Source organism: Borrelia tillae, assembly GCF_055693965.1.
In genome coordinates, this window is record NZ_CM146346.1 from 230,687 (window position 1) to 346,029 (window position 115,343).

Consider the following 115,343-nt stretch of genomic DNA (forward strand, 5'->3'; position numbering starts at 1 on the left):
CTAGAATCACTTATCGGAAAAAAATATAGGGTAAAAAAAATATACTAACTACATATAAAAAACAACAAAGTAAAAGTTGAAATAAAAATTATAAATAAAAGCTACAAATTTATATATAAATTAATATATTAATTTATTTAACCTTTTTTATACTTTTTGTTGAATTTATCTATTCTACCTGCTGCATCCACAAATTTTTGTTGGCCCGTATAAAAAGGATGTGATTTGCTTGTAATTTCAACAGTAATTAATGGGTATTCCTTATTATCACTATATTTAATTGTTTCCTTTGAAGTTAAAGTAGATTTAGTTAAAAACATAGTACCATTAGCGCCATCCTTAAATACTACTAAATTACTAATAGGATGTATATCTTTTTTCATAAAGCCTCTCTTAATTTAATCAAAGTTTATTCTAAATCTTAAACAAAGTCAATTTTACTAATCCCCATTACTCATGGTTTTTAGAAAAATTTCATTATTTTTACTCTTTTTCATTTTTTCAACTAAAGCCTCAACTCCTTCATAATCATCGACACTGCCTAAAATTTTTCTAATAAGTAAAATCTTAGAACGTTCCTCTTCACTTAATAACAACTCTTCCTTCCTTGTTCCTGACTTTTTGATATTAATAGCAGGGAAAAGCCTTCTATCAGCCAAACTCCTGTCAAGAATTAACTCCATGTTACCAGTACTCTTAAATTCTTCAAAAATGACTTCATCCATCTTGCTTCCAGTATCAACTAAAGCTGTGGCTATAATGGTAAGACTTCCACCTTCTTCTATATTTCTGGCAGAACCAAAAAATCTCTTAGGTTTATGTAAAGCATTAGAATCAACTCCTCCTGAAAGGATCTTGCCAGAAGTTGGCATGGTCTGATTATAAGCTCTTGCAAGTCTTGTAATAGAATCTAGCAGAATAACAACATCCTTTTTATTCTCAACAAGTCTTTTTGCCTTCTCAATAACCATCTCTGCAACCTGCACATGTCTGCTAGCTTGCTCATCAAAATTAGATGCAATTACTTCACCCTTAACACCACGTATCATGTCAGTAACCTCTTCAGGTCTCTCATCAATGAGTAAAATCATTAAAATAATGTCAGGATAGTTGGTAGTGATCGCATTAGCTATTTTTTGAAGCAAAGTAGTTTTACCAGCCTTTGGGGGTGATACTATTAATGCTCTTTGTCCTTTTCCAATAGGAGAAAAAAGATTAATAAGCCTTGTAGAGATATTACAATTTTCATATTCAAGATTCAACTTTGAACTAGGATATAAAGGGGTTAAATTATCAAAAGGGATTCTATTTTGAGCAAACGTGGGATTTGATCATTAATGCTTTTAATCTTAATCATTGCAAAAAATCTCTCACCATCCCTTGGAGATTTGATTTGACCATATAAAATATCACCCGTCCTTAAATTAAAAAGCCTAATCTGAGACGGTGAAACATAAACATCATTACCTCCTGAGAGATAAGAGTTAGAAGCCGTACGTAAAAAACCATACCCATCACTTAACACATCAAGGACCCCAGTAAATAAAACACTAATATTATGTTCAGTTAATATTTTAACAAGTAAAAATATTAACTCTGTCTTTTTCATTGTTACTGCAATAGTATGATTAGTACCAAGGCCCTCAACAACTTTTCTGACCTCGGTAATTGGCTTATCATAAAGACTATCAATAACTATAAAATCCTTACCACCCAAAAAATTAATAATATTACTTTGTTCAAAAGTCTGAATGCTGCTTTCTAAAGCTGGATCAGGTATATCATAATCAAAATCTGATGAAACCTCATTAGATTCTTTTAATTTATCAATATCAGAATTTTTAAGTCCAGTAGAAATAGATTCTTTTTTAGTGACAACCTTAACCACTTTTTTTCTAGAATTATCATCAATTTTTAATTCCTTAGAAGAGTTTAAGCGCTTCATTTCATCCTCTAAATCAAATTCCTCATATTTTTTATCCATAATCTTTCCTCTATGAGACAAATTTTAAGAAGGGTATTTATTTTATTAAAAACAATACTTAACCATTAAATAAACATAATGCTAATTCATTGAAAAGTATCTTTTAATTGAGAAACTGTAAAAGAAAATAAATCTATGCTCTCGCTAGATTTAATCATTTCACACTTACCATCAAAGACTATATTATCATTGATAAATATTTTTCTTGTCTTAACATCACCATATACCTTACAACCATTATTTAAATAAACCTTACTGCTAGCATTAACATTTCCCTTTAAAATTCCTTCTACTACTAACGTATCACAAATTACTACGTCTGTAATAACTTTGCCATTCTTGCCTATAAAAAGTAGGCCACTTTGGGAAAAAATCTCACCTTCAAAAGAAGAATCAAGATATAAAGCACCATCAAACTTTAACTTTCCTCTGAAAATTAAACTTGCATCTAGCTTACAATCCCATTTATAAGAATCTTTCAAACTAATAGGCATTAACTATCCCTTAATGCTCCATACTCGTTCTTTTAAATCTTTACCTGGACGGAAATAAGCAACATGGTGATCATCAACATTAACATATTCGCCTGTCTGAGGATTGCGGGCATTTTGACGACCTTTTCTTTTTCGCAACTCGAATGTTCCAAAAGATCTAAACTCTATGATATTATTAAGACAAAGATTATTTTTAAGTTCTTCAAAAAAAGCATCAATCACAAGTCTTATGTACTTTTTTTCTAATTTATCATTACTTTTTTTAATATTTAAAAATATTTGATTAACAATATTTGATTTAGTAACTTTGGGTCTTCTTGAAAAAGACATAAACTAGTTCCTTATCGTAATAACAAAACATTTAAATTTGATTTTTTACGCGCAGCCTTATTTCTATGAATTATTCTTTTTCTAGCAGCAGTATCTAATTTCTTTGAAACAAACTTAAAAAACTCAAGTGCTTCCTCTCTCTTACCTTCTCTTATCAGATTTACACAACGCTTTTCAATTGTTTTTAATTCACTCTTAACACTTACATTTCGTAAATTTCGCTTCAAATTTTGACGAGCTCGTTTTAATGCTGATGGATTATTACCCAAATCAAACTCCTTAATTCAGCAAATATGGTATTAAATAAATATACCAACTAATTACAATATAGTCAATCATACATTAAACACACTCATTAGCATATTTATCAATATAAGCAAATTCTTTGTGCATTGAATAAGACATTCTTTCATTATTAATATATACCTTTTTAAAGGCACCTTGATGTTTATACATAAAAGACAAATAACCACCCATACCTAATTCATAACCACTAATAAATACATTATCAAAAAATTTATAAAAGTATTCTCTTCCAGAAAAAATTTTTCTCTCATAAACCGAATCCTTTCTAAACTCATAAAAAATAACCAAATCTTTAATAACTAAAATATCATTTATTATAACCCTAACACCAACAAGGGAAACCAAAAAAAATATTATTATACTATCAAATGAAATATAACAAACAAGAATGCTAATCAAAATTTGCAATAAAAATGCCGCCAAATAAACGCCTGCAATATAATACCTTATTGGAAATGCTTGGGTCTTTGCAGTAAATAAATCACTTCTAACACTTTTAAGTTTTCTGACAAACTTATTTAAATATTCTTTTCTTGAAAAACAAATTTTTATTTTACGTCCATTATTTAACCTTAAGAACAACACACTATCTAATAATCTCTTTTCAATCCATGCGATATCATTAAAATCAAAATTAATTTTAAAACAAAATTTTTTATAAAAAATCTTACTTCCTTTAAAATCAAGTTCATAAAAATATCTCAGGTAAAAGATTGCTATAAAAAGATTTATTATTATTAAAAAAACAATAAAAGTACCAAATATATTGCTATATAACAACATATAAAATACAGCAAAACCTACGTTAAAAAGAAAAATAACAATTAATCTGATCTTATTAAAAAACTCATTCATATTAATGTCATATCTAAACATTAAATTTAAAGAAAATTATATCACCATCTTTTACCAAGTAATCCTTACCCTCAAGTCTAAGACGCCCTTTTTCCTTTACGCTCTGAATACTCTGAAACTTTATTAAATCATCAAATGAATACACTTCTGCTTTAATAAAACCTCTTTGAAAATCACCGTGAATTATACCTGCAGCTTCTGGAGCTTTCATTCCATCAATAAAAGTCCAAGCTCTAACTTCCTGTTCTCCTGCGGTAAAATAAGTTCTTAATCCCAAAGCATAGTAAGTTGTTCGTATTAAATTACTAAGACCACTCTCTTTTATTCCCATGGACTCAAACATTTCTCTTCTCTCACGCACGTTACTAATCTCAGCAAGTTCTGCTTCAATCTTAGCACACAAAATTAAGTAAGTATTACCCTCACTTAAAGCTATGTCTCTCACAATATCTGTATATTTATTGCCACAAAGAGAACTCTCGTCAACATTACAAACATACACAACTTTTTTCATAGTCAAAAGATTTAAAGACTTAATAAAATTATAGCCAAATTCATCAAACTCAAATTGAATTGCTGGTTCAACATTCATCAAATGTTTTTCAAGAGATTTAAGCATAGCAACAATCATCCGTGCATTCTCACTAACCTTTTTATCAAAACTCTTTATATTTTTTTCATTTTTCAGGATGCTTTTCCGTACAGTATCAAGATCTGCTAGGCATAACTCTATGTTAATTGTATTTATATCTCTTTGCGGATCCACGTCGCCATCAACATGAATCACTTCCCTATCTTCAAAACATCTAACAACATGTACAATAATAGAAACTTCACGAATATTTGCTAGAAATCTATTACCAAGACCCTCACCTCTAGAAGCGCCCTTAACAAGACCTGCAATATCAACAAATTCCATTACAGCAGGAATTGTTTTTTGTGACAAAACTAAACTGGCAATTTGTGCAAGCCTCTCATCAGGTATTTCCACTATCCCCACATTCGGTTCGATAGTACAAAAAGGATAATTAGCAATCTCTGATTTTGATGCAGTTAGAGACGTAAATAAAGTGGATTTGCCAACATTAGGCAATCCCACTATTCCTCCATTAAGAGCCATAAATAAAACCTCATAAACTAAAATTTAATTAACCAAATATGCAAATTCCCCTCTACCTATCTGTTGATTAAAATTCACCTCAACAGACAGATTATAATATCCATTAGGTTCTTGAAAACCCGGATAATCATATTCAAGCAAATAAGTTCCCGTCTTTTGTTCCATTATTAAATCATAAATTTTAGATACTCCCCCCTCATAAGATGAAAAAGGAATAATTGCACCACCAGTTTCATTTACCAAATACTGCAATCTAGACTCAACAGGATTATTGCCAAATAATATTAGATAAAATCTAATATCATTATTTTTATAATAACTTAAAATAGTATCTATGGAATATCTACTAAAAGCAGAACGACTTAAAGCTCCATTGCTAAAATAAAGCACGGCCCGTTTTGCACTTTTTGACATAAGTTCAGAACCTGCAAGTTTAAGGCTAACATCAGTCTTTACATGGCTTGAATCGTAAGCTCCAAGAGAATCCGTCCTATGAATAGTATTTACCAAACTCTCAATACTATCTACCAAAGGCACACTTGTTGCATTTATAAAGCTAAACTTTTTATTCGTTCTAGACTTTATAAGAGCATTTACACCTATAATTTGCTCTGATTCATAATCTTTCATAGCAAAAGATTTATCAAAAACAATTGCGACATTCATATCATTAGAGGTATTAATATCATAAGCAATTTTAGGATTAACAATATAATGTGCTTCGTTAGCAACTGCAAAATTTTCACTCTTTAGACCTATGATTGGCAAACCATTTCTATTGCTAACATTAAGTTCAACATAAACTTTAGGCCCCCCAGTCCTGATCACTCTACGTACATCAACATTTAAGCTGTCATAGACGCTAACATCATTTTTATAAACTGAAATCTGAGCATTATCAAAGTCTGAAACTATAATTTGATTATTAACATCAATAATTGAAGATGAAATTTTGGAATCAATATTATCTGCTTTTAAAAGTTTGACAAATGCTTTTCTTAAAACACTATATTTATAAACACCATACTTTGACGATATAATGATGTTATTGCCTAAAATATCACTACTAAGACCTTCTATCTCCTCAAGAAAAGTTTCAAGGGAATATAAATGATTGCCACTAGTATCAAAAACCTCAATAGAATTCTTAGGAGCATCAGCAACATAAATATTTCCATTTAAATATGTAACACCTGTCGGGCCCAAAAGTCCCATATATCCAACTGTCTTAACACCAAAATGCAAGATAAAATTACCTTTAGCATCAAACTTACTTATTCGCTTATTTCCCCATTCACTAACATAAATATAATCCCTATCATCAATTGTTATATACTGGGGGGCAAGCAATTCACCAGGCTTAGTACCCTTTTTTCCAATTGAACCCTTTTTCATACCAAAAGCTTTATCATATATGCCAATCTCATCATTTGAATAAAGCGTAACATAAAGCAACTCGCCAAGCTCAATCACGTCATAAGGCGATTTTAAAGGGGCAATTCCATTTCTAACTAAAACATTAACATTATTGTTAGAATCAAAATGTAATATTTCATTTCCCACAAAATTAACAGCATAATATCCACCATATTGATTAGCTTTTAAAGATGTAATCTGATATCCATATGGCCTATTGTAAATAGAGTTATTAAGAGACGCAACTTGAACAAATTTTTCAACATCAAGTTCATTATTTAATGATATGCCTCTTCTCTGTTCGATTATAGATATTAATTGCCTAAAATAAGCTGATTTATATCCTTGAGATTGTAAATTTCGCCATTCCATCAAAGCCTCTTCAACATAACCCAATCTATAATAGACATTGCCTATCCAAAAATGATAATCACGATTACTTGGATCAAAACTTAAAATTCGTTTAAGAGATAATAAAGCATCATCATAAAGCCCATTATTATAGGAATTAAGTGCCCATTTAAATTCTTCTTGGGCATCCTTATTAGTAATAATACCCTGAGCATATAAAGCAAATACACTCCAAAAAAATAAAATAATTTTATTTAACATTAAAACCATTCTCTTTATCATTAAGAAAACATTATATAAACTTGGCATTATTATACAAAATATATAATATATATTATATATATAATACTATGCAATATCACATATTAGTATCTGTACTACTTAAATATAGAGTACATTTTTACAAATAAAATTAGTAAAGAAGAGGTCAAATGAAAACAAGATATTTCTGCCTAGCTGCATTTTCTGCTATGCTTACAACTCTAGCAATTCCAAATGAACTAAAAAATATGGGATATTCAAGTATTGGTTTAGTTGCATATATACCACTTTTCATTGCACTAATACAAACAAAAAATAAAAAAACTTTAATTTATTTAACAATTTTTTACTTCTTAATAGCTAATAGTCTACAAAATTTTTGGCTTGCATTTTTTCATGCATTTGGAACAATCACATTCCTAGGGGCAGTAACTGGATATATTCCTTATGCTTTAGTTTTAGGATATTTACTATATTATGCATTAAAAACTTTTAAGAATAAAACACTAACCTTAGCCATACTTTTTACATTTTATGACTATTCAAAATCAATAGGTTTTGCAGCATATCCTTGGGGATTTGCTGCCTTTACGGTCAATAACTTTAATGATCTAATACAAGTGGCTGACATTTTTGGTGTATTTTTCGTATGTTTTATAGTTTACTTTTTTAATGCAGGGATTGCAAATTTTTTGATCAAACAAAGTAAAATCAATACATTAAGTTTATTATTCTCCACTCTACTAGTAAGTACTTCTTTTGCTTATGGAATCATGAAAAAAATACAACTAAATCCAATCTTAAGTAAAGAAATAGACACTCTCAATATTGTAGCAATTCAACTCAATACTGATCCTTGGGTTCTTGGGAATCATCAAAAAGGCATTAAAAAATCTATTAAACTCACAAAACAAGCCTTAAAAAAATATCCAGACACAGAACTTGTACTTTGGAGTGAAGGGACATTAACTCTACCTTTTAATTCTTACGCAAATTACATTTCCTATGACGAAGAACTTCTTAAATTATATAACTCAATGAATGAACTAATTATAAACAATAATGCCCACTTTGTAATAGGAGCACCTTCAAAAAGAGATTATAAGTCATCAACACATCAAAATTCAGTTTACGCAATCAACCCTAATCTTAAGATAGAAAATATATATTCTAAAATATTTTTAGTTCCCTTTTCTGAGAAAATACCATTTTATGAATACCAATTTGTTAAAGATTTTTTCAATAAAAACTTTAACATTGCAGGACAAATGAATGGAAATAAACTTGAAATCTTTAAACTCAAAAAATTCCATTGCGGGCTCTTAATATGCTATGACGATGCATTTCCAGATCTTGCAAGAAGTTATAAAAGACAAAACGCAAATTTATTATTAAACTTTTCAAATGACTCTTGGTCACATACAAACTCATCAGAATGGCAACACTTCGTAGTAGCTAAATTTAGAAGTATAGAAAACGGAATTAAAACTATTAGGGCTACAAACTCTGGAATAACTGCTATTATCAATGAATATGGGGAAAATGTAAAAAGCTTAGAAACCTTTAAAGAAGGTTATCTAATATCAAAAATAAAATTACCCCCACGATTCACAACAACCTATGAATACATTGGGGACTTGTTTATATATGCCTTAGCAATAGCAATTGTAATTATGACGCTAAGATTTCATTTTATTGAAAAAAGCACCCACTTATTATCTTGATTTATAAAAGATAAAGTCTGATCATCCTTCCAAAACGGAATCTTATTAGTAAGAGCATTTTTTTTAGCTTTAACTTTAACATTATAAGAATCATCTGCAATTTTCACAATATTTAAAGATTTAAGGTCATAAAAATCATCAACTGCAAAATAACTTAAATCGTCTTTATCTAAATGATCTGAGGCAAATTCTAAACTTGCAATAAAATCATCCCTAGTCTCATTTTTTCCTAAAACTTTAACCTCATCGGCCATAACAGAATTAAGTAAACTTAAATCCTGTAAAAGAAAAGCTCTTACAAATTTGCTAAATTGAAACTTAATCGCTTGCTCTTTATGCTTTCCCCTTTCCCTATCAGCAATATATTCTATCTTGGGAGCATTTGTTATTTCGCTAATTTCAACCTTATCATGCTTTATGCCTGGAATATCATCAAGCTTAACATCATGAAATGAAAGAAAGTTAGATTCACTACCTTCTAATCTAATTTTAGAATCAATCTCTTCTACAGCAGCTTTAAAATTAACTTCTTCTTTCAATTTTGGATAAATTTCCAAAGCTTTTTTTTGAAAAATCTTGCCCTTTTTCACCTTGCCGACATCAATATATCGTTGTCCAACCTCATAATAAAAAATGGCAAGTTCTTTTTGTGTATCATCAACTAAAGAACTATCTTTTGCAAATACATTCATAAAAGCAAAAGAAAAAAATAAAAACACCAATTTTCTCATGCCAACCTCCATAAAATCTAATTGTCCTCAAAAAAATAAAAGTCAAATTAATAAATTACCAATTGTTATAAGTAATTATATTACAAGTTTATCTTTAATGAAAGCAATAAATTTGCTTTTATGGTCATAATCAAAAATATTTTAATGCTAATCATTATCAATGCATCTAAATATCAAAACGAATAATACAATTGCTTATTTCACTATTGTAAACAAATATTAATATTCTTAAATAAAAGATGACAACAAAATAATCTTTTTTAAATCTTAATTAAAAAAAGAATTTAAATACTATTCAATTTAGTTTTTTTAAATATTGACATTAATACCAATAAAAAATAATATTTTTAATGTCAAGACACTAACTTTACATGTTTTAATTCTAAATCTAAAGGGATATGAATGGATAGCAAATCCACATTAAGTAATTTAAAAAACAATTTAATATTTTTTAACGTGACGATTAAACAATTTATAATAAAAATAACAATTAAATTTATACGACAAAAGTTCAAACAAAAATCCATTTTAAAGCAACATATAAAGAAAATTAACACATTAATCAAAAGTTTTAATTTATGTAAAATTACAAATCATATAATTCTAAACAACAAAGGAGACAATAATTATAATTGACAAGAATTTACAAGTCATAATCTTATTTAACAACAAAAAATTTACTTGTGAAATGGAGATGGTAAAAACTTACGATGGTAAAGTGTCAAATAAATAAACAACAACCTAAAAAATTTAAATGCAATTTTTATCTTTGAAAAAATTTAACAAACCAAATTATAAAAACAACAATATTTAATTTAAACATGATGAATATCGTTAGAAGGTTCATTTTAAGCTAAACATTGCATAGCATAAGGGGGTTAAAGTATGATTTATACAAGATTTAAAGAATTAGTTGCAGAATTCCTAGGTACATTTATCCTTCTAACACTAGGAACAGGGTCTGTGGCAATGGCAACCTTATTTCCATCAAATTCTGCTGTAGCTGGAGAAATAATAAATGGGGGTTATACAAATATAGTATTTGGCTGGGTCTAGGTATAACATTTGGGATATATACAGCCTCAAGAATTAATGGTGCTCACTTAAACCCTGCTATTAGTATTGGGCTAACTATTATTAGAAAATGCCCAATGTCAAAACTTGTCCACTATATTTCGGCTCAAATGCTTGGAACACTCTTCGGAGCTCTAATGACATTAATTGTATTCTATCCTAAACAGATAGAAATAGATCCTATCTTTGAAATTACTCAGGGCATCATGTCAACTTTACCCGCCATTCCTGGTTTTTGGTCTGGATTTATTGACCAAGTATTTGGAACATTTTTATTGATGTTGTTAGTCTTAGTTGTTGAAAAGTTTACAAAGGGAGATATTAAAGCTTATTTCCCTTTCATTATTGGAGCAATAGTTATAGCTATTGGAATAAGCTTCGGGGAAATGAAGGGTTATGCTATTAATCCAGCAAGGGATTTGGGGCCAAGAATATTACTACTAATAGCTGGTTTTAAAAATTACGGTTTTAACGAAACAACTGTATTTATGGTCCCTATATTAGGTCCAATAATCGGCGCCATTTTAGGTGCTGTAATTTATAAATTTACCCTAGAAGACAAAAAATAATTCAATTTATCCCCAGCATTAATTGTTAATAATAGTGCTAAGGAAGGACAATCATTATGAAATATATTTTATCTGTCGAACAAGGAACGACTAGCTCAAGAGCAATAATATTTGACAAATATGCAAATATAAAAGGGTTTGCCCAAAAGAAATTTGGGCAAATTTATCCTCATACAAGTTGGGTTGAACATAATCCAAACGAAATATGGCATTCTATATTAGGAGTAATGACGGAAGCTTTAGCAAACGCAAGAACTTTTCCCAATGAAATTGCAACAATCGGAATTACAAACCAAAGAGAAACGACCATTATCTGGGACAGATACACTGGATATCCAATTTATAATGCAATCGTCTGGCAAGACAGACGAACAGAACAACTCTGTTATGAATTAAAAGCAGGGGGAAAAGATAAAATCTTTTTACAAAAAACAGGCCTTGTGTTAGATGCTTACTTCAGTGGCACCAAAATAAAATGGATACTGGACAATATTGCAGGAGCAAGAAAACGAGCAGAAAATGGAGAATTATGCTTTGGAACGATAGATACATGGATAATCTGGAATCTTACTAAAGGAAAAATACACATCACAGATTACTCTAATGCGTAAGAACCCTGCTTTTAAACATTAAATCACTTAAATGGGACTATGAACTGCTACAAATATTAGATATTCCAAAATCAATCTTACCTGAACTTAAACAAAGTTCTGAAGTATATGGCAAAACTAATTCTTCTATACTGGGAACAGAAATTACTATTTCAGGCATATCAGGGGATCAATTTGCAGCAACATTTGGACAGGCATGTCTTCAAAAAGGAATGGCTAAGAATACCTATGGAACTGGCTGTTTTCTTACAGTTAATATAGGCAAAGAACCTGTTATTAATGAACAAAAGATATTAACATCAATCGCATGGACAAGGAAAAATTTAGTAACTTATGCCCTTGAGGGAAGCGTTTTCATTGGGGGGGCTGTAATTCAATGGCTAAGAGATAATCTAGAATTATTTAAAAAAGATGATGAATCAGAAGCACTGGCAGCATCAGTAGATAATAATGGTGGCATTTATTTTGTACCCGCATTTGTAGGACTTGGAGCTCCTCATTGGGATTCTTATGCAAGAGGAATGATTATTGGACTTACAAGAGGTTCAACAAAAGAACATATCACAAGAGCTGCTCTTGAAAGCATTGCTCTACAAAGTTTTGATGTACTAACTGAAATGCGAAATTCTATTCAAGGATTCGAGATAAAAGAATTAAGAGTTGACGGGGGAGCTAGTAAAAATAATTTACTCATGCAATTTCAAGCTGATATTTTACAGTGTAACGTTGTTAGACCAAAAATAACAGAAACAACTGCTCTTGGTGCTGCTTACTTAGCAGGACTTGCTATAGGATACTGGGAAAGCGTTGAAGAAATTACAAGTCTTTGGAAGGTAGATAAAATATTTGAACCTTCAATGGAACAAAGCAAAAGAGAAGATTTAATTTATAATTGGCATAAAGCTATTAAGAGATCAAAAGCTTGGATTCAATAATACTAATAGTGCCTACTATAATACATAGATACTATTAGTTTGTAAAATTTATTGAACTTAAGTATCTCTTGGAAATTACTTGGAAATTGCAAATTTAACTTATAAAGTTAAAATTGAATAAACATAATGGAGATATTCAATATGAAAAACTTATTTAATTTTTTAAAACCAGCACCTCACATACAAAGGGTGCAAAAAGAATTTGAAAAGCCATTATACACAAGACTAAGACTTCAACTCTTTATTTCAATAGTTGTTGGGTATGCGGGTTTTTATTTGACCAGAACAATTTTTGCATTTGTCATTCCAACTCTGGAAAAAGAAGGATTTAGCAAAAGCCAATTAGGATTTATTTTTACTGGAATTTCATTTGCATATGGATTTTCTAAATTTATTATGGGCAATGTCTCAATCGAAGCAATCCTAGATATTTTTTACCTCTAGGACTGATTCTCACAGCAATAATTACTCTCACATTCGGATCATTTCCATGGGAATCACTTAATCACACAACCACCATAATCTTAATGTTCATTTTCATGTTTATAAATGGGTGGGTTCAAGGAATGGGATGGCCTGCATGTGGACGAACTATGGTTCACTGGTGGCCCAAAAAAACAAGAGGAAGAATTGTTGCAGCTTGGAATATATCCCACAACATAGGAGGAGGAATAAGTGGAATAATATCAAGCCAGGCCTTGATGTATTTCGGGATATGGCAAGCCGTATTTTACGCACCAATACCATTAGTAGTAATAATTGCAATATTTGCTCTAATTTCACTAAGGGACACACCTCAATCCGTAGGATTACCACCAATTGAAGAATATGAAAATGATTATACTGATAGCTATACAGAAGACGCTGAAAGAGAACTTAGTCCAAAAGAAATATTTATGCAATATGTCCTTAACAATAAGTTACTATGGTCCATAGCTATTGCTAACGGATTTATATACTTTGTAAGATATGGTGTATTAGAATGGTCGCCAACATACCTTTCACAAGTAAAAAAAATCTCCATAGACAAATCAGGGTGGGCATATGCCTTTTATGAGTTTTCAGCTATTCCTGGAACACTATTTTGTGGATGGGTATCTGATAAAATTTTTAAAGGAAAAAGATCTCAAACTGGTATAATCTTTATGACAGCTACTCTTATTGCAGTAATTATATATTGGCAATTACCAGTCAATACTCCAATGCTTACTACTCTTTTCTTAGCAATAATAGGATTTCTAATCTACGGACCTGTGATGCTTATTGGTCTTCATGCTCTTGACCTTGTACCAAAAAAAGCTGCGGGCACGGCTGCAGGACTTACAGGCATATTTGGGTATATAATAGGCTCTGTTGCTGCCAAGGCAATTACAGGTGTTGTCTTAGATTATACAAGTTGGGATGTTTATTTTCAGTTATTAATAATCTCATGCATATTGGCAATTATATTTATAAGTCTAACACTTAAGCATGAATATAGTACTGATAATAAAAAATGATAATAATATTTTGTATAATAATGTTATACACATAATATAAATACACTGTTAATAAACTAATATATTATATAATGTAGTAATTATAATATTTGAGGGGTTAAACAAATGCAATTAACAAAATTAAAATTATTAATGTTCATAATAAACATCCTTTTAATTATTTCTTGCAACAAGGAAAAAGTTAGTATAAATATGAAATCACCATTAGTCATAGCTCACAGGGGAGCCAGTGGGTATTTACCAGAACATACTTTAGAAGCTAAGGCATATGCTTATGCTCTGGGTGCTGATTACTTAGAACAAGATATTGTCTTAACAAAAGATAATATTCCTGTCATAATGCACGACCCAGAACTTGATACAACAACAAATGTGGCTCAATTATTTCCCGAAAGAGCTAGAGCAAATGGAAGATACTATTCTGTTGACTTTACACTGGTTGAACTAAAATCACTAAGTCTTAGTGAAAGATTTGATCCTGAAACAAAAAAACCAATATATCCCAATCGTTTTCCTTTAAACGGATGTGATTTCAAAATCCCAACACTAGAAGAAGAAATACTATTAATACAAGGATTAAACAAAAGTACAGGAAGAAATGTTGGTATCTACCCTGAAATTAAAAAACCTCTATGGCATAAACAAGAAGGTAAAGACATATCCAAAATCGTAATAGAAATTTTAAATAAATACGGATACAAATCAAAAGAAGACAAAATTTATCTTCAAACATTTGATTTTGATGAATTAAAAAGAATCAGAGAAGAACTTGGATATCAAGGAAAATTAATAATGCTTGTCGGGGAAAATGACTGGGATGAAGCACCAACAGACTATGAATACATCAAATCAACAGAGGGTATGAGGGATGTTTCACAATATGCTGATGGAATTGGACCTTGGATAAACCAAATCATAATTGATGGAAAAATTACAGATCTTACAAGATTAGCACACAAATACAATTTAGAAGTTCATCCTTATACATTTAGAGTTGATGCATTACCAGCATACGTACAAAGTACAAATGAACTATTAAATTTGTTATTTAACAAAGTTCAAATAGATGGTATATTCACAGATTTTCCTGATACAGTAATACAGTTTTTAAAACAGTAAAATCATATTGACTAAGGAGAATATTTAATTTATATGAATAAACATGCAAAAGACGAATTAAAATCTCTTGATAATCAAGATTTTGATTTAATAATAGTTGGTGGGGGAGCAACTGGATTTGGTATTGCGGTAGATTCAATTACAAGAGGATATAAAACTCTACTTATTGAAAAATTTGATTATGCAAAAGGTGCTTCCTCTAAAACTACCAAACTATTACATGGAGGCGTAAGATATTTAGCGCAGTTTAACTTGCCATTAGTAAAAGAGGCCTTACATGAAAAAGCTATACTTGAAACAAACGCACCTCATTTAATAAATGAGCGTGCATTTGTTACGCCCATATATAACATCTTAAGTATCCCTTATTACTACTTAGGACTCAAATGGTATCATAAGCTTCTTGGCAAATACACAAAATCCAAGTACAGAACAAAATTATTATCAAAATCTAAAACAATAGAGAAAATGCCAAATATCAAAACCAAAGGTCTTAAATGTTCTGTTTTGTACTATGATAATTCATTTGATGACGCCAGAATGATAATAAGTTTACTTAGAACCTTCACTGAAAAAGGGGGGATTGCATTCAACTATACAGAAATTACAAGATTCATAAAACAAAATGATCAAATCTCTGGTGTTATCATTAAAGATAGAATGACTGACACACAAGTTACTGTTCATAGTAAGTGTGTAATAAATGCAACTGGCAGTTTTGCAGATGATGTCAGAAAACTAGATGATATTAATGCCTCTAACATTATCAAACCTTCTCAAGGAACACATTTGGTTCTTAAAAAAGATACATTAAATACCAAATACGCGTTACTTATACCTAAAACAACTGATAATAGGATCCTAATTTCTGTACCTTGGTATGACGTCATAATTTGTGGTAGTACAGATGTTGCAATAGACAAAATTGAAGAGGAACCTAAAAGATTTGAAAATGAGATTGAATTCATAGTAAAAACCTTGAATAATTATTTAGACAATAAAATAACAAAAAGTGATATCTTAAGTGTTTATTCAGGGATAGGCCCTTAATAGCGGATCTCAAAGGGGACAACAATACCTCAAAATTATCAAGAAGTGAAAAAATATTTATATCAAAGTCAAATCTCATCACAATTGGTGGTGGGAAATATACTACTTACAGAAAGATGGCTGAAAAGGTTTTACAAAGTGCAATTAATGAAAGATTAATACCTGATTCAACATCTCAAACAAAACATTTAAAACTTCATGGATACATAAAAAGAGAAGAGGCACTTAAAATCCCTGAATACTTCAGACCTTATGGGAGTGACTTTAAATATTTAAGTCAAATGAAAGAGTTCAATAATAGAATTCACATAGATTTGCCGTTAAATGAAGCACAAATAATATTTGCCATTCAATTTGAACAAGCAAAAACTGTTGAAGATATTTTATCAAGAAGAACGAGATCTTTACTTTTCAATGCAAAAGTCACAATTGAGTCTGCACCAAAGGTTGCTGAAATTATGATGAATCAACTTGGTAAATCTAAGGCATGGAGAGATGAGCAAATAAAAAACTTTAAAGAGATAGCAATAAAATATTTAGTTTAATCAATGGGGGTTATAATACAATCTCCCCCCCTATTATTTTTAAATATTTATTCTTATATAGCATCAATTTGTTACTCTACTAAATTATTCTACTAAACAAAACAGTACCCTAGACATCTATTGCTAAAGGCTAACCAGAATTAACAATGATAAATTAACTCAATTTTTTATAAGCAGATAACATCCTTTAACAACAAAACAACACAGAGATATCAGTAGATATCATAAAAAAAGTAAAAGTTCAAATTTATTTAAGCAAATTGACAAGTAATCCTTGAATTTCTTCAAGACTACTTAACAACCTAATTTGAGAAACCTGATTTTGTAAAACAGAATAAGCAAGCCTATCAAGTTTTTCGTTAATAACCTTAACAATGCGATATTTGGGTCTTTTCAGCTCCCCACTATTGCCTCCTTTTTGTTCTTTAAGAGTAATAGAAAATGATAAAACAATAGATAAAAATTCTCCCACAGCTTTTTTATAAAAAATTACATTTTGACGAGAAGGCTCGCTTAACAATTTTTCACCAATATCATTAATGCTATCTAACATATCTTTAATTAGCTCAAGATTAAATTCACCATTCTCAAGAACAATAAAATGTCTATCTTCTCCTCTTATGAGTTCAGATTTAAATATCGCTGAAAAAATATTTGACCTATTAGCATTAACCTTTTTTTTAGCAGTCTTATAATCCTTTGAATCAAGATTTAAAGCCCCTGCTACTAAATTATTAATCTTCATCTATCTTACTCATGTCATTAAACAAGTATTTATCACTCTTATCCACACAATCATCCTTAGTTAAATTCCTACGCTTCATGCCCTCATTTACTTCATTTAAAACATTTTCATCAACTTTATAAGAACCTGTATAAATCAAAACATCTTTTTCAGAAAAACTAAGATTACCAATACCAATATTCATGTATCCATCAATAATTGCCCCTTCTTCAACCTCAATTGACTTACATGAAATATTACCAATAATGCACCCTGATTGGAAAACCTTAATTTTATTACTAGCATGAATATTTCCAAGAATTATTCCAGAAACAACAACTTCATTTGCATTAATATTTGATTTAATTCGCCCTGTCTCACCAATTATAACTCTCTTATTCGAGTTAATAGTTCCTAAAAAATCACCATCAATTCGAATAAAATTATCTGAATTTAATTCTCCTTTAAAAAAATCACCTTTTCCTATAATTGTTTTTACTTCAGAAAAAGGAAAAGACACTGAATTTTTCTTATTCTTTTTAATATTTAATAAACCCAACATTTATTTCGAAGCCCCCCCCGTTGCTAAATTTAAATACATATCAGGATTGACGACTTGAGATCCTATTCGAACCTCATAATGAAGATGGGGACCTGTAGAATATCCCGTCTGACCAAGAAACCCAATTATTTGACCTTTTTTAACATACGAACCCTTAGAAATATTTAAGCGAGACATATGTGCATAAAGAGTTGATAGTCCATACTTATGTTTAATTTGAACAAAATTGCCATAACCTGTGACCTGATAACTAGCCCTAACAACTTCACCATCAGCAGCTGCCACAATAGCTGTTCCAATTCTCACTCCTGCAAGATCTATGCCCTTATGAATATACCACTGTCCGGTAAAAGGCTCAGTAGCTGGGCCAAAATACAAAGAAACAAAACCATCACCTTTAATAATTGGCCAAAGCGAAGGAATATCATTTAATAGTTTATTTTGAGAATGAAGTAATTTAACTATGCTCTTAAGAGGCGAAATTGACCCTTCTATTGTGTTTTTAACATTTTTTAGATCATTTAATTCCTTAAGTGAATTAGCTTCTAACATTTGCAAATCAATAAAATCTGCAAGGTCTCCTTCCAATTTGCTACGATTCAAAGATACATGACTTTCCTTTATTTTCAAAGAGGTACTAAGTTCATCTAAGACTTTAGAAAAAGTACTAGCAACAGAATTAATCTCTACAACTGTATTTCTAAAGTCTTCAATCTCAGATTCCGCAAGTGCATAACTTTTTTCAGTAGAATTAACAACAGATTTAAGAGTAACATAATTAACAGCAAGCAAAACAAATCCTATAAATATCAAAAGAAAAAATAAAAAAAATAAAAATAAAGTTAAAAAAGAAATCTTTATATTCTTAACATTCCCTTTAACATGGGGAATAATCATAAAACTAATATTTTGCCTGAAAAAAAAGTAAATACTATTTACAAGCTTAAAAAAAGAACTAAAAATTGTAAAAAAATCTTATCTATTTTTTTTAAAAATGATAGGATTTCAATCCCTCTTCTATTTTTCATCATAAACCTCTCACCATACACTCACTAATCCTTAAGATCCTGAATACCGAAAACTTATTTGAAAGACACAAATATTTATTTAATGGTTCCAATATCAAATAACACCACCAAATTCTAAAATTTACCTTCTATATCAATTATCTCTCTAAATGTAATAAAAATACTATAAATATACATAAATGATTTATTATTATATACAATGAAAACATTATTCTTTGCAACTACCAACATAAACAAAATAAACGAAGTAAAACAAATTTTAGATATACCTAATATAAAAATAAAAATACCCAGAAATTTTAATGTGCAAGAAACAGGTCAAACTTTCCAAGAAAATTCCTTATTAAAAGCAAGGGTTTTATTTGAATCTCTACACCGAAAACAAAATGTTTTTAGCGAAGACTCGGGATTATGCATAGAAGCCTTAAATTTTGAACCTGGCATTTATTCTAAAAGATATGATCATTATAAACTAGGAAAAAAACTGGAAACAAATGATAAAAATCATCTTATCATAAATTTAATGAAAGATAAAAAAAACAGAACAGCCTATTTTATATGCATAGTCAGTCACATCTCAACAGATGGAACAATAACTAATTTCGAAGGTATATTCAATGGCACAATTGCTTTTGATATTGATCATTGCAAAAAAAATGGATTTGGATATGATCCAATATTTTTGACTACAGATAATAAAAGACTTAGCGAACTTAGCATTGAAGATAAAAATAAAATATCCCATAGAGGCATTGCATTTACTAAATTTAAAAAATTCCTAATGAAATCCTTAAATTAATACCAGCAACCTGTGTGAAGCCTGGATTGTCAAAATCAACATAAATCAAGTTTTCGATTTAATAATTTAATTGTAAAATTGCACGTAAAGATTTAAAATAATAAAGATTTAAAATAATAATTATTCAGTATTAGATTAGTATTAATAATGATTAGGGAGATAAACTTAGTGCTAGAAAGAAATCAAATAAATGAAGATGACAAGTGGGACTTATCTTCTCTATTTAAAAACGATGAAGAATATAAGGCAACGGTTAAAAAAATAAAATTGCAACTACAAGATTTCAAGAAATATGAAAAACTAGAGCTTGACCTAAAACTATTCAAGCAGGCATTAAATGCCTATTACGAAATTGGAGAAGAACTTGAGAGAACAGTATACTACACGTACATTCAATTAGAAACAGATGTAAGTAATCAAGTTGCAAATGAACTTCGTACGCTTAACATTAACTTAGAAACAGAGGCATCAAATGCTACTTCATTTTTTATTCCAAAAATATTAAAGCTAAATGCCGAACAAGTAAAAGAATGGCTTAAGGATGCAGAATTACAAGATAAAAAAATAGCAATTGAAAAAATATTAAGAGAAAAAGAGCATATCTTAAGCGAAGATGAAGAAAAAATACTAGCAAATTATACATCTCTTTATTCATCCTATAATGACATATTTTCTGCATTAACAAATGCCGATATAGAATTTGGAGAAGTTGATGGAAAACCTCTCAGTAACGCTACGTACAATCTATTCCTTCAAAATGAAAATCAAGAAGTAAGACGAAAAGCATTCTTAACATTTTACAAAGAATATAAAAAACATGAAAATACGTTAGCTAATATCTTAATCTCAGATATTAACAAAAATAAATTTTTGGCAAAAACAAGAAAATTTGAAGATACTATTTCAATGAAGCTCTTTCAAAACAATATTGATAAAAAAGTTTATACAAACTTAATTGAAACAGTTAACGAAAATTTATCTGTACTGCATGAATATTACGAATTTAGAAAAAATATACTTAACCAAGAATATCTTAATCATTATGATGTTTACGTTCCTCTCACAAAACACATTAGATTCAAGAATTCCTTTCAAGAAGCCTGTGATAAAATTTTACAATCACTAGAAATATTGGGAAATGAATATACTGAAGTGCTAAAGAGAGGACTCTTGGAAGAACGTTGGGTAGATAAATATGAAAACAAGGGAAAAAGAGCGGGTGCCTTTAGTGCAGGATCATACAATGGAAAACCTTATATACTAATGAACTATAAAGATGAGTCAATAAGAGACATGTTCACTCTAGCGCATGAAGCAGGACATTCCATGCATTCCTACTTTAGTATCAAAAATAATCCATTTCCACAATATAAATATTCTATTTTCGAAGCAGAAGTAGCATCTACAGTGAATGAACAAATACTTGCAGATTACTTACTAAAAAATGAAACTGAAATCGAAAAAATAAAATACATTAAATTAAATCAAATTGACGATTTACTTGCAACATTTTTCAGACAAACAATGTTTGCTGAATTTGAATATGTCATACATGAAATGATAAATAAAGATGAGCCAGTAGTAAAAGAAACAATAAAGACAACCTATCTAAACTTGCTAAAAAAATATTTCGGCCCAAGTCTGAAATTTGATGAAAACAGTTCGCTAGAATGTCTCAGAGTTCCTCATTTCTACTCACCATTTTATGTATATCAATATGCAACAGGCATTACAGCTGCTCTTCTGATATATAAAAACATAAAAACGAACAAAGACAATACTGCTAATAATGCTACTAAAAATTACATAGAATTTTTAAAGACAGGTGGTTCAAAATACCCTTTAGATTCACTAAAAGTTACTGGTGTTGATTTAAGCCTAAAGTCAACAATACAAAATACAATTGATATATTCAAAAATCGTCTTGATGATGTAAAAAAACTATTTTAGTTTTAATTTTAATATAAGGAGTAAACTTTGAGGGTAAATCTTATTTTAGCTTGGGCAGTACATATTTTAACAGCCTGTGGATTAATAATTGGTCTTTACTCAATAATTTCCATAGTAAACACAGATTATAATCTCTTACTTAAATTTACAATTATTGGACTTTTAATTGATGGAATTGATGGCACACTGGCAAGAAAAATAAAAATAAAAGAAGTGATACCAACAATAAATGGAGAGCTTCTTGACAATATTGTAGACTATATAAACTATACATTTGTTCCCACATTATTTTTTTACTACGGGAGCTTCATAAGAGATGAATACAAGACAATAATTTGTATTGGTATTTTACTATCATCGGCATACCAATTCTCTAGATTAGATGCAAAAACTAGTGATGACTACTTTAGAGGCTTCCCATCTTTATGGAATTTCTTAATAATCTTTAATATAATATTTAAAATGAGCGAAAGCATGAATCTCAGCATAATAGCATTATGCATCACATTCAGCTTCATACCTATCAAATTCATCTACCCTTCAAAAACAAAAGAGCTTAGATATATAACACTCCCTTTAACAATACTAACTTCCCTATCAGTAATACTTATAACCTTCACAAAATTACCAAAAACTTATTTCGAGATGATCAAAACACTAATCATCTTGTACTGTCTATACCTAATTTTAATGAGCATATATTTAACTTACAAGACAGGTAAAAATTAACGTGAGGAATTATGCATAATATACTAGAATTTATAGATATCAATATAATTTATTCACCAATTGTATTTTTTGGATTGCTTATTTTAGCGGGCTTTAACATTCCAATTTCTGAAGATGCAATAGTGATAATGGGAGGCATACTCTCTAGTCGAAAAAATGAATACACAATCCTCATATTCTTAGGGATCTTCTGGGGAGCTTATATTGGAGATATAATTTCATTTTATATAGGCAAGTTCTTAGCTAACAAGTTGTTTAAACCAAAAGAACAAAAAACAAATAAATTAATCGATAAAATGAATTACTATTATGGACAATATGGAAGCTTAACTTTACTACTTGGAAGATTTATCCCGTTTGGGTTTAGAAATGCAATATTTATATCAGCGGGGATGGGCAATATGCGTACTCGTCATTTTCTCATAACTGATTTTATTGCGGCTCTAATATCAATTACAACTTACTTTACACTTAGCTTTAAAATAGGTGAATCATTTAAAATGATAGTTCCCAAAATAAGAATTATATTTTTAATAACATTAATTATACTCACTTTAGTGATTTTAATAAACTATACTATCAGAAAGAAAAAAAGCCAAAAAGTTGACAAACTTTTTGAATAGAAAATATAATATGTATGCGCTGTGGTGGTGGAAATGGTATACACGCTAGCTTGAGGGGCTAGTGGGCGTAAGCTCATGCTGGTTCAAATCCAGTCCACAGCATACCTTAGACAGAATTTAACGATATTAATTGTTAAATAATATAAAGATTAGATATTAATTTACTTTTTAACAAAGTAGCTATATAGGTATAATTACTGAGGAACAATGTCTGAATATAATTTCACAAAAATAGAAAAAAAATGGCAAAACTATTGGGATAAACACAAAACATATAAAGTTACAGAAGACCTAAATATTCCTAAGGAAAAAAGAATTTACATTCTTGATATGTTTCCTTACCCTTCAGCCAATGGACTCCATGTCGGGCATCCTGAAGGTTATACAGCAACTGACATATTAACAAGATACAAGATCCTAAATGGATTTAATGTACTGCATCCAATGGGGTTTGATAGTTTTGGATTACCTGCAGAAAATTATGCAATACAAACAGGGCAACACCCCTTGAAGATAACAGAAAAAAATATTGAAAGATTTAAAAAACAAATTAAATCATTAGGATTTGCCTATGACTGGGATAGAGAAATTAAAACTCACGATGAAAATTATTATAAATGGACACAATGGATCTTCCTTAAATTATATAAAAAAGGATTAGCTTACACAAAAGAAGTGCCCGTATGGTACTGTCCTGATCTGGGCACAGTACTTGCAAATGAAGAAATAATTCAAACACCAGATGGTCCCAGGTCTGAGAGAGGATTTCATAAAGTCGTAAGAAAACCTTTAAAACAATGGATGCTTAAAATCACAAAATATGCAGAAAGATTAATTAAAGACCTTCAAGATGTAGATTGGCCTGAATCTGTTAAAGAAATGCAAAAAAATTGGATTGGAAAATCAACGGGAGCTGAAATTGAATTTTCAGTAAAGGCAAGCAAAGAAAAAATAAAAGTATTTACAACAAGACCAGACACAATTTTCGGTGTAACATATTTAGTACTTGCCCCAGAACATCATATAATAGACAAAATAACAAAAGATGCATTTATGCCTATTGTCGCAGAGTATAAAGACAGAGAAATACTTAAAAGTGATCTGAAAGAACATCCCTTGAAAAAGCCAAAACGGGAATATTTACAGGAACTTATGCTATCAACCCAATAACTAATGAAGAAATCCCAATTTGGATAGGCAGTTATGTACTTGGAACTTACGGTACTGGGGCCATAATGGCTGTTCCAGCACACGACGAAAGGGATTTTGAATTTGCAAAGAAATATAATTTACCAATCAAACAAGTAGTGTCTAAAACAGGTCATAATGAAGAAGTACTCAAAAGCGCATTCATTGAGCATGGTATATCAACTAACACACCTGAAGAATTTAATAACCTCAAAACTAATGATGTCAAAATAAAAGTAATAGACTGGCTTACTACAAACAAGAAAGGTAAAAAAAAGATTAATTATAAACTTAGAGACTGGATTTTTTCACGACAAAGATACTGGGGCGAACCCATTCCCATTATTTTTGACGATAATTTAAATGAAATACCATTAGAAGAAGATGAATTGCCTTTAAAATTACCTGATATAGAGAATTATAAGCCATCAGGTACAGGTGAATCTCCCCTCTCTAGAATTAAAGACTGGGTCAATATTAAACATAATGGTAAAATATACAAAAGAGAAACAAACACAATGCCACAATGGGCAGGTTCCTGTTGGTATTATATACGCTACCTCGACCCAAATAACTTCACAGAATTTGCAAGTAAAGAAAAAATTAATTACTGGCTACCAGTGGATCTTTATATAGGGGGTGCTGAGCACTCAGTACTGCATTTACTATACGCAAGATTTTGGCACAAAGTTCTCTATGATCTAGGGTATGTTAATACAAAAGAACCCTTTCAAAAACTCGTTAACCAGGGAATGATAACATCATTTGCATATCAAGATGAAAATGGCATCTTAATTCCCAATGATGAGGTTGAAAAGAGAGACGATAAGTTTTTTTATAAAAAAGGTGATAAAGAAGTAAAACAAATAATTGCAAAAATGTCAAAATCACTTAAAAATATAATAAATCCAGATGATATTATAAAAGAATACGGCGCAGATTCAATGAGAATATACGAAATGTTCATGGGTCCTCTAACTGATTCAAAACCCTGGAATACACAAGGACTCATTGGAGTTTTTAGATTCTTAAATAAAATATGGACTATCAAGAATAAAGCATTAACAAAAGAACCCGCATCAAAAGAAATCATATCCAAACTTCATCAAACGATAAAAAAAGTAACAGATGACATAGAGAGTTTAAATTTTAATACCGCAATTTCATCATTAATGATCTTTACAAATGAACTTTTAAAATATGATAAGAATTATTTGGAAATATTTAGACCTTTAACTATTATTTTATCACCATTTGCACCTCACTTAGGAGAAGAATTATGGGAACATATGGGAGAAAAGTCTAGCATATTCAAAAATGCAACATGGCCAAAATATAATCCAAATCTAATTATTGACGACACAAGAGAAATTGTATTGCAAGTTGATGGTAAAATAAGAGACAAAATTACGTTAAATAAAGGCACAAATGAAGAGATTCTTAAAGAAATTGCTCTCAAAAACCATAAAATTATACAAAATATACAAAATAAACAGATAATAAAAATTATTACAGTGAAGGACAAACTTATAAATATAGTAACAAAACAATGAGGTAAAAATGGATTTGGAAGTCTTAAGCATTAAATACAAAGTCTTTATACTAACAATATTCACATTAATAACACTTATTCTAGGATTTTTTTTAAAAGATATAAAATTCGATTCTAATATTTCAAAACTCATACCAAAAAACGCAAACAATGAAACTACAATAGATATAGATAAAAGTAGTTCTCTATTATCAACTATAGTAATGTTTAAAGACAAAAAAAGCATTTTTAATAAAACAATCTTTGAAAAAATTAATAAAGTAGCAGATGATATGGTCAATATATTAAAAGTAAAACCCAGCTCTGTTACAAGTATATTTACTTATTTCCCTCAATTCAAAAAAGACGTATACACAGATGAAGACATGGTTGAAATAAGAAATAAAATCATTTCAACACCATTTGTAAAAGATATATTTCTAAACGATGATGAAACTTTAATATATTTTATAATCATATCAACAACTGCAGATGATAATATGAGCTTTAGTCGCAGTTTAAAGAGTGAACTTGAGGCAATGGAAGCTACAATTAAAAAATATGAAACTGATGATCTTAAACTTTACTTAACAGGAGATCTTGTAATAAGGGAAAAAATACTTAACTACATGGGTGACGACTTTAAGCTGCTAGGTCCACTAGCCACTTTCGTAGTAATCGTATCACTCTATCTTATTGTGAAAAATATATTGGGGGCAATAATTCCTGTACTTATTGCAATATTTGCATTAGTCTGGACCTTTGGTATTAAAAGCATTGTCATGTCTCCTATTACTGTTCCAGAAACTACAATGATAGTTCTTCTTATTTCTATTGGATGTGCTAATGCTGTACATATCATTAATGGAATATTAAGACGGATAAAGAATGAGCCCTTAAGCGAAAAAACAGTAATCAACACAATTAAAACTCTCAAAACACCAATAATTTTAACCTCTCTTACAACAGCTTTTGGATTTTTATCATTAACAAGCTCATCAATTCAAGCATATAAAACAATGGGGATTTTTATGGCAACAGGAGTCACTATTGCAATGATTATGTCCCTATTAATACTACCTGGAATATTAGTTCAAATACCATTTAAATATATAAACAAAGATAATAAAAAAAATAACAAAAAAGGAAATAAAAAATCTAGAAATACTTTCCTGGAACAACTCTCACTAATAAATCAAGCACTAACACAATGGATATTAAATAACAAATATCTATCATCTATCATAGTCATAATTATTTTATTAATATCCATTGTAGGTCTCTTTAAAATAGAAATTAACTTTGATGAGAAAGACTATTTTAAAGAAAATACAAGTGTCAAACAAACACTCCGATTAATGCAAAAAGAAATAGGGGGTACGTCCATTATCAAAGTCGAAATTAACGGTACTCCTGGTGAATTCAAGAATGAAAAAAATATGAAAAATTTGGATTTACTTACAGATAAAATTGATAAATTTACTGAAAAAACACAATCTAATGCAATAAACGGAATCATAAGGCTCATGAACTTTAAATTCAAAAAAGAAAATCCAAAAGAATATAAACTTCCTGAAAGTCAAGCTGTCTTAAATAAGTTAATACTGCTAATCAGTAGAAGCAACTCTGTTAAAGAAATGACTAAAATGTACATTAATGATGATTGGTCTCAGATATCAATAATTATACGAACTGATCAAAACTCAACTGAAGGAATTCAAAATCTAGCTAACTATACAAGCAATGCAATTGAAGAACATATGCCAGGGCATAAATATCAATTTTCAGGGGCGTATGACAAAATAATAATATCTAAAACCATGGTAAAAGAACAAGTTACAAATATTATAACAACACTTAGTGCAATAACAATACTATTAATGTTATTCTTCAAATCTCTAAAAACAGGAATAATCATTGCAATTCCAGTAGCATGGTCAGTTTTTTTAAATTTTGCTGTAATGAAACTTTTTGGAGTAACACTCAATCCTGCAACAGCAACAATTGCATCAGTTAGCATGGGTATAGGGGTAGATTATTCTATTCATTTCTTTAATGCATTTAGATTAAATTACAGAATAACTAATGATTACAAACAAGCTTTAATTGAAGCAATTCCTAATGTATTTAACGGTATATTTGCAAATTCAATATCAGTAGCAATAGGATTCTTAACATTAATATTTTCCACTTATAAAATAATAGCAACATTGGGCGCTATCATAGCATTTACAATGTTAACAACCTCTTTTGCATCATTAACACTACTTCCATTACTAATCTATATATTTAAACCCACAATTAAAACACCAAAGATATCAAGTATTACAATAGAATAAAATATTTGACATAGGTGCTGAAATGAATCAAAAACTTAAACTTCAAAACCTAAACTTCATTTAAAATAATAATTTAATAACTTCTTTCATGTTATCTACAAGGTGATAATTTATGCCGTTTCTGATGTTAATAGGAATTTCATCAAGATCTACTTTATTTGACTTAGGAATAATAATATGTTCAACTCCACTTCGTTTAGCGGCAATTATTTTTGCTCTCAATCCTCCAATAGCCATTACATTACCTGTTAATGATAACTCTCCAGTCATAGCCAAGTGAGGTCTAACTGCTTTATTAAGAGCCAAAGATATAAACGCACTAGCAATAGTAATCCCTGCTGAAGGACCATCTTTGGGGATAGCACCTTCTGGAATATGTAAATGAATCATATATTTTTCAAAAAAAGAACTATCTAAGTTAAGATCATGACTAATACTGTTTACATAAGTAAACGCGATATTTGCAGATTCCTTCATCACTTCTCCAAGTCTACCTGTCAGCTTAATGCCGGGTGATTTAGATTCAGTTTTTACAGTTTCAATTATCAAAGTTGACCCGCCATAATTAGTCCATGCAAGACCCATGACCATACCTGGAGACATAACCTTATGAAGAAATTCTTCCTTTCTAAATACAGGAATACCAATATACTCTTCCAAATTTTCTTTAGAAATTTGATATGCCCTAACAGACTTATCTTCAATGAGTTTTCTTGCAACTTTGCGAACAATCTTTTTCAAATACTTTTCAAAATTCCTCAGTCCATTATCTCTGGCATACTCCCTAGCAATCTGTACAAGAGCTGAACTTTGAAATTTTAAAGAATCTTTATCAACACCATTATCCTTTAAAACTTTCGGTATTAAATACTTTCTTGCTATTTCTATTTTTTCATCATCAACATATCCTGAAAGCTGAATTACTTCCATTCTATTTAGTAAAGGCGTAGGTATTGTTTCAAGAGAATTAGCCGTTAAAATAAAAAATACATTAGAAATATCAAAAGGCAGATCAAGATAATGATCTCTAAAATTAATATTCTGTTCAGGATCTAAAACCTCAAGGAGAGCTGAAAATGGATCCCCATAATGAGACGATGAGATCTTATCAATTTCATCTATCACAAAGACAGGAGAGTTTGTCTTCGTAATCCTAAGCCCCTGAATAATTTTCCCAGGTAATGCTCCAACATAAGTTCTTCTATGTCCCTTAATCTCAGACTCATCTCTTATACCACCCACGGAAAATCGAAAAAATTTTGTTTTAAGAGCTTCAGCAATAGCTGCTCCTATAGAAGTTTTACCAACTCCAGGAGGCCCCACTAAAAGCATAATAGCTCCTTTTTGAGATTTTCTTAATTTAAGAACAGAAATATATTCAATAATCCTATCCTTAACTTCTTTCATGCCATAATGAGTTTTATCTAATATCTTTTCTGACTTTTGTAAACTAAATTTATCAAAATTAACTTTAGATTCTCCCCAAGGAAGATTAGTAATAAGCTCAAGATAATTTCTAATAACAATATATTCAGATGAATGTTTCTCAAGAAATGAGAATTTTTCAAGTTCCCTTTCAACTGTTTCTAAAGCCTCTCCTTTTAAGGCTAAAGAATCAATCTTAGATTTCAGTTTTACAAACTCACTACTCTTTTCATCTCCTACACCAAGTTCAGCCTTAATAGCTTTAAGTTGTTCCTTTAAAAAAAATTCTTTTTGTTGTTTTTCTAACTTCTCCTGAATACCCTTAGCAATTTTATTTTGAATCTCAATTAAATTTAATTCCTCATAAATTAATTCCAAGACCTTTTTAAGTCTATCTTTAACACTTAAAATTTCAAGAATTTTTTGATGAGAATCCTTTGAAGATGAAATCATTCCTGCAACAACATCACACAATCTACCTTTATCTTCAATATTGACCATATTTAATTGAAACTCAGGCATCTTCCTATGGGAAAATATTTCTTTAATTCTAAGTAAAATACTGCTATAAATTGCTTTTGACTGAACATCATCCTTCTTAAGTGGAATCTGCTTTAAATAATCAACTTCAATAATAGGAAAGTCATCATTAAGAACAACTTTAACAAACTTAATTCTATCAATGGTGGATACAAAAATATTATATCCACCATCAGGAAGATTAATCTTTTTAACTATTTTAGCAGTAACACCAACAAAATAAACATCTTTTGTATAGTTAATAATCACTGCATCTTTTTTATTTTGTGCTTTTTCTAAAAATTTATCACGCAATACAAATAAGGAAATAATACCATTACCTTTCATCACATAATCAACGGCCTTCATATCAGAATCAGAGATTATGACAATCGGAATAAACATGCCTGGGAACACCGGATGTGATGGCACTGCAATTAAAGGTACTCTTACAGGTTTATCAAAATGCGGCAAAATACCGCCGCCTCCAGAACTTTTCGAACGCTTTTTCCCCTTAGACACAGTATCTTTTATTTCCTCCATAAAATATTTGATCTCCTCAAGGTTAATTATAACAAAAGAAAATTTTTATGAAAATTCATTCAATAATAAATTCTTTTATTATACAATAATGTATAATGCAGTTTAATAAAGTCAACGCTATAATAACAAGTCTATATCATAAAAAAGATTATTCCTTATTAAACCTCTTTCACTCAAAAGGAATTATTAATACAATAATTTATGATTCTACTATAAAAAAATTTAAATCAAACATCAACAATTTAGTAAAAGCCAATTTTGAAATAGTAAAGGGAAAAAGTTTATGTAAAATAATAGAAATCAATAATGAAGAATTTATTATTAAGGACTTAAGCTACGCAAAGCTAACAATCATTAATCTTTGGATCAAGCTCATTAATTTAAGCTTTGATAATGGGGAATGTTTTACATTATTTACTGAAGCCATAGAAAGCCTAAACACCTCAAGCTTACAAAAAGCACAATTAATTGATTTACAATATAAAATAAGGTTTCTCATAATAAAGGGATTCTTATACCTGTCAAAAATATGTTCTCAATGTAATCAACCAATAAATGAGTATTATTACTATGATGCCCATAGCATCGGTTTTAATTGTCTAATCTGCACTAACAATAAAAATAATTATATTGATACAGAAAGTTTTAAATATTTAGAATGTACAACTAAAAGGAGCATCAATGCGACTTTAAATATCAATTTAATTGATAAGTCAAAAGAACTTATCAAAGTTATGCTCAAACATAAATCAATACAGAATTTGAACAAATGCTAATTTAATTAAAGCAAACTGGAATAAAATATGAAAACTTGGAAGAAAAAAGAACTTGAGATAAAAAAAGAAGATATAATCAATATCTCAAAAAAATATAATATTAACATTCTTGAAACGACATTACTACTTAAAAGAGAAGTTAAGGAAGAAGATTTTTTATTTTTTATTGAAAGTAGTGTAAACTTAATGCACAATCCATTCTTACTCAAAAACATAGATAAGTTCATTTATAGAATGCAAGAAGCCATTGCAGAAAAGGAAAATGTCTTAATCTTTGGGGATAAGGATGCAGACGGAATCACAGCTACAATCATCATGTATGAAAGCCTTAAAGAACTTGGAATCAATGCAACATACAAGATACCTTCTAATGGAGAATTTTATGGTCTTACGAAAGAGGTCATTGATAAAGCATTTGAAGATAAAATATCAATAATAATTACTGTTGATTGTGGAATATCTAATATAGAAGAAGCAAATTATGCAAGGTCAAAAAATATAGAAGTCATAATCACAGATCATCATCTCCCAAACAAAGAAATTGACATAGAAAATATCATTATTGATCCCCATTTAAAAGGAGACCTTTATCCATTTAAAGAAATAGCTGGATGTTATGTCAGTTTTAAGGCATGTCTTGCGCTATATCTCTCTACTACTAGTCTTTATAATAAAAATATAATATTTCTATTCCTAGAAAAATTAAATGACAAAATTACACTCCATGCAATAGAAATTAATAATTATATTTTAAAAAAATATATAATTCTAGAAAGCAACAATGATATGCAAATCAATACCAATAAACTAGCAGAATTTGCAAAAGGTAAATACATAGTTGTTTTTAATAAAAATGAACAAACTCAACTTATAAATGAATTTTTTAACCAACAAATCGATATTGAAACAATCGATATCAATGAAGATTTTATAAAAAAATATCCTAAATTTGCAAAAAAAACATTAAAAGAACTTATGCAAATCACCAAATATTTTAAATATAAAGAAGTCAATATTCAAGAAAAACTATATTATATATTTTATAACATAATATTTGAAATAAATAAAAACTTACTTCAAAATTGTCTTAAGAGACTTAAATTTGTAGCAATAGGAACCATAGCTGATAATATGCCAATTATCAATGAAAATCGAATAGCTGTCAAAGAAGGCCTTAAAGAAATAGCACTAAGAGAAAACATGTCAATCAACTATCTTTTAAAAGAAGTCAATATACTAACAAAACCCATCATTACTGCAACAGATATTGCATTTAAAATTGCTCCTATATTAAACTCAACAGGAAGACTTGAAAAAGCAGATATCACAATCCAATTTTTATTAACCGAAGATACTAATAAAATAGAAAGTAGATTCAAAGAAATTAAAAACATAAATACTTTAAGAAAACACAAGGAAGATATATCCTGGAACACACATAATGAAAATACTATCTTCAAAAACGATAAATTCATAGTATGTTATGATAAGCATACTCCAAAAGGCATCAGCTCTAGAATGGCAACAAGATTATCAGCTTATTATCAAAAAGTTGCCGTTTTCTTAACAAAGCAAGGAAATATCATCAAAGGCTCCATAAGATCAAACAATAAAATCAATTCAAAAGAATTAATTTCAATGATACCAAGTCATTTACTAATAAATTGTGGGGGGCACAAAGCTGCTGCTGGATTTACACTTTATGAAGACCTATTAAACGAATTTATAAAAGAACTTGAAGATGCCCTTGATAAGATAGAGTACAAAAAACTATGTGAAGATTCAATACTAATTGATGCAACTATACCTAAAGATTTCAATAAAAGAGAACTTTTAAAAATCATAGATTTATTTGAACCTTATGGACACGAATTTAGAGAATTTATTCTAATGATGAAAGATGCATATGTCCATGATCTTCGAACAATAGATAAAAATGGAAATTCAAAACATATAAGCATGAAAATCAAACACAATCAAGATTATTATAAAGCTATCTACTTTAATGGTACTCAAACTATTCAAGAACTTGGCATCAAAGATGGCCAAACAATAGACATAATATTTACAATTGGTGAAGACCTCTATATCCAAAACGATAAAATTTTAAAAATTATTGATATCAAAAAGAAAACAAACAGAGAATAAACCAGTGATTAAAATTAAAGCTTTTTTATTTATCTTACTAATAGGGTTAATTAATAATATAAATGCAGTAAGCAATGATATAATCAGAATTTACTATAAAGAAAAAGCTTTCCAAGGAGAAAATATCTATCTTGCAAGCAATAAAAACTTCAAAAAATTATCTCTCCTCAGTACAAATCAAAAATCTATTTTACATGCGTCTCCTTTTAAATTCAACGTGGGAAACAGAGAATATTATATAGCCATAATAGGCATCACCCCAATGATAAAAGAAGGAAAAAGAAAGATTAAAGTAGAATTTGAAAATAAAAAATATATACTAAAGGAAGTAGAAATAAAAAAATTTAAATTTAAAAAAACAACAGTTAAGCTTAACAAAAATAAGTCTAAACTCATTCAAAGCCAAAAACTACCTAAAGTAAAAAAACAAGCTCTTGCATTATGGAATATAATTGGCAACATAGAAGACACAACAATCTACCACTATGATACTTTGTCTCACCCAATCAAAGATCAATATCAAATAAGCAGTCCTTATGGGGATTAAAGAATTTATATGCAAGACACTAAAAAAATATCAAGCCATACAATGCATAATGGCAAAGATTATGCTCCATTTAAAAGAGAAAAAACACCAATATTTGCAGCTGGCAGAGGAAAAGTAGCATTTGCCAGAAATAGAGAGATTACTGGTAAAACCGTCATCATTCAACATTTACCAGGGGTATTTACCATTTATCTACATCTTTCCAAACTTGGAGTTAAAGAAAATAAAATAGTTAATACAGGTGAATATATTGGTCATGTTGGAAACACGGGAATTTCAACAGGACCTCATTTACATTTCGAGGTTAGGATCAATGGAGTTGCAGTAAATCCAGATTTTTTCTTAGCACAAATGCTTATTGACAAAAATCAAATAATCAATAACACTAAAAAGATAGAGTAAAAATAAGGAGGTGATTTTTTTGGTAACTGTCAATGTTGACAAAAATGAAGGTTTAGAAAAAGCACTAAAACGTTTTAAAAGGATGATTGAAAAAGAGGCAATAATTAGGGAATGGAAAAGAAGAGAATACTATGAAAAACCATCTACCATTCGCGTCAAGAAAGAAAAAGCATTCAAAAGAAAGCAGGCAAAAAAAGTAAGAAAATTAAAACAAAAAATTGGAAAATAATACAATAGGGGATATTCATATTGAATGTCCTTTTTAACTATTTATTTTTATTGCATCTAATGCTTAAATAAAAACATCTCGTGACTTTGAGCCATTTGCAGGGCCTATATATTCCATTTCTTCCATAAGCTCAATAATGCGTGCGGCCCTATTATATCCTATTTTTAATCGCCTTTGAAGATAAGATGCGGAAGCCTTTTTTGTAGAACGAACAATTTCAAGCGCTTCCTCAAACATGGGTTCGTCTGACGGAGTTAAAACCTCAATATCAGTTTTCACAGCACTATCAATAAATATCTCATCATCAATATAATTTGGAAAACCAAATTTTTTAACTTCTTCAACTAACCTGTAAACTTCCTTTTCATTTAAAAATCCACCTTGAATTCTTTGGGGAAAAGGTGTGGTAGGACCAACATAAAGCATATCACCTTTTCCTAAAAGCTTTTCAGCACCTGATGCTCCAAGAATTATTCTTGAATCCATAGAACTTGCAACCATAAAGGAAATCCTTGAAGGAAAATTAGCCTTTATTACTCCAGTAATAACATCAACAGATGGTCTTTGAGTAGCAAGAACTAAATGCATCCCAACGGCCCTAGCCATAGCCGCAAGTCTAGAAATTAAATTTTCTAAGTCTTTTCTGCAAGACAGAATCAAGTCCGCAAATTCATCAATAATGATTACCAAATAAGGTAATGGAACTTCATTTGAATTTTCTTCAAATATTTTTTTATTATAAGCATCAATATCTCTGACAAGATAATTATCAAGAAGAACATATCTCCTTTCCATCTCATCAAGACACCAACGCAAAGCTTCTAAAGCCCTACTTACATTAGTAATAACTGGAGTTAGTAAATGTGGAATATCATTAAAAAGCTTAAGTTCAACCATTTTAGGATCTATTAGCACAAGCTTAACATCATCTGGGGATTTTGAAAAAATAATTGAAGCAATGAGTGAATTTACGCAAACTGACTTCCCAGCACCAGTAGCACCTGCTATTAAAAGGTGGGGAGCAGTAACAAGATCAAAAACAACATTGCTTCCACTGATCTCTTTACCAAGCGCAAAAGGCACCTTAAAATCGCTTTTGAATTCTTTACTACTTATTATTTCTGATATTAAAATAAATTCTCGTCTTTTATTAGGAATTTCAATACCAACAGCTTCCTTACCAGGAATAGGTGCAATGATTCTAACTCGCACTGCTGCTAATCTTAAGGCAATATTATCAGATATAGAAGTTATTTTCGAAAGCTTAATACCTTTGTCCGGACGAACAGCATACATTGTAACTACAGGGCCTTTAATAACATCAATAAGCTTAGCATTAATATTAAACTCTTTAAAAGTCTCCTGCAAAATCATTGCTTGTTTCTGAATTTCTCTCTCATACTCAATATCCTCAATTTCGCTCTTGGGTTCTCTCTGATCAAAAACAGAAATATCCACTGAGTAAATATTACTGCTCTTATTTATTGATAAACCTTTATCATCAACCTTAGCAATATTATTTATTATTCCCTTATGTCTTATTTCACTAGCCTTAATCTTTCCTCCAGCCACTAATTTATTATCCTCAAACTCTATTAATACTTTATACTTACAATCGCTTTCAGTATTTAAATCACACTGGGATTCCTGTAAAGATTGCTCTTCTGATAATTTTTCATTTTGCGTATTTAATTCAGAAAAAATAGTTTTATCTAAATCAACATCTAAGCGTTTATTATTAGGCTTTCTTAAAAAAGTCTCAAATGACCATAAAGCTTGATACTCCTCATCATTAATAATGTTATCTTCTTGATTTAAAGTTTCACTTACATTAGGATGATCATCACAATCTTTATAAACCTTAATATCTTTTTTAATCTTTAAAGTACTTAAAAACGGCAAATAAGCAAATACACTTTCAAAAAAGATTTTTAATTTAAATGCTATAAAGTGAAAAGTACTTAAAATGAAACTAGCATCTTTAAAAAACACATAATTTAAGTAAATCCAAACAATAATTTCTAAAATTAAAATAAGACAAATAAAAAAATTACCAAGAATAATCCCAAAGTTAACTAAAAACCAATTAACAAAATTAGAACTTTCAAGATCAGAATTAATTCTTAACCAAAATGTCAAAGTAAAAAATAAAATAACCGTATAATTCCAATTAAATATAAATTTCTTACTAAACATGTTATTCCGATAAACGTACCAATTTACAAGTGGATAAAGTATCAGATAAAATGATAAAAATGAAAAAGTATTCATCAACATTTGACCTATAAGATTAAAAATGAAAAAAACATATATATCTCTTAACAAAGTGAATGCCACAAACAATGAAAATGATATAATGGCCAACATAAAAAAAAACAAAAACTGAAAATAATGATAAAAATTTTTCATACTATTATACAATCAAAAGATAAAATAAACTAAATTCACAAGCACAATTAGATAAACTGAAAAATAATAAAGCTTACCACGCTTAAATATTCTAACAAACACATTAATCGAAAACAATCCTACAACAAAGGCAATAATTGCTCCAAGATTAATCTCAAAAATACTAAAAAACATATCTGATTCAAATAATTCCTTACACTTTAAGAGTAAACTTCCAAAAACAATAGGAATTAAAGCTAAAAAAGAAATCTCAAATGCATCTGCTCTGTTAAATCCAAACAAAACTGCAGCGAAAATTGTAATTCCTGATTAGAAATACCTGGCATGGCTCCAATTCCCTGCATAATCCCAATCAAACAGCCAACAAGAAAAATATTATTTTTCACATCCAAAACGATAATTTTAGATTCAAGCAAAAATAACAAAATACTTGTTAAAATAAAATTGGCTAAAACCACATTAAGAGTAAACACTCCCTTAAACTTTTCTATGAAAAAACCAATCAATGCCGTAGTGAGAGTGATTATCAATATAAGTAATATTACTCTTAATCCTTCAAAATCCAACTTAGTAGTTTTTCTACAAAAAAACCTTACCAAAACTATTATAAGTTCTAATATTCGTCTTCTATAATAGATCATTACAACTAAAACGGTTGCAAAATGCAAATAAATATCAAATACGATTGGAAGATCAATATGCATAAACTTTTTTAAAAGTAATAAATGCCCTGAACTTGATATAGGCAAGAATTCAGCAATTCCTTGAATAAAGCCTAAAATCATAACCATTAAAACATTTTTCATCTAGCTATCAAAAACCTAAAAATTCTTGGGAAATTTACCTATAATATACTCTATGATAAAATCCATTCCCTTATTTTCATATAAAGCATCATATAGTACACAATAAACTAATATCTTCTTAACGTAATTTCTAGTTTGTCCAAAAGGAATTGCTTCAATAAAAAGCTCTTTGGGTAAATGTCCATAATCCTTTTCCCATTTACGCACATTACCAATTCCGCCATTATAAGATGCAAGAGCTTTATACACCGCTCCCATCATTCCTATTCTCTTACCCAAATAATAAGTGCCTATAATAACATTATCTCTAGGTTGTTTTAAATCATAATCATAATATTTAATCTCTCTAGAAACATCAATTGATGTTAAAGGCATAATCTGCATAAGTCCAATAGCACCCGGTTTAGATACAGCATCTACTTTAAAACTACTTTCAGCTTTTATTAAAGAAAATACAAGACTAGGCTCAAGTCCCCGCCTCTTTGCCCAATACTTAATTAAAGTATTATATAAACACGGATAGAGACGTTTATAATCATCTTTACATAAAGCTGATTATCTTGTTTTACAAGATAGTTAATAGCAAGTATAGATTCATAATGATACCCATACTTTACCAATTCATCATAAAGGTTACGATAAAAATTAGAAGAAAATCTATAACCATTCTTAAAATCATTAGCAACAAAAGCACTAACATAAGAATGAAGATTGAATTTTAAAAATCCCTCTAAAAATCTTTCATAGTCAGACTGTTCATGCTCAACACTTAAATCATTATCAAAAAGATCATTGATACTTTGACTTAATAAATATTTGCTCATAAATGAAGAATAAGATATCCGATTATACTTAATAGCAGAACGTAAAAGTTCATTATATTCATCTCTTGTTTGAGGAGGAATCAATTTATGATGTATAAGTCTTGCATTAATAAAAGCAAGCCTAGATAAAACAGCACCATCAATAATATTTTGACCATTATGATAGAGTGCATATAAATTACCATAATCTTCAAGTTGCACAGCTTCTAAAATATATTCATCTAATACCTTAATAAATCCAGATCACTCTTATCCTTACTGGTATAAAATCTAGCTATATTTTGAGCAAAATAATTTCTTGCATTCTTTAGAAAAATCAAATTACCAAAAATTTCATTAAGCATGATCAATCTAAAAGATTCATTTTCAAAAGAAGTACTTTCTAAATATTTAGCTATGGAAAGCAAGCCTATGTCTTTTTTGAGTTTTAAATTAATAAGTCCTAAATAATAATCCTTATACACACTATCTAAGTTGTCAAAAAAATATAATGCTTTATTAATGTATCCTAAACCCATAAAAGCTTTATAAACATCATTTAAAAATGTAAAATTATTCCAATATTTTTTAAAATCATCATTTAATATCTTGATTGCATCCTCTAAATTTCCATTAGCTACCAAGGCTTTAAACCTCACCAGATTTAAAAAACTTGCATCTAAAAGATTAGACCGATCTTGCAAAGTAAGATAATCATAAGCCCTTACATGTAAATACTCTGCTGGTAAATCTTCAAACAATTTCTTGAAATAAATCAATGATGAATCAATATTATTAGCATTAAAATAAAGAACTGCCTTAAATAAAAGATTTTCATATTCTTGATACCTACCAAAATCCATCTTTTCCAGTTTATCTAAAACTAAAAGAGCTTCATCATTTTTCTTTTGCCAATAAAGACTCTTAAAATATCCTAATACAATAAATTTATTATGATCATATCTTTTATAAAGCTTGCGCCCAAGAAGTTCAGCAGCAGGATATTCCTTTCTAGCATTATAATATTCAATAAGTTTAACACCAGCAAATTGAGCCACAATATCACTACCACTCTTTATTGCCTTATACATATACTCTTCAAATTTTTCATTATATCCTATCTTTTTGAAAAGATAAGCAATATACACATAAGAATCTCTATCTATGCCAAAATATTTATCAAAATTTCGTTCCGCATAATCAAAATTCCATAACCAATTTAAATGATTTAAATCAAAATCATCTATATTTTTTTTCACTATATTATTCTTTAAAGAACTTTTACCAAAAGAACAAGATAATACACTTAATAAAAACAAATAAATAATTTTATTAAACATAATTATGATTTTCACATTTAGTAATTTGTTCTTTATCACAAAAATAAGAAATTGAAAAATTTCTAGGATTTAATATTTTAGAAAAAATCAAAAATAATGAAAAAAATATCAAAAGAAATAAAGAAATAAGACTTAAATAAAGCATAGGAGTTTGAATCATCCCTTCTTCCGCTGTCAGATCTGCTTTATGCTCTTCAACGCCTGCTGTAATCAAATCATCCTCACTAAAATCTAAAGTAACATCATCAAACCCACTCTCATCTAAGTCCTTATCAATATCCATAATAATATTATCAATACTCCATTCATCAGAGTAAGAATCTTTCAAATCATGATCATTAGCACCAACACTATTAAAATTAGTATTAAAAGTAGTATTCTTATTGCCTACTAATTTCTCCTTATTAGCATCAAGTTTACCATCAACTACACTTATGTCACTGATATCAACAGGAATATTTTCTAAATCAAAATTATCTTGGCTATCTTGACTAAGAGTATCAAGAATATTCTTATTATTAACAAGGGAATGTTCAATACCTTCGTCTTCAAGAATACCATTTTCAGATTCATTCCTTGTAGGATTAAAATCAAACTCGTCTAAATTCTTTTCTAAATTAAGACTAGAGTTAAAATTAGAGTCAAAATTTACACTTTCATCTATCAATACATCATTATCTTCATTATCTAAGTTTAAAGAATTCTCTGACAAATCTAAATCATTCTCACCATAAGTAAGCTTCTCATTCTCAAATAAATCTTGCGACTCAAGTAAATTATCAATATTGCCCAAATCAACATCTAAAGAATTATTTTGACCTTTATCAACAAAACTATCTAGTTCTTTGCCAAGTTCCGAAGTACGGGCATCATTAGCATCTAAACTAACAGACAAATCTTTAGATTTAGTATTTTCAAAAGATTCACTAATCTCTTCTGAATCTACGTCAAATTTAATCAAACTTAAATCGAACTTAGATCTATTTTTAATTCCAGCACATTCACCATAAACATAAAATATCATAGAGTCTACTTTGAAATAAACATTTATGTCAGAATTCTCTTTTCTAAGATTATCTAAGAAAAAAGACCCAACAAAAACAGGATTAGCAAAATCTTCATATTCACTAAGATAAAAATCAAGTTTTACATTAGTTTCATTTTCAACCTTACCTAGTACCACTTTTTTTGTAGCAGGATCACTCAAACTTAAAATTGAAAAATATTCATTATTAGAAAGCCTTATGGCTAAAAACCCTTTCAAGAATTCCAACCTTTTTGTTCCTTTGTAAACAACAAATCTATATATAATTAACTATAACAATAATATAATATAATTAATATTATATTCAACTTATAAGTAGCTTTTATTAAGAATAAAAAATGTTTACAAATATTTAATATGAATTACTATTTTGCTTATGTAATTTATTAATTTATTTATGTAATATTAATATAATATAATTTTTAGGAGAAATCTAAGTGTTGCCACTGTTCATAATACTTTCCTCAATTGCAATATCCATTTTGGTATTTTTGTTCTTTAAAATTGCAATACCAAATACAAAAATGAGCAAAAAAAGCAGTAAACTCAAGAAAACATCAGATAAAACAAAAAAATCAATAGAACGAGCTGCTAACATATTAAAAACAAACCCCAATGAAATTGATGCTTTACAAACACTCAACGATTATTATTACCTCAATAAAGACTTTGAAAATGGAATTAAATACGCCAGAAAATTATGCCAACTTGCAGAATCAAACCCTGCAAATCATGAAATAGATACCTTTAAGGCTTTATTAAGTTATGGTGTTTATAATCTTGAGAGGAACTTCAATGTAGACGCACTAGAATCTCTTAAAAAAGCATATACCATGAAAAAAAACGATATAGATGTGAATTACTATCTTGGGGTCGCTTTTTTGCGCAATGCATATTATAAAGAAGCACTTCATTATTTCACAAAAATATATAAACTTGATAAAAACAATAATGACGTTTTAAAACATATAGGAATAATACTTTTTTATACTCAAAACTATATTAAAGCCGTTGGAATATTTAATACTATAAGTAAATATATACAAAATGACGTAAATGCTCTGCTCGCATATGCTCAATCTCTATCTCAAGTAAATCAAGACCATATTGCACTTGAGATTGCAGATAAAATAAAAAATAAAGATGGAATGATATACGAAGCTCTTTTAATTGAATCCGATATTAACGCAAAAAATCACGATTTAAAAAAACTAGAAGATAATGTTAGAGAAATAATGAAAATTAAACCTGATTTACCTACAAAAATATTTCTTAAGCTCTTTTACAAACTAGGGGAACTCTATATAGAATGTGAAAATTATAAAAAAGCAACCGAAGCATTTACTCAAGTTGAAAGAATTGATCCTCACTATAAAAAAATTACTGAAAAACTCGAATTCAGCAAAAAACTAAATGAAAATTTAGCATTAAGAATATATCTTAGAAGTTCAAAAGAAAAATTTAATAATCTTGCCAATGCAATTATTCTCAAACTCTATCATAACAAATTCCAAGTAAGAGAACAAAAAATAAATGAAATAACTTCACAATTTATAGATATAAATTTTCAATTAGCAAATAACCAATGGGAAGAAAGTCTTATAGTTCGATTTGTCAGAACAAATCAAAAAAATTTTGGTGAATTATTCTTAAAAGACTTTATTTCAAAGACAAAAGAAAGCAAGTTAAAAGGATTGTGTATTGCACCCGCCACATTTTCTGATAAAGCAAAGCAAATCATTGAAGGTAGATTAATTGATATCATTGAAGGTAGAAAATTAATACAAATACTAAAAACATTAGATATATCAAAGTACATATAAATTATCTTGGATTTATTGTCTCTATCATCTCAGGTATTTCATAGGATTTCCCGTTTTTCCATCTTTAAAAATAGTGAAATGCAAGTGATTACCTGTACTATACCCCGTACTGCCCATGCGTCCTATTATTTGCCCTCTTGCAACCCTCTGTCCAACTTTAACTGCAAATGAACCTAAATGGGCATAAAGAGTTTGAAAACCATTATTATGAGAAATAATAATATATTTTCCATATCCCCCAACACTAAATCCAACAGTTACTACAACACCCTCTCTTGTTGCAAAAATGGGCGTATTAGCTACATTTGCAATGTCAATTCCATTATGGAAACTAATAGTCTTTGTAAAAGGATCTGGACGATATCCATAACCTGATGTAATAATTCCTTGAGTTGGGAATAAAAAAGTTTCTCCTAAGGCATTCTTAAGCACGTCCTTAGCCATTTTTCCCCCCGGAATAAATAACTTTTGACCTAAATATAAAACCTCATTATCAAGATTATTAGCATCAAGAATAGCCACCTTGGATACCTTATGCTTATTTGCAATTGATGAAAGAGAATCATTCTTTCCAACAGTATAAAGAACCCCTTTCATGTTAGGCACATTAATAACAAAATTAGGTCTAATGTTTCTTACATCTTTAATATCATTATAAGAGATTAAAGTCTCACTTGTTATGTTATATCTAGTCGCAATATGAGAAAGCGTCTCCCCAGGCTTAATTTTATGTTGAACTACCTTTAAAATAAAAGGCTTCTTTACGATCGTCTCATAAGTACTTGAATCAAATCCAAATAGATGATTATTGATTCTGACTTAAGTCCTAATCACTATAGTACAAAAAAGTATCAATAAAATAATCCTTAGGAAACCCCAGTTTATTGAGAAAAATGTACGAACCATAGTATGAAAAAATATTTAAATAAAAAACTAATATTAAAACAAAAATTATTGCATTCAATCTAAAAATTAAACTATAAGTTATATAAGTTAAATTAAAATTATAAACATTTAGTATTTTAAAGCGAGTATTCTTATAAGACAAGCGGTACTTATAAGGCTCAATGCTTGCTATTTCACTGCCTAAAGTCAAAAACAATAATTTAATTATATTAAACAATTTCTTTGGAATATTTATAAAATTAATAAAACGAAAAAAAAATTTTCGTCTCTTTCTATGCAAGTTACGAATATTACCAAAATCTCTCAATTCAAAATCACCTTTAACAGTTCTATTCAATATAAAGTTTCTATTTCTCTTAAGTATATTCTGATCTTTTTTTGGTATAATCATAGCATGCCCTATTATATAATATACACTAAAAATTTCAATTCTTTGAAAAATTTAAAATGGAAGCTTTAAAAGTGTTTACAATTCATAAACAAATATTTATATCCATCACATTGGCCTTGATATTCATACTAACAACCATAAAGTTATTTTTATCTTTTCATTTAGTTAAGGGAGCTTCAATGTTGCCAGTAATTTTAGAAAAACACTGGATAATAAATAACAAACTAGCTTATGGAATAAGATCCAGTAACAGCGAAGCATATCTTGTATTGTGGAATATGCCCAAAAAAAACGAAATGGTACTTATTAAAGACCCTATAACAAAAAACATATCTGTTAAAAAAATCTTTGCCATACCAGGCACAAAATTTACAAAATTACAAAAAAACGTAATATCCATAGATAATATGAACTTTAATATCACTAATAAACATCTTAAAAAACTAGACAGCGTATATATTCCAAAGGATTATTATCTCGTCATAGGAGAAAACAAACAAATTTCCCTTGATTCAAGAGCATACGGATTTATAAATATTAATGATATTATTGGAAAGATAATATATTGCCTTTAAAAAGCTTAGGACAACAATTAGAATGATAAAACTAATATTTGTATATTCGGGGCGGTATCTAATACCTAAAACAACTCAACCACATCCTCTAATGTATCACTAGAATTAATATTTTCGTCTACATCTAAAGAAGAGAAAACACCTTTTCTTTGAAAATTAGAATCAGAAGAAGCACTTGTCATTCTTATTTGAATTGATTTAGAAGCATTAGTATCCAAATCTTTAGCATAAATACTTAAAATACCACTTTCATCTAAACTAAAAAGTATTTCTATCTTTGGAACCCCCTTTAAGGCTTTTTGTATATTACTAAAGAAAAACCTACCTATAGAATAATTTAAAGATGCCTTTTTATACTCGCCTTGAAGTACATGTATTTCAATCTCTTCTTGATAATCATTAGTTGTTGTAAATATTTTCTTCTCGCAAACTGGTAATATAGTATTTCTCTTAATTAGTGTAAAAAATCCATCATCATAAGTTTCAATACCAAGAGAATAAGGTGTTACATCTTTAAAATGAATCAGAGGACTATCATTTGCAAGACTAAAAGCCTGAATACCTGCCCCATTGGCAACAACTTCATCTTGATTTAAAAAATCTAAAACTTCAATCCCAGGAAACATTTCATTCAATCTCTCCTTAACTAAAGGAATCCTTGTTGAACCCCCTGAGAGTATTATTTTTGAAATACTTTCAATCTCAACACCTGAATCGGCAATACATTCATTTGTAAGACTAATGGTTTTATCTATAAATTCCTTGATCATAGAATTAAAATCATCTCTTTTAATTTTATAATTTAAATGTTTTCCATCAAGAAAAGGTAATACAATACTAACTTCATCCATGACAGATAAGTTTTTTTTAGCATCTTCAATTCTGTCTCTTATCTGCTCAAGAAGAATAATATCATCTAAATTAATGTCAGGACATTCTTTTTTAAAAGTAGACAAAACATGATATTCTATAACTTCATTAAAATTATTCCCACCTAACTTGTTCTCACCCTTAACTGCAAGAACAGTATAAACATCATTTTGTTTTTCCAAAAGCGTAACATCAAAAGTTCCACCACCAAGATCATAGACAAGAAATAACCCTTCTATCTGTTTTTCAACAGCATAAGATAGAGCAGCTGCTGTTGGCTCATTAAGTATTGCCCGGCATTTCAATCCCGCAAGACTTGCCGCTTCTACAACACCTTTCCTTTGAATTTCAGAGAAATACGCAGGAACAGTTATCACAACATCGTAAATTTCCTCACCTAAAAATTTTTCGGCATTTGTCTTTATATTTGCAAGCAAAAAAGAAGCAATATCCTCAGGTCTATATGTATCATTGCCTACTTTATAAGAAACATTTGTACCTATATTAGCTTTAAAATTATAAAAAGTCTTATCTGGATTTATTAATATCTGATGTTTAGCAATGCTGCCAACAATTACACCAGAATCTGTAAACGATACAACAGAAGGTGTGATCCTCTCACCTCTATCATTTAATACGATCCTAGAATTAGCCTCAAAATAAGACGCTACAGTATTTGTAGTTCCAAGATCTATTCCTATCCATCTTCTCATTAATTACCCCTATGAATTGAAACAATTAACTCAATTTCACCTAGATCCAATTTCAATTTTTTAGCAATTATTTCCAAAGACATTCCTTGCTCATAAAGCGAAATCACTTGCTGGCGAATATTATATCCTTCCTTAATTATATTTTTTTCAATAGTAGGTATTGAATAATCTACGTTACTTTTATAAACACCACTGTCATTTTTCATGCTAAAATTATTATTTCCCATTGAAATTGAATGGGCATTAAACCCTAATAATCTTTGATCAAGGATTTCTATCCTCTCATCAACTTCCTTAATAATCCTATTTAAACTCTCAATTTTTATTTCAATAATATTTATATTCCTATCGGTGGCCTGATTAATCTCAATAATAGTCTTATCCACCTCACTTCTAAATTTTCTCAGTATGCTATTAGATTTTATTTTCAAACCAATATAAAAATGAAAATATACAAAAATAAATATAATCAAAATAAAACAACAAACAATAAACATAGAATATCCTATTATACTAAACTATCGCTCAATATCAATATTTCTCCCAAGCTTAGGATCATTAAACTTAATATCCTCCTCAGGTAAATCCTTAACATTACTGACATTAGATTTTGACATTGTAAAATCAACATTATTATCTTTGATGTCATCAATTGAAGATACCCTATTTATTTCAGAATCAACATGATAGCTTTTGTTTTGATTTAAACTTAAATCCTTATCTTCTCTTATCTTTTTTTTCCTCATATTTTCATTTGAAATTTCACTAGCCTTAAAAGCACTTTGTGTAATTATCTTCACAACCTCAGATGAACTATTAATATCCATAAAGCTATCCCCCCCCAAAAAAAAACTATTTAGATTTAAAAGGAACATAAGCTACCATTTTAATAATATTATCATCATCTACAAAGGTGATATTCTGATAATCTCTTGGAAGTTCATAATAAGCATCTTTAATATGTAACTTAACTCCCGCATAAGCTATGCATTCAACAAAAATCTTGCCATCAATCTTACTATTTTCAAGCTCCTCTTGTAAACTTTCCTGCTTATCTCTTACCATCTTTATTTCCAAAATCAAAATATCTCGCTCATTAATAAGCTCGTTACAACTATCAATTTTTAAAGATTTTTCAGCTTTATCAACTGTCAATTGAATGTTTTTCTTTAATACCGAAATATCTTTCACTAAAACTTCCAAACGTCTCTCAATTTTCTCAAGATATTCAGTAAACCTTGAAAGTAAAGATTTTATTTCAGGATCACACCCAACACAAATAGAAGTCTCAGCATTACCCTCAGAGCCAATAGAATATGCCCGAACCTCTTCTCTTGCATTAACCTCAGAGCCAACTATCTTAGACTTTTTTCCAATACAGAGTACCTTTTCTGTACATGAAACAAAAGAATTAACAATCCCTCTTATAACCTCAATATTCCCTTCACATCGCACATTAACATTTTCTAAAAATTTGGCTTTAATAAATTTTTTTGCATAAATCTCCGAACCACCCTTTCCATTGATTCCACTACGAAGAATAATAGCCCCATCAGTACTCAAATTACATCTACCAACAAGCCCATTAACCTCTATTCCACTCTTAGCCATAACATTATACCCATCTAAAATACTTCCCTTAATAAGAACCATACCATTATTCACTATATTCCCAGTGCCAGGTCCAACATCACCTTCAATAACATAAACGTCATGAACAGAAATTACTCCATTGTCAATAGATATATATCCATTACAACCAGCTATAATCTTATTTCCCTCTACAAAGGTATTATCCCCTAAAATCAAGTCTAGTTCCCTACCTTGCTCCGCTTCTAATACCTTCCCAAAAACAGTATATCCATTAGCACCTTTTGATAAAGGAACAATCTCTGCTAATTCATCTCCTGCATTAACATTGCTAAACTCACTAGCTCCAGCACCATGCTCACCTAAATGTTTACTCTTGGCAATAAAATCGAGATAAGAATCTTTTCCCTTCACAGGATTCATCCCTTTCGCCATCTCAACTGGTTCTCCATAAAACGGATGGTCAACAAACTCTTTTATCTTATCTTTAAGAAAGGACTGTTCGAATATCCCATATTTCTTAAGAATATTATAAATATCTTTCTCTAAGACCTCAGCACCATTAGGACCAGGTGAAGTAAACTCAATAGTTACCGACATTGAATCTTCCGCGATATGAACCATCATAGTTACACTCTCAGCAAGATTAGCCTCAAAAGTAGCTACCTGCTCATACTTACCATTAGCATTATCAACCATCAACCCGATCAAATTCTTATCTACATCCTTGATGTTACTATATAAAGCAAACTTATCCATCACATCTTTAAGCTTAACAATACTACCATTCCCCTGAGCATGGGTAACTTTCAAAAATACTCCCTTAGAAGTTCTTCTGATAAAAAATTGCCCATCTAAAGAAATAATTTCTTCAGAACCGTCTTGTGAATACAAAAAATGCGCAGCGCCAAGCTTTGTATAAGAATTCCTATAAGCAACGACCCTCCACTTTCTCTTACCATATCCAAATAGTCCTTTATGTCCACGCATCAAAATTTCATAATCTAAGTCTTTATAGGGAATTGAGAGTTCTAAAGAAGCATCGTTTAAGGCTTCCTCAAGAGTATCTGCCTCAACTTCTATTAGGTTAACACTATTTTCCCTTTCTAAATAACGTTTAACTCTATTTCTCAACTCGGCAAGTTCGCTAATATTAGTCATAATTATTCCTTTTTATTTATCAAAGTCTTAATAGCCTCAGCTACAGTCTTTGGATCAGAATTCTCAACATATGAAACCTGATCTGACAATTTACTCTTAAATCTGTCCTCAGATCTATTACCTTTATATTTTTCTAATTCTGCATCAAACTCATCATTATCGCTACTCTTTGCATCATTGCCAACAGAAATATTTTCAGAAAAAGAATTCACATTATCAAATTTAGGGTTATTAGCATCATTACACTCATTAATATTATCTCCTGTATCATCTCTAAAAAGATCATACAAATACTTCTTATATATAAGCTCAAGCAAGAGACCAATACAGAAAAAAAATATAAACTGAAAAAAAGCTCTAAACAATACTGTAATCAAAGGAACACTAGCAAGAATGCCAAGAATTAACGTAAGAATAAATGCAAACGCACTAAAGAATAAAATATACTTGATTTTCTTATTATTAAATAACATATTATCTATTCCATGCCAAAAAATTTAGATATAAAACCTATTACACCTCTTCTTTTTTTATTGTCAAGAGTAATCTCTTCAAGAGCAGCAACAATAGCATCAAGACAATAACTAGCCTTACTATTAGGATTTAATAAAATAAAAGGTCTTTGTTTAAAAACAGAATTTCTAATATTCTGATCTTCATAAACATATCCCAAATAATTAATATTTAAATTCAAAAACTGACTTGATATATCAATCACCTTTTTAGCCACTACCTTTCCTTCACTTACATTAGCTACTCTATTTACAATCAATCGTAAATTTTTTAAATTCTCCATTCTGTGAGATAAAACCTTGATTACACCATAAGCATCAGTTATAGCAGTAGGTTCTGGCGTTGTGACAATAACTACATCATCACTAGAAAACAAAAATGAAACAACCTGTCTTGAAATTCCAGCACTAGTATCTATTATCACTATATCATATTCATAAACTTTTAATAACTCTTTTATAAACTGGTTCATCTCAGCTTCTGATAAATCTAAAAGCTCTGTTGTCCCAGAAGCACCCGCTAAGAGGTCAATATTATATTCTGTTTTTGTTATTACATCTTTAATACCTCGACCTTGGATAATCATGTGATAAATACTATATTTTGGAATAACTCCAAGTAAAATATTTATGTTAGCCATTCCGATATCAGCATCAAAAACTAAAACTTTTTTACCAAGATTTGCATACTTAAGAGCAAGACCTACAGCAATATTGCTTTTACCAACACCACCTTTACCACTGGCAACAGAAATAAATCTAGTCCTACTATTTTGAATTTTGTCATCAATAATAAAACTAGTCTTGTTATTCAATCTCATAATATCACGTAAACTTTGAGCCTGATCTTCCATTATATATTATCCTTAATAATAAGATTTACTTTTTAGTTTTCGAATAAATTCAACATCATCGCTTATTCTATACCCATTTATTTTCTTGATAAAGGTAAGCGGTTCTGCAATACTAATATTATGAGGAACAATTTGCCCATCAGTAATATAAGAAACTTCCTTTCTCATTTCATGAATTAAACTTATTAAATTGCCAACACATGTTGTCTCATCTAGTTTTGTAAAAATCACTGTCTTGTAACCAAAGGGAGAAAATTGATGAAATATTTCTTTAATATCTGAAGTCTTTGTAGTAGAACTAACGGCTAAGTGAAATTCAGCATCACGACCACAAGCATTAAGAAGTTCCTTCATCTCAGCAAGCTTCATAAAATCCTTAGGACTTTTACCTATTGTATCAATTAGGACAAGATCAAAATCTTTTGACTGAGTGATTTCTTCTTTCAAATCCTTAAAGGACTCAATCGCCTTAACAGGAATGCCCATAATATCACCGTATGTCTGAATTTGTTTCTTAGCTCCTATGCGGTAATTATCAATAGTAATAATCTTAATATTTAAACTCTTGTCATCACTATTAATCCCATAAATTGCTGCAAGTTTTGCAATAGTAGTAGTCTTTCCAACGCCTGTAGGTCCAACTAAAATAAAAATCCTTTTTTTAAGATTATCAATAAGAGACCCTGAACATTTAATAGTCTTAGCAATATATATTATAACGCTGTCTTTAATTTTATCATAATCATCAAGATCTGACAAACTGAACTCTCTCTTAACAAAATCATTAATATCTCTAATATAACTTTCAGAAAAATCATTACTACGCAAAATATCTTCTATCTTTAAAATTGTCGGATGATTGACTTCTTCCTTTTGATGCGCAAGCTCATTTTTAAGAGATTTAACTTCCTTAATCACATCTTCAATCGAAGAACTCTCTTCCTTTTTAATGCTTTGAAGAATCTTACGCTTTTCCTCTTCAACATTTATTTGCTGTTGTCCGATATCATACCTAACATATCCTGAAACTTCAATCCAATCCCTGCTAAATAATCCAAATATCCCCCCATGAGATATTGTTTTATAAGTCATAACCCTAGCATTTTTTCCATACTTCTTTTTAACTGTTTCTATGACCTCATTATAGGTAGGACCTCTCTCTGTAAAATACTGAACCATACTATTCTTCAACCTCTACTGTTCTGAGTACATTAACTTTAACATTTTTAGGAACCTCTAAAACAGATATAATAATAATATCTGAAAGCTCTCTGCTGGTTAAAACCCTTATTACAGGCCGTGCAGATTCACTCGATAATATAACAGGATAATATCCCTGTGATTGAACCTCATTCATAAGCCTAAAAAGTTCATATATAAATTTAGTCTTTAAATTCGGTTCAAGAGAACTTATAAGATCATTATTGGCCTCAAGTCGTGAATCAATTATTTTTTGTTCAAATTCTGGATTTATTGTAATCACATTAAGCTCCAAATTAGAATCTAAATACCCACCAACTATTTGCCTTCCAATTGCTTGCCTACATTTTTCAATTAAAAAGAAAGTATCTTTAGTAATACTTGTAAAGTCTGCTATCGTTTCAAAAATTGTAACTAAATTACGTATTGAAACTTGTTCTCTTAAAAGACCTTGTAATACCCTTTGAATCTCTCCAACTGAAAAATCTTTTAAAACTTCCTCAACAATAGCACCATAATCCTTTTTAAACACATCAAGAATATTTTGAACATCCTGACGAGTTAAAATCTCACAAGCATGCCCCTTAATAAGCTCCGTCATATGAGTAGCAATAATTGAAGGTGGATCAACTACAGTATAACCCAATTTTTCAGCAATTTCTCTTCCATTATCATTTACCCAAAGAGATGGGAGTCCAAATGAAGGATCTTTTGTAAGTTCCCCTTCAATACCAGAATCAGAACCTATATTTATAACTAAAAACTTACCTAACTTAATTTCTCCGTGTCCAATCTCTACTCCTCTAAGCTTAAATGCATACTCATTTGGCTCAAGCCTCATATTATCTACTATTCTAATTTTAGGAACAACTATACCAAATTCAAGAGCAACCTCACGACGTATTTTTACAATACAATCAAGAAGTTCTGAGGTCTTTGAATCATCAACTAATGGAACAAGATTATACCCAATCTCTAAAGCCAATGGGTCTAATGGTACTACAGGTGCAATTTCTTTATCAGCATAACTTAATACCTGATCTTCTGCTTTCTGTCTCTCATTAAGTTCTCTACTTCTAGCTAAGTTAGAAAGCGAATACGCTAAAAATGCTATCAATAGACCTAAAAGAATAAGTATCAATGTAGGAAACCCTGGAAGAAATGCCAAAAATAATAAAAATCCAGACACAATCCAATACACTCCTGAAAAGGATGTAAATTGTTCAACTATCTCTCCTCCAAAACTATTTCTTGATATCGATCTAGTAACAACAAGTCCCGTTGCAGTTGAAATTAATAAAGATGGAAGCTGCGATACAAGTCCATCACCAATAGTTAAAGAAACATAATTATTAAGTGCATCATTAAAATCAAGACCTTGAAGAGTAACTCCTATAATAAGCCCACCTAAAATATTTATAAGAGTTATTAAAAATCCAACCTTTACATTCCCTGAAACAAACTTAGAAGCACCATCCATAGCACCATAAAAATTTACTTCAGCTTGTAAATCATTTTTTTGCCTTGTAGCTTCCTCTTCTGTCAAGTTCCCAGAGCTATAGGCAGAATCAATAGCCATCTGTTTCCCAGGAAGGGCATCAAGAGCAAAACGAGCCGCCACTTCAGCAACTCTTGTAGCACCTTTAGTAATAACAATAAATTGAACTGCAATTATAATAAGAAATATGATAAACCCAACAACAAGACCTTGCGTACCAGAACTTCCAACAACAAATGTTCCAAAAGCTCGTATCATTTGACCATCAAAATTTATTCCTTTTGTTAGAATCAATCTAGTAGAAGAAATATTTAAAACAAGACCTAAAATCGTCATAACAAGCAAAAGTGTTGGAAAAACTGAAAAATCAAGAGAACGCTTAGAATAAAGGACAATAAGAATAATTAAAAGACTTATTACCAAATTAACTGCTATTAAAGCATCCAAAATAAATGCAGGAAGTGGCAAAATAAAACCAGCAACAATAAATATTAAACCAACTGCAACTACTAAGTCTATCTTATTATCAAGTCCAAAATAACCTAAAACAGAATTTTTTCCCGTATCCAAATAACTCAACCTCTAATTAAATTTTCTAGCAATAGAATATACTTTCACAAGAATTTTAGACACAATTTCCCAATATTCTCTTGGGATCTCTTCATTAACGGCAACATTAGCATAAAGATCCCTCGCAAGCGGTTTATTTTCCATCACAGGAATATTATTTTCTCTTGCAATTTGTTTAATCACAAATGCAATTTCATCCTGTCCCTTTGCAAGCACTCTTGGTGCTAACATGGTATCACTATCCCACTTAATAGCAACAGCAAAGTGCTCTGGATTAGTAATCACTACATCCGCCTGAGGCACTGTTGCCCTTAAATTAACATTTAAAATCTCTTTCATCCGTTCACGCATCCTAGAACGAAGCAAAGGGTCACCTTCAAGTTCTTTGCGCTCTTGCTTTACCTCTTCTTTTGTCATTTTCAGATTCTCAATATAACGGGCTCTTTGAAAAAGATAGTCCAGTACACTAATACCCATTAATACCATTACTGAAAAAAAACACATTTTATAAGCAAGACTTAATATAATAGAAATACCATCTTCAAGACCGTATTCAGACATTCGTGAGATTTTGCCTATATTACTTTTTAGTAAAATATAATATATAAAAGATATTATAGCAATCTTTGATAAACTTTTAAACAAAGTAAAAAAAGCATCAAATGAACCAAAAGAATTTTTTATCCACTTTGAAAAATTCAGATTTATTCTATCCCATTTAGGAATTATGGGTTTAAAGGTTATTAAAAACCCAACTTGAACAACATTAATTAAAAATATAACCAACAATGATATTAAAAGAAATACAAGCATATATCCAAGCATTGGTTTGATATATGCAAAGCCCAATGAATAAATACTAATGGACATTATTCCTGGAAGCTTGCTGGCTTGCCATCTAAAAATACTTGCTAATTCGTGAGCAAAATAAGATAACATAAAAAAAAATACAGCAAATAAAATTAAAAGCGTAACTGCTGTATTAATTTCAGTTGATTTTAATACTTGCCCCTCTTCTCTTGCTTTCTGCTTCTTCTGCTCAGTAGGAAGTTCAGTTCTGCCTTCATCTTCTGAGGCAAAAAAATTAAGGGGTATATACCAATGCTCATTTAAGATCTCATTTCTAGCAATCATTCTAAGATCTCAGAAAATAAATTTAAGGCGTTTCTCATAGATCCTAAAGCAAGCTCAATTACTCTTTTTACAGACACTACCAAACTTGGAAAACCAATATACAAAACAATTAATCCTAATCCCAAGGATACTGAAAAACTAATCATTAATAAGTTGATCTGCGGAGAAGTCTTTGAAAGTATGCCTAAGATCAAATATAAAAGTAACAACACTCCCAATACTGGCAATGAAATTACCAAAGCTTTTTCAAAAAGAATAGTAAAGGAATGAAGCATTAACTTAACAAACTCATAATTTTTAATATTAACTAAATGCTCAACTCTAACTTTTAAAATAGAATCATGAACTCCTGTCATAAAGAAACGCAATAAAAAATTATTTGATAAAAATAAAAGCAAAAAAAGGTAAGTAAATATTTGAGATATTACTAAATTATCTTCTTCTATGAAGACATCAAAAATATTTGCGTAAGCCAGTCCCATTTGATTCGAGAAAAAAAATCCAAGTAAATGAAATACACTAAAAATGATATTCACAAAAAAAGCTTGAAGCAACCCCAAAATGGCTTCTCCTACTAATATCAACATAAATACCATCAAATTATCTAAAGGATACATAACATTAATCTTGTCTACCATAATAATAGATAAAATCAAAGCAAAGAAAAGATTCAAATAACTCATTCGTATAATTGAAAAAAAAGGTGAAAATCTTAGAAAAATAAAAACTCTAACAAAAACAGGCAAGATTATAAAAGACTTAAAAACTAAAAAATTAATATTCATATATCAATCCATACATTATATATTTTGTATCTGACTAAACACTATAAAAGCGAATTGAATAAGCTTCTTTAAAATCCAAGGACCAAATATGACAAGAGTTAAAAGTATGATGATAATCTTAGGAATAAAACTAAGCGTTTGATCTTGAATCGATGTAACAGCCTGAAAAATCGAAACCAAAAGGCCAACTATAAGAGCAGTAATTAACATTGGAGCTGAGAGAATAATAATATTTTCAATAGAAATCCTAATAAGATGGATAATTTGTCCCGTTGTCATCTTCAATCCTTATCACATGAAGCTTTTCATAAGTCCACTAGTAATTAAAGTCCAACCATCTACCATTACAAAAAGAATAAGTTTGAATGGTAAAGATATCATTACAGGCGGCAACATTATCATTCCCATTGCCATTAAAACGGCAGCTACAATAATGTCTATTACTATGAATGGTAAAAATATCAAAATACCCATTTTAAAAGCAACTTTAAGTTCATGCAAAATAAAAGCTGCAATAAGAACATGAGTAGGAACTTCACTAAAATTCTTAGGCCTGGAATAATTACTCATATTCATAAATAATCTAATCTCTTCATGTTTACTATTAGACATCTGCTTATACATAAAATTTCTAAGTGGAGCAATTCCCTTATTATAAAATTCATTAAAACCTATTTTTGAATCCTTAAGAGGCAAATAGGCTTCTTTATGTATTAGATTAAAAGTTGGCCACATAGTAAAAAGAGTTAAAAATAAAGCTAATCCCATTATTATCTGATTAGGCGGTGATTGCTGGAGAGATAATGCCCTTCTAATAAAATCTAATACTATTACTGTTCTTAAAAAAGAGGTCATTAGGACCAACAAAGCTGGAGATAGAGTTATTATAGTTAATATCAGTAAAAGCTGAAGAGGAAAAATTATTCCACCACCAGAATTTATAAAATCATTAACAAATGGAAAATTTAAACCAGTAGTAGCTTGCAAAGACTTGGTTTGAGCAAATGAAAGATTTATAATCCCAATAAATAAAAAAAGACTTAATTTTTTATTTAAATTCAACATCTAAAACTTTCTTAACCTATCCTGCTTACTTTTTAAAGAATTTTCAATATTATGCTCTAATTCTGCATATTCAGTTTCATCAAGCGATGAGTCATCCTCTTGAGCCTTATGCAACAATTTATTAAAAATTGACCTAAATGAATTTATATTACCAGAGCTTTTAGATTTGTTCAGTTCAAATTCTAAATTGTCTAGCTCTTCACCCCGTTTAATTTCCCTTAACAAAGTAGCAGCATTACTTGATATCAAAAATACATAAATACTGCCTAACACATTGATAATTCTTATAGAATTCTTATCATCCATTTCATAATAAGTCAGTTCTTTTATAAAAGTTGATTTATTATTACTTTTGATTTTCTTATGATTTAAAATCATTTTTTTAAGTAAAAAGAGACAAAAAAGAAAAAAGAGCAAAAATAAACATATAATAACCAAATCTGTAATATTAAAGAGGGATATATTTTGTATATCTTTATTATCTAAATCTGTCTTATCATTCCCAAATATCGGCAAATTAGCTTCGTTTTCTAAGCTAGAAGTAGAAACATTTAAGTTAATTTCACTTTCTTGAGCAAACAAATCTTTAGAAAAAGAAAAAAATATAAAAAAAATTAAGAATAAAGACGTAAAGAACGTTAACCTATTCATTTTTAATTTTAATTATTTCGGTAATTCTAACACCAAAATTTTCATCAATGACAACAACCTCCCCTTTAGCTACCACTTTGCCATTTACTAAAATATCTACTGGCTCACCAGCAAGCTTATCTAGCGTAATAATTGTTCCCTCAGACATGCCAAGAATATCTTTTATTTTACGCTCAGTCCTACCAAGTTCAACAGTAACCTGCATAGAAACGTCCATCAAAAGACCAAAATTACTAGGATCAACACCTTCGGGCAAAGTATCAATTAAATCTGGAAGTTTAACACCCTTTATTTCAGGTTTTTCTTCAACAACATCATTTTTATCATCTAAAGCCATTAATTCACCTCTTCACTAAACTTATATACATTTAAAATACATTTAAACTTTAATAAACTTTATTCGACTTCTTCTGTGAGCTCCTTTAACAAATCAAAATCCTCTACCTCGCCAACTTTCTCTGTAATTTGAACTGAAAGCTTATTCCCAACAAGACCCATTCTACACTTAAATTTTTCTCTAGTGCCCACCTTTAAGACCAAATCCTTATTTATTGGAGAATTTTCAAGATTAATTACATCTCCTTTTTCTAAAGACAAGATTTCTTTTACCTTTAATTTAACTTCTCCAATTTCAGCCACCAAAAGCATATCTGTATATTCAAGTTTTTCTCTTAAAACGTCAAGATTCTCACTAGTAGTACCCACACCTATTAAAGAATGCCAATATCTCGTTGAAAGCTTAGACACAATAGGTTCTATTGTAATATAAGGCAAACAAAAATTCATAAGCCCTTCAACTTTACCTATTTTAACTTCAAGGGTTACTAAAATAACCATTTCTGTTGGAGGAACTATCTGAGCAAATTGAGGATTAACCTCTATATGTCCAAAACGAGGTCTAAAATCAACCACCTGAGACCAAGCTTCTCGCATGTTAGCAAGTATACGAATAATCACACTTTCCATCACAGATTGCTCTATTTCTGTTAAATCTCTACTCTTATCCTTAACAGTATCTCCATCTCCTCCAAAAAGTCTATCAACTATTGCAAATGCAATGGTAGGATCAACTTCAAATATGGCAGAACCTTTAAGAGGATCCATATTAATTATGGCCAAAGTAGTAGGATTCGGAATAGATTTAATAAACTCTTCATAAGTCAACTGATCAACTGAAGCTACATGCACATGAACCATCTTCCTTAAAAGCGCCGAAAGTGAGGTTGTAGTATATCTTGCAAATGCTTCATGAAAACTTGACACTGTCCTTACTTGTTCCTTTGAAAACTTATCCGGCCTTTTGAAGTCATAAACCTTAACTTTTTGCTTCTTTCCCATAGGACTAGATATGATATTAGAGAGTGAATCATCTGATGATAAGTTATCAGATGAATTAATAGACTCTAAAAGACTGTCTATATCGTCTTGTGACAATGCTCCCGGATTACCTGCCATTCAAAATTCCTTTTAAAATTACTTAAAACTACTTTTTAAAAAATTACATATCAAAAATATCAACTTGAGTTAATGCAATCTCTTTGATTTCACCATTTCTAAGAACACTATTGATCCTAGCTTTGATTTCTGCTTTAATCTGACTTTCATTTTTTATTTCTTGTTCTGTTCTCTGACTAAAATATTCTCTGATAATATCTTTTAATCGCACTTTTTGTCTTCCAAGCTCACTTAAAATATTCACATTATTCTCAGCATAACCCAATGATAGTTTTATGTTAAAAATCTTTGGAGGAGTATCTTGAGTATTACCTCTAATCTCATCTATATTTTCATACCATACAAGCATAGGCGGTTTTCCTAAATACTCATTAGAAAAAATTGGGAAATTATTAGGTGCCCCACTTTGACTTAAGACCATCTTAGAAACAAAATAAGAAACTATTATCATTATAATAACAGTAAACAGTCCTATTGCCAGTATTTGCAAAAGTTTTATTATAACATCGGATAGCGGTCCATTTTTTTTTCTATCAGAACTTCCCACATCAATACTACTATCATCCTTTTCAGACATATTACCTCCTCTAAATTCCTTCTTTCATTACCACACTACTGAAATATTATTTTTGATTAATACCTTTAGTAGAACTCAAAGAAGCATCGCTAGTAATTAAAATATCTATCCTTCTATTATAAGCTCTACCTTCAGGGGTATCATCTGTAGCAATCGGCTTACTGCTTGCAAAACCAGATACTTCAAATTTACTTTCAATACTCCGCATTTTAGACTGATCCGTGTAATTTAAAATCTGCTCTAACATATTTACCGCTCTTGCTGATGACAGTTCCCAATTGCTTTTCCAAATTCCATTTATATCAACATCAACATTATCTGTATGTCCTTCAATCTTAAAATTATATCCTTGATTATCTAGAAACCCAATAAAAGAAGCTATCTTTTGTATAGTCTCCCTATTGCCATCAAGCTTAACTTCAGCACTAGCTGAATCAAAGAAAGCATCAGACAAAAGAGATACAACAACACCCCGTTCATGGTGTCTGACAATAACTTTATTAGATTGAATCTTCTCAATAAATTCAATCATAGATTTATTTTTAGCTGCTTGAGAAGCTTGCTTATTCTTCTCAGTAGAAGGCACAGCTAAAAAATTATTACTCAAATAAGAAAGCTTATTCATATCTAAAGTCTTTCCACCGTTAAAAAATCCGGAACCTGTAAATGAAGCCGTCAATATTTTTAATACATTTTCTTTGAATACAATATCATTCAATGAAAACATAGTAACAAAAAAAACAAGCAATAAAGTAACCATGTCTCCATACGTTAACATATAATCAGGGGCGCCTTCTTCACGTTTTGCTCGCTTCTTTCTAAGTCTAAATGCCATCAATCACTCCCAAGAAGACCACTTCCAAGCTGACTTCTATCTTTAGGTGTTAAAAATGTTACCAGTTTCTGTTCCAAAATCCTAGGATTATCACCTGCTTGGATTGATAAAATACCTTCAACTATCATGGTTCGAACTGATACTTCTTCTAGATCTATAGATTCTAATTTAATTTGAATAGGAATAAACATTAAATTTGCCATTATCGTACCATAAAGGGTCGTAATAAGAGCAACAGCCATAGAAGAACCAAGTGCTGACCTGTCTTCTAGATTTCCAAGAAGAGCTATGAGTCCAATAAGTGTACCTGTCATTCCAAAAGCAGGGGCAAGCTTGGCCCAAGTTCCAAAAAGATCAGCTCCAACCTTATGTCTCTCTTGCATCTGATCAAGTTCAAGGTAAAGCATAGTTTTAATGATCTCAGGATCTGCACCATCAACAACAAGTCTCATTCCAGACTTAAAAAAAGGATCTCCAATTTGATCAAGTTCATCATCAAGAGACAAAAGGCCTTCTTTCCTAGCTTTCTCTGAAAGTTCCACTAAAGTCTTTATAATAGGGACCTTGCCAAAAGAACTTCTTTTAAAGAAAAATCCTAGATATATAGGAATTTTCTTAATAATGAGAATTTCTGAAGACGCAATAAGTGCAGAAAAAGAACCAACAACCGTAATAAACACAGAACTTAAATCCCAAAAAACCCCTAATCCTGTAGGAGTAAATGCCATAGAAATTAAAATAGCGCCAAATCCAACGCCCCATCCAATTATACTAGCCAAATTCATCACCCAACTCCCTTATCCCCTTGTGTAATGCTATCTAACAAAGCAACTTCTCTCCTATACATCTTGATTTTGTCTACCACCTCTACCAAACTCTCCTTTACAATCAATTTCTTACCATTCATAAGAAGAATTGTAGTATCAGGATTAGCCTCAATGCTCTCAATATGACAAGGATTTAAATAATATCCATCACCATTAAGTTTAGTTACATAAATCATAATCTAAAACAAAAAATTAACTACTCTTAAGCCTTACAAGCTCTTGCAATAACTGATCTGAAGTAGTGATAGTCTTAGCATTGGCCTGAAAACCTCTTTGAGTAACTATCATATCTGTAAATTGCTCAGCAAGATCAACATTAGCCATCTCTAACACTCCTGCCCTAATAGTACCAAGCCCTGCCAAACCAGTTTCGCCTACCCTAACCTGACCTGAATTACTAGTTTCACTAAAATTAGTATCGCCTACCTTTGAAAGCCCCCCAGGATTAATAAATGAGGCAAGCGCAATCTTCCCAATATCTCGCCTAATTCCATTTGAATAAATTCCTGTGATTACTCCATTCTGATCAATTTCATAATTTTCCATATATCCCATGCCATATCCATCCTGAACAATAGCTTTTGTAGTACTTGCATCAGCAAACTGCGTAATTGAATCAGCATAACTGCCAACATTCCCAAGCCTAAGATTAATAGTTTGTTGCTCATTACCTTCTCCATTATTAGCATCTACAATATCAAAAGTTATAGGAACTTCAAGCAAATTACCCGGCTGACCTACTTGACCATTCAAAGAAAGCAATGCTCCTTCATTATCAAAGCCCATTGTAAAATTGGAATTCTCCTCTCCATTCACTAACACTGTAGCATTCCATGTATTAGGCGTGCTTGCATCCTTTACAACCCTAAGTTCAACAACACTAGTATTCCCAAAACTATCATAAATAGTCTTATTGACAACCCAAGTGCCACGAGCAATATCAATTTCGCTTGCACCTTCTTCTATTACAGGCAATCTCTTATCAAGATTACAAGCAAAAGTAATCTGCTGAGTAGCCTTAGCACCTTCTTTGTCTCCAATAGGAATAATTAAATCTTCAATATCAGCTGATGTATTAATAACCTGTTCTCTTCCAATGGATCTTGCCATCCAACCTTGAATTCTCATTCCATTGGCAGGATTTACAAAGCGCCTCTCAGAATCAACATCAAATGCACCAGATCTTGTATAAAAAGAATTATTACCATCTCTTAAAATAAAAAAACCATTTCCACTAATTCCAAGATCAGATGCTTTCTGAGTACTTTGAAATGACCCTTGAGTATGAATAGTATCAATAGTAGCAACACTCATTCCAAGACCAACCTGCTTTGGATTAACACCCCCACGTCCATCAGTAGGACGAGATGCTCCGGAAATACTTTGAGATATCATGTCTTGAAAATTAACTCTTCCTTTTTTAAATCCAATAGTATTAACATTTGCAATGTTATTACCAACAACATCCATTCTTGTTTGATGATTCTGAAGACCAGAAACACCAGCATATAAAGATCTCATCATATAATTACTCCTCTAATCCTATTGATAAAATATTATCATAAACATAATATTTTCCATCAATCATAATTTGTGGCACTAATCCAGTTTTAATATTTGTAACCTTACCTTTAATAATTTCTCCATCAACATGTTCAAATTCAACTATTTTACCCAATAAATTCAAATCTTTATTTACACTAAGAGCAGATGAAAGACTATCAAAAGATTTGCTCATATTTGTCATTTGCTCAAGCGCTGAAAACTGTGCCATCTGAGCAATAAACTCTTTATCTTTCATCGGATCTGTAGGATCTTGATATTTAAGTTGAGTAATAAGCAATTTCAAAAAATCATCTCGACCAAGATTACTTCCCTTAATATCTCTTTTTATCTTAGGATTAGACATTGTCCTAGCCTGACTTATATTATTACTACCCACCAAATGATCAATATTGTTAATTGCACTCATATGTCCTCCATCCTAGACAATAAAATTAATATTTTTTTCCAAATCATCAGAAATTTCAATATCATCTTCAACTCTAAAGATCTTACTCTTGCTTAAAGATGAATGTTGCTTTTCAATATCGTCTTCAAAATTACTAGGAAAAGATCCAGAACCATTACCTGCAAGAGCAAGATTTAAACTGGTATTAAAACCATTGTCGTCTAACATCTTACTAAGTGAATACATATTTTGCTCAAAAAGAGCCCTGACATTATGATTGTCAACTATTATCTTGCCTAATAAATTATTATTAGAATCAAGATTTAAATTAATTCTTATACTACCAAGTTTTTTGGGTTTTAAAATCAGTCTAATTTCTCCTGTATCATTCGATTTTAACACAATTTTAGCTTTATCCACAATATTATGATTAACTTTCAAGTTCCATTCTGATATCAAATTATCAGCAATTTGATTTGTAAAAGATTCTTTAACATATCTTGTATTAGAATTAGAGAGATCGTTAATGGACTTTGCAAATCCGTCAAAAGTTTCTTTAATATCATATTTACCAACAATATTTTCATTATCAATCAATCTGACCCTAGAACCTGATCCTAAAAATTCTTTGATATTATTATTTTTCTTAAAATTTTTAACATCAATACTAATAATATTTTTTTCCCCATCTTTCTTTACACCATGCAAATTTTTATGACCAAAATCAATATCAATGCCCACAACATCAAAATTAAAAAGAAAATTTACATTACCAAATAAAATATTAAGATCAGATACAACCTTTTCAACATTCTTTAATATATCTCTCTTACCAGCAGACTCGTACTTAAAACTTTCCTTCAAACTCTTCAGACTTTCAAAGTTAAATGACCAATCCATTCTTTTTACTAAAGATTTCAAATCAGAAATAAAATCACTATCACTCAATTTTTTTAAAACCAAAGACTGCCTTAAGGAGGTACCCTTAAAATCTTTATTTATAAGACCATTACTTTTTAAAAAGTTTACAAATTCTAGCACCAACTCTTTAGATTTAGACAAATTTTGAATCTCTGAGAAAACAAAATTTGAAAAAAGAATCTCCTTTTCCTTTAGATTGATTTAAAATACTTCCTCCATTTACAAAATTGCAACCCTTGCTCAAATTTGGTAAATTGGAAATAACTTGACTTAAATTATTCATCATCACTCCAATAAATTAACAGACATTTTTCTAATTAATACAGCGGCCTTCTTAGCATCCATAAGAGATAACCAACGAGGCACAACAGATGACCGTCCCTCTTTCTTAGCCATATCTTCCACCTTACGCATATAAGATATAGCAATCTCATCATTAAGCTCTTCAAGTCTCTTAACAGCATCCTCTGGTGGCATATTAACTAAATATAAAGCAGCCTGTGTAAAGTTTGCATCTTCATCTTTATATTTATTAACAATGTCATCTATTACTTTCTGCTTCAGATCTAAATCTTTTTGCTTTTGATTAAGTTCAGATTCTAATTTATTCAAATTATCTTCTTTTCTTTTTAACTCTTCCCTGAACTTCTCTATTTGCTGACTTTTAATATAAATAGCCTCTTTTTCTTTTATCATCCTAATTTCATCAAGACCAATATGCGTATACTCAAGTGGCTGAGCATTTTCCTTAAAAAGCAAAGTCCTGACATATATAGGTAAATAATTTCTAGTATGATATATTCCAAATAAATCAACCAAAAAAAACAAAAACCCTAAGAAAAAAATAACTAAAAATAACCATAAAAAAAATCTAAGTAAAAATGACAAAAAACTATTCATTGTTATTCCCTAATCTTTTACAAACTTTGTAATTAACAAATTCATCTAAAAACAAGTTTTCACTTTTTGTTTTTTCTTTAGTTATAGTATTATTTAAAGTTTCTATTAATATGTCAACCTTTTTTTCTTCTCTATACTTATTTAAAAAAATATCATGTCGTTTTTTATGCTCATGCCTCAACTTAACAAGGTTTTCCACTTCTTTCTCTTTTCTTAAAGTCAAATAATCCAAATAATTTCCCTTTAAAAAGATATCCATATCGCTCAACTTATTTAAATCCTTAAAACTTTTTTCTAAAAATTCTTCTATTTTTACAATCTCATCATTGATGCTTATCAAATCGTTTTCACTAGACTTCCTAGCATAAGTCCTAATACTCAAGATTTTTTCAAATTTCTTTTTCTTAAAAACTAAAGCATTCAAGCTAGTATCTCTTTTATTTCATTATCTAGATTTTCAAAATCAAATTCTTCCTGCATACCTTGGGACAAAAAATCAATAATTTTTGGATATTTCGCAATTGCCAAATCAACTTCATTATTGGAACCTTTCACATAAATTCCTGTCTTAATTAAATCTTCATAGTTTTTATAAATTGATAATAAATTTCTAATTTTAGATATTAATTTTTGTTTTTCAAAGCTTACTATTCTATGAAGAGATCTTGAAGTTGAACTTAAAATATTTACCGAAGGATAAACTCCCCTATCATATAACTCTCTATCTAAAATAATATGGCCATCTAAAACTGCTCTCATGTTGTCAGCTATTGGTTCTGTTAAATCATCACCTTCAACAAACACAGTATAAAATCCTGTAATACTACCCTTACCATTAAGACCTGAGCGTTCAAGCAAAATAGGAATTTCTACAAAAACAGAAGGGGGATACCCTTTAGTAGCAGGTGGTTCTCCTATAGAAAGACCAATTTCTCTCTTAGCATTTGCAAATCTTGTAATGGAATCAAATAGAAACATAACATCCATCCCGCGATCTCTAAAATATTCGGCTATCAGCGTTGCAGTATAAGCACCTTTATATCTTGAAATGGGGGATTCATCAGAAGTCGAAACAATTAACACACTTCTCCTAAAACATTCTTCCCCTAGCTCATATTTAATAAACTCATTAAGCTCACGACCTCTCTCCCCAATAAATGCAATAACATTAATATCTGCTTTAGAATTTTTAGCAATCATACCAAGCAAAGTAGATTTTCCCACACCAGCACCTGAAAAAATACCTACACGCTGCCCCTTTGCAACTGGTAAAAATCCGTCAAGCACCCTAACACCAGTAACTATTTGCTCAGAAAAAATTCCTCTATTTAAAGGATTAATACTCTTAAAACTCAATTCCTTATAATGATTACCAAAAAATTGACCCTTATTATCAATAGGTCTACCAAGAGAATCAACTACTCTTCCAAGTAATTCATCACTAAGATTAATTTGCAGCTTTTTATTTAAAGAATAAACTTTGTCACCAACTTCAATCCCATCAAATCCTTCATAAGCCATAAGACTAACAAAAGAACCATTAAAACCCAAAACTTCAGCACATATTTTCTTACCATTCCTCTGTTCGATTAAACACAAATCACCAATACCGCATTTTGGACCTAGACTCTCTACCAAAAGTCCTTTTATTTTTTTTACCTTACCTACAAGAGATATAACGTCAACATCATCCAATATTTTTAAATAATCTTCAAAAAAATTATTCATCTATATCTATATTCCTTAGTCTCTAGAATATAGAAGAAAAATTTTTAAATTTCTCCTCTATTCTATCGAGTTGAGATGAAATTCGGGCATCTATTTCTCCAAAATCAGTTTCAATAACACAACCGCCCTTTCCTATATTAACGTCTTCAATAATTTCTAAGTTTTCTATAATATCAAATTTAGAAATAAAATCCTGTCTCTTATGAGCGACAACATCTATATCATCAAGATTAACACGAATAATTATATTTGTTTTACTTTTGATTTTCTTTAATGCCTCATTTACATTTTCTATAACAACATCTTTTTGAGTGTCTACAATTTTTTTAACAACTTTAACTGCAATCTGCATCACAAGATTCATTATATGCTCACCTGAAGATTCAAGAATCTCCTTTCGCTTTGCCACCAAAGAAGATATCATTTTATTTAACTTGCCTAGTACTTGCTCAAAATCTTCACAACCTTTTCTAAATCCTGCATCATATCCTTCATTCCTTCCTTTTTCAGTCTCAACTTCAAGTTCTCTTTTTAATCTTTGTTCATGCTCCTTAACTATTTTTTCGATTTCTAAATTAGATTCAAGTTCAATTGCCTCTTTCTTGTTCTCAGCCTCTTTTTGTAAAGCTTCAGCCTGCTCATTAGCTAAATCTACTATTTTACTAGCTTTTTCCTTAGCTTCTTCAATAAGCTTTGAACATTCATTTTCTATTTCCTGCTTAGCAAGTTTATGTTCATGTTGAATTTTTTCTTGCAGCCTTGATCTCTGTTCTATTAAGTCTTCAAGTTCGCTTTTAAGCTTAATGCTGCGACTGTCCATATCACAAATCTCACTTTCTCTCCTCTTAACTTCCAAGGATTTAAAAATAGGGTTTGTAATCTCAACAAATTCCAACTTTACTGCATTTACAACTTCTTTTGACTTATATAAAACCTTAGGCAAATATCACTCCTTTCTTACACAAGAACATCTTCTTCACCACCTCTTGAGATTACTATTTCACCCTGCTCTTCTAGCTTTCTAATAAGAGAAACAATCTTTTGCTGAGCTTCCTCAACATCCTTACGTCTAGTAGGTCCCAAAAATTCCATATCTTCCTTCAACATGCCAGCAGCTCTTTTAGACATATTCTTAAAAATTTTCTCTTGCACAGGCATATCAACTGATTTCAAAGCTTTTGCTAATTCTTGACCATCTATCTCTCTTAAAATTCTCTGTATTGATCGATCGTCAAGAAGTACAATATCTTCAAATACAAACATTTTTTTCTTAATTTCCTCTGCAAGCTCAGGGTCCTCTTCTTCAAGAGACTCAATAATAAATTTCTCTGTCTTTCGATCAGCCATATTGATTATCTCAACAACGTTATCAACACCTCCAGCTGAAGTATAATCCTCTGAAGAAAGTGATGCTAATTTTTTCTCAAGTACTCTCTCAACTTCCCGTACCACTTCAGGAGAAGTCCTATCCATTAATGCAATTCTCCTTGCAACATTAGTCTGAATCTCAGTAGGAAGACTGGAAAGAATAAATGAAGCTTTCTGAGGATCAAGATATGAAAGTATTAAGGCAATTGTCTGTGGATGTTCTTGTTGAATAAAGTTTAAAATGTTAGCAGGATCTGCTCTTCTTACAAATTCAAAAGGTCTTGATTGCAAGGCAGAACCTAAGTTATTAATAATATCTACTGCTTTTTGAGTACCAAGAGATTTCTCAAGAAGCTCTCTAGCATACTCTATACCTCCCTTTTGAATAAACTCTTGAGCCATCATTAACTCTTTAAATTCTAGAAGAACAGTATCTTTAATCTCAGACGTAACAATATCAAGTTTTGCTATTTCAAATGTCAAAGCTTCTATCTCTTCTTGAGACAAATACTTAAACACCTTAGATGAAATTTCAGAACCTATCGAAACTAATAAAATAGCTGCTTTCTGCTTACCCGTTAAAGTAGAAACACCAAGTATATCTTTGTCCTTTTGTTCGTCCATCATATAAACCAATTACCCTTTATACATTCTTAACAATCCATGTCCTAATGAGCTTAGCAACATCTTCAGGTTTTTCTCTAGCTAAAAGTTCAGCGTTACTTTGAAGCTCATCATCATCTCTAAGTCCACTAACAACATCATCAACACCAATATCGTCACTATCCATTAATGCCTGTTGACGTCTTAAATGTGCTTGTCTTGCAAACTCTTCTTCTCTAAGACGTCTTCTTCTCTCAAGCTCTCTAGATACAATGAAAAATATTGTAAATAGTAATATCAATAATGCAAATATCACGCTAAATGCAAAAATAAGAAACTTAAATTTCTCTCCTGCAAAATAATCTTCATCTATTTTTCTAAATTCATTTGTCCGATCAAAGGCAATATTCCTAACGGTAATTGAATCACCCCTTTCTGGCTTATACTCAAAAGAACTCTGTAAAACATCTGTAATATTTTTTAAAGCCTCATCAGAAATGGGCTTATATTCCCTTTTGCGCATGCCATTTTCCATAACAAAATTGCCAGAGTCATTATAAACAAAATCCCACATACCATCTATAAAGATGCCAAGAGAAATTCCTGCAATTCTGGCAGGCTCCTTTTCACTTAAAGATTTCTTCTCATTAAGAGCAACATTCTTTATTTCTTTAAATTCATTGGACTTGCCGATAATATCACTTAAATCCCGATATTCAGGTGGAGTATTACCCTCTTGACCAGGTGGCCCCCAAGGACTATAACCTTGTCCTTCATATTCCCTTTTGTGTATCTGAGACGAAATTAACGTCGAATCACTAACTTTTCTTGTATTATAAGGAACTTTTGGATCTTGTGCCTCAATCTCAATAGGAGCATACTCTTTGAACTCTGTAGTTTGACGAGAAGTATCAAGAGTAACATTAACCCTTGCTATCATAAATCTATCAACAGATAAAACCTTACTTAAAGCAGAATCAATCTCATCGCGAAGCATAGATTCGTATTTTAATTTAAGTTTTCTTTCCTTTTCAGCCAAATCAATCCTATCAATACCATCTATATTAGAAAAATCATTTAAAATAGTCCCTTTATTATCAACAATAGCAATATTGTCTGCTTCAAGTCCTTCAATAGCATATTGAATCAGCTTAACAAGCCCTTCCACTTTTTTACGATTAGTGACAATATCAGATCCGGGCTTAGGAGTAATTCTAACAGAAGCTTTAACTGCCTCCTGTGACTCCTTAAAAAGAGCCTTTTCAGGCATAACAAGATTGATGCTAACAGCATCAACATCATCAAGAGCAACAATATGCTGCTCAACAGCCCTCGTAATTGATCGCCTAAGATTAACATTTCTCTCAAAATCCGTAATGGTCCATCTATCAATATCAAAGAGAGACCAAGGATCCATATTCACAGGAACAAGCTCTTCTCTTACAAGAATTGCTCTTATTTTCTTCGACACATTTTCATCACTTAAATAAATCTTGCCATCAGCAGTAACAGTATACTTAACATTTTCCCTATCCAATCTTTCTATTATTCTATCTAGCAAGTATTGCTCTTTAATACTAGTACCAAAAAGCACAACACCTTGCCTCCTAGTAGAAAATCCTACAAGGAATATCAATGCCAAAATTATAAATAAAACAATAATACCAAGAGCCATTTTTTGAATCATACTGGCTTTTTTGAAATTCTTATTGACCGATGCAAAAAAATTAGTAATAAAATTGCTCAAATTGCGTAGCTCCTTAACGAATATTAATTACATCTTGATAAGCCCTTACGCTTTTCTCAACAATAGCTTTTGTAATACTTAAATTCATATTAGCTTTAGCCATAGCTATTACAATATCATGCACATCCACGCTATTTGGATGTAAAATAGCTTGCTGTGATAGCCTAGATACATTCAACTGACTATTATTCACATCAGATATTAAATTGAAAAACAGATCTTTAAAAGTTTTAACCTTGTTTTCGCTCTTAACATCAATACCAAAAGAACTCCTATCAAAATGCAAAGGATTCTTACGAATTAAATCAACATTATTATCTGCAAAAAAAGGATCTATTCTCATTTTTTACAAACCTCCTTTAATTCTGTAATATTGATAATGCACTCCTAAACATTGCTTTACTACTATTAATAACAGTAGAATTTGCTTCATAAGCACGAGAAGCAGATATCATATCCACCATCTCCTCAACAGCATTTACATTAGGAAGTTCTACATAACCACTTCGATCACCAGACTTTATTGCATCAGGATGAGTTGGATCATATTTTAGTTTTAAAGGTGATTTATCTTTTTCAATACCAGCAACTCTTACACCCTGACCAACTCCATTATCAAGATAATCGGGAACAAAAGGCCCCTTCCAATATGGGCTTACAACTCTTGGAGAAAAAATTATTCTCTGCCTTCTATAAGGACCTCCCTCAGAAGTTCTAGTAGTCTCCACATTTGCAATATTGTTTGCAATAACATCCAGCCTTAATCTTTGAGCTGTCAAACCCGTTGAAGCAGTATTAATACTTGAAAACAATCCCATACTTAATATACCTCAAAGTTATAACTTATTTTGTTACAATGTTTACACTTTTAAAATGATGCGCTTGAATATTTGTAAATAAGCTATACATCATTTGATTCTGAACAAGACTTTTTATCTCAGAATCAATATCAACATTATTACCATTATTATTAAAAGTAGAGAGATAATCCAACATTTTCTGAGGTTTGATATCTAAATATCCAACCTCTTTAAAGCCATCCAAATGCCTGTCATTGCTTTTTGCCAATGCTAAATCAGTTGTATTTTCATTTAAAACTGCTCTCTCAAGTTCAGCCTCAAATGTGACATTACTTCTCTTAAAATTTGGAGTGTCTACATTTGCAATATTATCAGCCATTACACTTTGTCTCAAAATAAGAACATCTAAATATCGATGTGACAAATCAATTGCTCTCTCAAAACTATTCAAAACAATACCCTCACATTACAAACTGATTTTTACTATATTATATAATAATTCAAATCTTTTTGTTCGTTAATTTTTATTTTTTCATTAACATAGTCCAAATTTATTTCAATTTTTTTTAACTTACTGCCAGGAGCCTCAAAAAAAAGATCCGCAAGAATCTTTTCCATAACCCCGTGCAACCTTCTTGCTCCAAGATTTTCTCCCTCAAAATTCATACTAAAAGCAAGTTCAGCAATTCTATCAATTGCCTCATCACTAAATGTTAGAGTCAAATTATAAACCTTAAACATTGCAACATATTGTTTTATTAAAGAATTTTCAGTACATTTTAAAATATTTTTAAAATCCTCTACACTTAAACTTTTAAGCTCAACTTTAATTGGAAACCTACCTTGAAGTTCTGGTATTAAATCCGACGGTTTTGATAAATTAAAAGCACCTGCAGCAATAAACAAAATATGAGAAGTATCTATTATGCCATATCTAGTATTAACTTTAGACCCTTCAACAATTGGCAAAATATCTCTTTGTACACCTTCTCTAGATACATCGTTTCCGGTTCTATTTTTAGTCACTATCTTATCAATTTCATCAATAAACACAATTCCCATATTTTCAACTCTTGATTTAGCAATCTCTACAATATTTTCATGATCAACCAATTTTTCAAGTTCCTCAGATATAATTATTTCCCTGGCTTTCTTAATTGCCAATTCTTTTCTCTTCTTTCTATCAAATATATTATTAATTAGCCCCCCAATACTCATATCAATCTCTTCAAAATTATTTCCAGAAAATATCTCTATAGTAGAAACGGGCATTTTGCCTGAAACATAAACATCAACAAGACTATCATCAATAGCCCCACTTCTCAATTGCTTTCTAAATTTCTCTCTTAATTTTTCACGAACTTGCTTCTCCTCATCACTCACACCATCATCATTTCCAGAACTCTCAGAAGCTTTTAAAAGCTTATCAATGATTCTCTCTTCTGCACGCTTATTAGCCTCGTCACGAACAGAATCGTACATCTCTTCCTTTACCATATTCACCGCAATACTCATTAAATCACGAATCATCGACTCAACATCACGACCCACATAACCTACCTCAGTATATTTTGTAGCCTCAACTTTAATAAAAGGAGCTTTAATAAACTTTGAAAGCCTTCTTGCAATCTCAGTTTTACCAATTCCAGTCGAACCAACCATAATAATATTCTTAGGCATAACATCATCTCTTATTTCCTTAGGAAGCTTAGATCTTATATATCTATTAACAAGCGCAATTGAAACCAATTTTTTTGCCTCAACCTGCCCTATTATATATTTATCTAACTCTGCAACAATTTCTTTGGGCACTATATTTTGATTTTCAATCTTATCCATCAATTAATCTCCTCAAGCACAATATTTGAATTCGTATATATACAAACTTTTGATGCCACTTTTAAAGATTTGAGGGCAATATCAGCAGCGCTTAATTTTTTATTTTCCATATAAGCAAGAGCTGCAGAATATGCATAATTACCCCCACTGCCAATTGAGATCACATCTTCTTCAGGCTCAATAACATCCCCAGTGCCTGAGATCAATAAAATATTATCAGAATCAGCAACAAGCATCATAGCTTCAAGCTTATGAAGTATCCTATCAGATCTCCAATCTTTGGCAAGTTCTACAGCGGCTCTTTTAATATCAATAATTCCATCCTCTCTGGCCTTAACTTTCTCTTCAAATTTCTCAAAAAGAGTAATAGCATCAGAAGTTGAACCTGCAAAACCCGCTAAAATTTTGCCATTAACTAATTTTCTTATTTTTATAGCATTAGATTTTAAAACAGTATATCCAAAAGTCACCTGCCCATCTGCCGCTACTACAGTTTTTCCTCCCCTTCTTATTGCAATAACTGTGGTTCCTTTAAAACTCATGACTCCCCCTATCTAGGTATTTCATTCAATAATTAATTAATAATACTCTATGCATCTCTGCCTATACAACAGACCTAAAAGTTATCACCAATTTCTGGCCCATTATACTGAACATTTAGTATCTTATAAAGATCTGGTATTGATTTTATTTCCAAAGCCCCAGAATCATATAAAAACCTAGAACCATCTCCAGAATAATCAATATTATATACATAAACATCAAGGCCTAAATCAAGTCCAAGCTCAGCAGTAATCAAAGCTCCTGATTTTTTAGGTGCACAAGTAATAAAAACAACATCTGAAAGACCAGCAACTATTCTATTCCTCTTTGCGAAAAAATAATTTTGTATCTTTTCATAAGGCAAAGTCTCCGTAAGAACACCTCCGCCATTTTCTAAAAGACGCGCAACATATTTTCTATTTTGCTTTGGATAAATATTATCAATATCCGTTGCAATAACCGCATATGTCCTTTTTTTCTCATTAATTGCACCAAGATGCGCTGCAATATCAGCTCCTATCGCAAATCCAGATACTATCTCCACATGATTCCTAGCAAGATGAGATGACAATTCTTTAACTCTATTAGCTAAAGTCATACTAATTTGCCTTGAACCAACAACAGCCCAAGACATAGAATTAACATCTGGAAGACTACCCTTATAATAAATAGCAAAAGGTGGATCATAAATCCTATTAAGCTTTAAAGGATAATCTTTGGTTCCAAGAACCACAACCTTTGCACCTGTTCTATCAATAATTTTCTGCTGTAATTCTATCAATTTCAGATCTGGAAGCTTATAAACCGTTTTAAAAGCCCTAGATAAATAAACAAACAGATTTCTAAACTTAATTTACAAAGATCTTCTAAATCAAAATTATTAAAAATTTTAAGTTTTTCTTCACTCTTTAAAAATCTTAAATTATCAACATAAAGCAATTTAAACATAAAAATTACTTAAAACTACTTATTATTCTATCCACTCCCTCTATTTGCTCTTGAGTTGAAGCCTTACTCTTTGCCTTATTGTAAAATAAAAGTGCATTATCAAAATCACCAAGAGAATAATAATTTGTACCCCGTAACATCAAAAATTCAAAATAATCCTCTCCCATAGACTCAAGTTTACTTAAATATCCCCTAGCCTCTAACTGTTTATTAAGATCATAAACATACATAGTAGAAAGAGCAAAAATAGCTTCTTTAAAATCATCTTTAATAAAAATTGATTTTAAAAAAGAATCCTCAGATAAAGCAAAATACTCCTTAATTTTATCCCTGTCTGCCATTCCTTTAGCTAAACTATAAGAAGAAACTCCTATATAAAAATGGGATAAATGATTGTCTGCACCAAACTCTAAATTTTTATTAAAAAATTCAATAGCGGGGCCATATTGACCAAGACTCATAAGTTCAAGTCCAATTAAATTGAAAAATCTAGCCTTTTTGTCAATAGAATTTATTATTTTTAAAACATTTTGCTCTTCTTTACCAATAAATTCCTTATAAACTTCAATTTTTTCTAAAGGACCACCACCTGCTAGTTCTATTTCTCTTATTCTAAGCCCAAGATTGGTCTTTTCCTTAGCCTCATCACCACAAGAAATCAAAAGCAAAAATATTGAAAACCATTTTTTCATTTAATTGTCACTATTTTTTTTATTTAAATTTCTCAAAAACGTAGGAACATCAATATCATCTTCAAAATAATTAACATTCTTTGACTTGGCTATAAAGTTATCATTAGCTGCATAAACATTACCTGAAGCATCCTGATTACCTGACATTAAACTATCAAATTCCTTTGAACTTAATGTATTATTTTCAAGAACTCCTGACAAATCTTTTTGCTTTTTAGCAGAAAAACCAGTAGCAACAACTGTAACATAAATCTCATCATCAAGATTTGAATTAATGGCATGTCCATATATTACAGTGGCCTCATCGTCAACACTAGCAGTAATAATTCCCATAATCTCTTCAAGCTCAAGCAATGAGAAATCTTCACCTCCAGTTATATTCACAAGGAGTCCTTTAGAACCTTCTATTCTAACCTCTTCAAGCAAAGGATTACTAATAGCAGAAGTAGCTGCATCAACTGCCCTATTCTCACCCTTGCCATAACCAATACCCATCAAAGCATCACCTTGACCTTGCATAATACTCTTAACATCAGCAAAATCAATATTAACTTCTCCATGCTCAATAATAAGACCCGCAATCCCCTGAACACCCATCCTTAAAACATCATCTGCTCGCTTAAAAGCATCCTTAATTGTAGTTCTCTTGTCAACAACAGTCAAAAGTTTTTGATTTGGAATAATAATTAAAGTATCAACCGACTTCCTTAAGTTATTTATCCCCTGTTCAGCAAGTCGCATCTTTTTAGGACCTTCAAATTTAAAAGGCTTAGTCACAACTCCAACTGTTAAAATTCCAAGTTCTTTAGCAACTTGAGCAATAACAGGGGCCGCTCCAGTTCCAGTTCCTCCGCCCATACCAGCAGTAATAAATACCATATCAGCCCCTGCTAGATGATTCTTAATAATATCAATATCTTCCTCTGCTGCGGCCTGCCCAATCTCAGGTCTACCACCAGCTCCAAGGCCTGAGGTAACTTTGGATCCAAGGGCAATCTTTATTGGAGCAATAGAAGTTTGAAGAGCTTGAAGATCAGTATTTGCTACAATAAATTCAACATCTCGCACTCCATACTCAATCATGCGATTGACAGCATTACTACCACCACCGCCTGCACCAATTACTTTAAGAACCGTAGGATTTGTAGCAGAATCAAACCTCTTTGAATGACTATCAATAATATTATAATCTTTCATTAAATTTCCTCCATGATTGGTCAAAACCATTCCTTCAAAAACCAACCTTTCAATATTGCAGATATTTTATTTTGTCTCTTAGATTTATTATTTCCCTTCTTTAATTTATTGAATTTCTGCTGTTCATGTTTATAAAGAACAAGACCAAGAGCTGAGGAAAATTTAGGATCAATATACTCTTCTCCAACACCATTAATATTCATCGGAAATCCTATCCTTGACGGATATTTAAATATCTCTTCTGTCAAATTAGAAATACCTGGAAACAAAGTTCCTCCCCCAGTTAAAACAATTCCTCCATTAATCTTATTATAAAGCCCTCTTTTCATTATTTCAGCTTTTATCATCTCAAAGATCTCACTTAATCTTGAATTAATTATTATAGCCAATTCTCTTCGGCTTTTCTCTTGAGGCGGCCTAGTTCCAAGATTAGGAATAATAACACTCTCCATTTGACTCTCAAGAGCAGAAATATGAGCAACACCAGCTGTAATTTTAATATTCTCAGCAATATCTTCAGGTACTTTCCACACTTGTGCAATATCAAGAGTAACTCTATTAGCACCAATAGGAATAACTCCTGTATAATAAGGCGAACCATCAACATAAAGGATTATATCAGTTGTACCCTTGCCCATATCAATAAACAAAACACCCATTTCTCTTTCTTCTTTAGATAAAGTAGCATATGATGATGCCAAACTGCCAAGCACAACTTCATCAACAGAAAACCCAGCGCGATTGACACACCTAACTAAATTTTGACTAGAAGAACTAGATCCAGTAATGATATGCACCTCACCCTCAAGACGAATTCCCATCATATCTATTGGATTCTTTATATGAGGAATTCCATCAACAATAAATTCTTGAGGAATTACATGTAAAATTTCCCTATCCATCGGAATCACAATTGCCTTAGCAGCTTCAATCACACGCTCAACATCTTCATTATCAATTTCTCTAGTTTTTGAATTTATTGCAACAACTCCACGAGAGTTAGTCCCTTCAATACTACTACCAGACATAGATACAGAAAGAGTGGCAATGTCACAACCAGAAATAAGTTCAGCTGCCTCAATAGAATTAGAAATTGAATCAAGTGCAGCTTCAATATTTATAAGAACTCCTTTCCTTACACCCCGTGATACACTAGTGCCTATACCTACTATCTCTAACTGATTATTCAGATTAACTTCAGCCACAACAGTACAAATCTTTGAAGTTCCAACATCTAATCCTACTATCAAATCCCTAGACACTAATTTGCTCCTAACAAAATGACATTACCACTTCTTAAATCAACAGTATAGGACTTTTTTTTAAGTAAATCAGATACCATAAACACCTTATGCATAACACTTATTAAATCCATATCCGTTGTTATTAATATTTTATTATATATATTTTTTATATATAAAGTAATCTTGTAATCATAGAAATTCAACTTCAAAAAATTAATTTCTGATATTAGATTATACAAAGTATTTTGATTTATTTTAACATAGGCAAGGTTCTTTATAACAGATAACATTCTATCTTCTAAAAAATCACCAATTTCATTCCCATTTAAGTTTAGTCCACTAATTATAGGCAAATCATAAATCAAATCTCTACATTTTTCTAAAATTAAACCATCTGATGCAATAAAATAATAAATAAAACTACCATCAATATTCTCATAAGCAGTAACTATAGGAACCCTTTTCTCAATATTAATTCTAATAGTATTGGGAAACTTGAGTTCTACCCTCACATCTTTCACTCTTAAGTCTCTCTTAATATTTTTTTCATAAGTATTGATATCAGCATTATAATAATAAGTATTAGGCTTAATTCCTGAAATACTTAGTATATCTTCCTTAGAAATATGAGTATCATCATTAAAACTGATATATCTAATTAGAAAATAAGGCGAAATAAAAATAATAAAAACAATCTCAAACAATATAAAAGAAATTATTATATAAATATATATAATCAAAAATTTTCTATAAATCAACATAAATTTAAGATTACACTACTATTTCACAAAACTTAAACTACTCTTCAATGTCTCTAGAAACATTTGCAATAAGTCCGGAAAGTGCCATTGTAGCAACAATAGAAGAACCGCCTGATGAAAAAAATGGCAAATTGATACCTGTGGGAGGCAAAAGCCCGATTGCAATTAAAATATTCATAATGCTTTGAATAAAAATTGCAAGACTTGAAATAAATGCAATAAAAAATCTAAATCTACTTTTGGCAAAAATAGCAACAGAATACCCCAAATAAAAAAATAAAAAAAATAATATAATAGCAACACAAATCCCTAAAAATCCCAATTCTTCCCCAAGCACAGAAAAAATAAAATCGGAATTGGATTCTGGTAATTTGCCAAGTTTTATCTCACCCATCCCAAGACCTTTACCCACAAGACCACCATTCTTTAAAGCATTAAGTGATGCGATTATTTGATATCCCTTTCCCAAAGGATCATCATAAGGGTTTAAAAATGCAAAAATTCTAGCAACCCTATAAGGTTCAAATATTAAAAAAATCATAGAGACTGGGAAAAAGGTAAATAATATAGCAAAAATATATCCTAATGACATTCCAGAAATAAATAAAACAATAAAAAAAAGAATGGCAAAATAAATAGCTGTTGAATAATCATTCTGTAAAATTATTAGCAGCCAAAAAACACCAAAAATTAACATAGGTTTAAGCCAATAAGAAATATTATTGTCCAACTTAAATCTAAATCTACTCAAATAACTTGCAAGATAAATTGTAAACGATACCTTAAAAAGCTCTGAAGGCTGAATACTAATCCCTCGTATAAATATCCATCTCTGCGCTCCAGAAACACTGGGAGAGAAAAAGGTTGCTAAAATTAATGTAAAAGTCACAAGTAATATGATAGAAACAATTTTTTTTAAAAAATCTAAAGAAATTCTCTCAAACACAAAAAATACAATAAAACTTAATAAAAGATATTTAAGACGCATCAAAAATAAAAAATTAGGATCCCCTGTAAGTTCTAGACTTAAAAAAAATGAAGATGTATAAAATACAATAAGACCATAAGCAATAAGTGACCATAAAATAAGCAAATAAAATTTTCTAAGAGAGGATTTATCTACAAACATAACAATTTTTTCAAACTCATCTAATCTTAAGGGTACTCAGAGCAATTATAGCGAATATGAGACCTATTATCCAAAATCTAATAACAACTTGCATCTCAGACCACCCAAGCTCCTCAAAATGATGATGAAGTGGTGCCATTTTAAATACCCTTTTCTTGGTCTTTTTATAAACTGCAACTTGAATAATGACAGATAAAGCCTCAACTACAAAAACCCCTGCAAGAATTGCAAAAAGAATCTCACTTTTCAAGATTAAAGCCGTCATTCCAAGAACTGCCCCAATTGAAAGACTACCAGTATCACCCATCATTATTTTAGCAGGATACGCATTAAACCATAAAAATCCAAAACTACCCCCAAGCAAAGCCCCAAGAAATATTACAAGCTCTTCAGAACCTTTGATATTGGGAATATTCAAATAAAATGCAAAATCCACTCTACTTGTAAGGTATGCAATTATTACTAATGTTCCCGTTACAACAATACTAAGCCCAATAGCAAGTCCATCAAGTCCATCTGTTAGATTAAAAGCATTGGATGCCGATATTAAAACAAACATCCCAAATGGAATATATAAAATTCCTAAATCTAATTTAAGGAATTTAAAAAATGGAAAATAAATTATACTAACATGCTCACCACCAAAATAATAAAGCATGGTAACTGAAATACAAGAAAATAATATTTGCCCATAAATCTTAAACCTAGGAGTAAGACCATCTGAATTTTTCCTCTTTATTTTAAGCAAATCGTCCACAAATCCTAGGAATGCGAAACTAATCATGACAAAAAGTATAATTAAAAAATAAATATTCCAAATATTAATCCAAAAAAATAAAGAAACCAAAACACAAAAAAAAATGAGAATACCCCCCATAGTAGGAACCCCCGCCTTCTCATTTAAATGACGTCTTGGGCCATCTTCCCTTAAAATCTGATCTAGTTTTAATTTTTTAAGTCTTAAGATAATAAATGGACCAAAAACTAAAGCAAGCAGAAATGCAAAAATAGTAGCATAAGCTGTTCTAAAAGTAATGTAGTGTAATAACCTAAGGCCTAAAAGATAAAACATCAATCCGCCTCCCCCATTAACTCTTTAAAGATAATCAAGAATCCTTTCTAATCTATTTAACCTTGAACCTTTAATCACAATAAAATATCCAGTTTCCAAATTATTTATAAAATAATCGATAAAATATTCAAACTCACTGAAATAAAAGAAATTATTTAACCTTAAATTTTCAACTCGTTTCACTTCTTGAAATTCTTCACCAATTAAAAACACCCTATCAAAGTTCATTAAAATAACTTCACTAATTGCGGTTTTATGTACTTCATACGCAAATTTCCCAAGTTCTTTAAAAGATCCAAGAATAATAATTTTTTTACCCTTAATTTCAAGATCTAAAATTATTTCTTTTAATGCCATAAATGAACCTAAATTACCATTATAAGAATCATTTAAAATTAAATAATCTTTTATTCTTAAAAACTCTGCTCTTCCTTTTTGAAAATCAACATGCATTAAACCATTACGAATCTCATTTTCGTCAAGTCCAAGTAATAAAGCTAAATTAATGCAAGATATTGCATTAAAGATGTTATGCTTCCCGGGCAACAAAATAGAATAATCAAAGCCTTTATAAGTAAAATCATAAAAAAATTTCTCATTTGAAAACGTAAATGACCCAATTTGAAGATTATGAAAATCAAAATAAAAAATATTAATATCTGGATTAACAGACCTAGCTATTTCTCTTAAACGAGAATGATAAGGACAACTTTCATTTAAAATGATGACCCTAGTACTCTCAGTTATGATTTTACCCTTCTCAGAAGCAACAACCTCTAAATTTTCAAAAGCTTGCATATGTGCATAATTCACATTTGTCACAATAACAATTTCAGGATCTAATATACTAGCAAGAAGATTCATTTCTCCAACATAGCTGACACCAACTTCAAAAACAGCATATTCCTCATCTCCCTCAGTCCTCAAAACGCTTAAAGGAAGTCCAATATCTGAATTTAAATTTCCCCAAGTCTTGCAGGTTTTATGCTTTCTTGACAATATACTGTAAAGCATTTCTTTTGTTGTGGTTTTCCCATTACTACCAGTAATAGCTATTCTTTTAAAACTTGTTCTTTTAATAAAATGTGCTGCAAAATTTTGAAGACACACAACTACATCACTCGTGAGTAAAAAAACCAAATCCTCATTCCTGTATAAATACTCCAGACACAAACGTTCGCAATCTTTAGAACATACAAAACATCTAACCCCAATACTAATTAGATACTCAACAAAATAAAATCCATCTATTCTGTCACCTTTGTATGCAAAATAAAGACTGGTACTACTATTCTCTGCATTTATCTCACGACTATCAAGAGAATAAAATGATACAAACCTCTGCATACTGCTTGAGTAACCAATAAATTTGATATCACTAAAGGAATCCACAATATCTTCAATTTTTATATTCACCAAATACCCTCACAATTTCTATTACTTAATAATATTAATGTCTTTACTATCCTTTTTTTCTAAATCCAAATAATCTAGACTCAGTTCCTCTATCCTATCAATACTTTGAAGTTCATATATTATGGTTAACAATCTAAGATTTTCATCAATGATATCACTCTGCTCCTCATTTAAATCATCAAACTCACGTAATTTTACAACATACTGAAAGTTAAAATAAATATTGAGACATATTACAATTGTTAATATCAAAATTAATACACAATACAATCTGATTTCAATTCTTTCCATTTTATTCTTATAACTTTTTTATGGCTCTAAGCTTAGCACTTCTTGATGCAATATTGCATCGCCTCTCTTCAAAACTTGCAATGATAGGCTTTTTAGTAAGCATGCAATATTGTTCTTTATTTAGACCTTTAAAAAATTCTTTTACAATCTTATCTTCTAACGAGTGAAATGTAATAATAGCTAAGATCCCATCTCTTGACAAGCTTTTTATCCAGAATGGCAAACTCTTTTTCAAGCGAAAAAGTTCATCATTAACATAGATTCTTAATGCCTGAAAAGTCTTAGTTGCTGGATTTACTTTAAGTTTTGTCCTACCAGGATATGCTTTGTTAACTATGCTTTGAAGGTCTCTTGAAGTTACTATTTTCTTAATCTTTCTATGTTCTAAAATAAATTTAGCAATTCTCCTAGAATAATATTCACCACCAAGCTCATAGATTAAGTTTTCAAGTCTCTCTTTATCAAAAGTATTGACAATATCATAAGCACTAAGACCTCCAGCATCAGGATTAAGTCTCATATCTAATCTCTCATCTTCAAAAAAAGAAAATCCCCTGCTACTCTGCTTATAATGAAACATAGAAATGCCAAGATCGGCTAAAATAAAATTAGCTTTATTTCGCAAAGGATACTCACTAAAAAAATCATCAAACCAAGTATTAAAATAAGAAATTCTTCCTTCAAATTCTATAAGAAATTCCTTTGCTCTTTTTAAAATAGTATCATCCCTTTCAATGCCTATAACATTTATGTTTTGATGCTCCTTAAGTACTGCACTTGAATGCCCACCTTCCCCAAGAGTACAATCAATAAAAACAAGTTCTTTACTAATGTTAACAGTTTTTAAAAGACCAATAATTTCATTAAGCAATACAGGAGTATGAACAGGTCTACCCATTAAGTATAAACCTATAAATTAAACTATTATCATTGTTATAGACATCCCCATATTTGACCTTAATTTCATTAAGGCCATTAGTGAACTCAAGATTATTTATCTCAATACTGCCACTATCCTTTTTTATGTTAAAAACATCTAAATTATAATTTCCATTCTCAGATACAATATATAAATTATCTTTTAAAGACATGCTCTGAAAATCAGCACGAAAAATACTATTATTATTTAAAAATACTTCAAAATAATAAATACCACTTAAAGGTTTTGATTTACTAATATCTTTTTTCAAAAAATTTAAAATAAGACTATGATTACCCAACTCTAAATCCAGCTCCATATTTCCTTTCAATTCAAGCATTACATCATCCTTACCTTGTAAAAGGATATTATCTAAACAAAAGTAAGAATTGATATTTAAATTACTTTTATTCTTTATCACAAATAAAGGATTAACTACCCGTCCACCATATTGATCAACAACCACCACATCAAAAACTTTATTCTCATTTTTTAAAAAAATTTTTTCTTCTTTGTAGGTAAAATCACCAAAAAATTCCAAATGAAGACCTAAATCTTTATCAAAAAGAATCAAAACACTCCTATCATACTCACTTATCTTATTTTTGTAATATAAAATTTTGTAATTATTTGAAAAAACAGAAAAACATCCATCTAAAGCTTTTAAACTTATACCAATATTAAAATTACCATCTCTAAATTCACCGAAATCACTTACTAAATCAAATTTTTCATCATTACGAAATTCCAAAAATGAATATAAATTAAAAAAACTAAACAAAAAAAGAAAAATAATGAACATTATAACTACAGCCCTAAATATTTTAAATCATTATCACTATTAAAATATAAAATACCTTCATTAAATTCAACGCATGCAATTACCTTATCTTGAAAAAAAATATTATCAAATAATTTATAAGAGTCCACAGCATAAGTCCGTATATTGATTATATCATTATCCAAATCATAAAAATATATTCTATATAATCTATAAAAAGAATCATAAGAGGCTCTCAAGACAGAATTTTTATTACTAACTCTAAAAATTTTATCACTCTTAATATTAAGTATTAAAAATGAATCTACGGTCTCAATAAATAAATTATAGAATTTATCAATCTTAAAAAAAGAACTAAAATCTTTAACTCTTAAATTCATCAAATATAAAACCTGCTTATACCCATCTTCTAAGCTAATAACCTCTAAAGAATATTCCTCATGTCCTCTTAAGATACATAAATATTTATTATCCTCACTTAATTTAATGCATATAACTGGCAAGCCAATGCCTGACAAATCATTGCTGTAAAGCATTTTCCCAAGTTTATACACATAAGTCTTGCCATCAGAAAGCCCTAAAGCCAAAACATCATCATTATAATCAATACTTAATATTGAAGCTATAAATTTAAAAGATAAAGTTTGTCTCCCATCTGCGTCATATATTTCCAACCTTTTATATAAATTATTTAAAGCAAAAATAGCATTTTTTTTAACAAAAACAAAATCTTTATGTTGCAAAGAAAACAAAAATTGATCTGTGTCTTTAGAAAAAACATAATAATCGGTTTTAGACTTATTAAGCACATAGTAATAGTCTGAAAAACTCACCAAACGATCACTTGCAACATGATAACATTCCTTATTAAAATCCAGACTTAAAATCTGATCTTTAATAAAGATATTATTTACTGCTTTAGTCTCAACTAAATTATCACTCTTTTTAAAACGATTAAACTTATAAAAATTTGCAATATCAATTGTTGACCTTAAAACAGAATCAAATAATATTATAAATATCAATAAAGAAATTGATAACAAAAAGATTTTAATCTTGCCAAATCTAGTTATATTTTCCCTATAAAGATTCACAAATGTTAACACTCCCTAAACTTATTTACTTTTACCCAAATCTGACTGAAATTTAATAGACCAAACGTCATAAAATTTTGTAAATTTTTCAGCCATTTCCTTTTGAGAAGTAACAGTAGCTAAAATTTTACCAGCCTCGATATAATTTAAAATCTGCTCTGAAAGCCCATAAGCCCCATTTAATTCATATCTTGCTCTTAATAAGAAAGCCCCTTCTTCTAACAACTCTAAAGATTTAATCAGATGAGCTAACTGAACCTTATAAAAAGGACTATCAATAAATAAATTTTTTGATAAACTCTTAAAATCAATAAAATTTTTAGCTAAAATAATAAATTTAAGGTATATGTCTTCCAAAAAAAGAATTGCCTTAGAATCACCTTTACTAAAACAAATCCCCAAATCAATAAGATATCCTAATTTTTTAATAATTAAAAATCGCTCTTGGGGGTTTAAATTAACAACAGATTCAATAGACATAAGTTCGCTAACAGAAATAAGTAAAACCGGACTTACGAACAATGAGAAATCAGAAACAAAACCAAAAAGATTTGTTCTAAAATCATAATTAACTTTTAATCTAGGTCTTGTATAAAAATAATTTAATGATGCAATATAACTTAAAACATTTAGATTCAAATTAATAAAATTAACCGTTATGCCCGAATCTTTTGCAAGCCTACCGGATTCTTTTATTTTTTTTATATTTCCTAAAGTCTGCAAAATCAGATCATCAACAAACAAAATTTTTTGATAATTTTCATTATGAACTAAATCCATAAATACCTGCTTACAATCAATTATTACTCTTTAAAAGATCTTTTGCATGCCTAAAGCTAATATCTTTCATATTTTCACTAAACATTCGAACAATGTCTGCAATACACTCACTACCAAATAACAAAAAAGTCTGAACATAAGTTTTATTTTTTATGAATCCTTTTTTTGCCAAAATATGATATTCTGAAAGACTTGCAATATTAGCAAGATGTGTTACAACAAATCTCTGCACATCCTCTGACAAATCCTTGAAATACTTATCTAAATCCACTCTGAATTCACCTCCTATGCAGAATCTATTTTTAAAATATGATAAATCTATACTCACCATCAACAACATTCTTACATCCTTAATGACCAACATTATTTTTGAAAATTCGCCCCAGATATAATTCTATCAATTGACTGGACCCTTAAACCAATACCAATCACTATAAGTTCAACTTTAGATATTGATACAAAAATTATGCAGACTCCATACTAAATTTACACAAAACATCAACAACTCTAGATGCAATTTTCAAGATATCAACTTGTCTGATGCCTGAAATATCAACTATAATTCTTTTATTCTCTTAAACAAATAACTTAACCCTTGTTCTCTATTGAATCTTTCAGTTTTAAAACTAAATAATGAATCACTGATATTATCCAGCCTGCCCTTTAATACTATGACATCCTCAAGCTCATATTAAGAGTTTTGAAGACGCTTTTCAAGCTTAAAATAATTATTACCAATCCTTAACAGATATTCAATATCATATATCACATTTTTTATCCTATTTAAAACAAAAACACCACTATTTAAGCTTAAATACTGATGATTCTTAAAATGTATTTTAACTAATATATTAAAAATTAACCCATTATCAACATCAATATAATAATTGCAAAGAAGAATATCTAAAAATTTAAACCATATTACTTTAGTTATCATAAGAAAAGATTCCATTAAGGCATCTTTAAAAACAAATAATCCTTAAGCATCACTTTGGCTCTAAACTTAGCAAATAGAATACACTCCCGCTCTTTATCCATAATAACATTATTTTTAATCTTCTCACCAAAGCAAATAACAAATAAAATAGATGAAAACAATAAAATTTTTCACCTTCAAGGCCCTCCAACGCTTATCAAAACGGGAATAAAGTTAATAGATACTTCCCCAATTAAAATAAAATTTTTTCTAAAAAACTTAAAAATAAACTACACTAACCATATATATTATTAAAACACCCTATAATAACTTATTCTTAAGTCTTTTAACAAAAGTATCTGTACAAAATGATGCAAAACGCAAACTCTTATTATTAAGTCCTACTTCAAAAACAATATCAATCCCAAATTTACCAATATTAACCCCATCAACAAAAATTGATGCTGCATTTAATGCATATTTCTTCTGAAATGAAAGTGAAATCTTGCTTCCAATTGAAAAAATAAAAGAACGATTATAAACAGAATGTGGCGAAATGGGGGTTAAAATAAAAGCTTTAAATCTGATTCTAAGATGGAACCACCTGCTGAAAAAGAATACCCAGTTGAACCCGTGGGCGTTGCAAATATTATTCCATCACTCCTATATGAAAGAAAATCTTCCAAATTAACCTTCAGATCTACATAAATCAATTTATTAAGAATACTAGAACGAACAATAATATCATTTAAAGCATACTTGGTAAACATATTATTTCCATTCTCATAAGCGCTGATGCTAAGTAAATATTTTTTATGAATAACTAAAGAATTGTTAAAAAATTTATCTATTATTTCTTTAAAATCTTTAGGTTTTATATCTGCTAAAAACCCCACCTTGCCCAAATTTATTGAAATAATGGGAATATCAATGTCATTTTCCAAAAGTAAACTGCTTGCTAATAAAACTGTACCATCCCCACCCAAAGTTATTGCAAAAATAAAATCATCTTTAGCTAATTTCTTTGGAAACCTCTCAACTCCTGCAAATAAACTTAAGACACCATATTTACGTTCCAAATATTCTTGTATCTCACACGCAAGGCCTTCAGCATCCAAATTTGAATAATTTACGTAAATGAGAACCTTACTCTTCATTCTTCTCCTTATATGGAATCATTTCAAATTCATTTTTACTAAATATCCGTTCAATATCAATTAAAATTAAATATTCGCCCTCAAAACTCTCTTCACCTTCAATTTTAACAACACCTGATATATATTTTCTATCTAAAGTTTGTAAAGTAGCAGGAGGCTCCTGTATCTTAGATATATCAAAATTAATAACCTTTAAAACCTTATCTACAAAAATTCCTAAAAGCTTATCTCTAACACTAACTATTAAATAACCTGTTAAAAGCTTATCTTCTTCCGTTGTATAAACAGACGGGATTTTAAACCTAACATTTAAATTTATTAAAGGGATAACATCCCCTCTAAGATTATAAATACCCGTAATATAATCAGGAACATTCGGTATCGAATATATACCTTCTAAAGGAACCTTAATTACTTCTCTAATATGCTCTATTGTAACCCCATAACTCTCTTTGCCTATTTTAAAGCACGCAACCTGAAAATTAGATTTTTTCTCTATAATTTTTCCTCTCGAAAACATAACTCAATACCTCTAATCAAATTAAATACTTATACTTACCCAATAAAATTTTTAGATAAAAAATAAATTTCAAAAGAATTTTTACGAACAGCTTTGGGCCTAATCTTTCTGACAAGCTTGAAACAATCCTTAAGCTTATAAAAAAGCTGTTCTTCCTCACCTCCTTGAAAAACTTTAATTAATAAGTTACCGCCCCTTGCCAATACTCCAAATGCCAATTCAATTATTTTCATATTCAAATTAAAAGAATTACTTGTATCAACCAATCTATTACCAGTAGTTTTAGGAGCAACATCGCTTATAATTAAACTATAAGGTGCAAAAATTTTGATTTTTTGACAAACTTTATCAAGGAATATATCACCTTTAATAAAATAAAAATTATTAGTAAATTTAAGATTAATATCGTTAAGATCCACTGCAACAAGTACCCCTTTTTGAAGATTGCCATAAGCATATTGAGAAAAGCTGCCAGGAGACGCTCCAATGTCTAATACATTGCCAGAAGAGAATAATGAAAATCTTTGATCAATTTCAATTAATTTATAAACGGATTAGCAAGATATCCTTCTCTTTTAGCCCTTTTTGAATATTCATCTGCAAAATTATACATATTGCTTATCTTCAATACACTCAAATTATACTTATTTATTATAATTATATTATGCAAAATAAATCATTTTTAGATAAGATCGAAAAAAATATTAATAATATATTCTCAAAAGATTACTTTCTTAATCTATTTAAAGACAAAGGCTTAAACTTAAAATTTAATATAAAAGAAAATATAATAAAAACAATCCAAGCCCCAGCTATTGAAATAATCAATAGAGGGGGCAAACGAATAAGACCCATGTTAATGATCTTATTAGCACATGCATTAGGATATGACAATCGTGATACCGAAGAACTATATAAATTAAGCATTCTACTTGAACTACCTCATTCTGGAAGTTTAATTGTTGATGATATAGAAGACAAAGCAAGCAAACGACGCGGCAAGCCCGCGATTCACTTGATGTATGGACTAGATAATAGCATTAATACAGCAAATTTAATTTATTTTCTTCCCGCAAAATTAATACAAACTTCACACTTAAAGATGAATCAAAAATTATTAATTTATGAAAACTTTTTTACAACTCTCTCAAATCTCCACTTAGGACAAGGAATTGATATCGCTCTTCATAATGGAACATATATTCCTAGCTTGCAAGAATACATATCTTTAGTCGAGCTTAAAACAAGTTCTTTTTTCGGAATGGCTGGATTTTTAGCCGGAATACTTACAAATAATGAAACTAAAGCTAAAAATTTTTACAATACATTCTTACAACTTGGAACCTGCTTCCAAATAATAGATGATATTGGCAATATTAAAAATGGAATTAATGGCAAAGATTTTGGAGATGATCTCATTGAAGGAAAAAAGAGTTTACCTATAATCCTTTTTTTAAAAGAAAAACAATTTGATAAACAAATCATTCAAAAATTAAATAAAATTAAAAATCAGCCTATAGAGAAATCAAAAGAAAAAATACTAAAATTTAGCAACATGCTCAACTCATCGAATGCCATTAAGCAATCTTCAAATATTGCAATGTCATACTTAAATAAATTTACAGAAGAATTAAATTCATATGAATTGATCAATGAATACAAAGATATGATAATAAACATTGTCCAAAGAATAAAAGGAGAAAATTTATGAGAAAATATGCTATCACATTGATTTGGTTGAACATCATCACTCCTACTTATGCAAAAGTTACTATAGAAAATGAACAAAAAATAGATGAACTTTATACAAGATCAATGTTATTCAAAAGTCTAAAACAATATAATCAATCCAAAACACTACTCATGCAAATTATAAATCAAGATCAAAAACAAGTTGATGCATATTTACTAATTTCAGAATTAGAATACTTAATGAACAATTGGTTAAAAGCAATCAACCAAAGCAAAACTTATCTACAAATAATTGATTTCAAAGATACAAAAAATTATCTTGACATTTCTTGGGCATATTTTCTTATTGGGGAGACACAAAATTCAATGGACTATGTAATACAATTTATCCAAGATAACCAAGAATTACTAAATACTAACGTATATGTATTAATTGATACTATTTTAAAAAAAGGGTTTTATCATTTCATACAAGATGAAGATGTAATGTTTAATTTAATAATGAATACCATCTTCCAGATAGAAACATATGATGACAGCATATTTACAATATTCTTAAATAATTTAGCTATAATCAAACAAATTCCCTTTTACGAATTCAATAAAATTAAAGTGATAGACTTAGAATCGCAAATTAAGGCTTTACGAATTCTTCAAAATTCAATACATGCCACTTATTAAAATAACTTGGTTTTTTTAAAAAGTGAAACAAATATATTAATTAATATAGCCATGTAAAAAGGTAATGAAAGGGCAAAATATGAATTCACATAATCTTGTAAATTAAAAAATTTATATTCAATAAATACCATTAGAAGTGCACTGGGAAAAACAAGCCATGGGCTTGCAAATGCAATATAAAGTATGCAAATAGCAAGCCACCCATTACTTAACCCTAAATTATAAGAATAAATCTTAAAATTTATAGCAAGAAATGAACCTGCAACACTTGCTGAGATTGCAGACATAAAAATAGCAAAAGATTTAAAATAATTACTAGTTTGTTCGCCTAATATATTTTCATAATCACTTGAACGAATAAACTCAAAAACTACTCTAATTTTTGAATAATTTATTACATAAATACTAATACTTAAAAAAATGAAAAAAAATATAACAAAAAAAATAATAGCAACATCATTTTGAATATTTAAATTAAATCCTGGAATAAAATTGAAGTTAACTGCCATTAAAATTTTAACTAAAAAATAACATAATATATTAATTCCTATGCCTATTATAAAAATATCATAACCATTGATTACAAGAAAAGATATACAAAATCCAAAGATTAAACCAATCAAAATTGTTATAATAACTGAAATAAATATTCCATATCCCAAATAAATAAAAAAAGAGGTTAAAAAAACAGCTAAAAAAGAAATTCCTTCAATAGATATATTTAAAAGCCCCACTTTTTCAGTATATAGAACTCCAAGAGCCAAATATGCAAATATTATAGAATGTAAAAAAATACCAAACATCTATTTTTTACCTGAATTAAATAAAAATAATGAGATGAAAATTGAAATCGCTTGACATAAACCAATAAATTCAAATTTAAATGAATAATTTATTTTAAGATAATTATTAAACTCGTTCAACATTGCAAAGAATAAACTAAAAAATAATATGTACATATAATTAAATCCTGAAACCACAGCAACAATAAATCCGTCCCAACCAAGTCCAGAAGTTAAGCCTAAGAATAAATAATTCTTAAAGAAAATTAAAAAAATCGAACCCACAAGTCCATTTAAAAAAGCACTGCTAAACACCGTACAGAATTTATATTTAAACTCACTAATACTAAAAAATTTGCTTAATGTCTTTCTATCACTCAATATTTCAAGTTTTAATCCTAAAACGGTTCTTTTATTGACAAATACATAACATCCCCAAATTAAAATACTAAATAAAAGTAAATATGGCAAAGCAGTATCAAGAGCAAATATTTTATCAACACTTTTTGTCTGAGTCAAAAGACCATGTGCACCTAAAAGCTTTGCAGATATAAATCCATCAATCAATCTTTGATTTCCATAAGACATTAAAAGACCTGTAAGCATTCCATTTACTCCAAAAAAAAATGTCAACAAAAAAGGAATAATGCCTATTAAACCAACTATGAATGAACTTAAAATTATGATTAATACAAAATTAAAATATGTAAGCCCACATAATTCACAAAATATATATGATAGAAATGCTCCAAAATAAACGTGTCCTTCATCACCAAGGGTCAAACTATGACTCCTAGCACAAGTGGAAATCCCTGTTGCAATTAATAAAAGCAACATAAAGTTCCAAAACATCATCTTCATATAAGAAAAACTAAAAAACCCATCAAAAAAATAACTAATACTTAACACACTAAGTGAAAATATTAATAAAATATACTCTTGCTTAAATACTCTCATATAAACAAAATTTCCTTTAAAGCTGTTTTGTCAACATGTCCCCTTTCTAGCCTTAATATGATTTCACCAAATTTTATTGCTAAAATATGATCGGATAAAAGAAGCAATTCATCTAAATTAGGCGTGATTAATAATACAGGTTTCTCATTAGAAAAACTACGAATAAAGTTAGATATCTCATTATATGCTCGGTAGTCTAAGTTACTAAGAGGTGAAAAACAAATTAAAAAACTTTTTGTGATATATTTTTCCCTCAAGAGAGCAAACTTTTTCAAAGTACCTCCAGAAAAGGATAATGACTTAGAATAAAAAGTTTTTAGTATCTTACTATCACAATACCCCATATCATTTTTAAAAAATTTTTTAAGTTTATTAATAGTAGATTGCCTAATAAAAACTTCATTTTCAAAACTCATTATCTTAACTAAAAAATTGTCCAATATAGTAGTATTATCAGAAAACAAATTGCCAATCCCTAAGGGTAAAAATCCAGCTTTTAATTCATAAGGATCAATATGTTCATATCTATTTCCATTCATTTTTATGCTACCCACAAATGGAATTTTACCTAAGAATAATTTTTCCCATGTTTTGATTGTTGCTTCTTCTGCAATAATCCCCAAAACTCCTCTTTTTTTTAAGGAAAAACTAATATCATACTGCCAAAAATCTTCAAAAAATAAATTAAATTTTATAAAATCCTCATTTGGAACATTACGTCTAATATTTGCAGCAATAAATTTTTTATCAGGGGGGAGATTAAGTTTGCTCAGTATTACTTCCTTGTTTATCGTTCTAAAACATTTTCCCTCTTTTAAAATAATAAATTCATCACTAAATTTTAAGGCATCTCCAATTTCTCTATGTGTAATAAAAAGAGAAGTAATTCCTGCTTTTTTAAGATTTTGAAGCAATTTAATAAATTCTTTAGCCTCTTTCTGAGAAAAATAGGCAACACTTTCATCAAAAATAATGATCTTTGCATTCTCTTTAAGAGAAGAAATAGTAAGCAAAAAATATATCTCTTTAATATTTAAATCTTGTAATCTAACCTCCAGATCAAATGTAATATTATAAAACTGCCTAAGCCATCTATAGTATCTATAAGTCTTAAACTTATTCATTGGCATAAAAAATTGAGAATCAAACCAATAAATACTAAGATATTCCCAAACCTTTAAGTTCATATCAAGCTTTGGAATCTGAGATACAATATAAATACCATTACTTTTTGCCGTGTCCACATTCCAGTTTTTCTGTCTATTATTATTGACAAATACATCACCACTATCAAAATGAATAAACCCAGCTATAATTTTCGACAAGGTACTCTTACCTTCCCCATTTCTCCCAATTACAGTTAAAATCTTAGAGTTTTCAATCCTTAAATTGACATTATCTATAATGGGCTTTTCAATATCTGGGAAAGATTTTACTATATTCTTAAACTCTACCATAAATCATTCTAAATCTATTTTGATTTGAGTATTGCTCATATTTTTCATCTTTGTCTCAAGCCTCTCTTTAAGCTCCAAACTGGTCTTTTCTAAATAAAATTTATTTAATAAATTAAATGAAACACCCCCTTCTTTAAATCCAATCACTTTATAAGTCCCATATTGAATCTCGTTCTTAAGAGCTTTATCTAAGACTTTTCCTAAAAATAATCTTTGATTTGTAATACCTGAACCAATAATATTATCTTTATTATCCAAATAATCCTCACTATCAAAAAGCACAGCAAAAACACCGTGCTCTCGTATCGATGATAAAACCCCTTTAACAGCTGGACCTACTATTGGAAGAATTATAGAAACTCCTAAATCTAAAATTAAAGAGTCAGAGAGAACTTTTACCCTATTACTATCATGCCAATTCCCCAAAGTCCTAAAGAATACTTCCACATCCACAATCTCCTTAATTCCACGTTTAAAATAAGGAAAAATGCAATTAGTCATAACGGGATATTCTTGTCCAGAAATTAAAGCAACATTCTTATTTGATAAATTAGCATTCTTTAGAAACAAACCTACATAATAACCTAATATATAAGCTTCTTCTGCAACATTATAAGAAAGTGAATATACTTGAGGATTAGCATTCTTAACTAAAGAATCAAAAAGCAAAAATTTAGTAAAAGGATAATTTTGAGAAATCTTATCAATAATTCCTTGCATCACATTATTCGTTGTTATCAAAAAATCATAATTTTTAGAATTCAATAACTTTTCAAGTAATTCTATCCATTCATGCTGATTAAAACCAGCTTCAAATAATTTAATCTCAACATCATTTCTGCTATTCTGAAATTCAGTCAAAAAATCATACATTGCTTTATAAGAAGGTGATCCGCTAATGACGCCAGGAACAAATAATGCAATTTTTTTATTGGACGAAGATTTAACTTCTCTAAGTTTAAAAAAATTAATATAAACAAACAAAAATAAACAAATAAATGAAATCAAAATCCAAAAAATTCTAAAGCAAAGAGAATTACTCACAAAAATCAAACACCTTCTTTTCATAAAATGAAAATATCGATATTATAAAAATTAAATGACATAAACCTAAAAACTCACATAACATCTACTTTTTTTAAAAAAAGTTTCTTTGTAAGAGGATATCATAAAAGTCTCTATTACGTCCAACTTATATCCAAGTTTACTTACTCAAATTTGATAAAAAAATATTACTCTTAAACTTAATAAATAACCTTTAAAAATACTTTATAAGCCGTCCTTAATCATCACTTATTACACAACATTCATTCTAATTAAAATTCAAGATCGCTTCTTTAAAAGCTGAACAAAACAATATTAAAAGCCATATTTATATTTATATTTATATTTATATTTATATTTATATTTATTTGATAAAAATTGATCGTAGTTTCAAAAATTTCCTGGTGTTAACAAATAAAATTCATTAACACTTAAATTACTAGGAATATCACCATTGGTACGGACCAAATACATCTTAAAAGAATGAATGGTTTTAAAAAACTTCTTTGCCAAAGATAATCGCTTTTTTTTATAATCTTTTAAAAATTTCAAAATAGATTCATAAATGCTTGGGTTGGTAAACGCCTCAGAAGAATACTTAACAATATCTTTTATAAAAAAAAACATATTGGCTAGGCAAATAAAATTATTAAAAAGAATACCTACTCGGCCTCTTAAATAATTAACATAATTTACCATATCAACCCTATTGCCCAAGGTATAATTTTTATCTTCTAAACTCCACTTTGAATATATGGTATTAAATTTAGGATATCTTACTAAGGAATCATATACAAAATCAAATCTAAAACTATATTCAACGTACTTTGAAAATATATTACTTAAACGTCTCTTAGACAGAGCTATAAAGTTTTTACGTGATATTTCTTTTAAATTTTGAATTACATTTTGTGACACGGAATCATTAATTTTACATAAGAAAGAATTATTATCCCAAAGTAAAATGCTAGTACCCGCAGAGATCCAATATTCATCTCTGTTATAATATTTAAGATTACCATCAAAAACACTAACAAAATAATTATTAAAATATTCACAATTGACATAAAATTTTGCCTGGGCCTCAGTTACAAAAAAATAATTATTCACACCCACAGAAAATGAGGAACCTTGAATAACCTCATAAATAATCACTTCTAAACTGCCTTTAAATAAATAAATCTTCGCATCCTGCATATCTTTAAGAGAGGAATAACAAATAAGACTATATGTATTAGAATATAAAGTTAAATCTGACGATACACCATTTATTCCATATAAGCCTATCTTTATTTTAGAATTGTCTCCCACTTCAATAAAATCATACTCAAAAATCTCATCTCCCAAATCTAACTTGACGGGAATGGTATCCCTTATGACATTCACTTGTCCTTCTATTTCTTTAATAGTCGCCACTTGAGAAAATAATGCGACTTGCAAGAATAAAAGTAAAAAGATAATGATATATGATTTTAAAATCAAATTTTCCTCTTTTTTTCAAATCTTATAAGATTAATTATATCTTTTTTAAAGAGATTTACTAATCTTTAATAAAAGTGCAAAATACGTTATACTTTTTGAAAAAGTATTAGATAATACTTTAATTGCCCTGCTCTTTTTAAAGGACTCAAGGCACAATCTTATAGCAAAGGATGCACTTATGATGAAAAAAAACATATTATTTTTAATACTATTTATACTTACTCTTTCTCTAAACTCATGTAAATCACAACCAGAAGAACGAACATGTGGAAATTACAGGATTTTAAAAAATAAAGGGAAGAACTAAAAATATTGACAAAAGAAAACGTAATATGCTAAGCAAAAATTGCATAATGTTAAATTGTGTAATAATATACTATATATACTATTTATATAGGCTTTATGCAAAAAAAAAGAATTTATGTCTAAAAGCCAAAGTTCTTAATTTATGTAGTCAATATCACATAAGAAGGATGTATTTATGATAAAAAAAAGTAATCTATTATTTTTAATGTTATCTATATTTGCTCTTTTTTTAATTTCATGTAAGACACCTCCAGAAGATTCAAAAAGTGCAAACTACAAAATCTCTAAAGACACTGGGGACACAAAAAGAGACATTGAAAAGACAAAAGAAGAGATCATAAAAGAGCGGGGAAACCTTTTCTATTCTAAAGAATTTAATGAAGCTGAAAAACTTGAGGACGAGATGAAAGCAAAATTCAAAAAAGGAAGACCTCGAGAAGGTAATGAAATTGCCTTAAAAGTATTAGAAAGGTATAGAAATATTGCAAGAGATACAATAGAAAAAAAAGAAAAAATAAATTATCTCAAAGAAAATATTGAAAAGTATTTAAATGATGCTGAGACTAATGAAGCATACATATGGATCCCACTAGAAATCGATGAAGTAAATAACTTATACTTCGAAGCAATAAAAAAATATAAAATGTACGATATTGAGAACGCTCTAAAAATGTACAGCAAAGCATTTAATCAGGCACAACAAACTGCTAAAAAGGCAAAAGAAGCAAGGGCTCTTAAAGAAACAGAAGAGAGAATGTACAAACAATTAAAAGCTTTAGAAGCAGCTTCTAATCTTTCTGTGTATAGCAATAATAAACTTATCAAACCATCACCATGGAATGGAAGGGCATTACTTAAGGATAAAGAAGAACGTGTAAATCTTCTCGACACTCAAGGCGAGAGCGAAGTTTATTTACTTGGACAGGCAGGTCCATTAGTACTTGCTTATGAGGAACAAGTTGAAAACTTCAAAGAAAAAACACCGGAAAAAGAATCAGATTCAAGTAAATTCAAAGCACTACAATTAATCGAAAAAGCTAGACAATTATGGGAAAAAGGACTTGAGGCTAAACATTTCAACAACCTTAGACTTGCAAATGAATTATTCTTAGATTCTGCAAGATATCTAAAAGCTTATGAAAGCCATGCAAGTAAGGAACTATATATGGTTAAAATTGGAAACACATTATGGGGTATTTCTAAAAAACTCTACAATGACCCTTATTTATGGCCAAAAATCTGGTTTGCAAACAGGCAAAAAATTCAAAATCCAGATTTAATACATGAAAATTGGAAAATAATAATTCCTTCTAAATAAAACAAAAAAGAAAACAAGCTATGCTTGTTTTCTTTTTTTATATCTAATAAAATTAACTTAAATATTAAATGTAAACTCAATTTAAATGAAATCTTTCTTAAAAAAATAGAAAGAAAAAATAAAAAATAATGAAACAAGAGAACAAAAAATGAAGAATTTAGTAATAATGAGTGTCCTACTATTCTCCTCCTGCTATACAGCTCATTTAAACAAACAACTTACAAAAGAAACTCCCTATAAAATTTATTTAAGAGAGGCCCAAAAATCAACTAATGCTAACGACTATCAATCTGCTTTAAAAATATATGAAAAAATGATTGAAAATTATCAAGCAAATAAAAGCGTAGTTGCCATAGGCAAATATGAAATTGCATTTATACATTATCTACTAAATAAAAAAGAAAAAGCAAAAAAGCTCTTTGCAGAACTAATACAATCTAATATACAAACACCTAAATGGATCATACCCTTATCTCAAAAGATAGTGGATAAAATACAAAATAAACCATAACACAATAAAAAATACAAAATTAATTTAAACCACTATTTAAAACCCACACACACTACTTAAGTAGTATTCCATAAATTGTAATATCTCTTTCCTTAGCTGCACTAATAACATCTTCATAAACTATAGGACCTCTAGGATACTCATGAGGAGGTGCATCACCTAACACAATAATAAACCGATTTTCTGCTCTCCAATCAAACTGAGTAACAGCAGCACCAATTCCTTCAAATACTGCTTCAGGATAATCTCCGCCTCCTCCTATACTAATATCCTCAAGAACATTATTCAGATATTCTTTACTATTAAAATCAAAAGATTTTGTTAAAAAATCTTCAAGATAATCCTTATAAAACACAAAACCTACTCTATAAGATTTAAATTGCTGTAATTGAGGTTCCACCATATCAAAAAGATGATCTCTTAAAATTTCAATATGGTTCTTCATACTATCAGTTACATCAATAACAAAAACAAGATCTAAATCAGAAAGTGAATCTTCTGATTTTTCTAAAATATCCTTTATTTTATCAACAGCATCAAGTCCCTTCTTAGCAACAACAATATCATCAGCAAACCTAGAAAACCCTTCTCTTAGAGCATCATTTTCAACTGTACTCTTCAGCTGAGTATCTCCAAAAAACAACTCATAAGCATTATCTTTATATTGACCTAAATAATCATTATATTTTTTCTCAAAAGTTCTAATTGAAAACCAAAAAGGTTCTTTATTTCTCTTTAAAACTTCTAAATCAATATCACCACTTCTTGTTGAAAAATTAGGAAAACCATATCTCAATTTCTTAGGTATTAAAATATGAAAAGCTTGACCAAATCTACTATTTTGAACAGGTGTAGAAGATGTTAATGATAAAAGAGTTCTATTTTGAATAACTCTACCATTCAAAATCCTAATTCATCTCCATTAATCCTATTATATTCCAATGTTCTAAATGAATACGTAGATACGTCTTTACTTTTATCTGGAATTTCAAAAGATTCAGTCAAAATAACTGATTTAATATCTGGCTTTTTCCTAATAAAAAGATGAAAACCATCTTCATGGGCTTCAACATATACATCATTATTATTAATGCTTAAGCCAGCATTTAATGCAGAAGATAAATTAAATATAATAACAATAAACAAGGAAATAATAAAGTAAGCTTTTCTCATATAAATCCTTACACATAATTAGACAATAATATGCCACCCATCTTAAAAAACTAATAAAATTAAAAAAATTTAAAGATTATCAGACAAATTGTCATAAAATAAAATCTTAGAACCAATAAATTCATTCTTAAAAACACTCCTAAGATTTAAACTAGCAAGATCCTTCTTGGCATTTTTTACCATATCACCATCACGATTTAATAAATCAAACATTCTAGAAGATTCGGTCAATTTTGCAATTCCTGAATCAAAAAGAATACTATCCTTTACAATACCATATCCAGCCCTATTACCAAGAGAGGCTTTTATTTCAACAACTCCAAGATTATTGTAAACCTCAATTTCTTTTATCAATAAAGCTCTATGATGCTCATTATCTTTGGGTTTAAAACCCAAGATATTAGCTCTCTCTACTTCCAAATTCTGCAATACCCTTAAATAATAACTCCTAGCGGCCTCAAAATTACCCATTTTATAAAGAACAGATGCAATTGAATTTAAGACTTTATTATTATTTGCAAATCCAAACATGTTATTAACCTTAAATAAATAAATTAATGCATCTTTATAATTATTTTCCTTGTAATTAAGCAATGCCAATTTATAATAAACATCTGGGGAATTAACACCCCCATCTATCGCCATCTTATAAGAGGAAATGGCTGATTTAAAGCCATTTAAAGTTCTAAGAACATCTCCCTGCTTTTCAAAAATTAAAGCAAGCTCTTTCGAGCCTTTAACCATACCATTATTTTTATAAAAATCATAGTCATTTAAAGCTAACCTAATAATATTACTTGCTTTAAGAGCATCATTTCCTTCCTCATAAATATCAGATAAAATTCTATAAGCAATAATCTTTTCAACAGCATTTTCGATTAAATCCGCCTGTCTAAAACTATTTATAGCTGTCAATAAATAACCCTCTGACTTTTTAAAGTCACCCATATAATAAAAATATCTACCACTCTCAAATAGAGCCTTATTATAATCAGGATTCTTTAACAAAATTCTTCTAAGAATATATTCAATCTCTGAATTTAAATTAACATCATGTAAAGCATTAGCGATACTCTTTCCAGTTCCCGCTTTAAAACCAGGAAATTCTTTATTAAGCAAATTCATTTGAGCACTCAAATATTTTAGATTCCTAGAGAGAACATTTATTCTCTTATTATAAACTGTAAATTTAAAATATTTATCTATTAATTTCTTAACGTATTTGGTATATACAACCTCATCAATATCTAATTCTTTATTTGCCTTAATAAAAGCATTAACATTGTCAGCTTCTATTTCAGCACCAGCTTCAATATATGCATTAAAAAGCTTAAATAAAATTTCCTTTTTATTACCATATTGTGAAAGCAAAATAGTATAACTATTAATACTATCCTTATAATAAGCAGGATCTATTTGGGCCCACTGAAAATAATTATCGCCCTTAGTCATTAATGCTTCATAATCATAAATAGAATGAGATATAACTTCATCCAAAATGAAATTAGCAGCATCATACTCTCCCAATCTCATTTTCATAGAGGCATAAGATATATACCCATCCCTATCAAAATTTTTACGCCGTCTATCATCAGCGCCTATAGCAAATGGATCAATTGTAAATAATTCTTCGTATTTTTCCTCAGCGCTATCAAAATCTCTTACATCTTCAAAAGCCTTAGCATAAGCTAAAAACCACTTTCTGTTAGGTCGTATATAATATGCATCTTTAAAGGTAGTCTTGGCAAGATTTCTCTTGTTCTCGTATATGTATGATATTCCTTCTTTATATTTTTTATCAGAGACTATATAAAAAAACATCACATCAACTAATAAATAAAAAGATAAAAATGCAAATATCACAAAAAAAGACGCTATCTTAAATATTGGAACTAAGGCTTTAGAAACTCTATAGCTAAATTTTTTTTCAAGTTTGCTAAATTCCTCTGCCTTATAATACATAACAGGCAATTTAACAGAGCGACCAATAATGTCTCCAACAAATTTAGCAATAAATTTAAGCCCTTTTTTATTTTGTTCAATAGAATCAACTAAGGCCTCAATCTTGTATCTAGAGACATTCTCTAACATCAAGGCCTCAGCAATAGCAATCCTCAAATTTCTAGGATAAGAATTCAAATTCTTAAAAAATAACGCATAATTAATTTTAAAATTATCTTTACTAGAAGACTCTTTTGGGGCATCATCTAAAAAGCTAAAATCATCTGAAAGATTAGACAAATTATTCTCTTCATAATCGCTAAAATCATTAGAATTTTCACTAGGACTCTGATTTAAATTATTAACATCAATATCATTATCAAAAAGCTTATCTGGATTTAAATCATTCTCTGCGTCTAAATTTTGAAAATCAGCAGCATTACCTAAATTAACAGCATCATCTAAACTAACAGAATTATCATCAAGAACTCTCTCAAGATCAGAACTTAAAACATCAAAATCATCATCTAAATCATTAAATTCAGGATCAATATCCACTCCTTTAGAATCTTTCAAAACCTCAGTATCACTTTTATCAATTTCATCTTGCCTCGCGTCCTCATTACTAAGAGCACCAAGAATAGAATCTAAGTCAAGTTCTTCTTCCTCACCAAGATCATTTTCCAAATCAAAAATTCCTTTCTAATCTTCCCAAGGCACAATAAGCTCCCCTTCTTCAGGAGGCTCAATATCCATTTTGATACCAAAGAGTTCCTTTTTGGCGCTCTCATCGGCAATATTATCTAGCATGTCTTTTTTAAACTTTTTTATTTTCTCTATATTAGGCATATTATCATCAAAATCCTAACTTAAACAATTATATATCTTGGCTCCCTCTTCATGAAGCATTTCAAAACGTTTTTCTAAATCATCAGCGATTTTAGAACCCAAGATTTCTTTTGTTGGACTTAATCCTTCTTGATCTAATTTTTTCAAAATTAAATTTTTATATTCAAGTATATCTAATATTTCTGTTGCATTATAAACAAGGGTATCTTCTTTAAAAAGATCACATGACATATCCTCGTTTGATGAAACTTCAAGAATATTGCCATTAATACCAATCATTATAAAATAATCAAAAAGCTTGAAATAACTTGAAATTTCTGAAATTATTTTTTTAGTCTCGGGTTTATCTTTTCTATATCTTGTGGCCGTTGGGAATATGAGAATCATGTATCCGTTACTCTTTTTATCCGCAATACACCTCATAGAATTGGCATTAAAACCTCGTCTCTCTTTAAGTGTCTTTTGATCAACTCCAACAAATGCATGCGGAGGATAAATAAGTATCACACTATACCCTAAAGATAAGCTTTTAACCAATAGATCATCTTTAACAAGCTTAACACCAGCTATAGGAACAATATGTTCTGCTACTTCCTCACAACCCATTTTACTGAGCAAAAATTGAAAACAAGGAAAATCAAAATTACTATAATGTTCCATTAATATAATTGAAGATTTACCGGATTTAGATTTTTCATAAAGGTTCAAAATATTTTGAATACCAACAATGGTAGAATTTTTTTTAAGAAGTCTTTTGATCATTGTATCAACTAAACTCCTACTCACAGAGTCTGCTTCATGATAAGAACTATTCAAGCAATTTATCTTTTTAATAACTTCAAGTCTACTAAGGAATTCATTCTCAATGCCTTTAAAATACCTATTAAAACTCTCATTTTGTATAAACATAAAACTTCATCCTTTAAAGTTCTGAAAAGCAACACACTAGCAAATCAAAAATACTTGATCGAAAATATTCATATATATACAAATATTTTACATAATTATACTTTATTTATTTCGCAAATTAAAGTAAAATCCATTCAAGTATATGTTAAACAACAACAATTCAAAAGGAAAACAAAAACCAAGTTAAGGAGAATAAGTTATGAAATATAGAATAATGATTTTTTTATCTTTTTTTATTCTATTTCTATCTTCATGTTCTAGTAATGAACAAAAAGATAAAGTAACGTTTAGGGTCACAAATGATACTGAGCCAGATTCATTGGACCCTCAACTTGCTACATCCGTTAATGCATTCAACATCATTATGAATACATTCGCAGGGTTAACGACAAGAGACCCAAAAACTGGAGGATATAAGCCAGGATTGGCTAAATCATGGACTGTATCTGATGATGGAACTGTGTATACATTAAATCTAAGAGAAGGTATTGTTTGGAGCGATGGAGTTCCCATTACTGCTGAAGGCATCAGAAAATCTTACCTTAGAATATTAAATAAAGAAACAGCTTCACAATACGTTGATATTGTTAAATCAACAATCAAAAATGCACAAGATTATTTTGATGGCAAAATATCAGATTCAGAGCTTGGAATTAAAGCTATAGATAACTCAACATTAGAAATAGCCCTAGTTGCCCCAAAACCTTACTTTTTAGACATGCTAATACACCAAACATTCATACCAGTGCCAGTTCATGCTATTGAAACATATGGCAAAGATTGGACAAACCCTGAAAATATAGTAGTAAGTGGTGCATATAAATTAAAGGAAAGAATTCCAAATGAAAAAATAGTACTTGAAAAAAATGATAAGTACTATAATGCCTTAAATGTTGAAATAGATGAAGTTATATTTTATAACGTGAAAGGCAATATCGCTTATAACATGTACATGAGTGATGAGCTTGATTTCTTAATGAAAGTATCATCAGAATATTTAGATGAAGCTAGAATAAGAAACGATTACTATTCCCATCCTATAAATAGAGTAGAATACATAACATTTAATACCACCATCAAGCCATTTGACAATGTAAAGGTTAGAGAAGCATTAACCCTTGCAATTGATAGAGAAGCACTAAACAGGATCACTCTAAAAGGTCAATCAAAACCAACAAGAAACATAACTCCACCATTTGAAAACTACTCTTATGGAAAACAATTAAAATTGTTTGATCCAGATAGAGCAAAACAACTACTAGCTGAAGCTGGTTATCCTGATGGCGCAGGATTTCCTACTATAAAATACAAAACCTCACAACGCGATGGAATGGCAATCGCTGCAGAGTTTTTACAAGAACAGCTTAAAAAAGTACTCAACATTAATGTTGAGATTGAGGTTGAAGAATGGACCACATTCTTAAGTAGTAAAATCAATGGCAATTACCAGATGTCATACATGGGGTGGACAGGAGATTATATAAATCCACTAACATTCCTTGAAAGTCTGTTTACAACCCCAAATCATGGATTTGGGGGGTACGGTTATTCAAACAAGCAATATGATAATTTAATACGTCAATCCGACCTTGAACAGGATCCAATTAAAAGACAAGAGGTTTTAAGAAAAGCTGAAAAAATAATTGTAGAACAAGATTTCCCTGCTGCTCCATTATCAATACTTAAATCATATTATCTATTTAGACACGACAAATGGACTGGTTGGACTCCTAATATTGCAGAAGCTTATCTTTATGAAGAAATAAAACAGAAAGAAGAAAATAATATTAAATAAAAATAACTTAAAAGTTAATCTATACGTTAAATAATACAATAAAAAACACTTCATTTAAATTCATATAAATGAAGTGTTTTTTATTGTATGTATCTTAAAAAGACTATCAAATTATTTTAAAGAATTATTATACTTATTTGCACATCTCAATAATTTATCATTTTAATTAATAACAATTAATCCAATACATCCTGCACTATATCGTTCAAAAATCTAAATAAAATACATGCTTATTTATTATCTAACTAATATCCTAAATTTATATGTTTTTTACTTATATCTTTATACTTACAAAAAGTTTATGTTATAATTAATTTTCTTACCAAATGATTAAACAATTTAACAAGTAAATTTTATAGGAAGAGAAGTCTTTTAAAATTTTTAGTTAAATTAAATTTAAATAAATAGGAGAGAAAATAATGAAAATAAAAAAACATATATTTATGATACTTTTTTTTATAGCCATTCTATCCTGCAACAAGGAAACGAGCAATGAACCTTTATCTTTCAAAATTATTTTAGGGGGAGCAGAACCTAAGTCAATTGATCCTCAATTATCTCAAGATAAAATAGGTTCTCACATAGTCACACAAATGTTTAATGGAATAACAGATAGTGATTCAAAAACTGGAGGATATAAGCCAGGATTGGCTAAATCATGGACTGTATCTGATGATGGAACTGTGTATACATTCAATTTAAGAGAAGGTATTGTTTGGAGCGATGGGGTTCCCATTACTGCTGAAGGCATCAGAAAATCTTACCTTAGAATATTAAATAAAGAAACAGCTTCAAATTATGTCGGCATGGTTAAATCAACAATCAAAAATGCACAAGATTATTTTGATGGCAAATTATCAGATTCAGAGCTTGGAATTAAAGCTATAGATAAATCAACATTAGAAATAACCCTAGTTGCCCCAAAACCTTACTTTTTAGATATGCTAGCACACCAATCATTTAGACCGGTACCAGTTCATGTTATTGAAACATATGGTAAAGATTGGATAAAACCTGAAAATATAGTAGTAAGTGGTGCATATAAATTAAAGGAAAGAATTCCAAATGAAAAAATAGTACTTGAAAAAAATGATAAGTACTATAATGCTAAAGAAGTTGAATTAGAAGAGATTGTATTTTACACAATAACTGATGCTTCAACTGCCTACAGAATGTATGAAAGTAACGAAATTGATGCATTATCACTAATTCCACCTGACCTAATAAAAGAAATAAAACTAAGAAGTGATTATTACTCATCTGTTATTAATGGTCTTTACTTTTATTCGTTTAATACCACCATCAAACCTCTTGATAATGTAAAGGTTAGAGAAGCATTAACCCTTGCAATTGATAGAGAAGCATTAACAAAAAAAGTTACAGATAATAATCATGTTCCTACAAGAAACGCAAGTCCAAAATTTCACAATTATTCTTACGGAAAACAATTAAATTTATTTGACCCAGATAGAGCAAAACAACTACTCGCTGAAGCTGGCTATCCTAATGGTGCAAACTTCCCTCAACTAAAAATAAAGTATAATACAGATGAAAGTCACAAAAAAGTTGCAGAATTTATTCAAAATCAATGGTCAAAAATTTTAAATATTAATATCAATCTTGAGAACGAAGAATGGTCATCATTCATGGATAATAAAATAAAAGGAAACTATGAAATAGCGCGGGCAGGTTGGGTAGGGGATTACTCAATCCATTAACATTTCTAGGTCTATTCCAAAAAGATTTCGTGCATTTTTCTTCATATCAATATTCAAACAAACAATATGATAATTTAATACACCAATCCGATCTTGAACAGGATCCAATTAAAAGACAAGAGATTTTAAGAAAAGCTGAAAAAATAATTGTAGAACAAGATTTCCCAATTGCACCAATATACATATATGCAGGAAATTATCTATTTAGACACGACAAATGGACTGGTTGGACTCCTAATATTGCAGAAAGATTTAATTTTTCAGAAATTAAAAAAGTTAAATAATAATTAAAATAATAAAAAATAGACATCTATTAAAATCATACTAATAGATGTCTGCTTATCAACAATTCTTATACACATCATTTGAATTAATGATTTAAGTTAAATAACTTTAAATAATCTTAATCACGAATTATCTTAAGTAAAGATTAATATTATGCTAATAAAAGTCAAAAAATTATTAAATTTATTTACAATTGACAAAAACAACATTAAAATAATAAAGAATAGACAATCAATATCAACATATAAAAAATATTGATTTAAAAAACAATTAAATTTAAAATTTTTTGAATAATATTCAATTTCATATGTTAAAATGATTAATGATACATAGAAAAAACTCTTTCGAGTAAAATAAGGAGCCATTATGTTAAAGTTTACCTTACAAAAGTTAATGGAAACAATACCCACCTTAATAGTAATCACTTTTTTATGTTTTTTAATAATGAGACTTGCTCCCGGAAATCCATTCAATTCTGAAAAACCTATTGATCCACAAGTAAAAGAAAAATTAATGCAAAAATATCACCTGGATAAACCTTTTTATGTCCAAGCTTATTACTACATATTAAACATTTTAAAAGGAGATTTTGGACCATCATTAACAAAGAAAGATTTAAATGTAACTCAATACATAAAACTAGGATTTCCCAAATCTTTTACAATCGGAATAATAAGTTTACTAACATCTCTTATGCTTGGAATTTTGCTTGGCTCAATAGCAGCAATTAACAAAAACACTCGTATTGACTATACAATAAGAATAATAGCAATAGTTGGAATTTCTGTACCTACCTTTGTAACTGGTCCCATTTTACAATATTTTCTATCTATAAAACTAAAGTTATTTTATACTTCTGGGTGGATTTCAGAGCGTGGGGGTCTTACAAATTTAATTATGCCAATACTAACAATGAGTTTTCCATGGATAGCTATTTTTACACGCATTATTAGAGGTTCAATGTTAGAAATATTAAAGAGCGATTTTGTAAGAACAGCAAAAGCCAAGGGATTAAGCTTTAATGCAATAATAAGAAAGCACGTATTAATAGGCTCCATACTTCCCTTAGTAAGCTATATAGGTCCTGCATTTGCTGGTATAATTTCTGGCAGTATGGTCATTGAGCAAATATTTAGAATAGCCGGAATGGGTACGTTCACAGTAGAATCATCTCTAAACAGAGACTATCCACTACTCATGGGTTCGTTATTAGTATACTCAACAATATTGCTTATATCCATTTTAATCTCTGATATTACCTATAAAAAACTTGACCCAAGAACATAGGGCGACTAGGAGAAAAAATGAACAAGTATAAAACCCAAGAAGCCTATTTTGAGGTCCAAACAGCAAATAAAAGAGCTTGGTTAAGATTTAAGGACAATAAACTTGCATTTATCAGTATATTTATCATTGGATTTTACATATTGGTCGCAATACTTCAACCAATACTACCGATATATAAATACTACAATCAAGTAATAGAACATGCTGATTTGCCTCCATCTCTTAAATATGCAGGAGAACTCTGGTATGAGAAGGAACTTAATTTCATCAAAAAATTATCAGCAAAAGAAAACCGAGAAATAAATGAAACAGAAAAAGAAAAATTAGAAACCATAAAAAGAAAAATTGAAACTGAAGTTCAAAAAATTAATGGGAAAGAAGTTAAAGTACACAAAAGAATATACCTGCTAGGAACAGATAGTCTTGGTAGAGACCTACTTTCAAGAATAATACAAGGAAGTCAAATATCAATCTCTGTGGGATTTATTGGCGCATTTCTGTCAATGATCATAGGGACCATAATAGGTGCAATAGCAGGATTCTTTGGTGGTATAACAGATAGAATCATAACTAAAGTAGTAGAAATCCTTTATGTCCTACCTACCCTGCTAGTCATAATAACTCTAATGACTGTTATGGAAAGAAATATTATTGGGTTATTTATTGCAATTAGTATCATTTCGTGGCTAACAATTTCTAGAATTGTAAGGGGTCAAGTAAAGTCACTTGCAAAAGCCGAATTTATACAAGCAGCCAGAACTCTAGGTGCAACAAATAAGAGGATGATATTTAAACATTTAATTCCCAATAGTTTTGGCATAATAGTAATATTTACGACAATGAATGTCCCATCATTTATTATGCTCGAATCATTTTTATCATTCCTGGGCCTTGGAATATCAGCACCAATGACTAGTTGGGGAGAATTAATAAAAAATGGAATTCCCACATTTATTGAATATCCATGGAAAATTTTTATCCCAGCTGCAGTTATGACAATATTTTTATTATTTATGAACTTTTTAGGCGATGGATTAAGAGACGCATTCGACCCAAAAGATGATCTCTAGGAGCAATTAGATGAGCACAGAATACATACTAGACATAAAAAACTTAACAATTGATTTCAAATTAAAACATACGACAGTACATCCTGTAAACAACATAAATCTAAAAATGAAAAAAGGCGAAATTAGAGCTATTGTTGGGGAATCTGGAAGTGGGAAATCTGTTACAAGCATGGCAATACTAAAATTGTTACCTGAAACTACCACAGTATATAGAAATGGAGAAATATTATTTGAAGGTCAAAACTTACTAAAGCTCAACGAAAGGGCACTTCAAAATATCAGGGGAAATAAAATAGCAATGATATTTCAAGAATCCAATGACTTCTTTAAATCCATATTTAAGAATCTCTACGCAAATTGAAGAAACGATCAGACTGCATCAAAAACTAGATAAAAAATCTGCAAAGATGAAAGCAATAGAAATGTTAAAAACAGTTGGTGTTGTAAATGCAGAAGAGAGAATAAAACACTACCCTCATCAATTTTCAGGGGGAATGAGACAAAGAGTTATGATTGCAATGGCCCTCAGTTGCCATCCATCATTATTAATTGCAGATGAACCTACCACAGCTCTTGATGTTACAATTCAAAAACAAATATTACTACTTATAAAAAACTTATCTAAAAAATTCAACACTTCCACTATATTAATAACCCATGATTTAGGGGTAGTTGCAGAAATTTGTGATTCGGTTTCTGTAATGTATCAAGGACAATTTGTTGAAGAGGGTACCGTACAAGAAATATTTAAAAACCCTAAACATCCATATACAATTGGGCTATTAAAATCAATACTTACTCTTGATAAGAATCCCAATGAAAAACTTTATTCAATTAAAGATCATCCTGTCGGAGATATCGCTACAAATAAGATTAAGGAAAATTAAATGAAAAATACAAAAAACATAATTCTTAAAGTAGAAAATTTAGTACAAACCTTTACAATTGGTGAAGATTTCTTATTTTGGAAAAATACACGTAAAGTAAATGCCATAAATGGTATCAGTTTTGAAGTTGAATATAACAAAACATTAGGACTTGTTGGGGAATCTGGATGTGGCAAATCAACAACATTGAGAACAATAATGCAACTCTATAAACCAACATCTGGTAGCATATATTTCAATGGAAAAGACATTACTAAACTATCAAAAAGAGAACTCCTCAAAACAAGAAAGGACATGCAGATGGTATTCCAAAATCCACATACATCTCTCAATCCAAGAATGACAATAAAAGAAATCATATCGGAACCATTAGTGATATATAATGAAAATAAAATTTTGCCAAAAACTAAACAAGAAATAGAACAAAGGGTAAATGAATTAATGGATCTACTGGACTTTCAAAAAGCATGTTATCCAGATATCCACATGAATTTTCAGGGGGACAAAGACAAAGAATAGGCATAGCAAGAGCACTTGCTTTAAATCCTAAACTCTTACTGCTAGATGAAGCTGTATCTGCTCTTGATGCATCCATAAGAGCACAAATTTTAAATTTGCTTAAAGATCTACAAAAAGAATTGAAACTATCTTATTTCTTCATTTCACATGACCTGGCAGTAGTAAAATATATGAGTGATAAAATTGCTGTAATGTACATGGGAGTAATTCTAGAAATTGCACCTAGAGAAATTTTATTTTCAAATCCCAGACATCCATACACAAAGACATTAATATCATCTATTCCTGAAATTGATTTTGAAAAAACTCATGACAAAATCAAGAACATCAAACTTGATGAACCATTACTCACAACCATACAAAATACTTCTTTAACAGCAGAAAATGCATCTCTGGAGGAAGTAGAAAAAGACCATTTTGTATCTAGATACCTATTCGATGAGATGAATAATTTACTCAATAAAAACAACACTTAGAACTTATTCTAAATTTTAGATACATAGAATTGGATTTGGGTCTTTTTTTTATAAAAATTAATTGTCAAAATAAGATACCTCAAAATCTATTTTGTTAGCAATACCCTCAACTGAATATAGATTAATCCTATTAACATTATTTTTATCTATAACCTTATTTCCAGAATCTACAAAATAATAATAAATTCTACCTTTAGGAAGATCTTTAAGTTTAATAGTATATACGCCTTTGTGATGCTCTTGTTCAACCAACCTATTTAAAAATGGATTAAAATTATTAAAATTGCCAGCTATTGTAACAATCTGACCAGGACGCCCTATATAAAAAATTTCAACTTCTCTTCCATCAGAAGAATCAATTGGATTTCTCAAAGAGACATAACTATTACTCATACCTATATCAATTACAGAAAATCGTATTAAATCTTTATTAACCACTACATTTTTGTTATATTCATCATTTGTCCAAATACCATCAACAACAAGTCTATACTTAATTTTACTAATTCCATGAGGAAGATTGATTTTAACAAAAAAAAGTCCATACTTATTTTTTTTAAATAAATATTTCTTCACATAACTATCAAAATCAAAAGCAGCAAATATTTTTCTAATATTCTTATTCGGAGGGTAAAACATGATAACCCTTTTAGAATCAACAATTGGTGATAAATTGTCCCTCCTTGTTGAAACTTCTAGAAATTCATTTAATGATAAATCAAAATTTTTAATCACATAAACTTCTGAATAAAGATTAACAACACTAAAGACAAAAAATATAAAATAAAATAAACATCCAACAGTTCTTTTCATGACTTAATTGCCAAACTTAATAGACAATTCTTTTAGCAAAATACTACACATTTATATAATTTATTATTATACTAAAAATATATACTAAAGTAAATATACAAATATTAACCAATAAGGAGCATAAAATGGGCTTTCATATTTATGAAATAAAAGCTAGGCAAATAATTGACTCAAGGGGAAATCCAACTGTTGAAGCAGACGTAATACTGGAGGATGGTTCGATAGGCAGAGCAGCTGTTCCATCGGGTGCATCAACAGGTATAAATGAAGCTGTTGAATTAAGAGATGGTGACAAAGCTGTTTATATGGGCAAAGGGGTACTCAAAGCAGTTGAAAATATAATCAATATTATATCTCCAGAGCTTGAAGGAATGAGTGCTTTAAATCAAGTTGAAATTGACAGAAAAATGCTTGAACTTGACGGAACTCCTAACAAATCAAAACTTGGAGCTAATGCTATCCTTGCAGTTTCAATGGCTACAGCTAGAGCAGCAGCTGAACACCTTGGACTTAAAGTTTATCAATATCTTGGTGCCTACAAAGCCAACATTTTACCTACACCTATGTGTAATATTATCAATGGTGGTGCTCATTCTGATAACTGTGTTGATTTTCAAGAATTTATGATAATACCAATCGGAGCAAAAACTTTTAGTGATGCAATAAGAATGTCTACTGAAGTTTTCCACACACTTAAGGGTATTCTAAGCAAAAAAGGATATGCAACAGCAGTTGGTGATGAAGGTGGCTTTGCACCAAATTTAAAATCAAACGAAGAAGCTTGCGAAGTCATTATGGAAGCTATCAAAAGTGCGGGATATACACCGGGAACAGATATTGCCATAGCTCTTGATCCTGCAACATCTGAATTATATGATCCAGCAACAAAAAAATATGTATTTAAATGGTCAACAAAAGAAGAACTTACTTCTGACGAAATGGTTGAATATTGGGCAAAATGGGTAGAAAAATATCCTATTATATCAATTGAAGATGGTATGGCTGAAGAAGATTGGAATGGATGGAAAAAACTTACAGATAAAATTGGAGACAAAGTTCAACTTGTTGGAGATGACTTATTTGTAACAAATACATCTTTCCTTAAAAAAGGAATTGAAATGAAAGTTGCAAATGCAATTCTAATTAAAGTAAATCAAATTGGAACATTAACTGAAACTTTTGAAGCTGTAGAAATGGCAAAAAAAGCAGGATATACCGCAATAGTATCACACCGTTCGGGAGAAACAGAAGATACAACTATTGCAGATCTTGTTGTAGCACTTGGAACAGGCCAAATTAAGACAGGGTCTCTATCAAGAACAGATAGAATAGCTAAGTATAACCAACTACTCAGAATAGAAGAAGAACTAGGCAGTATTGCTGAATACCATGGAAAAAATGTCCTTTATTCTATTAAAAAATAATAAACATTTATCCATTTCGTAAACAATAATGGAAACATTAAGATGTTTTAATATAAAAAATACAATTAAAGCCCTCATAGGAGGGCATTTTGCATATAAAATATAAAATAAATTATTATCTGTCTTATCTTTTGGAGAATTGAAAACTCTTTCTAGACTTCTTTTTGCCAAACTTTTTACGTTCAACCTTTCGGGAATCTCTTGTTAAAAACCCATTGGATTTAAGAACCATTTTATACTCGTCATTAAGATCAAAAAGTGCTCTTGCAATACCATGTCTAATAGCACCAGCTTGACCTGAAATACCCCCACCATAAACATTAATGTAAAGGTTATATTTTCCAAGAGCATTTGTCAAAACTAACGGTGACAGAGAAACTGTCTTTAACTTTTCAAGTTGCATATAAGAACCAAAATCCTTATTATTGACCTTAATGTCACCATTACCTTCTCTAATATAAACTCTAGCAACAGAAGACTTTCTCCTTCCTGTACCCATTCCTAAATTAATACTCTTATCGGACTTTATCATTTTGCCTCTCTTACTTTGCTTCTAATTTATAAAATCTTGAGATTTAAGCGTATGATTAGAATCAGCAAAAACTTTAAGATTTCTAAAAAGCTCACGTCCCAAAGTTCCTTTTGGCAACATGCCCTTAATAGCTATTTCAAGAGGAGCGGTTGGTTTTCTCTCAGATAATGTTCTAAAAGTATCAGAATAAAGACCCCCAGGATATCGTGAATGTCTATAATAAATTTTCTGAGAATATTTCTTACCAGTAAGTTTGACCTTTGAAGCATTAATAATTAAAACATTATCACCAAGATCCTGATGGGGAGTATAATAAGGCTTATGTTTGCCTCTTAAAATCTTAACAGCTTCTGTAGCAATTCTACCAAGAACTTTATCTGCTGCATCAATCACATACCATTTTTTCTCTACATATTTAGGCTTAATCCATATTGTCTTATTATTAGTTATCCTATTCATAATAGTACACAGCCCTCACTTAGATATTCTACAAAATTATACCTTTCTATTGTATTATTTGTAAATTAATCTGTCAACACTAACTATTCAATTTATCTTGCAAGCTTAAAGAAACTTTTTTAAACCCATCCAAATCTCCTTTAGAAAATTTTAAAGGAACAAGCGATGGAATATCAAAAAAAGGACTAAGCAAATATCCATGTTTTAAATACTCATTAAACACTAAAT

94 protein-coding genes, 1 tRNA gene and 20 pseudogenes (2 of these 115 running past the window's edge) are annotated in these 115,343 nt (G+C 29.7%); 32 read left to right on the plus strand and 83 right to left on the minus strand.

The genetic code is table 11. From position 1 onward, the window contains the following. A pseudogene (locus ACWUD1_RS01135) lies at nt 1-48 on the plus strand (insulinase family protein) (it extends 2,867 nt beyond the left edge of the window). Between the two features lie 89 nt (nt 49-137). Here ACWUD1_RS01135 and ACWUD1_RS01140 read toward each other — a convergent pair. From ACWUD1_RS01140 to ACWUD1_RS01175, 8 genes and pseudogenes are all read right to left on the minus strand, one after another. Next, a complete protein-coding gene (locus ACWUD1_RS01140; protein ID WP_472756724.1) occupies nt 138-383 on the minus strand; it encodes a type B 50S ribosomal protein L31 in 246 nt (81 codons plus the stop codon). A gap of 57 nt (nt 384-440) precedes the next feature. Beyond that, nucleotides 441-1,984 (minus strand): annotated as a pseudogene (rho, locus tag ACWUD1_RS01145) (transcription termination factor Rho). Nucleotides 1,985-2,070: 86 nt separating this feature from the next. Further along, the gene (locus ACWUD1_RS01150) at nt 2,071-2,478 is read right to left on the minus strand and encodes a bactofilin family protein (RefSeq protein ID WP_472756725.1); all 408 of its coding nucleotides are present in this window, start codon (nt 2,476-2,478) and stop codon (nt 2,071-2,073) included. Nucleotides 2,479-2,481: 3 nt separating this feature from the next. Then, nucleotides 2,482-2,808 (minus strand): HU family DNA-binding protein, encoded by a 327-nt coding sequence (locus ACWUD1_RS01155; RefSeq protein WP_472756726.1) that lies wholly within the window; start codon nt 2,806-2,808, stop codon nt 2,482-2,484. Between the two features lie 11 nt (nt 2,809-2,819). Further along, entirely contained in the window at nt 2,820-3,077 is a 258-nt protein-coding gene (gene rpsT, locus ACWUD1_RS01160) for a 30S ribosomal protein S20 (RefSeq protein WP_472756727.1), read from the minus strand. 73 nt (nt 3,078-3,150) lie between these two features. Then, a complete protein-coding gene (locus tag ACWUD1_RS01165) occupies nt 3,151-3,969 on the minus strand; it encodes a hypothetical protein (RefSeq protein ID WP_472756728.1) in 819 nt (272 codons plus the stop codon). A 13-nt stretch (nt 3,970-3,982) separates the two neighbouring features. Next, complete coding sequence (gene ychF, locus ACWUD1_RS01170) at nt 3,983-5,089, minus strand: redox-regulated ATPase YchF (protein WP_472756729.1); 1,107 nt, start codon at nt 5,087-5,089, stop codon at nt 3,983-3,985. 24 nt (nt 5,090-5,113) lie between these two features. Beyond that, complete coding sequence (locus tag ACWUD1_RS01175) at nt 5,114-7,126, minus strand: hypothetical protein (RefSeq protein WP_472756908.1); 2,013 nt, start codon at nt 7,124-7,126, stop codon at nt 5,114-5,116. Between the two features lie 161 nt (nt 7,127-7,287). On the opposite strand from ACWUD1_RS01175, the gene lnt reads away from it, so the two are divergent. Beyond that, on the plus strand, nt 7,288-8,841 hold the full coding sequence (gene lnt / locus ACWUD1_RS01180; RefSeq protein WP_472756730.1) for an apolipoprotein N-acyltransferase: 1,554 nt from the start codon (nt 7,288-7,290) through the stop codon (nt 8,839-8,841). Here lnt and ACWUD1_RS01185 read toward each other — a convergent pair. After that, a complete protein-coding gene (locus tag ACWUD1_RS01185; RefSeq protein ID WP_472756731.1) occupies nt 8,805-9,572 on the minus strand; it encodes a hypothetical protein in 768 nt (255 codons plus the stop codon). The two genes, lnt and ACWUD1_RS01185, sit on opposite strands and share 37 nt — an antisense overlap. An 885-nt stretch (nt 9,573-10,457) precedes the next feature. Between ACWUD1_RS01185 and ACWUD1_RS01190 the strand changes: the two are divergent. From ACWUD1_RS01190 to ACWUD1_RS01215, 6 genes and pseudogenes are all read left to right on the plus strand, one after another. Beyond that, nucleotides 10,458-11,215: pseudogene (locus ACWUD1_RS01190) on the plus strand (MIP/aquaporin family protein). Nucleotides 11,216-11,271: 56 nt separating this feature from the next. Then, nucleotides 11,272-12,761: pseudogene (gene glpK / locus ACWUD1_RS01195) on the plus strand (glycerol kinase GlpK). A gap of 141 nt (nt 12,762-12,902) precedes the next feature. Continuing rightward, nucleotides 12,903-13,205 (plus strand): hypothetical protein, encoded by a 303-nt coding sequence (locus tag ACWUD1_RS01200; RefSeq protein WP_472756732.1) that lies wholly within the window; start codon nt 12,903-12,905, stop codon nt 13,203-13,205. A 20-nt stretch (nt 13,206-13,225) separates the two neighbouring features. Then, nucleotides 13,226-14,260: an MFS transporter gene (locus ACWUD1_RS01205; RefSeq protein ID WP_472756909.1), complete on the plus strand. Its 1,035-nt coding sequence runs from the start codon at nt 13,226-13,228 to the stop codon at nt 14,258-14,260. A gap of 132 nt (nt 14,261-14,392) precedes the next feature. Further along, a complete protein-coding gene (glpQ, locus tag ACWUD1_RS01210) occupies nt 14,393-15,379 on the plus strand; it encodes a glycerophosphodiester phosphodiesterase (RefSeq protein ID WP_472756910.1) in 987 nt (328 codons plus the stop codon). Between the two features lie 33 nt (nt 15,380-15,412). Next, nucleotides 15,413-16,974: pseudogene (locus ACWUD1_RS01215) on the plus strand (glycerol-3-phosphate dehydrogenase/oxidase). 247 nt (nt 16,975-17,221) lie between these two features. Here ACWUD1_RS01215 and ACWUD1_RS01220 read toward each other — a convergent pair. From ACWUD1_RS01220 to ACWUD1_RS01230, 3 genes and pseudogenes are all read right to left on the minus strand, one after another. Next, on the minus strand, nt 17,222-17,719 hold the full coding sequence (locus ACWUD1_RS01220) for a YaaR family protein (RefSeq protein ID WP_472756733.1): 498 nt from the start codon (nt 17,717-17,719) through the stop codon (nt 17,222-17,224). Next, entirely contained in the window at nt 17,709-18,260 is a 552-nt protein-coding gene (locus tag ACWUD1_RS01225; RefSeq protein WP_472756734.1) for a bactofilin family protein, read from the minus strand. Before ACWUD1_RS01225 ends, ACWUD1_RS01220 begins: the two co-directional genes overlap by 11 nt. Beyond that, nucleotides 18,261-19,288: pseudogene (locus ACWUD1_RS01230) on the minus strand (M23 family metallopeptidase). Between the two features lie 199 nt (nt 19,289-19,487). On the opposite strand from ACWUD1_RS01230, the gene rdgB reads away from it, so the two are divergent. The 7 genes and pseudogenes from rdgB (at nt 19,488) to ACWUD1_RS01265 (ending at nt 28,447) form a co-directional block, all read left to right on the plus strand. Continuing rightward, complete coding sequence (gene rdgB, locus ACWUD1_RS01235; protein WP_472756735.1) at nt 19,488-20,087, plus strand: RdgB/HAM1 family non-canonical purine NTP pyrophosphatase; 600 nt, start codon at nt 19,488-19,490, stop codon at nt 20,085-20,087. 168 nt (nt 20,088-20,255) lie between these two features. Further along, the gene (pepF, locus tag ACWUD1_RS01240) at nt 20,256-22,037 is read left to right on the plus strand and encodes an oligoendopeptidase F (protein ID WP_472756736.1); all 1,782 of its coding nucleotides are present in this window, start codon (nt 20,256-20,258) and stop codon (nt 22,035-22,037) included. A 27-nt stretch (nt 22,038-22,064) separates the two neighbouring features. After that, complete coding sequence (pcsA, locus tag ACWUD1_RS01245) at nt 22,065-22,766, plus strand: phosphatidylcholine synthase (RefSeq protein WP_472756737.1); 702 nt, start codon at nt 22,065-22,067, stop codon at nt 22,764-22,766. An 11-nt stretch (nt 22,767-22,777) separates the two neighbouring features. Further along, on the plus strand, nt 22,778-23,389 hold the full coding sequence (locus ACWUD1_RS01250; RefSeq protein ID WP_472756738.1) for a DedA family protein: 612 nt from the start codon (nt 22,778-22,780) through the stop codon (nt 23,387-23,389). Nucleotides 23,390-23,407: 18 nt separating this feature from the next. Further along, nucleotides 23,408-23,491 (plus strand) — tRNA-Leu (locus ACWUD1_RS01255). A 105-nt stretch (nt 23,492-23,596) separates the two neighbouring features. Beyond that, a pseudogene (gene leuS, locus ACWUD1_RS01260) lies at nt 23,597-26,130 on the plus strand (leucine--tRNA ligase). 7 nt (nt 26,131-26,137) lie between these two features. Then, nucleotides 26,138-28,447 (plus strand): efflux RND transporter permease subunit, encoded by a 2,310-nt coding sequence (locus ACWUD1_RS01265; RefSeq protein WP_472756739.1) that lies wholly within the window; start codon nt 26,138-26,140, stop codon nt 28,445-28,447. A gap of 60 nt (nt 28,448-28,507) precedes the next feature. On the opposite strand, the gene lon is transcribed toward ACWUD1_RS01265, so the two are convergent. Continuing rightward, nucleotides 28,508-30,934: an endopeptidase La gene (gene lon / locus ACWUD1_RS01270; RefSeq protein ID WP_472756740.1), complete on the minus strand. Its 2,427-nt coding sequence runs from the start codon at nt 30,932-30,934 to the stop codon at nt 28,508-28,510. Between the two features lie 95 nt (nt 30,935-31,029). Here lon and ACWUD1_RS01275 point away from each other — a divergent pair, with 95 nt between their 5' ends. The 4 genes and pseudogenes from ACWUD1_RS01275 to rpsU all read left to right on the plus strand — a co-directional run bounded on the left by ACWUD1_RS01275 (nt 31,030) and on the right by rpsU (nt 35,036). Next, nucleotides 31,030-31,710 carry a hypothetical protein gene (locus ACWUD1_RS01275; RefSeq protein ID WP_472756741.1) on the plus strand — a complete coding sequence of 227 codons (681 nt, stop codon included), beginning with the start codon at nt 31,030-31,032 and terminating at the stop codon, nt 31,708-31,710. Nucleotides 31,711-31,737: 27 nt separating this feature from the next. Continuing rightward, on the plus strand, nt 31,738-33,858 hold the full coding sequence (recJ, locus tag ACWUD1_RS01280) for a single-stranded-DNA-specific exonuclease RecJ (protein WP_472756742.1): 2,121 nt from the start codon (nt 31,738-31,740) through the stop codon (nt 33,856-33,858). Nucleotides 33,859-33,862: 4 nt separating this feature from the next. Beyond that, nucleotides 33,863-34,807 (plus strand): annotated as a pseudogene (locus ACWUD1_RS01285) (M23 family metallopeptidase). A gap of 19 nt (nt 34,808-34,826) precedes the next feature. Continuing rightward, nucleotides 34,827-35,036 carry a 30S ribosomal protein S21 gene (gene rpsU, locus ACWUD1_RS01290; protein WP_012422030.1) on the plus strand — a complete coding sequence of 70 codons (210 nt, stop codon included), beginning with the start codon at nt 34,827-34,829 and terminating at the stop codon, nt 35,034-35,036. Between the two features lie 63 nt (nt 35,037-35,099). Here rpsU and ACWUD1_RS01295 read toward each other — a convergent pair whose 3' ends face one another. The 4 genes and pseudogenes from ACWUD1_RS01295 to ACWUD1_RS01310 form a co-directional block, all read right to left on the minus strand. After that, the gene (locus tag ACWUD1_RS01295; protein WP_472756743.1) at nt 35,100-37,445 is read right to left on the minus strand and encodes a DNA translocase FtsK; all 2,346 of its coding nucleotides are present in this window, start codon (nt 37,443-37,445) and stop codon (nt 35,100-35,102) included. A gap of 12 nt (nt 37,446-37,457) precedes the next feature. Beyond that, nucleotides 37,458-38,251 (minus strand): annotated as a pseudogene (locus ACWUD1_RS01300) (undecaprenyl-diphosphate phosphatase). A gap of 15 nt (nt 38,252-38,266) precedes the next feature. Next, nucleotides 38,267-40,394 (minus strand): annotated as a pseudogene (locus tag ACWUD1_RS01305) (flagellar assembly lytic transglycosylase). Next, nucleotides 40,387-41,658 (minus strand): hypothetical protein, encoded by a 1,272-nt coding sequence (locus ACWUD1_RS01310; protein ID WP_472756744.1) that lies wholly within the window; start codon nt 41,656-41,658, stop codon nt 40,387-40,389. Before ACWUD1_RS01310 ends, ACWUD1_RS01305 begins: the two are co-directional and overlap by 8 nt. Before the next feature lie 218 nt (nt 41,659-41,876). On the opposite strand from ACWUD1_RS01310, the gene ACWUD1_RS01315 reads away from it, so the two are divergent. Then, nucleotides 41,877-43,262, plus strand: coding sequence for a tetratricopeptide repeat protein (locus tag ACWUD1_RS01315; RefSeq protein ID WP_472756745.1), 1,386 nt, complete (start codon nt 41,877-41,879; stop codon nt 43,260-43,262). A 24-nt stretch (nt 43,263-43,286) separates the two neighbouring features. On the opposite strand, the pseudogene ACWUD1_RS01320 reads toward ACWUD1_RS01315, so the two are convergent. Then, nucleotides 43,287-44,559 (minus strand): annotated as a pseudogene (locus tag ACWUD1_RS01320) (peptidoglycan DD-metalloendopeptidase family protein). Between the two features lie 56 nt (nt 44,560-44,615). Between ACWUD1_RS01320 and lepB the strand changes: the two are divergent. After that, on the plus strand, nt 44,616-45,134 hold the full coding sequence (gene lepB / locus ACWUD1_RS01325) for a signal peptidase I (RefSeq protein WP_472756746.1): 519 nt from the start codon (nt 44,616-44,618) through the stop codon (nt 45,132-45,134). A 65-nt stretch (nt 45,135-45,199) separates the two neighbouring features. On the opposite strand, the gene ACWUD1_RS01330 is transcribed toward lepB, so the two are convergent. The 52 genes and pseudogenes from ACWUD1_RS01330 to ACWUD1_RS01585 form a co-directional block, all read right to left on the minus strand. Then, nucleotides 45,200-46,717: an Hsp70 family protein gene (locus ACWUD1_RS01330; RefSeq protein ID WP_472756747.1), complete on the minus strand. Its 1,518-nt coding sequence runs from the start codon at nt 46,715-46,717 to the stop codon at nt 45,200-45,202. After that, a pseudogene (locus ACWUD1_RS01335) lies at nt 46,659-47,214 on the minus strand (DUF6115 domain-containing protein). Before ACWUD1_RS01335 ends, ACWUD1_RS01330 begins: the two are co-directional and overlap by 59 nt. Nucleotides 47,215-47,235: 21 nt before the next feature. Continuing rightward, complete coding sequence (locus ACWUD1_RS01340; protein ID WP_472756748.1) at nt 47,236-47,544, minus strand: hypothetical protein; 309 nt, start codon at nt 47,542-47,544, stop codon at nt 47,236-47,238. A 25-nt stretch (nt 47,545-47,569) separates the two neighbouring features. Beyond that, nucleotides 47,570-49,468, minus strand: a complete 1,899-nt coding sequence (locus tag ACWUD1_RS01345; RefSeq protein WP_472756749.1) for a FapA family protein — start codon at nt 49,466-49,468, stop codon at nt 47,570-47,572. Between the two features lie 2 nt (nt 49,469-49,470). Next, nucleotides 49,471-49,941 (minus strand): hypothetical protein, encoded by a 471-nt coding sequence (locus ACWUD1_RS01350; RefSeq protein WP_472756750.1) that lies wholly within the window; start codon nt 49,939-49,941, stop codon nt 49,471-49,473. 5 nt (nt 49,942-49,946) lie between these two features. Further along, nucleotides 49,947-50,834: a MinD/ParA family protein gene (locus ACWUD1_RS01355; RefSeq protein WP_472756751.1), complete on the minus strand. Its 888-nt coding sequence runs from the start codon at nt 50,832-50,834 to the stop codon at nt 49,947-49,949. Between the two features lie 12 nt (nt 50,835-50,846). Beyond that, nucleotides 50,847-52,013, minus strand: a complete 1,167-nt coding sequence (gene flhF, locus ACWUD1_RS01360) for a flagellar biosynthesis protein FlhF (RefSeq protein ID WP_472756752.1) — start codon at nt 52,011-52,013, stop codon at nt 50,847-50,849. Between the two features lies 1 nt (nt 52,014). After that, complete coding sequence (gene flhA / locus ACWUD1_RS01365; RefSeq protein ID WP_472756753.1) at nt 52,015-54,102, minus strand: flagellar biosynthesis protein FlhA; 2,088 nt, start codon at nt 54,100-54,102, stop codon at nt 52,015-52,017. A gap of 12 nt (nt 54,103-54,114) precedes the next feature. Beyond that, nucleotides 54,115-55,236 (minus strand): flagellar biosynthesis protein FlhB, encoded by a 1,122-nt coding sequence (flhB, locus tag ACWUD1_RS01370; protein ID WP_472756754.1) that lies wholly within the window; start codon nt 55,234-55,236, stop codon nt 54,115-54,117. After that, the gene (fliR, locus tag ACWUD1_RS01375; RefSeq protein ID WP_472756755.1) at nt 55,233-56,021 is read right to left on the minus strand and encodes a flagellar biosynthetic protein FliR; all 789 of its coding nucleotides are present in this window, start codon (nt 56,019-56,021) and stop codon (nt 55,233-55,235) included. Before fliR ends, flhB begins: the two co-directional genes overlap by 4 nt. A gap of 15 nt (nt 56,022-56,036) precedes the next feature. Then, entirely contained in the window at nt 56,037-56,300 is a 264-nt protein-coding gene (gene fliQ, locus ACWUD1_RS01380; RefSeq protein ID WP_472756756.1) for a flagellar biosynthesis protein FliQ, read from the minus strand. 12 nt (nt 56,301-56,312) lie between these two features. Further along, a complete protein-coding gene (gene fliP, locus ACWUD1_RS01385; RefSeq protein WP_472756757.1) occupies nt 56,313-57,086 on the minus strand; it encodes a flagellar type III secretion system pore protein FliP in 774 nt (257 codons plus the stop codon). Continuing rightward, a complete protein-coding gene (locus ACWUD1_RS01390) occupies nt 57,087-57,737 on the minus strand; it encodes a flagella biosynthesis regulatory protein FliZ (RefSeq protein ID WP_472756758.1) in 651 nt (216 codons plus the stop codon). Further along, complete coding sequence (gene fliN, locus ACWUD1_RS01395) at nt 57,730-58,074, minus strand: flagellar motor switch protein FliN (RefSeq protein ID WP_472756759.1); 345 nt, start codon at nt 58,072-58,074, stop codon at nt 57,730-57,732. The genes ACWUD1_RS01390 and fliN overlap by 8 nt, the downstream gene beginning before the upstream one ends. Before the next feature lie 59 nt (nt 58,075-58,133). Beyond that, nucleotides 58,134-59,192: a flagellar motor switch protein FliM gene (gene fliM / locus ACWUD1_RS01400; RefSeq protein WP_472756760.1), complete on the minus strand. Its 1,059-nt coding sequence runs from the start codon at nt 59,190-59,192 to the stop codon at nt 58,134-58,136. Between the two features lie 43 nt (nt 59,193-59,235). Continuing rightward, nucleotides 59,236-59,769 carry a flagellar basal body-associated protein FliL gene (gene fliL / locus ACWUD1_RS01405; RefSeq protein ID WP_472756761.1) on the minus strand — a complete coding sequence of 178 codons (534 nt, stop codon included), beginning with the start codon at nt 59,767-59,769 and terminating at the stop codon, nt 59,236-59,238. Between the two features lie 46 nt (nt 59,770-59,815). Beyond that, on the minus strand, nt 59,816-60,604 hold the full coding sequence (gene motB / locus ACWUD1_RS01410) for a flagellar motor protein MotB (RefSeq protein ID WP_472756762.1): 789 nt from the start codon (nt 60,602-60,604) through the stop codon (nt 59,816-59,818). Continuing rightward, entirely contained in the window at nt 60,604-61,389 is a 786-nt protein-coding gene (locus ACWUD1_RS01415) for a motility protein A (protein ID WP_472756763.1), read from the minus strand. Before ACWUD1_RS01415 ends, motB begins: the two co-directional genes overlap by 1 nt. Then, on the minus strand, nt 61,389-61,607 hold the full coding sequence (locus ACWUD1_RS01420) for a flagellar FlbD family protein (RefSeq protein ID WP_472756764.1): 219 nt from the start codon (nt 61,605-61,607) through the stop codon (nt 61,389-61,391). Before ACWUD1_RS01420 ends, ACWUD1_RS01415 begins: the two co-directional genes overlap by 1 nt. A gap of 16 nt (nt 61,608-61,623) precedes the next feature. Next, nucleotides 61,624-62,955 carry a flagellar hook protein FlgE gene (gene flgE / locus ACWUD1_RS01425; RefSeq protein ID WP_472756765.1) on the minus strand — a complete coding sequence of 444 codons (1,332 nt, stop codon included), beginning with the start codon at nt 62,953-62,955 and terminating at the stop codon, nt 61,624-61,626. Nucleotides 62,956-62,959: 4 nt separating this feature from the next. Continuing rightward, a complete protein-coding gene (gene flgD, locus ACWUD1_RS01430; protein WP_472756766.1) occupies nt 62,960-63,403 on the minus strand; it encodes a flagellar hook assembly protein FlgD in 444 nt (147 codons plus the stop codon). 12 nt (nt 63,404-63,415) lie between these two features. After that, nucleotides 63,416-64,444 carry a flagellar hook-length control protein FliK gene (locus ACWUD1_RS01435; protein WP_472756767.1) on the minus strand — a complete coding sequence of 343 codons (1,029 nt, stop codon included), beginning with the start codon at nt 64,442-64,444 and terminating at the stop codon, nt 63,416-63,418. Between the two features lie 144 nt (nt 64,445-64,588). Then, nucleotides 64,589-65,203 carry a periplasmic-type flagellar collar protein FlbB gene (locus ACWUD1_RS01440; protein ID WP_472756768.1) on the minus strand — a complete coding sequence of 205 codons (615 nt, stop codon included), beginning with the start codon at nt 65,201-65,203 and terminating at the stop codon, nt 64,589-64,591. Beyond that, on the minus strand, nt 65,196-65,627 hold the full coding sequence (locus tag ACWUD1_RS01445; RefSeq protein WP_472756769.1) for a flagellar protein FlbA: 432 nt from the start codon (nt 65,625-65,627) through the stop codon (nt 65,196-65,198). The genes ACWUD1_RS01440 and ACWUD1_RS01445 overlap by 8 nt, the downstream gene beginning before the upstream one ends. Then, nucleotides 65,624-66,931, minus strand: a complete 1,308-nt coding sequence (locus tag ACWUD1_RS01450; RefSeq protein WP_472756770.1) for a FliI/YscN family ATPase — start codon at nt 66,929-66,931, stop codon at nt 65,624-65,626. Before ACWUD1_RS01450 ends, ACWUD1_RS01445 begins: the two co-directional genes overlap by 4 nt. Before the next feature lie 22 nt (nt 66,932-66,953). Beyond that, nucleotides 66,954-67,874 (minus strand): flagellar assembly protein FliH, encoded by a 921-nt coding sequence (gene fliH / locus ACWUD1_RS01455; RefSeq protein WP_472756771.1) that lies wholly within the window; start codon nt 67,872-67,874, stop codon nt 66,954-66,956. 14 nt (nt 67,875-67,888) lie between these two features. After that, nucleotides 67,889-68,923, minus strand: coding sequence for a flagellar motor switch protein FliG (fliG, locus tag ACWUD1_RS01460; RefSeq protein WP_472756772.1), 1,035 nt, complete (start codon nt 68,921-68,923; stop codon nt 67,889-67,891). 19 nt (nt 68,924-68,942) lie between these two features. Then, on the minus strand, nt 68,943-70,649 hold the full coding sequence (gene fliF, locus ACWUD1_RS01465; protein WP_472756773.1) for a flagellar basal-body MS-ring/collar protein FliF: 1,707 nt from the start codon (nt 70,647-70,649) through the stop codon (nt 68,943-68,945). 13 nt (nt 70,650-70,662) lie between these two features. After that, nucleotides 70,663-70,992 carry a flagellar hook-basal body complex protein FliE gene (fliE, locus tag ACWUD1_RS01470; protein WP_472756774.1) on the minus strand — a complete coding sequence of 110 codons (330 nt, stop codon included), beginning with the start codon at nt 70,990-70,992 and terminating at the stop codon, nt 70,663-70,665. Between the two features lie 16 nt (nt 70,993-71,008). Beyond that, nucleotides 71,009-71,467 carry a flagellar basal body rod protein FlgC gene (gene flgC / locus ACWUD1_RS01475; RefSeq protein WP_472756775.1) on the minus strand — a complete coding sequence of 153 codons (459 nt, stop codon included), beginning with the start codon at nt 71,465-71,467 and terminating at the stop codon, nt 71,009-71,011. 25 nt (nt 71,468-71,492) lie between these two features. Continuing rightward, a complete protein-coding gene (gene flgB / locus ACWUD1_RS01480; RefSeq protein WP_472756776.1) occupies nt 71,493-71,900 on the minus strand; it encodes a flagellar basal body rod protein FlgB in 408 nt (135 codons plus the stop codon). 32 nt (nt 71,901-71,932) lie between these two features. Beyond that, nucleotides 71,933-73,288, minus strand: coding sequence for an HslU--HslV peptidase ATPase subunit (hslU, locus tag ACWUD1_RS01485; protein ID WP_472756777.1), 1,356 nt, complete (start codon nt 73,286-73,288; stop codon nt 71,933-71,935). Further along, entirely contained in the window at nt 73,288-73,830 is a 543-nt protein-coding gene (gene hslV / locus ACWUD1_RS01490) for an ATP-dependent protease subunit HslV (protein ID WP_472756778.1), read from the minus strand. The genes hslU and hslV overlap by 1 nt, the downstream gene beginning before the upstream one ends. 74 nt (nt 73,831-73,904) lie before the next feature. Then, a pseudogene (gene dprA / locus ACWUD1_RS01495) lies at nt 73,905-74,779 on the minus strand (DNA-processing protein DprA). Between the two features lie 5 nt (nt 74,780-74,784). Further along, on the minus strand, nt 74,785-75,471 hold the full coding sequence (locus ACWUD1_RS01500; RefSeq protein ID WP_472756779.1) for a tetratricopeptide repeat protein: 687 nt from the start codon (nt 75,469-75,471) through the stop codon (nt 74,785-74,787). Then, nucleotides 75,472-76,668 (minus strand): cell division protein FtsZ, encoded by a 1,197-nt coding sequence (ftsZ, locus tag ACWUD1_RS01505; RefSeq protein WP_472756780.1) that lies wholly within the window; start codon nt 76,666-76,668, stop codon nt 75,472-75,474. It abuts the gene before it with no gap. Between the two features lie 20 nt (nt 76,669-76,688). Next, nucleotides 76,689-77,930, minus strand: a complete 1,242-nt coding sequence (gene ftsA / locus ACWUD1_RS01510; RefSeq protein WP_472756781.1) for a cell division protein FtsA — start codon at nt 77,928-77,930, stop codon at nt 76,689-76,691. Continuing rightward, nucleotides 77,930-78,673 (minus strand): cell division protein FtsQ/DivIB, encoded by a 744-nt coding sequence (locus tag ACWUD1_RS01515; protein ID WP_472756782.1) that lies wholly within the window; start codon nt 78,671-78,673, stop codon nt 77,930-77,932. Before ACWUD1_RS01515 ends, ftsA begins: the two co-directional genes overlap by 1 nt. Nucleotides 78,674-78,710: 37 nt before the next feature. Further along, entirely contained in the window at nt 78,711-79,766 is a 1,056-nt protein-coding gene (ftsW, locus tag ACWUD1_RS01520) for a putative lipid II flippase FtsW (protein WP_472756911.1), read from the minus strand. Nucleotides 79,767-79,818: 52 nt separating this feature from the next. Then, nucleotides 79,819-80,874, minus strand: coding sequence for a phospho-N-acetylmuramoyl-pentapeptide-transferase (gene mraY, locus ACWUD1_RS01525; protein WP_472756783.1), 1,056 nt, complete (start codon nt 80,872-80,874; stop codon nt 79,819-79,821). 24 nt (nt 80,875-80,898) lie between these two features. Then, on the minus strand, nt 80,899-82,290 hold the full coding sequence (gene murF, locus ACWUD1_RS01530) for a UDP-N-acetylmuramoyl-tripeptide--D-alanyl-D-alanine ligase (protein WP_472756784.1): 1,392 nt from the start codon (nt 82,288-82,290) through the stop codon (nt 80,899-80,901). Nucleotides 82,291-82,311: 21 nt separating this feature from the next. Beyond that, the gene (locus tag ACWUD1_RS01535) at nt 82,312-82,581 is read right to left on the minus strand and encodes a hypothetical protein (RefSeq protein ID WP_472756785.1); all 270 of its coding nucleotides are present in this window, start codon (nt 82,579-82,581) and stop codon (nt 82,312-82,314) included. Nucleotides 82,582-82,588: 7 nt separating this feature from the next. After that, on the minus strand, nt 82,589-83,479 hold the full coding sequence (rsmH, locus tag ACWUD1_RS01540; RefSeq protein ID WP_472756786.1) for a 16S rRNA (cytosine(1402)-N(4))-methyltransferase RsmH: 891 nt from the start codon (nt 83,477-83,479) through the stop codon (nt 82,589-82,591). Further along, nucleotides 83,472-84,305: a hypothetical protein gene (locus ACWUD1_RS01545; protein ID WP_472756912.1), complete on the minus strand. Its 834-nt coding sequence runs from the start codon at nt 84,303-84,305 to the stop codon at nt 83,472-83,474. Before ACWUD1_RS01545 ends, rsmH begins: the two co-directional genes overlap by 8 nt. Nucleotides 84,306-84,307: 2 nt before the next feature. Beyond that, complete coding sequence (locus ACWUD1_RS01550) at nt 84,308-85,375, minus strand: hypothetical protein (RefSeq protein ID WP_472756787.1); 1,068 nt, start codon at nt 85,373-85,375, stop codon at nt 84,308-84,310. Nucleotides 85,376-85,396: 21 nt separating this feature from the next. Then, complete coding sequence (locus ACWUD1_RS01555; RefSeq protein ID WP_472756788.1) at nt 85,397-86,155, minus strand: hypothetical protein; 759 nt, start codon at nt 86,153-86,155, stop codon at nt 85,397-85,399. A 16-nt stretch (nt 86,156-86,171) separates the two neighbouring features. Continuing rightward, the gene (locus tag ACWUD1_RS01560; RefSeq protein ID WP_472756789.1) at nt 86,172-86,519 is read right to left on the minus strand and encodes a hypothetical protein; all 348 of its coding nucleotides are present in this window, start codon (nt 86,517-86,519) and stop codon (nt 86,172-86,174) included. Between the two features lie 327 nt (nt 86,520-86,846). Beyond that, on the minus strand, nt 86,847-87,107 hold the full coding sequence (locus ACWUD1_RS01565; RefSeq protein ID WP_472756790.1) for a hypothetical protein: 261 nt from the start codon (nt 87,105-87,107) through the stop codon (nt 86,847-86,849). Next, nucleotides 87,107-87,253 (minus strand): hypothetical protein, encoded by a 147-nt coding sequence (locus ACWUD1_RS01570; RefSeq protein ID WP_472756791.1) that lies wholly within the window; start codon nt 87,251-87,253, stop codon nt 87,107-87,109. Before ACWUD1_RS01570 ends, ACWUD1_RS01565 begins: the two co-directional genes overlap by 1 nt. A 139-nt stretch (nt 87,254-87,392) precedes the next feature. Further along, nucleotides 87,393-88,228 (minus strand): annotated as a pseudogene (locus tag ACWUD1_RS01575) (NAD(+)/NADH kinase). Continuing rightward, nucleotides 88,218-88,748 (minus strand): chemotaxis protein CheW, encoded by a 531-nt coding sequence (locus tag ACWUD1_RS01580; RefSeq protein WP_472756792.1) that lies wholly within the window; start codon nt 88,746-88,748, stop codon nt 88,218-88,220. Before ACWUD1_RS01580 ends, ACWUD1_RS01575 begins: the two are co-directional and overlap by 11 nt. Nucleotides 88,749-88,783: 35 nt before the next feature. Beyond that, nucleotides 88,784-89,361, minus strand: a pseudogene (locus tag ACWUD1_RS01585) (SAM-dependent methyltransferase). 51 nt (nt 89,362-89,412) lie between these two features. On the opposite strand from ACWUD1_RS01585, the gene ACWUD1_RS01590 reads away from it, so the two are divergent. Together ACWUD1_RS01590 and ACWUD1_RS01595 are read left to right on the plus strand one after the other, a co-directional pair. Next, complete coding sequence (locus ACWUD1_RS01590) at nt 89,413-90,459, plus strand: polyprenyl synthetase family protein (RefSeq protein ID WP_472756793.1); 1,047 nt, start codon at nt 89,413-89,415, stop codon at nt 90,457-90,459. Beyond that, nucleotides 90,456-91,121 (plus strand): tetratricopeptide repeat protein, encoded by a 666-nt coding sequence (locus ACWUD1_RS01595; RefSeq protein WP_472756794.1) that lies wholly within the window; start codon nt 90,456-90,458, stop codon nt 91,119-91,121. Before ACWUD1_RS01590 ends, ACWUD1_RS01595 begins: the two co-directional genes overlap by 4 nt. On the opposite strand, the gene ACWUD1_RS01600 is transcribed toward ACWUD1_RS01595, so the two are convergent. The 5 genes from ACWUD1_RS01600 to ACWUD1_RS01620 all read right to left on the minus strand — a co-directional run bounded on the left by ACWUD1_RS01600 (nt 91,118) and on the right by ACWUD1_RS01620 (nt 96,843). Further along, entirely contained in the window at nt 91,118-91,924 is an 807-nt protein-coding gene (locus tag ACWUD1_RS01600) for an ABC transporter permease (RefSeq protein ID WP_472756795.1), read from the minus strand. The genes ACWUD1_RS01595 and ACWUD1_RS01600 overlap by 4 nt on opposite strands. After that, nucleotides 91,925-92,860, minus strand: a complete 936-nt coding sequence (locus ACWUD1_RS01605; RefSeq protein WP_472756796.1) for an ABC transporter permease — start codon at nt 92,858-92,860, stop codon at nt 91,925-91,927. Beyond that, nucleotides 92,857-94,317 carry an ATP-binding cassette domain-containing protein gene (locus ACWUD1_RS01610; RefSeq protein ID WP_472756797.1) on the minus strand — a complete coding sequence of 487 codons (1,461 nt, stop codon included), beginning with the start codon at nt 94,315-94,317 and terminating at the stop codon, nt 92,857-92,859. Before ACWUD1_RS01610 ends, ACWUD1_RS01605 begins: the two co-directional genes overlap by 4 nt. Nucleotides 94,318-94,320: 3 nt before the next feature. Beyond that, the gene (locus ACWUD1_RS01615) at nt 94,321-95,361 is read right to left on the minus strand and encodes a BMP family ABC transporter substrate-binding protein (RefSeq protein WP_472756913.1); all 1,041 of its coding nucleotides are present in this window, start codon (nt 95,359-95,361) and stop codon (nt 94,321-94,323) included. Nucleotides 95,362-95,751: 390 nt separating this feature from the next. Further along, nucleotides 95,752-96,843, minus strand: a complete 1,092-nt coding sequence (locus tag ACWUD1_RS01620; protein WP_472756798.1) for a hypothetical protein — start codon at nt 96,841-96,843, stop codon at nt 95,752-95,754. A gap of 481 nt (nt 96,844-97,324) precedes the next feature. On the opposite strand from ACWUD1_RS01620, the gene ACWUD1_RS01625 reads away from it, so the two are divergent. Beyond that, nucleotides 97,325-98,467, plus strand: coding sequence for a LysM peptidoglycan-binding domain-containing protein (locus tag ACWUD1_RS01625; RefSeq protein WP_472756799.1), 1,143 nt, complete (start codon nt 97,325-97,327; stop codon nt 98,465-98,467). Between the two features lie 148 nt (nt 98,468-98,615). After that, complete coding sequence (locus tag ACWUD1_RS01630) at nt 98,616-98,978, plus strand: tetratricopeptide repeat protein (RefSeq protein WP_472756800.1); 363 nt, start codon at nt 98,616-98,618, stop codon at nt 98,976-98,978. A 52-nt stretch (nt 98,979-99,030) separates the two neighbouring features. On the opposite strand, the pseudogene ACWUD1_RS01635 reads toward ACWUD1_RS01630, so the two are convergent. The 4 genes and pseudogenes from ACWUD1_RS01635 to ACWUD1_RS01650 all read right to left on the minus strand — a co-directional run bounded on the left by ACWUD1_RS01635 (nt 99,031) and on the right by ACWUD1_RS01650 (nt 103,850). Then, nucleotides 99,031-100,151 (minus strand): annotated as a pseudogene (locus tag ACWUD1_RS01635) (VWA domain-containing protein). Between the two features lie 69 nt (nt 100,152-100,220). Beyond that, nucleotides 100,221-102,779: a periplasmic flagellar collar protein FlcA gene (gene flcA / locus ACWUD1_RS01640; RefSeq protein WP_472756801.1), complete on the minus strand. Its 2,559-nt coding sequence runs from the start codon at nt 102,777-102,779 to the stop codon at nt 100,221-100,223. Nucleotides 102,780-102,794: 15 nt separating this feature from the next. Then, nucleotides 102,795-102,941 (minus strand): periplasmic-type flagellar collar protein FlcA, encoded by a 147-nt coding sequence (flcA, locus tag ACWUD1_RS01645; RefSeq protein ID WP_472756802.1) that lies wholly within the window; start codon nt 102,939-102,941, stop codon nt 102,795-102,797. A gap of 15 nt (nt 102,942-102,956) precedes the next feature. Further along, nucleotides 102,957-103,850, minus strand: a complete 894-nt coding sequence (locus ACWUD1_RS01650; RefSeq protein ID WP_472756803.1) for a lysophospholipid acyltransferase family protein — start codon at nt 103,848-103,850, stop codon at nt 102,957-102,959. Between the two features lie 199 nt (nt 103,851-104,049). Between ACWUD1_RS01650 and ACWUD1_RS01655 the strand changes: the two genes are divergently transcribed. The 6 genes and pseudogenes from ACWUD1_RS01655 (at nt 104,050) to ACWUD1_RS01680 (ending at nt 111,887) form a co-directional block, all read left to right on the plus strand. Further along, nucleotides 104,050-105,645, plus strand: a complete 1,596-nt coding sequence (locus ACWUD1_RS01655; RefSeq protein ID WP_472756804.1) for a peptide ABC transporter substrate-binding protein — start codon at nt 104,050-104,052, stop codon at nt 105,643-105,645. Between the two features lie 419 nt (nt 105,646-106,064). Continuing rightward, nucleotides 106,065-107,647: pseudogene (locus ACWUD1_RS01660) on the plus strand (peptide ABC transporter substrate-binding protein). Between the two features lie 367 nt (nt 107,648-108,014). Next, entirely contained in the window at nt 108,015-108,935 is a 921-nt protein-coding gene (locus ACWUD1_RS01665; protein WP_472756805.1) for an ABC transporter permease, read from the plus strand. Between the two features lie 17 nt (nt 108,936-108,952). Further along, nucleotides 108,953-110,005 carry an ABC transporter permease gene (locus tag ACWUD1_RS01670; RefSeq protein ID WP_472756806.1) on the plus strand — a complete coding sequence of 351 codons (1,053 nt, stop codon included), beginning with the start codon at nt 108,953-108,955 and terminating at the stop codon, nt 110,003-110,005. A 10-nt stretch (nt 110,006-110,015) separates the two neighbouring features. Next, nucleotides 110,016-110,892: pseudogene (locus ACWUD1_RS01675) on the plus strand (ABC transporter ATP-binding protein). Then, nucleotides 110,893-111,887 (plus strand): annotated as a pseudogene (locus ACWUD1_RS01680) (ATP-binding cassette domain-containing protein). A gap of 57 nt (nt 111,888-111,944) precedes the next feature. Here the strand turns inward: ACWUD1_RS01680 and ACWUD1_RS01685 are convergent. Further along, nucleotides 111,945-112,700, minus strand: a complete 756-nt coding sequence (locus ACWUD1_RS01685; protein WP_472756807.1) for an early set domain-containing protein — start codon at nt 112,698-112,700, stop codon at nt 111,945-111,947. Nucleotides 112,701-112,825: 125 nt separating this feature from the next. Here ACWUD1_RS01685 and eno point away from each other — a divergent pair, with 125 nt between their 5' ends. Beyond that, nucleotides 112,826-114,124, plus strand: a complete 1,299-nt coding sequence (eno, locus tag ACWUD1_RS01690) for a phosphopyruvate hydratase (protein WP_472756808.1) — start codon at nt 112,826-112,828, stop codon at nt 114,122-114,124. A 124-nt stretch (nt 114,125-114,248) separates the two neighbouring features. Here eno and rpsI read toward each other — a convergent pair whose 3' ends face one another. The 3 genes and pseudogenes from rpsI to ACWUD1_RS01705 form a co-directional block, all read right to left on the minus strand. Continuing rightward, nucleotides 114,249-114,656: a 30S ribosomal protein S9 gene (gene rpsI, locus ACWUD1_RS01695; protein ID WP_472756809.1), complete on the minus strand. Its 408-nt coding sequence runs from the start codon at nt 114,654-114,656 to the stop codon at nt 114,249-114,251. A 10-nt stretch (nt 114,657-114,666) separates the two neighbouring features. Next, nucleotides 114,667-115,115: pseudogene (gene rplM / locus ACWUD1_RS01700) on the minus strand (50S ribosomal protein L13). Nucleotides 115,116-115,194: 79 nt separating this feature from the next. Beyond that, a protein-coding gene (locus ACWUD1_RS01705) for a hypothetical protein (RefSeq protein ID WP_472756810.1) crosses the window boundary here: on the minus strand, nt 115,195-115,343 show its final stretch. The gene runs 637 nt beyond the window's last position; 149 of the gene's 786 nt are visible here — the last part of the coding sequence; its start codon lies beyond the right edge, outside the window — the gene reads right to left on this strand; it ends in the stop codon at nt 115,195-115,197.

Coding starts and splice junctions, on each gene's coding strand:
- ACWUD1_RS01140 (WP_472756724.1), bottom strand. CDS start 383: ATGAAAAAAGATATACATCCTATTAGTAATTTAGTAGTATTTAAGGAT.
- ACWUD1_RS01150 (WP_472756725.1), bottom strand. CDS start 2,478: ATGCCTATTAGTTTGAAAGATTCTTATAAATGGGATTGTAAGCTAGAT.
- ACWUD1_RS01155 (WP_472756726.1), bottom strand. CDS start 2,808: ATGTCTTTTTCAAGAAGACCCAAAGTTACTAAATCAAATATTGTTAAT.
- ACWUD1_RS01165 (WP_472756728.1), bottom strand. CDS start 3,969: ATGAATGAGTTTTTTAATAAGATCAGATTAATTGTTATTTTTCTTTTT.
- ychF (WP_472756729.1), bottom strand. CDS start 5,089: ATGGCTCTTAATGGAGGAATAGTGGGATTGCCTAATGTTGGCAAATCC.
- ACWUD1_RS01175 (WP_472756908.1), bottom strand. CDS start 7,126: ATGGTTTTAATGTTAAATAAAATTATTTTATTTTTTTGGAGTGTATTT.
- lnt (WP_472756730.1), top strand. CDS start 7,288: ATGAAAACAAGATATTTCTGCCTAGCTGCATTTTCTGCTATGCTTACA.
- ACWUD1_RS01185 (WP_472756731.1), bottom strand. CDS start 9,572: ATGAGAAAATTGGTGTTTTTATTTTTTTCTTTTGCTTTTATGAATGTA.
- ACWUD1_RS01200 (WP_472756732.1), top strand. CDS start 12,903: ATGAAAAACTTATTTAATTTTTTAAAACCAGCACCTCACATACAAAGG.
- glpQ (WP_472756910.1), top strand. CDS start 14,393: ATGTTCATAATAAACATCCTTTTAATTATTTCTTGCAACAAGGAAAAA.
- ACWUD1_RS01220 (WP_472756733.1), bottom strand. CDS start 17,719: ATGAAGATTAATAATTTAGTAGCAGGGGCTTTAAATCTTGATTCAAAG.
- ACWUD1_RS01225 (WP_472756734.1), bottom strand. CDS start 18,260: ATGTTGGGTTTATTAAATATTAAAAAGAATAAGAAAAATTCAGTGTCT.
- rdgB (WP_472756735.1), top strand. CDS start 19,488: ATGAAAACATTATTCTTTGCAACTACCAACATAAACAAAATAAACGAA.
- ACWUD1_RS01250 (WP_472756738.1), top strand. CDS start 22,778: ATGCATAATATACTAGAATTTATAGATATCAATATAATTTATTCACCA.
- ACWUD1_RS01265 (WP_472756739.1), top strand. CDS start 26,138: ATGGATTTGGAAGTCTTAAGCATTAAATACAAAGTCTTTATACTAACA.
- lon (WP_472756740.1), bottom strand. CDS start 30,934: ATGGAGGAAATAAAAGATACTGTGTCTAAGGGGAAAAAGCGTTCGAAA.
- ACWUD1_RS01275 (WP_472756741.1), top strand. CDS start 31,030: ATGCAGTTTAATAAAGTCAACGCTATAATAACAAGTCTATATCATAAA.
- recJ (WP_472756742.1), top strand. CDS start 31,738: ATGAAAACTTGGAAGAAAAAAGAACTTGAGATAAAAAAAGAAGATATA.
- ACWUD1_RS01295 (WP_472756743.1), bottom strand. CDS start 37,445: ATGAAAAATTTTTATCATTATTTTCAGTTTTTGTTTTTTTTTATGTTG.
- lepB (WP_472756746.1), top strand. CDS start 44,616: ATGGAAGCTTTAAAAGTGTTTACAATTCATAAACAAATATTTATATCC.
- ACWUD1_RS01330 (WP_472756747.1), bottom strand. CDS start 46,717: ATGAGAAGATGGATAGGAATAGATCTTGGAACTACAAATACTGTAGCG.
- ACWUD1_RS01340 (WP_472756748.1), bottom strand. CDS start 47,544: ATGGATATTAATAGTTCATCTGAGGTTGTGAAGATAATTACACAAAGT.
- ACWUD1_RS01345 (WP_472756749.1), bottom strand. CDS start 49,468: ATGACTAATATTAGCGAACTTGCCGAGTTGAGAAATAGAGTTAAACGT.
- ACWUD1_RS01350 (WP_472756750.1), bottom strand. CDS start 49,941: ATGTTATTTAATAATAAGAAAATCAAGTATATTTTATTCTTTAGTGCG.
- ACWUD1_RS01355 (WP_472756751.1), bottom strand. CDS start 50,834: ATGGAAGATCAGGCTCAAAGTTTACGTGATATTATGAGATTGAATAAC.
- flhF (WP_472756752.1), bottom strand. CDS start 52,013: ATGGTTCAGTATTTTACAGAGAGAGGTCCTACCTATAATGAGGTCATA.
- flhB (WP_472756754.1), bottom strand. CDS start 55,236: ATGATTGCTAGAAATGAGATCTTAAATGAGCATTGGTATATACCCCTT.
- fliR (WP_472756755.1), bottom strand. CDS start 56,021: ATGAATATTAATTTTTTAGTTTTTAAGTCTTTTATAATCTTGCCTGTT.
- fliQ (WP_472756756.1), bottom strand. CDS start 56,300: ATGACAACGGGACAAATTATCCATCTTATTAGGATTTCTATTGAAAAT.
- fliP (WP_472756757.1), bottom strand. CDS start 57,086: ATGTTGAATTTAAATAAAAAATTAAGTCTTTTTTTATTTATTGGGATT.
- ACWUD1_RS01390 (WP_472756758.1), bottom strand. CDS start 57,737: ATGAATAGGTTAACGTTCTTTACGTCTTTATTCTTAATTTTTTTTATA.
- fliN (WP_472756759.1), bottom strand. CDS start 58,074: ATGGCTTTAGATGATAAAAATGATGTTGTTGAAGAAAAACCTGAAATA.
- fliM (WP_472756760.1), bottom strand. CDS start 59,192: ATGGCAGGTAATCCGGGAGCATTGTCACAAGACGATATAGACAGTCTT.
- fliL (WP_472756761.1), bottom strand. CDS start 59,769: ATGTCTGAAAAGGATGATAGTAGTATTGATGTGGGAAGTTCTGATAGA.
- motB (WP_472756762.1), bottom strand. CDS start 60,604: ATGGCATTTAGACTTAGAAAGAAGCGAGCAAAACGTGAAGAAGGCGCC.
- ACWUD1_RS01415 (WP_472756763.1), bottom strand. CDS start 61,389: ATGAATTTGGCTAGTATAATTGGATGGGGCGTTGGATTTGGCGCTATT.
- ACWUD1_RS01420 (WP_472756764.1), bottom strand. CDS start 61,607: ATGATTTATGTAACTAAACTTAATGGTGATGGATATTATTTAAATCCT.
- flgE (WP_472756765.1), bottom strand. CDS start 62,955: ATGATGAGATCTTTATATGCTGGTGTTTCTGGTCTTCAGAATCATCAA.
- flgD (WP_472756766.1), bottom strand. CDS start 63,403: ATGAGTGCAATTAACAATATTGATCATTTGGTGGGTAGTAATAATATA.
- ACWUD1_RS01440 (WP_472756768.1), bottom strand. CDS start 65,203: ATGAATAGTTTTTTGTCATTTTTACTTAGATTTTTTTTATGGTTATTT.
- ACWUD1_RS01450 (WP_472756770.1), bottom strand. CDS start 66,931: ATGAATAATTTTTTTGAAGATTATTTAAAAATATTGGATGATGTTGAC.
- fliG (WP_472756772.1), bottom strand. CDS start 68,923: ATGGACGAACAAAAGGACAAAGATATACTTGGTGTTTCTACTTTAACG.
- fliE (WP_472756774.1), bottom strand. CDS start 70,992: ATGAGAATAGATCCTTTTTTTGCAGATAATAATGTTGATTTAATTCGT.
- flgC (WP_472756775.1), bottom strand. CDS start 71,467: ATGGGATTGTTTTCAAGTATTAATACTGCTTCAACGGGTTTGACAGCT.
- hslU (WP_472756777.1), bottom strand. CDS start 73,288: ATGGATAAGATTGAAAATCAAAATATAGTGCCCAAAGAAATTGTTGCA.
- hslV (WP_472756778.1), bottom strand. CDS start 73,830: ATGAGTTTTAAAGGAACCACAGTTATTGCAATAAGAAGGGGAGGAAAA.
- ACWUD1_RS01500 (WP_472756779.1), bottom strand. CDS start 75,471: ATGAAAAAATGGTTTTCAATATTTTTGCTTTTGATTTCTTGTGGTGAT.
- ftsZ (WP_472756780.1), bottom strand. CDS start 76,668: ATGAAAGATTATAATATTATTGATAGTCATTCAAAGAGGTTTGATTCT.
- ACWUD1_RS01515 (WP_472756782.1), bottom strand. CDS start 78,673: ATGTTGATTTATAGAAAATTTTTGATTATATATATTTATATAATAATT.
- mraY (WP_472756783.1), bottom strand. CDS start 80,874: ATGTTTTATCTTTTAGGCCTTAGGTTATTACACTACATTACTTTTAGA.
- ACWUD1_RS01535 (WP_472756785.1), bottom strand. CDS start 82,581: ATGGAAAGAATTGAAATCAGATTGTATTGTGTATTAATTTTGATATTA.
- rsmH (WP_472756786.1), bottom strand. CDS start 83,479: ATGGGTAGACCTGTTCATACTCCTGTATTGCTTAATGAAATTATTGGT.
- ACWUD1_RS01555 (WP_472756788.1), bottom strand. CDS start 86,155: ATGGATTTAGTTCATAATGAAAATTATCAAAAAATTTTGTTTGTTGAT.
- ACWUD1_RS01560 (WP_472756789.1), bottom strand. CDS start 86,519: ATGTTGGTCATTAAGGATGTAAGAATGTTGTTGATGGTGAGTATAGAT.
- ACWUD1_RS01565 (WP_472756790.1), bottom strand. CDS start 87,107: ATGGAATCTTTTCTTATGATAACTAAAGTAATATGGTTTAAATTTTTA.
- ACWUD1_RS01580 (WP_472756792.1), bottom strand. CDS start 88,748: ATGTTTTCGAGAGGAAAAATTATAGAGAAAAAATCTAATTTTCAGGTT.
- ACWUD1_RS01590 (WP_472756793.1), top strand. CDS start 89,413: ATGCAAAATAAATCATTTTTAGATAAGATCGAAAAAAATATTAATAAT.
- ACWUD1_RS01595 (WP_472756794.1), top strand. CDS start 90,456: ATGAGAAAATATGCTATCACATTGATTTGGTTGAACATCATCACTCCT.
- ACWUD1_RS01600 (WP_472756795.1), bottom strand. CDS start 91,924: ATGTTTGGTATTTTTTTACATTCTATAATATTTGCATATTTGGCTCTT.
- ACWUD1_RS01605 (WP_472756796.1), bottom strand. CDS start 92,860: ATGAGAGTATTTAAGCAAGAGTATATTTTATTAATATTTTCACTTAGT.
- ACWUD1_RS01610 (WP_472756797.1), bottom strand. CDS start 94,317: ATGGTAGAGTTTAAGAATATAGTAAAATCTTTCCCAGATATTGAAAAG.
- ACWUD1_RS01625 (WP_472756799.1), top strand. CDS start 97,325: ATGATAAAAAAAAGTAATCTATTATTTTTAATGTTATCTATATTTGCT.
- ACWUD1_RS01630 (WP_472756800.1), top strand. CDS start 98,616: ATGAAGAATTTAGTAATAATGAGTGTCCTACTATTCTCCTCCTGCTAT.
- flcA (WP_472756802.1), bottom strand. CDS start 102,941: ATGCCTAATATAGAGAAAATAAAAAAGTTTAAAAAAGACATGCTAGAT.
- ACWUD1_RS01650 (WP_472756803.1), bottom strand. CDS start 103,850: ATGTTTATACAAAATGAGAGTTTTAATAGGTATTTTAAAGGCATTGAG.
- ACWUD1_RS01655 (WP_472756804.1), top strand. CDS start 104,050: ATGAAATATAGAATAATGATTTTTTTATCTTTTTTTATTCTATTTCTA.
- ACWUD1_RS01665 (WP_472756805.1), top strand. CDS start 108,015: ATGTTAAAGTTTACCTTACAAAAGTTAATGGAAACAATACCCACCTTA.
- ACWUD1_RS01670 (WP_472756806.1), top strand. CDS start 108,953: ATGAACAAGTATAAAACCCAAGAAGCCTATTTTGAGGTCCAAACAGCA.
- ACWUD1_RS01685 (WP_472756807.1), bottom strand. CDS start 112,700: ATGAAAAGAACTGTTGGATGTTTATTTTATTTTATATTTTTTGTCTTT.
- eno (WP_472756808.1), top strand. CDS start 112,826: ATGGGCTTTCATATTTATGAAATAAAAGCTAGGCAAATAATTGACTCA.
- rpsI (WP_472756809.1), bottom strand. CDS start 114,656: ATGATAAAGTCCGATAAGAGTATTAATTTAGGAATGGGTACAGGAAGG.